General features: G+C 50.4%; 66 protein-coding genes, 4 tRNA genes and 2 pseudogenes. 58 read left to right on the forward strand and 14 right to left on the reverse strand.

All coding sequences use genetic code 11. The features are described 5' to 3' along the window. The 18 genes and pseudogenes from ACLGL1_RS05480 to ACLGL1_RS05565 all read left to right on the forward strand — a co-directional run. The coding region (locus ACLGL1_RS05480) for an RNA polymerase sigma factor (protein WP_411007744.1) at positions 1 to 416 on the forward strand (416 nt) is incomplete at its 5' end. 423 nt (positions 417 to 839) lie between these two features. Then, entirely contained in the window at positions 840 to 1,007 is a 168-nt protein-coding gene (locus ACLGL1_RS05485) for a hypothetical protein (RefSeq protein WP_411007745.1), read from the forward strand. Between the two features lie 100 nt (positions 1,008 to 1,107). Beyond that, positions 1,108 to 2,778 carry a recombinase family protein gene (locus tag ACLGL1_RS05490; protein WP_411007746.1) on the forward strand — a complete coding sequence of 557 codons (1,671 nt, stop codon included), beginning with the start codon at positions 1,108 to 1,110 and terminating at the stop codon, positions 2,776 to 2,778. Further along, on the forward strand, positions 2,778 to 4,448 hold the full coding sequence (locus ACLGL1_RS05495) for a recombinase family protein (RefSeq protein ID WP_000124679.1): 1,671 nt from the start codon (positions 2,778 to 2,780) through the stop codon (positions 4,446 to 4,448). Before ACLGL1_RS05490 ends, ACLGL1_RS05495 begins: the two co-directional genes overlap by 1 nt. Next, positions 4,441 to 5,934 carry a recombinase family protein gene (locus tag ACLGL1_RS05500; RefSeq protein ID WP_050265750.1) on the forward strand — a complete coding sequence of 498 codons (1,494 nt, stop codon included), beginning with the start codon at positions 4,441 to 4,443 and terminating at the stop codon, positions 5,932 to 5,934. The genes ACLGL1_RS05495 and ACLGL1_RS05500 overlap by 8 nt, the downstream gene beginning before the upstream one ends. A gap of 88 nt (positions 5,935 to 6,022) precedes the next feature. Next, a pseudogene (locus tag ACLGL1_RS05505) lies at positions 6,023 to 6,265 on the forward strand (N-6 DNA methylase); the annotation flags it as partial. A 49-nt stretch (positions 6,266 to 6,314) separates the two neighbouring features. Further along, positions 6,315 to 6,554 (forward strand): annotated as a pseudogene (locus ACLGL1_RS05510) (N-6 DNA methylase); the annotation flags it as partial. Then, positions 6,544 to 6,894, forward strand: a complete 351-nt coding sequence (locus ACLGL1_RS05515; protein WP_411007747.1) for a hypothetical protein — start codon at positions 6,544 to 6,546, stop codon at positions 6,892 to 6,894. The pseudogene ACLGL1_RS05510 and the gene ACLGL1_RS05515, both read left to right, overlap by 11 nt. After that, complete coding sequence (locus ACLGL1_RS05520) at positions 6,884 to 7,951, forward strand: restriction endonuclease subunit S (RefSeq protein WP_411007748.1); 1,068 nt, start codon at positions 6,884 to 6,886, stop codon at positions 7,949 to 7,951. Before ACLGL1_RS05515 ends, ACLGL1_RS05520 begins: the two co-directional genes overlap by 11 nt. Before the next feature lie 41 nt (positions 7,952 to 7,992). Continuing rightward, positions 7,993 to 8,832 (forward strand): DUF6414 family protein, encoded by an 840-nt coding sequence (locus ACLGL1_RS05525; protein ID WP_411007749.1) that lies wholly within the window; start codon positions 7,993 to 7,995, stop codon positions 8,830 to 8,832. Further along, on the forward strand, positions 8,825 to 9,949 hold the full coding sequence (locus ACLGL1_RS05530; RefSeq protein WP_411007750.1) for an AAA family ATPase: 1,125 nt from the start codon (positions 8,825 to 8,827) through the stop codon (positions 9,947 to 9,949). Before ACLGL1_RS05525 ends, ACLGL1_RS05530 begins: the two co-directional genes overlap by 8 nt. A 507-nt stretch (positions 9,950 to 10,456) precedes the next feature. After that, positions 10,457 to 10,978, forward strand: a complete 522-nt coding sequence (locus ACLGL1_RS05535; RefSeq protein WP_411007751.1) for a ClbS/DfsB family four-helix bundle protein — start codon at positions 10,457 to 10,459, stop codon at positions 10,976 to 10,978. Between the two features lie 10 nt (positions 10,979 to 10,988). Next, positions 10,989 to 11,465 (forward strand): DUF4357 domain-containing protein, encoded by a 477-nt coding sequence (locus tag ACLGL1_RS05540; protein WP_411007752.1) that lies wholly within the window; start codon positions 10,989 to 10,991, stop codon positions 11,463 to 11,465. Between the two features lie 224 nt (positions 11,466 to 11,689). After that, positions 11,690 to 13,273 (forward strand): type I restriction-modification system subunit M, encoded by a 1,584-nt coding sequence (locus ACLGL1_RS05545; RefSeq protein ID WP_411007753.1) that lies wholly within the window; start codon positions 11,690 to 11,692, stop codon positions 13,271 to 13,273. Next, positions 13,263 to 14,285, forward strand: a complete 1,023-nt coding sequence (locus ACLGL1_RS05550) for a virulence RhuM family protein (protein WP_411007754.1) — start codon at positions 13,263 to 13,265, stop codon at positions 14,283 to 14,285. The genes ACLGL1_RS05545 and ACLGL1_RS05550 overlap by 11 nt, the downstream gene beginning before the upstream one ends. Continuing rightward, positions 14,278 to 15,624, forward strand: a complete 1,347-nt coding sequence (locus tag ACLGL1_RS05555) for a restriction endonuclease subunit S (RefSeq protein WP_411007755.1) — start codon at positions 14,278 to 14,280, stop codon at positions 15,622 to 15,624. The genes ACLGL1_RS05550 and ACLGL1_RS05555 overlap by 8 nt, the downstream gene beginning before the upstream one ends. An 80-nt stretch (positions 15,625 to 15,704) precedes the next feature. After that, a complete protein-coding gene (locus tag ACLGL1_RS05560; RefSeq protein ID WP_411007756.1) occupies positions 15,705 to 16,283 on the forward strand; it encodes a restriction endonuclease subunit S in 579 nt (192 codons plus the stop codon). Positions 16,284 to 16,295: 12 nt separating this feature from the next. Then, on the forward strand, positions 16,296 to 19,319 hold the full coding sequence (locus ACLGL1_RS05565) for a type I restriction endonuclease subunit R (protein ID WP_411007757.1): 3,024 nt from the start codon (positions 16,296 to 16,298) through the stop codon (positions 19,317 to 19,319). Between the two features lie 91 nt (positions 19,320 to 19,410). On the opposite strand, the gene ACLGL1_RS05570 is transcribed toward ACLGL1_RS05565, so the two are convergent. The 7 genes from ACLGL1_RS05570 to ACLGL1_RS05600 all read right to left on the reverse strand — a co-directional run bounded on the left by ACLGL1_RS05570 (position 19,411) and on the right by ACLGL1_RS05600 (position 23,188). Next, a complete protein-coding gene (locus ACLGL1_RS05570) occupies positions 19,411 to 20,178 on the reverse strand; it encodes an SDR family NAD(P)-dependent oxidoreductase (protein ID WP_411007758.1) in 768 nt (255 codons plus the stop codon). Between the two features lie 131 nt (positions 20,179 to 20,309). Then, the gene (locus ACLGL1_RS05575) at positions 20,310 to 20,810 is read right to left on the reverse strand and encodes a hypothetical protein (RefSeq protein WP_411007759.1); all 501 of its coding nucleotides are present in this window, start codon (positions 20,808 to 20,810) and stop codon (positions 20,310 to 20,312) included. 77 nt (positions 20,811 to 20,887) lie between these two features. Continuing rightward, positions 20,888 to 21,310 carry a hypothetical protein gene (locus tag ACLGL1_RS05580; RefSeq protein ID WP_411007760.1) on the reverse strand — a complete coding sequence of 141 codons (423 nt, stop codon included), beginning with the start codon at positions 21,308 to 21,310 and terminating at the stop codon, positions 20,888 to 20,890. A 183-nt stretch (positions 21,311 to 21,493) separates the two neighbouring features. Next, on the reverse strand, positions 21,494 to 21,913 hold the full coding sequence (locus tag ACLGL1_RS05585) for a hypothetical protein (protein ID WP_411007761.1): 420 nt from the start codon (positions 21,911 to 21,913) through the stop codon (positions 21,494 to 21,496). After that, positions 21,906 to 22,631 (reverse strand): N-acetylmuramoyl-L-alanine amidase family protein, encoded by a 726-nt coding sequence (locus ACLGL1_RS05590; protein ID WP_411007762.1) that lies wholly within the window; start codon positions 22,629 to 22,631, stop codon positions 21,906 to 21,908. Before ACLGL1_RS05590 ends, ACLGL1_RS05585 begins: the two co-directional genes overlap by 8 nt. 66 nt (positions 22,632 to 22,697) lie before the next feature. Beyond that, entirely contained in the window at positions 22,698 to 22,931 is a 234-nt protein-coding gene (locus ACLGL1_RS05595; RefSeq protein WP_411007763.1) for a DUF2922 domain-containing protein, read from the reverse strand. Positions 22,932 to 22,969: 38 nt separating this feature from the next. Continuing rightward, positions 22,970 to 23,188, reverse strand: coding sequence for a DUF1659 domain-containing protein (locus ACLGL1_RS05600; protein ID WP_411007764.1), 219 nt, complete (start codon positions 23,186 to 23,188; stop codon positions 22,970 to 22,972). A gap of 448 nt (positions 23,189 to 23,636) precedes the next feature. On the opposite strand from ACLGL1_RS05600, the gene ACLGL1_RS05605 reads away from it, so the two are divergent. The 19 genes from ACLGL1_RS05605 (at position 23,637) to ACLGL1_RS05695 (ending at position 44,229) form a co-directional block, all read left to right on the forward strand. Continuing rightward, the gene (locus ACLGL1_RS05605) at positions 23,637 to 25,508 is read left to right on the forward strand and encodes an aryl-sulfate sulfotransferase (RefSeq protein WP_411007765.1); all 1,872 of its coding nucleotides are present in this window, start codon (positions 23,637 to 23,639) and stop codon (positions 25,506 to 25,508) included. A 528-nt stretch (positions 25,509 to 26,036) separates the two neighbouring features. Continuing rightward, the gene (locus ACLGL1_RS05610; protein ID WP_411007766.1) at positions 26,037 to 28,967 is read left to right on the forward strand and encodes a hypothetical protein; all 2,931 of its coding nucleotides are present in this window, start codon (positions 26,037 to 26,039) and stop codon (positions 28,965 to 28,967) included. A 340-nt stretch (positions 28,968 to 29,307) separates the two neighbouring features. After that, positions 29,308 to 30,345 (forward strand): phenylalanine--tRNA ligase subunit alpha, encoded by a 1,038-nt coding sequence (gene pheS / locus ACLGL1_RS05615; RefSeq protein WP_411007767.1) that lies wholly within the window; start codon positions 29,308 to 29,310, stop codon positions 30,343 to 30,345. Next, the gene (gene pheT, locus ACLGL1_RS05620) at positions 30,339 to 32,768 is read left to right on the forward strand and encodes a phenylalanine--tRNA ligase subunit beta (protein ID WP_411007768.1); all 2,430 of its coding nucleotides are present in this window, start codon (positions 30,339 to 30,341) and stop codon (positions 32,766 to 32,768) included. Before pheS ends, pheT begins: the two co-directional genes overlap by 7 nt. Before the next feature lie 59 nt (positions 32,769 to 32,827). Next, entirely contained in the window at positions 32,828 to 33,673 is an 846-nt protein-coding gene (gene lgt, locus ACLGL1_RS05625; protein ID WP_411007769.1) for a prolipoprotein diacylglyceryl transferase, read from the forward strand. Beyond that, the gene (locus ACLGL1_RS05630) at positions 33,660 to 34,055 is read left to right on the forward strand and encodes a metal-dependent transcriptional regulator (protein ID WP_411007770.1); all 396 of its coding nucleotides are present in this window, start codon (positions 33,660 to 33,662) and stop codon (positions 34,053 to 34,055) included. The genes lgt and ACLGL1_RS05630 overlap by 14 nt, the downstream gene beginning before the upstream one ends. 298 nt (positions 34,056 to 34,353) lie before the next feature. Continuing rightward, positions 34,354 to 35,502, forward strand: coding sequence for a cytochrome c biogenesis protein ResB (locus tag ACLGL1_RS05635; RefSeq protein WP_411007771.1), 1,149 nt, complete (start codon positions 34,354 to 34,356; stop codon positions 35,500 to 35,502). Further along, positions 35,495 to 36,268: a cytochrome c biogenesis protein CcsA gene (ccsA, locus tag ACLGL1_RS05640; protein ID WP_411007772.1), complete on the forward strand. Its 774-nt coding sequence runs from the start codon at positions 35,495 to 35,497 to the stop codon at positions 36,266 to 36,268. Before ACLGL1_RS05635 ends, ccsA begins: the two co-directional genes overlap by 8 nt. Before the next feature lie 18 nt (positions 36,269 to 36,286). After that, complete coding sequence (locus ACLGL1_RS05645; protein ID WP_411007773.1) at positions 36,287 to 36,910, forward strand: RsbRD N-terminal domain-containing protein; 624 nt, start codon at positions 36,287 to 36,289, stop codon at positions 36,908 to 36,910. A 4-nt stretch (positions 36,911 to 36,914) separates the two neighbouring features. Next, positions 36,915 to 38,540 carry a sulfate reduction electron transfer complex DsrMKJOP subunit DsrK gene (gene dsrK, locus ACLGL1_RS05650; RefSeq protein WP_411007774.1) on the forward strand — a complete coding sequence of 542 codons (1,626 nt, stop codon included), beginning with the start codon at positions 36,915 to 36,917 and terminating at the stop codon, positions 38,538 to 38,540. Then, a complete protein-coding gene (gene dsrJ / locus ACLGL1_RS05655; RefSeq protein ID WP_411007775.1) occupies positions 38,533 to 38,976 on the forward strand; it encodes a sulfate reduction electron transfer complex DsrMKJOP subunit DsrJ in 444 nt (147 codons plus the stop codon). The genes dsrK and dsrJ overlap by 8 nt, the downstream gene beginning before the upstream one ends. After that, positions 38,976 to 39,770: a sulfate reduction electron transfer complex DsrMKJOP subunit DsrO gene (gene dsrO, locus ACLGL1_RS05660; protein ID WP_411007776.1), complete on the forward strand. Its 795-nt coding sequence runs from the start codon at positions 38,976 to 38,978 to the stop codon at positions 39,768 to 39,770. The genes dsrJ and dsrO overlap by 1 nt, the downstream gene beginning before the upstream one ends. Continuing rightward, positions 39,767 to 41,077: a sulfate reduction electron transfer complex DsrMKJOP subunit DsrP gene (gene dsrP, locus ACLGL1_RS05665; protein ID WP_411007777.1), complete on the forward strand. Its 1,311-nt coding sequence runs from the start codon at positions 39,767 to 39,769 to the stop codon at positions 41,075 to 41,077. The genes dsrO and dsrP overlap by 4 nt, the downstream gene beginning before the upstream one ends. Then, positions 41,077 to 42,141: a sulfate reduction electron transfer complex DsrMKJOP subunit DsrM gene (gene dsrM / locus ACLGL1_RS05670; protein ID WP_411007778.1), complete on the forward strand. Its 1,065-nt coding sequence runs from the start codon at positions 41,077 to 41,079 to the stop codon at positions 42,139 to 42,141. Before dsrP ends, dsrM begins: the two co-directional genes overlap by 1 nt. Before the next feature lie 148 nt (positions 42,142 to 42,289). Next, positions 42,290 to 42,363: transfer RNA gene (locus ACLGL1_RS05675), tRNA-Glu, on the forward strand. A gap of 8 nt (positions 42,364 to 42,371) precedes the next feature. Continuing rightward, positions 42,372 to 42,444: transfer RNA gene (locus tag ACLGL1_RS05680), tRNA-Val, on the forward strand. 3 nt (positions 42,445 to 42,447) lie between these two features. Next, positions 42,448 to 42,521 (forward strand) — tRNA-Asp (locus ACLGL1_RS05685). 3 nt (positions 42,522 to 42,524) lie between these two features. Continuing rightward, a tRNA-Phe gene (locus ACLGL1_RS05690) sits at positions 42,525 to 42,597 on the forward strand. Positions 42,598 to 42,897: 300 nt separating this feature from the next. Beyond that, the gene (locus ACLGL1_RS05695) at positions 42,898 to 44,229 is read left to right on the forward strand and encodes an acetyl-CoA hydrolase/transferase family protein (protein WP_411007779.1); all 1,332 of its coding nucleotides are present in this window, start codon (positions 42,898 to 42,900) and stop codon (positions 44,227 to 44,229) included. A gap of 51 nt (positions 44,230 to 44,280) precedes the next feature. On the opposite strand, the gene ACLGL1_RS05700 is transcribed toward ACLGL1_RS05695, so the two are convergent. The 3 genes from ACLGL1_RS05700 to ACLGL1_RS05710 all read right to left on the reverse strand — a co-directional run bounded on the left by ACLGL1_RS05700 (position 44,281) and on the right by ACLGL1_RS05710 (position 47,758). Beyond that, positions 44,281 to 44,988, reverse strand: a complete 708-nt coding sequence (locus tag ACLGL1_RS05700; RefSeq protein WP_411007780.1) for a TVP38/TMEM64 family protein — start codon at positions 44,986 to 44,988, stop codon at positions 44,281 to 44,283. A gap of 146 nt (positions 44,989 to 45,134) precedes the next feature. Then, a complete protein-coding gene (gene ilvA, locus ACLGL1_RS05705) occupies positions 45,135 to 46,343 on the reverse strand; it encodes a threonine ammonia-lyase (RefSeq protein ID WP_411007781.1) in 1,209 nt (402 codons plus the stop codon). 134 nt (positions 46,344 to 46,477) lie between these two features. Then, on the reverse strand, positions 46,478 to 47,758 hold the full coding sequence (locus tag ACLGL1_RS05710) for a hypothetical protein (protein WP_411007782.1): 1,281 nt from the start codon (positions 47,756 to 47,758) through the stop codon (positions 46,478 to 46,480). A gap of 242 nt (positions 47,759 to 48,000) precedes the next feature. Here ACLGL1_RS05710 and speD point away from each other — a divergent pair, with 242 nt between their 5' ends. Genes speD through speB form a run of 4 tightly spaced genes read left to right on the forward strand, consistent with a single transcriptional unit; the run spans position 48,001 to position 51,948 of the window. Next, positions 48,001 to 48,765: an adenosylmethionine decarboxylase gene (gene speD / locus ACLGL1_RS05715; protein WP_411007783.1), complete on the forward strand. Its 765-nt coding sequence runs from the start codon at positions 48,001 to 48,003 to the stop codon at positions 48,763 to 48,765. Between the two features lie 21 nt (positions 48,766 to 48,786). Further along, positions 48,787 to 50,232, forward strand: coding sequence for an aminotransferase class I/II-fold pyridoxal phosphate-dependent enzyme (locus ACLGL1_RS05720; RefSeq protein ID WP_411007784.1), 1,446 nt, complete (start codon positions 48,787 to 48,789; stop codon positions 50,230 to 50,232). Between the two features lies 1 nt (position 50,233). Beyond that, positions 50,234 to 51,088, forward strand: a complete 855-nt coding sequence (gene speE, locus ACLGL1_RS05725; protein ID WP_411007785.1) for a polyamine aminopropyltransferase — start codon at positions 50,234 to 50,236, stop codon at positions 51,086 to 51,088. Beyond that, positions 51,085 to 51,948 carry an agmatinase gene (gene speB, locus ACLGL1_RS05730; protein ID WP_411007786.1) on the forward strand — a complete coding sequence of 288 codons (864 nt, stop codon included), beginning with the start codon at positions 51,085 to 51,087 and terminating at the stop codon, positions 51,946 to 51,948. Before speE ends, speB begins: the two co-directional genes overlap by 4 nt. A 50-nt stretch (positions 51,949 to 51,998) precedes the next feature. Here the strand turns inward: speB and thiE are convergent, their stop codons facing one another. Continuing rightward, the gene (thiE, locus tag ACLGL1_RS05735) at positions 51,999 to 53,291 is read right to left on the reverse strand and encodes a thiamine phosphate synthase (RefSeq protein ID WP_411007787.1); all 1,293 of its coding nucleotides are present in this window, start codon (positions 53,289 to 53,291) and stop codon (positions 51,999 to 52,001) included. A gap of 14 nt (positions 53,292 to 53,305) precedes the next feature. Further along, complete coding sequence (locus tag ACLGL1_RS05740; RefSeq protein WP_411007788.1) at positions 53,306 to 54,295, reverse strand: LysR family transcriptional regulator; 990 nt, start codon at positions 54,293 to 54,295, stop codon at positions 53,306 to 53,308. 202 nt (positions 54,296 to 54,497) lie between these two features. On the opposite strand from ACLGL1_RS05740, the gene ACLGL1_RS05745 reads away from it, so the two are divergent. The 8 genes from ACLGL1_RS05745 (at position 54,498) to ACLGL1_RS05780 (ending at position 60,301) form a co-directional block, all read left to right on the forward strand. Continuing rightward, positions 54,498 to 55,049, forward strand: coding sequence for a GNAT family N-acetyltransferase (locus ACLGL1_RS05745; RefSeq protein WP_411007789.1), 552 nt, complete (start codon positions 54,498 to 54,500; stop codon positions 55,047 to 55,049). 165 nt (positions 55,050 to 55,214) lie between these two features. Continuing rightward, entirely contained in the window at positions 55,215 to 55,736 is a 522-nt protein-coding gene (locus tag ACLGL1_RS05750; RefSeq protein WP_411007790.1) for an ECF transporter S component, read from the forward strand. Positions 55,737 to 55,770: 34 nt separating this feature from the next. Beyond that, entirely contained in the window at positions 55,771 to 56,559 is a 789-nt protein-coding gene (locus ACLGL1_RS05755) for a type III pantothenate kinase (RefSeq protein ID WP_411007791.1), read from the forward strand. Next, entirely contained in the window at positions 56,552 to 57,469 is a 918-nt protein-coding gene (locus ACLGL1_RS05760) for a ribonuclease Z (RefSeq protein WP_411007792.1), read from the forward strand. The genes ACLGL1_RS05755 and ACLGL1_RS05760 overlap by 8 nt, the downstream gene beginning before the upstream one ends. An 11-nt stretch (positions 57,470 to 57,480) precedes the next feature. After that, positions 57,481 to 57,876 (forward strand): prepilin-type N-terminal cleavage/methylation domain-containing protein, encoded by a 396-nt coding sequence (locus ACLGL1_RS05765; RefSeq protein WP_411007793.1) that lies wholly within the window; start codon positions 57,481 to 57,483, stop codon positions 57,874 to 57,876. A 215-nt stretch (positions 57,877 to 58,091) separates the two neighbouring features. Beyond that, positions 58,092 to 58,898, forward strand: a complete 807-nt coding sequence (locus ACLGL1_RS05770; RefSeq protein ID WP_411007794.1) for a TerC family protein — start codon at positions 58,092 to 58,094, stop codon at positions 58,896 to 58,898. Continuing rightward, a complete protein-coding gene (gene dusB / locus ACLGL1_RS05775) occupies positions 58,888 to 59,844 on the forward strand; it encodes a tRNA dihydrouridine synthase DusB (RefSeq protein ID WP_411007795.1) in 957 nt (318 codons plus the stop codon). Before ACLGL1_RS05770 ends, dusB begins: the two co-directional genes overlap by 11 nt. Positions 59,845 to 59,920: 76 nt before the next feature. After that, complete coding sequence (locus ACLGL1_RS05780; RefSeq protein WP_411007796.1) at positions 59,921 to 60,301, forward strand: thioredoxin family protein; 381 nt, start codon at positions 59,921 to 59,923, stop codon at positions 60,299 to 60,301. A 145-nt stretch (positions 60,302 to 60,446) separates the two neighbouring features. On the opposite strand, the gene ACLGL1_RS05785 is transcribed toward ACLGL1_RS05780, so the two are convergent. Together ACLGL1_RS05785 and uvrC are read right to left on the reverse strand one after the other, a co-directional pair. Then, positions 60,447 to 60,788, reverse strand: coding sequence for a phage holin family protein (locus ACLGL1_RS05785; protein WP_408977311.1), 342 nt, complete (start codon positions 60,786 to 60,788; stop codon positions 60,447 to 60,449). A gap of 27 nt (positions 60,789 to 60,815) precedes the next feature. Further along, entirely contained in the window at positions 60,816 to 62,690 is a 1,875-nt protein-coding gene (gene uvrC / locus ACLGL1_RS05790) for an excinuclease ABC subunit UvrC (RefSeq protein ID WP_411007797.1), read from the reverse strand. Positions 62,691 to 62,924: 234 nt separating this feature from the next. Between uvrC and ACLGL1_RS05795 the strand changes: the two genes are divergently transcribed. The 9 genes from ACLGL1_RS05795 to ACLGL1_RS05835 all read left to right on the forward strand — a co-directional run. Further along, complete coding sequence (locus tag ACLGL1_RS05795; RefSeq protein WP_411007798.1) at positions 62,925 to 63,404, forward strand: CtsR family transcriptional regulator; 480 nt, start codon at positions 62,925 to 62,927, stop codon at positions 63,402 to 63,404. 134 nt (positions 63,405 to 63,538) lie between these two features. Then, complete coding sequence (locus ACLGL1_RS05800) at positions 63,539 to 64,051, forward strand: UvrB/UvrC motif-containing protein (protein ID WP_411007799.1); 513 nt, start codon at positions 63,539 to 63,541, stop codon at positions 64,049 to 64,051. After that, positions 64,035 to 65,117 carry an ATP--guanido phosphotransferase gene (locus ACLGL1_RS05805; RefSeq protein WP_411007800.1) on the forward strand — a complete coding sequence of 361 codons (1,083 nt, stop codon included), beginning with the start codon at positions 64,035 to 64,037 and terminating at the stop codon, positions 65,115 to 65,117. Before ACLGL1_RS05800 ends, ACLGL1_RS05805 begins: the two co-directional genes overlap by 17 nt. A 4-nt stretch (positions 65,118 to 65,121) precedes the next feature. Further along, positions 65,122 to 67,572 carry an ATP-dependent Clp protease ATP-binding subunit gene (locus tag ACLGL1_RS05810; protein ID WP_411007801.1) on the forward strand — a complete coding sequence of 817 codons (2,451 nt, stop codon included), beginning with the start codon at positions 65,122 to 65,124 and terminating at the stop codon, positions 67,570 to 67,572. Positions 67,573 to 67,666: 94 nt separating this feature from the next. Continuing rightward, positions 67,667 to 67,855 (forward strand): hypothetical protein, encoded by a 189-nt coding sequence (locus tag ACLGL1_RS05815; RefSeq protein WP_411007802.1) that lies wholly within the window; start codon positions 67,667 to 67,669, stop codon positions 67,853 to 67,855. A gap of 283 nt (positions 67,856 to 68,138) precedes the next feature. After that, on the forward strand, positions 68,139 to 75,146 hold the full coding sequence (locus ACLGL1_RS05820) for a G5 domain-containing protein (RefSeq protein ID WP_411007803.1): 7,008 nt from the start codon (positions 68,139 to 68,141) through the stop codon (positions 75,144 to 75,146). A gap of 27 nt (positions 75,147 to 75,173) precedes the next feature. Next, complete coding sequence (srtB, locus tag ACLGL1_RS05825; RefSeq protein ID WP_411007804.1) at positions 75,174 to 75,905, forward strand: class B sortase; 732 nt, start codon at positions 75,174 to 75,176, stop codon at positions 75,903 to 75,905. Between the two features lie 177 nt (positions 75,906 to 76,082). Next, positions 76,083 to 76,859 carry a CPBP family intramembrane glutamic endopeptidase gene (locus ACLGL1_RS05830; RefSeq protein WP_411007805.1) on the forward strand — a complete coding sequence of 259 codons (777 nt, stop codon included), beginning with the start codon at positions 76,083 to 76,085 and terminating at the stop codon, positions 76,857 to 76,859. Positions 76,860 to 77,169: 310 nt separating this feature from the next. Next, positions 77,170 to 84,372, forward strand: a 7,203-nt coding sequence (locus ACLGL1_RS05835) for an InlB B-repeat-containing protein (protein WP_411007806.1), incomplete at its 3' end; no start/stop codon positions are given.

The following is an 84,372-nucleotide window of genomic DNA, read 5'->3' on the forward strand; positions in this document are numbered from 1 at the left end:
AAGATAAAAGATACTTTCTTTTAGTCAATGGAAAAAAAGTATATGTAGATAAAGATGTGTATTTGGCATATCATAGTGAATTAAACAAAGAAAAGTACCTTTACAAAAGAGATGGCAAAAATGGCTGTCTCTTTTTTTCTAATTTAGATCATGATGGAAATTTCGATGGCAACTTGGAAGATAAGTCAGTAAATATCGAAAAAATGGTGGAGACTAAGGAGGTTATAGAAAAATTAAATCATGCAATAAGCAAACTAACAAAAGATGAAAGAGATTTAATAGTGAAAATTTTTTATGAAGATAAAACATTAAGGCAAATAGGAAAAATTTTAAATATTTCTCCACCGAGTGTAATGAAAAGACGAAACAAGATACTAGATAAGCTAAGAAAATTTTTGGATGAATATAATATCTAAAATTTTTCAAAAATTGGTTAACAAGATGGGCAAAAATTCACTTTAAAAGTAGAGGGGAATTTTGCCCACTCTTTATTTAAAATAAATTTTTTTGGAATTGAACCTTAACAACTGAATAGACCAAGACAAGACGTTAATCATTATTGGAGTGTAAAAACATATCCGCCAAGACCTTTCTGCTGATATATCGGTTAAAACAAGTACTGCTAAGTCTAAAGCAAGGGGATAAGAAAGCGAGCGATAAGATAGAGTTTGAAAGTAGGGAGGGATACCCTATTCGCTATGAAGATAATGAGGATAATGATACTTCTAAGGTTGAAGCCGGCTCATCCGAAACAGAGGCGGAGGTGAGATTCCTATGTTGCCTATCCAAGGCACTTGTCAATGTCAAAAAACTTTAAATATAAATGAGAGGTAAAACTTATGGATAATAAGAAATTATTAAAAGAAAAGATTAGAGATAAACCTAAAGAGCAAGTAGGAAAAGAAGATTATTCTAAAAAGATTACTTACACTCAAAGTGATAAAGAATCCCTCGACTTACTAGATATAGTTGAGCTTTATTTATGTAGAGCTTGCATAAGACTATAAGCTGAGGTGCTGACTTAAAAACTTGGGTGCGGTAAAATATAAGTGGTAGAAGAACTCCTTAATGACTATTTGCCCAAATACAAATTAAGGAGGTTTTGTGATGGAAAAATTTGCTTGTATGTATCTTCGTTTATCAAGAGAGGACGGAGATAGCACAGAAAGCAACTCTATTTCAAATCAAAGACAGATTATCAAGTCATATGCAAGGGACAATGATTTTAAAGTTGTTGCTGAATATGTAGACGATGGTTTTTCAGGATCTAATTTTGACAGACCAAAATTTAAGAAGATGATTCAAGATCTTGAAGAAAAGAAGTTCAAAACAATTATTGTGAAGGACTTATCCCGTTTTGGGAGGGATTATATCGAATCAGGTAAATATCTACAAAAGATATTTCCAGAAAAAGGTATAAGGTTTATATCCGTAAACGATAACTATGACAGTGAAAATGCAGATGTAAGCGATACACACTTAATTCTTCCAATAAGAAACTTTATTAATGATTCTTATTGTAGAGATATTTCTATGAAAGTTAAATCTTCAAAAGAGATCAAAAGAAAGAATGGTGAATTTATTGGTGCATTTGCTCCTTTTGGTTATAAGAAGGATAGCAAAAACAAACATAAGTTAGTCGTTGATACAAAAGTTTCACACATAATTGAGAGAATCTTCAATATGAAGATAGACGGTTATTCATCTAAGGCTATTGCAGATTTTTTAAATAGCATAGGTTGTGTAACACCATCTAAGCATAAAGAAAATTCTGGCGATAATCATACTACTGGTTTTATTGTTAAAGACTCTAAATGGGACGCAAAAATGGTCAATAGGATTATTACAAACAAGGTCTATATAGGAGTGCTTGAACAAGGAAAAACTAGAAAACTAAATTACAAGTCTAAGAGAGAAGTAGAAGTAAATGAAGAAGATTGGATCGTAATTAACGACTCTCATAAGCCTATTATTTCAAAAAGCATTTATGCTTTGGCTAATAAGATGATGCTTCGAGATGTAAAACAATCAGCAGATATACCACATATTTTATCAGGAATGCTTTATTGCAAAGACTGTGGATCTTCAATGGTTAGAAGAAAGGTTAAGTCAAAGAATGGATATAATATTTTTTATATTTGTTCTCACTATAATAACAAAGGAGATTGCACAAGACATAGTATAAAAGAAGACTATCTACTTGATATGACTCTTTTCGCACTTAAAGATTATTTAAAAAAATACAATGAATTACTAAGTCAAGTTAATAAGTTAGATGTATCAAAAGTTACATTTAATATTGACTTTGAAAGCTTAAACTCAGAAAAAAGAAAATATGAAAGGCTTAGACAATCTTTATATATGGACTTAGAAGACGAACTTATAACTTCTGAAGAGTTTGAAAGGTTCAGAAAAAATTATCTTATTAAGATCAGGGAAATAGAGAAACAAATTGCTACAAAGAAAAATATACTTGCCAACTTGCAAGAAAAGATGAAAAACAAGGACAGTTTGGTTTCCGAAATTGTTCCCACTGATTTAAGCAGTCTAAATAGACTAACAATTGTATCTTTTATAGATAGAATTGAAATCGGAGAAAACAATGAGATTAATTTTGTCTTTAATAATTTGGAAACAGTTAACTTACTGAAGACCCTTATAAAAGAAGAAAATGAAAACAAGTCCGAAGTAAAGAAAAATTTGATTTCAATAAATAAGGTATTTGGAAATGCTCTTGAAAATAAGACTCCAATGCAATTAGCTGGAGGTGTTTTATAATGGCAAGAACTTCCAAAAGATATATTGAAAAGAAAAGTGAAAAGATAGAAAGAAAAGTCTTTAAGGCCGGAATTTATACAAGACTATCTAACGAAAGAACAGAAGAGTGGAGAGAAAAATCATACTCAATAGAAACTCAAATCCTATCTTGTAAAGAATATGCATTAAAAGAAAATATAGATGTTTTAGAAGTTTACACCGACTATGAATATAGTGGGACAAACTTTGAAAGACCATCATTTCAGAATATTATGCAAGATATTAGGGATAGAAGAATCAATTGTATTATTATCAGAGATTTATCAAGACTTGGAAGAGAATATCTTGAAATGGGAAGATTGATTGATAAAGTGTTTCCATTTTTAGGTGTTAGATTTATTTCAGTTAATGATAAATTGGATACAGTCAAAGAAACAGATTCAAAGAAATCTTTTGAGGTTACTCTTAAAAATATTATCAACGATATGTATGCTAAGGATATTTCAGTTAAGATAAAAACCTCAAAACACAATAGAGCAAGAAATGGATACTTTATTGGATCTGTTCCACCTTACGGGTACAAGATTAAAAAATCTAAAGAAGGTCAAAAGCTTGTAATTGATGAAAATGTTAGATTTATAGTTGAAGAGATGTTTGATTTAACTCTTCAAGGCAAAAGCCAGTATGAAGTAGCAAAGCATTTTAATGAAAAAGGGTATGCTCCTGGAATGATTTACTATAAAACTGGGAGAGTTTACAGAGAAAATGATGATCCTGAATGGAATAAAGGGACAATTTCTAAAATGCTTACAAATCCAGCTTATACGGGGACTTTAGTACAAGGAGTTAAGCAACAAAATCTTGCAAAAGGAATTAAACAACATTTTGTAGACGAAAGTCAGTATATAATTTGTGAGAATGCACATGAAGCAATCATTTCTAAGGAAGTTCATGAAAGAATATTACAAGAAAGACGAGAAAGAAAGAAAAATCATGTTTTCAGTTCGCCAATGCACAATTTTGAAAATAGGGACTATGAGAACAGATTTAAAGGTCTTGTAATCAATAATAATACTGGCAAAGAACTTAATAGAAGAACTCGTATCTATGGTAAGAATAGAGATAGACTTTACTATTCATTTCAGAATGAGAGGTTTAGTGGAAGTATAAAACCCGAAAAATCAGTATTCATTATGGAAAGAGATTTAGATCAGGCTATTAGTGATAAGATTTCTGAGTTTATTATGAAGACAACTAGCAAGACAAAATTTGTTAACCGAATTAAAGCTAGATTTAATAACGCAATAGATACTTTTAAGAAAGACATTGAAAATCTTAAAAGAAAAAATCTAAATGAAGAAAATATCATTCAAAGAGCCTATGAAGAATATAGTCTAGGCAAGATTGATAGAGACGAGTATCTATTAAAAAGAGAGATTGCTCAAAGTCATATGTCTACATTTGATAACGAGATTTCAGCAATTGAAGTTAATATATCAAAACTTAAAAAAGAAAGATCAAAATCAACAAAATGGATAAATGATTTATATGCTTCAAAGAATTTGGAAAAGCTATCTGGCGATTTAATCCATAGCTTAATCGAAAAAATAATAGTTTATGATAAACACGAATTTGAAATAGTCTTTAAATTCAATATAGATAATTTGGTAGGAGGAATAGACGATGAGTAAGATAGCTCTTTATATTAGATTATCCGTTGAAGATATGATAAAGACTGATGAAAGTGAAAGTATCATAAACCAAAGAGCATATTTAAACGATTATCTCGACAAGAATGAAGAATTTAAAAACTTCACAAGAGAAGAATATGTCGATGATGGATATTCTGGAACAAATGAAAATAGACCAGCCTTTCAAAGAATGCTCGAAGATGTAAAGAAAAATAATATCCAGACGATAATTGTAAAAGACTTATCCAGATTTATGAGAGATTATATAACACTTGGAGATTATCTTGAAAATATATTTCCATTCCTTGGAGTAAGATTTATTGCCATAAATGATGGCTATGATAGTAAGAAAGAAAAGGGAAATGGAACAGATTTAGACATTCAATTCAAGGGACTATTATATGATTTCTACACAAAAGATATTTCTGAAAAGGTAAAGTCATCTATGACTACACTTAAAAAACAAGGAAAATTTTTAGCTTGGAGTCCACCATTGGGATATATGAAAGATCCTAATGACAAACACAAAATCATAGTTGACGAAGAAACTGCTTGGATAGTAAAGAAGATTTTCAAACTTGCACTTGATGGCATATCTTCAAGAAATATAGCTAAGATATTAAATGAAGAAAAGATTCCGACACCATCAAAAAGAAAGAGTGAACTAACAAATCTTGATTTTGAATATTCGATAATTAGAACAGCTAAAAAGCCTAGACCAACTTGGACTAATGGCAATGTAATAGATGTATTGGCAAATGAAAATTATACTGGAACTTACACTTTCAATATGCAAGATAAGTCAGTATTAAATCCATCTTCTTTTAAATTCAAACCAAAAGAAGAATGGGGAAGAGTTGAGAATAATCATGAAGCTATTATATCTAAAGAAGACTTTGAAAAAGTTCAGAAGATTAAAGAGAAGAATCTATTTATGAAAGGTAAAAATACCGATTATGAATGGAGAAAGAAATCTCCACTACAAGGTTTTGCAAAATGTCCAACTTGTAATCACATTTTAGGATGTACTCAATCTAAACACAAAAGACCTGATGGAAGCCTTAGAGTACACACATATTTTACTTGTAGGATATGTAAGTGTAATAATGTAAAACATAAGAACTCAAGAGCAGGAAGCCTTGAAGAGCAAGTATTTGAAGCTATAAAAGAAAAATATGGTCTAGAAGATCCAAACAAGGATGAAAAAGTAAAAGTTAAACCTATGGGAAAATCTATCGAAGATCTTGAAGCTAAGAAAATGCAGAATTTTGAGAAGTATAAATTAGGTAAGATGAGTAGACAAAAATTCATTGACTCTAAAAATTTGATAGATGAAGATATACAAGCAATAAAAGAAAAAATACAAAAAGCAAAAGAAGAAAAAGAAGTAATAGACAACACTAAACTTACCAGAGAATTGATGGAAAAATATATAGACTCAGTATTCTGTGAAGGAAACGAAGTGTTGAACATAATATGGAAGTAGCAAAGGGAGTGAGCAATCACTCTCTTTTAAATTACATAACAATAACCTCTTTTTTGTCATAAGCTTGACATGAGAGGGTAGTGGTGCGTTCCTAGTTAGAGCGATGACTGATGCAATGGATGATTGTGAAACTGAAGAAGAACGTGAGGAAGTTAAAAGAAATCAAATTTATGGAATAGAATATGAAGATGGAGCATTTGGACTTTCTTCAACAAATATGCTTATTCATGGTGATGGAAATTCAAATATAATTCAAGCATCAATGTTTGAACGTGGAGAATGGATAAAAGATAAGAATATAAATAGCGTTCTTATGAACCCCCCCTTATAATGCTACAAGAAAATTCTGTGATCCAGAATATGTTAAAAATTGGGGGTCTAGTAAAAAAGAAGATCCTTCTAAAGGCTTCCATTTTGTAGAATATGTTGCAAGACATATCCCAGCTAACTCAAAGATAGCGGTATTATTACCAATGCAAGCAGCTATAGGAAACAGTGGAGATGTGAAAAAATTTAAAAAGAAGATGCTAGATAATTATACTTTAGAAGCTGTTTTTTCACTACCAAATGAAATGTTTTATCCAGGTGCTGCTGCTATAGCCTGTTGTTATGATTTTTGATTTATCTCAAAAACATGAAAGATCTAATAAAGAAACTTTTTTTGGCTATTTTAAAGACGATAAATTTATAAAAAGAAAAGGTCTAGGTAGAGTAGAAAAAACTGATTCTGATGGAAATAGTTTATGGGCTAGTACAAAAGATGAGTGGCTTGATTTATATAAAAATAAAAAGGAAGTGCCTGGATTATCTGTTATGAAGAAAGTTACTTGGAAAGATGAGTGGTTGGCTGAAGCTTATATGGAAACTGATTATACTAAGCTTACACCTCAAGATTTTCAAAATGTATTAAACAGTTATCTTTCTTACTTAGTAAAAGAAGGTCATGTGTATGAAAATTAATGTAAATAACTGGAAACCAGTACAATTAAAAAAGTTATTTATTATTCGTCCAACGAAAGCTTATAAAAATATGAGCAAAGAAGAACTAGACGATGGAGGACAGACACCATTTGTTGTAAATTCTGCAGTAAATAATGGTATAGGTGGTTATAGCTCATTGAATCCAACAGAAGAAGGCGGAATTATAACATTTAGTGACACTACTAATGGAGATACATTTTTTTATCAAAGAAATAACTTTATTGGGTTTTCTCATGTCCAGGGTATGTATCCAATTACAAGAGAATGGGATGAGTATGAGCTGCTATTTCTTGTATCATTATTAAATTTTCATAATAGAGGGAGGTATAACTATGGTAGAAAAATGACTAGAGAAAATATATTAAATACCTCATTGCTAATGCCAGTTACAGTTAATGATGAGATTGACTTTAACTATATGTCTACTTTTATTAAAAGATTAAAATATAAAGAGATAATAACAAAAAATAAAAAACGAGAAAATTTTAACAGTTTTGAAAATTGGAAAGAATTCTACTTGCACAAATTATTCAAGACATCTATGGGGAATAGCATAGATGCAGTAGCTACAACAAATGATAATCCAAAGTACAATTATGTATCTCGTGATAGTAATGGAAACGGTGTTGTAGGATTTGTTGATGAAGTTGAAGACCAAAATCCCTTCCCTGCTGGTGCTATGTCATTAGCTTTAGGTGGAAGTTTTCTTGGCTCTTGTTTTATTCAAAAAGAGCCATTCTATACGGCACAAAATGTTGGGATATTGCAAGAGAAAGAACCACTTAGTATTCACACAAAATTATTTATTTCAACTCTGATAAGGAATGAATGCAAAATAAAATATCAGGCTTTTGGAAGAGAATTAAACTCACATTTTAGAAAAGATTTTACAATAAAATTACCAGTTTTGATGAATGGTAATGATTATGTATTCGATAAAAGCAAAAAGTATTCTGATAAAGGATATATACCTGATTGGAAATATATGGAAAACTATATGAAGAGTTTACCATATGGTGATAGGATTGATGGTTAATAGAAAAGGATAATTATTAGCAATGATTATTGGAGGGGCGTATGTCCGATAAAAGTTTAACAACTCAATTGTGCAAGATTATATACTTTGATGACGAGTCAATAACAGATTATCTTCAATTGATGTCTGGAGGAAATCTGGAGAAAACAACAGAATTGTTAGAAACAGCATCAAAAGATGCAGAAGTTGATGCAGATGCAGCTACAAAAATTGGATTTGGTGGTCTAATAAAAGCATTATTAGGCTGGAATGCAGAAGCTGGCGTGACAGCATCAGCAGGACTAAGTTTTAATAGTGAAAAAATGGTTAAAAATATCATTAAAAATACTATTCTTACTGATTTTGTTAATGCACTAGAAGAAAATGAGAATAAGAGAGCTGTTTCCAAATTACCAAAAGGGACAATAAAAAAATTCAGTGGATATAAAATCACAGCAGAGAAAGATTCTTTGTCTTATTTCGTAATGGTTTCACCTTATATGAATATGTTTCAATCTGGAAGCACTATTCCTAGTGGCGAACTTAGTATTTCATTGGAGAAACTTGATAGTGTTTTAAGAAATGCAAAGGGTTATTACGAATTTGTTGGAACTAAAGGAAACAGTAAGGTGATTTTAAGATTTAATATTAGTGCTTTTAAAAATAATTATATGATTAGTGATTTGCTAAAAATGAATTTAAGTATTTTTGCAATTAAAGTTGGCGATACAACATTGGATATGCTTAATATTAACGAAGAGTTAAATCTTGATTTAACAAATAGTGTAGTTGACAATCCATCATATGAAGAAAGTAATAAAGATAATGATCAAAATAGTAATTCATCTAAAAAACTTCCAGTTTTTGATGTGCTATTAGCTGGAGTTGAGTCAAATGGTTAATAGAATTATTATATTTAAAGGGAGCAAAAAAGATTTTGAAGAATTATTATATGAAATTATAGGTAATGGTCCTTATACGCCTTTTATGGAGCTGATACAAAAATATAATGCTAGGTTAAGACCGAATGAATCAGGTGTTAGAGAACAAGAGTTGGGAAGAAAAATACCTGTTGAAGCTTGTGTAGTAAAGGCAGATGATTATGCGTCAGTGCTACCTCATGTTTTATCAAATTTTTCAACTATCATTACTTTAAACTGTGATATTGATTGTCTTCTAGTTCATAATCCACCTAGACGAGTAGAAGAATCTTTAAAAGCATATGATGATAGTATAATTGAATATAAATTTTCAGAATACCAAGAAATATCTAAGAAAAAACTTAAGGAGATTTACAAACAATTAAATAAAGACATTCTTGGACAAGTTGATTGTAAAAAATCAATAATAACAGGATTGTATAAGTTATTAAAAGAGCAAGTGAATAATCCAGTTGTATTAATGTTTCATGGGTATTCTGGAGTTGGTAAAACTGAAAGTGCTAAAAGTATAAGTAATTCATTAGGTGGAAACTTATTAAGAATTCAATTTTCAATGATGCAAACAAATGAAGCTTATAATTATGTATTTGGTTCTGAACACTCAAATAATAGTTTAGCAAAAGATATGCTTTTAAGGGAGTCTAATGTTATACTAATTGACGAATTTGATAAAGTAGACTATAGGTTTTATAATGCTTTTTATGAACTTTTTGATGAGGGTAGATATGTAGATACCAATTATGATGTAGATTTAAAAAACACGATTTTTATATGTACATCAAATTTTATGAATGAAGAAAAAATTAAAGAAAGTTTAGGACCAGCAATGTTTTCGAGATTTTCTGAGTGTATAAAATTTGATCAATTAGAGAAAGAACAAAAAATTGAAATTGTTAATAATTGGTACGACGAAGTATTGAGTAAATTAGATGATGATGAAAAAAATATAATAAAAAAAACAGATATCATGCAATGGTTTATGGAGAACGTTGATAGATATGATAATATAAGAATATTAAAAACAAAACTAGAAAATGCTATATATCATAAATTATCAGAAGTATATATATTTTCTTAGATATCTTTAACCGGTACTGGGACTGGAACGGTACAAAAAGTTTGAAAATGCTCTATAATTAAACGTATTTGACGAGATATAAAAAACTAAAAGCTTGTATTTTGAATAGTTTCATACCACTGGTACATTTGGAAAAGAAGAATGGGAATAGGTTCCAGATTTCTGTAACCCTTGATTTTACTAACTATTCTAAGGGTACGAGGGCTTACGATACTATTTTGATACTAAAAAATGTGGCTAACCACTGGGAATGAAGAATAATATAAGAAAAGACTAGCTTAGAAGGATACGGAATTTATCCAGCGTTACCAAGAGCTTTCAAAAAATGAGCGTTTATCAAAGTAAGAGCAATACCTTGTGCTGAACTACCTATTAAACCTTAGATGTCCTGCTAAAAATAAATAATCGACCTAGAAAATGTTTAGGGTGAAAAACACCTATTGAAGTATTTTAACATGAAGTTGTTGCACTTAATTTGACAACCCGCTTTATCTCAAGGAGATATTTATGAGATTATATGAAAACAAAGAAGAATTAAAAAATGAAATAAAGAAGACTTTTGAAAAATATATTTCAGAGTTTGATAATATTCCTGAAGAATTAAAGGATAAGAGAATAGATGAAATTGATAGAACACCAGCTGAAAATATTGCCTACCAAGTTGGTTGGACTACTTTAGTTTTAAAATGGGAAGAAGATGAGAAAAAGGGGCTTGAAGTTAAAACCCCGTCAGATAAATTCAAATGGAATCAGCTTGGAGAATTATATGAGTGGTTTACAGAAACATATGCTCATAAATCTTTGACTGAATTAAAAGAGCAACTAACAAAAAATGTAGAAAATATTTATCTTATGATAGATGATTTTACTGAAGAAGAATTATTTAAACCACACATGAGAAAATGGGCAGATGAAGCAACAAAAACTGCAACTTGGGAAGTTTATAAATTTATCCATGTAAATACAGTAGCACCATTTGGAACATTTAGGACTAAAATTAGAAAATGGAAGAAGTTAGCATTAATTTAGCAAGAGCAAAGTGCCTAATACAGAGCTCTTTGCCCTGGATATTGGCCTGGTTATCCAATTGCTATCCTCCTTTGAAGGCAACCAGGTTTATCCTAAAGAAAAGACCAAAGAAGAGGTATTTACCCAGGCGGCTAAAGAATTTGAAGCCAGGGCAGATACAGCCCTGCTCCCAGAGGGCTATTATTACCTGGAACGGTCGGTTAGGGGGTTTGGCCAGGTTAAGGGTAAGGCCTTGGTCAAGGATGGCCTTTTTCTGGTCCTTAAGGGGAGCCTGTGCGCCCCCTTAGAAGGTGAGGTCACACCTGCCATCCGTCAAAATGCAAAAATCAGCAATCATATTTTGACGGAAGATGTTATTTGCCGGTCACCCTCTACCGCAGGCTTGTTGGTTCTTGGTAAAAGCAATAATGGCTGGATGGAATGGAAGGATGAAGATGGTTTCCCAATAAATCAGTACAGGCAGGAAGACCAAGACAGCTTGAGGTAAGACCGGGCGCCGTTTGTATCAAATCCCGGCTCAGCCGGGTTGAAAGCACCCATAGAAGAAGCCCCCTAGGCCGGAAAGGCTAGGGGGCTCCCTTATGCAAAAAATGTCAGTTAGCCGCCCTCTAGAGCCTAGCGGTTTCTTATGGTAAACTAAGGCTTAACGAGCCAATAAAATCACCGGGCATCAGCCGGTGGGCTTAATTTATACATTTTGCGAGGTAAACCATGTCCAATAATCAAAGACCATACAGCGGAACCAGCCAACGGGCAGAACTTCACAAGCGGATTTGGGCCATAGCCGATGACGTGCGGGGGGCTGTTGATGGCTGGGACTTTAAGCAGTACATTTTAGGCATCTTATTTTACCGGTTCATTTCCGAAAATATGACCGAATTTTTCAACCGAGCCGAGCATGAGGCCGGCGATCCGGACTTTGACTATGCCCAGCTTTCTGATGAAGAGGCCGAGGTCGACTTTCGGCCCAATACCGTTGAGGACAAGGGCTTTTTCATCCTGCCTAGCCAGCTCTTTGAAAACGTTGTCCGCCAGGCCCGGACCAATGAAAACCTCAACACCGACCTGGCCAATATTTTTAAGTCCATAGAAGGGAGTGCCATCGGCTACCCCTCTGAAGATGACATCAAGGGCCTCTTTGATGATATTGATACCACCAGCAACCGCCTGGGCGGCACCGTTGCCGAAAAGAACAAACGCCTGACCGATATCCTCACCGGCATTGCCGAAATTAACTTCGGCGCCTTTGAAGACGGCGAAATAGACGCCTTTGGTGATGCCTACGAATACCTCATCTCCAACTATGCCCGGAATGCCGGCAAGTCCGGCGGGGAATTCTTCACCCCCCAAACCGTCTCCAGGCTCCTGGCCCGGCTGGTTATGGATGGTGTTGACACCGTCAATAAAGTCTACGATCCCACCTGCGGCAGCGGGTCCCTCCTCCTACAGATGAAAAAACACTTCCAGGCCCACATCATTGAAGAAGGGTTTTTTGGCCAGGAAATCAATATGACCAATTTCAACCTGGCCCGGATGAACATGTTCCTCCATAATATCAACTACAACAACTTCTCCATCAAGCGGGGCGACACCCTCCTAAACCCCCTGCACCTGGAGGAAAAACCCTTTGACGCCATTGTTTCCAATCCCCCCTACTCCATCAAGTGGGTTGGGGATGCAGACCCCACCCTCATTAATGACGACCGCTTTGCCCCAGCCGGCAAGCTGGCCCCAAAAAGCTACGCAGACTACGCCTTCATCATGCACGCCCTCAACCACCTGTCCAGCAAGGGCCGGGCCGCCATCGTCTGTTTCCCGGGCATCTTTTACCGGAAGGGGGCCGAAAAGACCATCCGCAAGTACCTGGTGGATAACAACTTTATAGACTGCGTTATCCAACTGCCGGATAACCTCTTCTTCGGCACCTCCATCGCCACCTGCATCCTGGTCATGGCCAAAAACAAGACAGAAAATAAAATTCTCTTTATAGACGCCGGCAAAGAATTCAAGAAGGAAACCAATAATAATATCCTGGAAGAGAAGAATATTGATAAGATTGTGACCATCTTTAGCCAAAAGACCGATACCCAATACTTTTCCAGGTATGTCCCCCTGGCTGAAATTGAAGAAAATGACTACAACCTTTCCGTCTCCACCTATGTGGAAAAAGAAGACACCCGGGAAAAAATCGACATCAAGGCCCTGAACCGGGAAATCGCCGAAACCGTCGCCAGGATTGACACCCTTCGGGCTTCTATTGATGAGATCGTAAAGGAGCTTGAAGATGAAGAATGAAAAAGAAAAGGCACATGGCGAGATCGTCATCTATACGGCTGATGATGGCCATACTAAGATAGATGTTAATTTCCTTGATGAGACAGTATGGCTATCACAACAGCAAATGGCAGACCTATTCAAAACATCGCGAACAAATATTGTAGAGCATATAGGGAATATTTACGATGAAGGTGAACTGGATCAAAAGTCAACCTGTCGGGATTTCCGACAGGTTCGCAAAGAGGGTAACCGTCAAGTGGCAAGAAATATTCCCCACTATAACTTGGACATGATCATATCCCTTGGTTATAGGGTGAAGTCAAAAATTGCCACTGATTTTAGAAAATGGGCAACGGAAAGACTGAAAGAATATATCATTAAAGGTTTTACAATGGATGACCAACGCCTGAAAAATTTAGGCGGCGGGACCTATTGGAAAGAACTTTTAGATAGGATTCGTGATATTCGGTCCTCGGAAAAAGTCATGTACAGACAAGTTTTGGATTTATATGCAACCAGTATAGATTATGACCCTAAAAGCAGGGAATCTATTGCCTTTTTCAAATTGGTACAAAATAAATTGCATTATGCCGTCCACGGGCAAACAGCGGCAGAAGTCATTTATACAAGAGCAGACAGCAGGAAAGAATTTATGGGCTTAACCACTTTTTCCGGCTCTTTTCCGACCAAAAAAGATGTTGGCATTGCAAAGAACTACCTTACCCTTGATGAACTAAACATATTAAACAGACTGGTATCAGGGTACTTTGACATAGCCGAAATGCAGGCTATGAGACATAAACCCATGTATATGAGTGATTATGCAGAAACACTGGATAATATTCTTAAAGCTACAGGAGAAGATGTATTAGACCACGCCGGCCGAATTAGCCACAAACAGGCCATGGAAAAGGCACATTCCGAGTATAAAAAATATCAGCTTGAAAACCTTTCCCCGGTTGAAAAAGACTATCTAGCAGAAATAAAAAATATAGAGGAAAGGGCTAAAAAGGGGAGAGAGGATGACTAGGATAGAGGATTTATTAAAGAATGAGCCGGTGGAATGGAAGAAAATCAAGGATGTATTTGATATCCGGAATGGGTACACGCCATCTAAGAAAAATAAAGCTTTTTGGGAAAATGGCGATATTCCTTGGTTTCGTATGGAAGATATTAGAGAACAAGGGAAAATACTATATGATTCCAAGCAGCATATAACATCAAGTGCGATAAAGGGTAAGGGGTTATTTGCTAAGGATAGTATCATATTGGCGTCTACGGCAACGATTGGTGTACATGCCATCTTAAAAACAGATGCTTTGGCTAATCAGCGGTTTACAAACTTTAAGATTAAAGATAGTTTGAGTGACAAGTTATTACCAGATTTTGTTTTTTATTACTTTGACCTTATTGATGAATGGTGCAAAGTGAATGTGAAGGTATCTAGTTTTCCAGCGGTCAATATGGATGCCCTACTGGAGCAAGAATTCCCCATTCCCTCTCTTGAAACCCAAGAAAAAATCGTAAAAATACTTGACAATTTCACAAATTATGTTACTGAATTACAGGCTGAATTACAGGCTGAATTACAGGCCCGTATTAAGCAATATGATTATTTTAGGGACCTGCTAACAAGCCAAGACTACCTGGAGAAATTAGTTAAAGACCCCGGTAGGCTTGGCAAGCAAGAAGTCAGGTTAACCAGGCTGGGGGATATTGGTCAATTTACTAGGGGAAATGGTTTGCAGAAAAAGGACTTTCAACCGCAGGGCAGGCCGGTTATTCATTATGGGCAAATCTATACCAAATATGGATTTTCGGCGGAAGAAACCATTTCTTATACTGATGAAGAGACTTTTTCCAAGCTCAAGAAGGCAAAGCCTAACGATATTCTGATGGCAACTACATCAGAGAATATTGAAGATGTGGGCAAGGCAGTTGTTTGGCTTGGAACCGAAGAAATAGGCTTTTCCGGGGATATGTATAGTTATCGGACCAGTGAAAATGCTAAGTATCTAGCCTATTACTTTCAGTCAGCAGCTTTTCAACGGCAAAAAGAGAGAAAGGTTACCGGTACAAAGCTTATTCGTATTCATGAAAATGATATGGCTAAATTTACAATTCATCTTCCGCCCTTATCCCTTCAACAGCAAGTGGTTCAAATCCTGGATAAGTTCCAGGCCCTCATGGCGGATGCCCAGGGGCTCTTGCCCCGGGAGATTGACCAGCGGCAAAAACAGTATGAATATTATCGGGACAGGCTCTTGACATTTAATCAGGTATCTGGTAGCAAGCAAGCAAGCAAGCAAGCAAGCAAGCAAGCAAGCAAGCAAGCAAGCAAGCAAGCAAGCAAGCAAGCAAGCAATTAATACCTAAAGACTATTTTGTCCTGCTTGAAGAGGCAGCCAATATTGTCGGGCTTAGCCCGTTTTCAATTGCCGATAAAAAATTGGGCGATGTTGTCCAGGTTGTATTGGGCGGAACGCCTAATAAGCAAAAGCAGGACTACTGGGAAGGGGGGACTATCCCCTGGATGAGTAGCGGTGAAGTTAATAAAAAGACCGTTTATGAGACAGAAGGCTTTATTACACAAAAAGGATACGATAATTCTAGTGCGACCATGGTACCGGCAGAATCAACAGTCATTGCCTTGGCAGGGCAAGGAAAGACCCGGGGCATGGTTGCTCGGATTAAAATCCCCTTGTCTACGAACCAGTCTTTGGCAACCTTAATTCCCAATGAAGGATTGTTGAATGATTTTCTTTATTATTACTTGCAGGGGGAATATTTGAGGTTGCGTGATGTATCATCAGGGGATGGGTCGCGAGGTGGCTTGAATAAAGAGATATTAAAAAAATATCCGATTCTTATTCCCCCCCTCCACATCCAGGCCCATATTGTTGGTATCCTTGACCAGTTTGAGGCCCTGGTCCATGACCTATCTCAAGGACTACCGAAAGAAATAGCCTTACGCCAAGACCAGTACGAGTATTACCGGGACCGTTTACTAGACTTCCCAAGACCTTAAAGGGGTGATTGTATGCCGGAAGACCAAGCCGGGTATGAACTGGCGACGATAGCGGAAATGACCGGGGGGATTATCCTCTCCCATTACAAAAGAGAAGATGGTGTCCAGGAAACGGCCTACCAGACGGAGGCGGAGCTGGAGGACCGGCTCATGGCCAACTTACAGGCCCAGGGCTATGCTTATCTGGCGGCCCGGACCTCGGCAGACTTATATGCCAACCTAAAAATCCAGCTGGAAAGGTTGAACCAGGTGGTTTTTTCGCCCAATGAGTGGCGGCGGTTTCTGTTGGAGTATCTGGATGCCCCCGGTGATGGGATGATTGAAAAGACGGCTAAAATCCAGGAGGACTATATTTATGACTTCACCTTTGATGATGGCCATGTGCAGAATATTAAAATCCTGGATAAGAAGAATATCCATAATAACTTCCTCCAGGTGACCCACCAGGTGGAGCAGGCAGGGACCCATGCCAACCGCTATGATGTGACCATCCTGGTCAATGGCCTGCCTCTGGTCCATGTTGAGCTGAAAAAGCGGGGGGTCAACCTCCAGGAGGCCTTTAACCAGATCCACCGGTATAGCAAGGAAAGCTTTAATGATGGGAACTCCCTCTATAAGTATGTCCAAATCTTTGTGATTTCCAATGGGACCTATACCCGCTACTTTGCCAATACCACGGCCCGGAGTAAAAACAATTACGAATTTACCATTGAATGGGCGGATGCCCGGAACCGGGTCATCCGGGACTTGGAGGACTTTACCAAGACCTTCTTTGAAAAGCGGGTGGTCTTGGAAATTTTGACCAAGTACTGTGTTTTTGACAGCTCCAATACCCTCCTGATCATGCGGCCCTACCAGATTGCGGCCACAGAGCGGATTTTGTGGAAGATCCGGTCCGGCTATGAGGGGAAAAAGGCCGGGACCATTGACGCCGGGGGCTTTATCTGGCACACGACCGGGTCCGGGAAGACGCTGACTTCTTTTAAGGCGGCCCGGCTGGCCTGTGGCCTGGATTTTATTGACAAGGTCTTCTTTGTGGTGGACCGGAAGGATTTAGACTTTCAGACCATGAAGGAGTACCAAAAGTTCCAGGCGGACAGTGTCAATGGGAGCGTGGATACCCGGGCCTTAAAGGCCAATATTGAAAAGGACGATAACCGGATAGTGGTGACCACCATCCAAAAGCTCTACGAATTCATCAAGAAAAACCCCAACCACCCCATTTACCAAAAGCACTGCGTCCTCATCTTTGATGAGTGCCACCGGTCCCAGTTTGGGGATGCCCAAAAGGGGATTCGGAAGTCTTTCAAGAAGTACTACCAGTTTGGCTTTACCGGGACGCCTATTTTTGTGGAAAACTCCCTGGGCGGGGAGACCACGGCCGGCATTTTTGGGGCCCAGCTCCACAGCTATGTGATTACCGATGCCATCCGGGATGGCAAGGTGCTCAAGTTTAAGGTGGACTATAATAACACCCTGCCTAAGTTCAAATCTGGGGAGAAGGAGCTTGATGAGGGCAAGCTGGCCCATCTGGAAAAGAAAATGTTTCTGCATCCGGAGCGGATTGCGGAAGTGACCCGGTATATCCTGGAGGTGTACGACAGGAAGACCCACCGGAATGAATATTATGACCTCAAGCACCGGCGGCTGAACGGTTTTAATGCCATGTTCGCTGTCCAGAGTGTGGATGCGGCCAAGCTTTATTATGAGGAATTTGAGAAACAACAGGCCCGGCTGCCGGCAGACAAGCGGTTGAAGGTGGCGACCATTTATAGCTTTGCGGCCAATGAAGACCAGTCGGCCCAGGGGGAAATCCCGGAAGAAGGCTTTAATGTGTCGGCCATGGATTCATCGGCCAAGGCTTTTTTAGATAAGGCCATTGCGGATTATAATGCCTACTTTAAGACCAATTTTTCCACCCAGGGGGCAGATTTTCAAAATTACTACCGGGACTTATCAGCCCGGGTCAAGGATAAGCAGGTGGACTTGCTTATTGTGGTGGGGATGTTCCTGACCGGCTTTGATGCCCCGACCTTGAATACCCTTTTTGTAGATAAGAACCTGCGCTACCATGGGCTGATCCAGGCCTTTTCCCGGACCAACCGGATTTTGAACAAGGTCAAGGCCTTTGGGAATATCGTCTGCTTTAGGGATTTGGAAGAGGCAACCAAGGATGCCATCAAGACCTTTGGGGATGAGAACAGCCTCAATATTATTTTGGAAAAGAGCTATGAAGAGTACATCCATGGCTATGAGGATGAGCTGACCGGGGAAACCATGCGGGGCTATATCGACATCTGCCAGGAGCTTTTAGACCGGTTCCCTGACCCGAGCAACCTGGCCTTGGAATCTGAAGAGAAGGACTTTGTCAAGCTTTTTGGCGAATTCCTGCGGTCGGAGAATATCCTGCGGAACTTTGACGAATTCCAGCAGATGGATCCCCTTATTTCTGACCGGCAAAAGCAGGACATGAAGAGCGCCTATATGGAAATTCGTAACAAGCATGCCCGGCCGGGTGGTCGGGACGGGGAGGGGGCGTCTCAGGTGGACTTTTCGGATGTGACCTTTGAGATTGACCTCTTAAAGACAGATGAAATCAACCTGGATTATATTTTGGCTCTGATTTTAGAAAAGCTCAAAGATAATGATGACATTGACCAGCTGAAAGAGGAAATCCGCCGGGTCATCCGGTCCAGCCTGGGGGCCCGGGCTAAGGAGCATTTGATTATTGACTTTATCAACCGGACGGACTTGAAGGCCTTAAGGACAACGGATGATATCCTGGAGGCCTTTTACAGCTTTGCCCGGGCTGAAAAGGAAAAGGATATCCACCAATTGGTTGCCGATGAGCAATTGAAGGGGACTTCCAAGTATTTTATTGAGCGGTCGATTGAAAGAGGCTTTGTCGAATATGCCGGGGATGAGCTGGATAAGATCCTGCCGCCCACCTCCAGGCGGCATGGGGCTCGTGAACGGAAAAAGGAATCTGTTTTAGAAAAAATTCGCCACTTGGTGAATGTATTTGTAGGGATTTAACCTGGGCCAATTTATGTATAAGCAAATCCGCCCCCTATCCGGGATAATCCGGATAGGGGGCGGGTTTATATGTTCTTCTAGCTAAGTCCGTTTAGTTGGCGCTGACGCCACCGTCTACGGGGATGGCGGCGCCGTTGACGAAGTCGGCTTTTTCGCTGGCCATGAAGAGGACTAGGTCGGCAATTTCTTGGACGTCTGCCTGGCGGATGGTGGCGTCCAGGCCGCTCATGACGCGCTGGATGCCGCGTTCGCTGGGGTGGGAGGCGTATTTGCCGACTTCGGTTTTAACGCCGCCGGGGCAGATGGCCAGGCAGCGGATATTATCATGGGCGTACATGTAGGCGGTGTTTTTGGTCAGGCCTACCAGGGCGTGCTTGGAGGCGGTGTAGGCGGCACCGGCCCGGCAGCCTTCCAGGCCGCCAATGGAGGCAATATTTATAATAACGCCGCCTCGGCCATCGTCGACCATGTGGTTGATGGCGGTTTTCATGGCGTGACGGGGGCTGTCCAGATTGATCTTAAAGACCTTATCCCAGAGGGCATCATCCACTTCGCCAATGGGCATGAATTCGTCCATCATGCCGGCGTTATTGATTAGGATGTCAATCCGGCCGCCTTCTTGGACGGCGGTTTCGACAATGCAGCTGTTATTTTCATCAACCGCTAGGTCGGCGGTGATGGGTAAGAGGACACCGGAGGCGTCTTTGAGGCTTTCTTTTAGTTCCAGGAGTCGGTCTGTCCGGCGGGCAACAGCAATAACGGTAGCACCTTCTTCTACGAAACTTTGGGCAATGGCATAGCCCATGCCGGAGCTGGCGCCGGTAACGACGACGGTTTTGTTTTTAAATTGGAATTCCATAATAGACCTCCTTGTGTATTGACAACCAATAGCTGTTACATAATAGTATAAGGCTTTATAGAACAGAATTGGTGGAAAATACCAGGCAACGAATTATTTTATAGAAAATTGTGACGATGGGCTGGTTAGGGCTAGAGGCCCAGTTCTTCGCTAATGGTGCCGAAGAAGGCCAGGGCGCAGCAGAGGATGGCTTCTTTCTTCCGGGCATAGTAGCTGGACCGCTCCAGGTGGAGGTCTTCCATGAGGGCCATGTCGGTTGACCGGGGGTGGCTGCAGTAGTAGCCTTTTAAAATGGCGGCATAGAGGGGGCCGGGGCCCGGGTAGCGGGCGGTGGCCTCGATGGCCTGGCCGACCATGGTGGTCAAAAAAACATGGTGACGGCTCTGGTGGCCAGTCCGGGTCTTGGACCCGGCCTTATCCATGAGCCGGTCTAAGAGGAGGAGGGCCTGGGTGGTGTCTTCCGGGGTGAAAGCCTCTCTTTCCCGGGAGCGGCTTTGCTCTTCAGCCAGCCATACCAGGCCGGCATAGTCATCTAGGAGGTCTTTCATTTGGGAGATGGCGGTGGAGCAGTTGAGGCCGATACGGCGGGCTTGTTGGCGGAGGCGGCGGGCATCTGATCCTAGGCGGGGCATGGCTGTCTTCCTTTCTAAATTGAGGGTGATGAGATAAGATTAATATACCAGAACACACGTTCTTAATCAAGGGCTTTTTAGCTTTGCTGAGATGCGTCTTCCAGGGCCGCCCGCAATCGAGCTAGGGCGCGGTGCTTCCGCTTATGAATGGCGGCCGGTGATAGGCCCAAGTCCTTGGCCAGGGCCCGTTCAGTGGTTTCACCTAGGACCAGCTGCCAGAGCCGGTCTTGGACGGTGGGGGAGAGGGTGGCCAGGGCCTTTTCTAGGGCCGCCCGGTCCAGCCGGGCCAGGTAGTCGGCTTCGCCGCCGGGGACGCTTAGGGGGGTGAGGGCGTCTTCAGGGACGCCGCTGGCGGCCAGGTCGGTCAGGCTCCAGCTGTGGCTGGCGGCCAGGCGGTCCTGGTAGCGGGCCTGTTCGTGGCTCTGCCAGTAGGCCCGGTAGACGGCTTCGCTGACGGGGACGGCTGTATGGTTGATATAGATGGTTTTGGTTTTTTTCATTGGGATATCCTTTCTCTGTACCTAGTTATGGAGTTAGAAAAAGGGGATCCGGTGGGGCACGGGCCATGGCGGTCTATCCTTTCAATAAAAAAAGCGCCTGTGCCAAGCACAGACGCTTGTCTATCTCGAGGATAGAACATATGTTCTTAGTATGGAGTAGGGGGATAGCCCGGGAAGGGTCGGTTAGGGGTGGGGAGGGGGTCGACGACGGAGGAGGGCCAGGGCCATGGCGGACAGGGACCCGCCGGAGAGGGTCAGGCCGGTGGCCAGGTCCCCCTGGGCCAGGGAGTCAAAGCCGCCCAGGCCGGCCAGGATGGCCAGGAAAAAGGTGAGGAGGAGTTCGGCTAGGTCCCGGCGGGCGGCGCTGCGGAGGGCCAGGGCCCGGAGATGGTCTTGGCGGGCCGCCCTTTCCCGGGTCAGCTTGACCAGGCGGGAGGCCAGACCGGGAGAGATGGCTTCATACCGGGCCAGGTCTTCGGGATCAGGCAGGGGGCCCAGGTGCCAGTGGGCCAGGGTGGTAGAAGCCTGGTCTTCAGTTGGCAGGCCGGTGGGCCGGTCAGGGGCGGTGGGGATGAAGGCGGGGTCTTGATCACTTCTAGGCATGACGGTCACCATGGAGGCGGTAGAGGAAGGCCAGGACTTCTTCCCGACTGGCCGGGGCCTGGTAGGCCGGGCCATCTGTCCGGCCCCGGAGGAGGCCGGTGGCTTCCGCCCACTTGACGGCTTCTCGGGCCCAGGGAGAGGGGGCCGGTTGTGGGGTCGGCTGGGCTTGGGCCTGGGCCCGGAGCTGGTCGACGGTGGTCTGGATGGCCTGGACAAAGGTCGGCCACCGGCCCTGGCCCAGGATCAGCCGGGGGCAAAACTTGCCGCTCCAGTCCTGGTGCTTATAAATCTGCCAATTGGGGTAGGTGATGAGTAAGGCGGCGTTTAAGAGGATGGCATTGGCTTCAGCGGCGGCGGCCTGGCTTTCGCAGATTTCGATGGCGACGGTGGTCATATTGCCGGGGCCCTGGCCATCGCCGGCGTGCCAGGCCACTTCATTGATGGGGAGGGTCTGGACAATGCGCCGGTGGTCGACAAAGAAGTGGGCGCCGACATAGGCTTCATTCCGGGTCTCTACCCCGGCCAGCCATTGGGCATGGGCCCGGGCGTCGGCTGTGGGGGATGGATTACCGGTATTGTGGTTGGTAATGCCCCGGGTGGTGGTCATGGGGATGCCGGTGCGGACGTAGGGGCTGGTATCCTTGGGAATGATGGCCCTTTCCAGGGGGACGCCGGCAATGGTCGGGTCAGTGATGATGCCGTTTTGGATATGGAGCATGGGCTTTTCCTTTCTGGTCAGGGATGACCGCAAAAAAATAAGCGGGGCCGGGGCCCCGCTCAAGGTTTATTCGCTTGCTGCCCGGTAGAGGTCGCTGGTGGTCCGGGTGACCAGTTGGGCCAGCTCGCCTTTGACATAAAGGGCCTCGCCGTTTTTAAAAACGGTGCTGGCGACCATGTCGTCCATGGCCTTTTTGGCCATGTCGGCGGTCAGGTCCCCCCTGGGATCAGCCAGGGTCATGTTGGCCTTTTTACCTTCAGAGGTTAAAAAGGTTAATACAAGGGATTTCTGTTCATTCATGGCTACACCTCCTTTCAGGTGAATGGGTCAGGGATGGCTTAACCGGCAGTGAGGACGTTTTCAGTGACCAGGCTGAACTCATCCGGGCTACCGGTGAGCAGGCTGGCGACGGCAGTACAAGCGCTGTGGAGCTGGCTTTCGTTGGCGTCGAAGTTGATATTGGCAAAAGAGCGGGATCGGATGCGTTTTTTGCCCTTGGCATCTTCGCCGACATTCATAGCCACCCGCAGGCGCTTGCTTTTTAAGGTCAGGGCCATGGTTTTCACCTCCTTTATGATTTCCGGGGGACTTGCCCCTCATATCCTTAAGGAAAAAAGCGGGGGTTTGCTTACCCCTGTTCAAAAAAATAGACATGGCCCTTGGCCTTTAGCCCGAAAATTTAATGAAGGGAGAGGGAAGTATGCTTAAACCTTTATTTTTAGATGGAGGTATTTTTATGGGGACCCTGGGCCTGTGCCTGCTCCCGGCCTGGATCCTTTACCGGGCCTTTAACCAAAAGGGGGACCTTTAGGCTGCTCCCAAAGCCTTAGAAAGGAATGGTCCGGGGTATAGCCGGTGCAGATAGGGCTATAGTAGCTTTGAATAGAGGTGTAAGTATCTTCTGTCTTTTTTGAAAGTGTGCTATACTAAGAATAAGTCCGCCGTCTGATAGGCGCGGGACGTTTTTTCGCTTATTAATGCTTAGTAAATTAAGGAGTGAATTGATTGAAAACTGAATTAAAAGAAACAAAACACCTGATCACAGAACAGTACGAATCTGAACAGGCCTTTTTAAAAGAATTCCGAGATGGCAACTACACCTATGACAAGCCCTATGTCAAGGCCAACCCCTACCTCATTAACCCGATGGCAGCTGTCCTCTGCTTTAACACCGATACAGAAACGGAAGTCACAGTAACCGTCAAGGGGAAAACCCCTGAAGCCGATATGGGCCACACCTTCCCGGCAGCCAAGGAACATGTCCTGCCGATTTACGGCCTGTATGACGGCTATGAAAACACCATCGAAATCAAGCTGGCCGATGGCAGTACTTCTGAAGTCAAGCTGGCCATTGAAGAACAAAACATCAACCGGGCCTCCTTTGTTGAAACGACCCCGGAATACTTCGGCAACGATGTCATGTTCGTTTCCACCACCACCCCCCTCATTGAATCCTGCAAGACCATCGCTGTGGACTATGCCGGGGATGTCCGTTGGATGAACATCAACCTGCAGAGCTGGGACATCAAAAAGGCAGCCAATGGCCGTCTCTTATACACCTCCCACCGGACCATCCAAAAGCCCTACTACACCATCGGCATTTGCGAAATGGACATGACCGGGAAAATCTACAAAGAATACCGGCTTCCGGGCGGTTTCCACCATGATGTCTTTGAAATGGAAAACGGCAACCTCCTCTGCGCCTCTGACAATGACTTTGACGATTCTGTTGAAGACTATGTTGTTGAAGTGGACCGGAAAACCGGTGAAATCGTTAAGAGCTGGGACCTCCAGCCCATGCTGCCCCGGTCCGGTGGGGACGCCGGCGACTGGAACAACCACGACTGGTTCCACAACAACTCTGTTTGGTATGACAAACCGACCAACTCCATCACCATGAGTGGCCGTCACAAGGACGCTGTCATCAACTTTGACTATGACACCGCTGAACTGAACTGGATCATCGGTGACCCGGAAACCTGGCCGGAAGAATATCAAAAGTACTTCTTCAAAAATGTCACCAAGGGTGACTTTGACTGGCAGTATGAACAGCACGCCGCCAGCATTTTACCTAATGGGGATGTCTTCCTCTTCGACAACGGGACCTACCGGTCTAAGAGAGAAGAAAACCGGGTAGAACCGGATGATAACTTCTCCCGTGGGGTCATTTACCGGATTGATACCGATAAGATGGAAATCGAGCAGGTTTGGCAGTATGGTAAGGAGCGTGGGGCTGAATTCTATTCCCCCTACATCTGCAATACCGAATACTATGCCGATGGCCACTACATGGTCCACTCCGGCGGGATTGCCACCTACCGGGGTGTCCACACCGACGTCCTCGGCGCTTCCCTCTTAAACAGCTACCCCCACATCCACCTGAAACTCTGGAGTGAAACCGTTGAACTTTTAAATGATGAAGTGAAATTCCGGATGATTGTTGAAGGTGGGAACTACTACCGGGCCCGCCGCCTGTCCCTCTATGATGACCAGACCAAGCTAGACCTGGGCAAGGGCCAACTCATGGGCTCTTTAGGGGTGACCCCTGAATTTATGAAGGTCAACTTCAAGGATGCCGGCGAAGTCCCGGCCATCCATGAATTAAAAATGGAACTGGAAGAAGACCGGCTGGCCTTCCGGGCTATGTTCCGGGAAGGCAGTGAAGTCATCATCGAACTGCGCGGGGAAACAGACCACTTCTACAACCTGCCGACAGAAGTGCATGACGTTACCGCCGCCTGTGTCGCCTTCGAAGAAGAAAACGACAACGACTTCCAATTCTACATCCACCGGGAAGGCCTGGAAGGTGGCACCTATGATGTCTACCTGGATGTTGATGGCAAACGCTATGACACAGGCTATACTGTGAATATGTAATCTAATTGAATAAGCAGCAGCCGGCTTTGACCAGCCTCCCTTTTCTTGGTACCAAGGAAGGGGAGGCTTTTTTGTGGTCAAAGGGGTGACTTGGTGAGTGGCTCTGGCTTCTTAACGGATGCCGACATTTATTGAATTTGCCAGGCAGCAATTCAAGCTTTTGGGATCAGTGGTCACTGGACTTGGAGAGGGTGATAGTTGCCGGAAAGGGGTGGTCTTGTTTTTTGACTGGTCGGTTTTAGAGGGGTTGGCCAGGTAAGGGATTCGGTCAAGGGTGCCGTCGGGGGAGCAATATTCCTAGTAAAATACTGGGCTTAAAGCTGGAGATTCTTTTTTGCCGGTTACGGGGTGGTATCGGGGGTTAGGGGAAGCTTATAACCTTGACGGGATCTAGGAAGACTTGCCGTCCTGACGGGGGTTGGTCAAAAGTTGAAAAAGTGACCTGGTGGGGAAGAAATGGTTTTGTGGACCCCGGCTAGGGCGTATAGTATTAGGTAGTCACGATGATGACGGAGAGGGGGTGAAAAAATGGTTGATTTTATGAAAGAAAGTAAGAGGGCTTGGAACTGGCTTCGGTTGGTTATCCTGGCTTTTCTTTTCTCCGTAGGACTTGGGGTCGGTGGCATCCTGCCTTTGCAGGCGGCTGATTTGCCGGGACCAGGGGATTTGCCAGCAAGCATTGATGATTCAAAACGGGCTACGACTGACCTGTCGGCAAACCTGGTGAAGCCCGAGGCGGCAGAACCGGGCCAAGCCGGTCAACAATCGACTAGCTATCAGGTTGATTCGCCGGAAAGCTGGCAAGCGACGATTGAGGCGATCAATCAAAACTCGGCTGATGCAATCATCGACCTGACTGGTGAGATTACCCTCACGGAGGGGGTAAGTTTTGCAGATCAAGCTAAAAAAATAATCATCCGCTCTGCTGGTCAAGAAGCTGGGATTATCTATTCACCGAAGGATGACACTATTGTCAAGCCCTTGCTGGATGTTCCTGAGGCCATTAACTTTCTGATTGAAGGTGAGATTACCTTTTCGGGTAAGGGTGCAGGGAAAAACCTTGCCTCTGCTTTGAATCGGCAAGGGGCCTTTATCAATAAGCAGGGGGGCAGCATGACCTTGGAGGGGGCTCGCTTTCAGGACTTGTCTATCGGGTCCGGCGACCATCCGACGGCGGCTGTGGTCCAGACCGGTGGTCTTTTGACGATGAAGGATGTTATCTTTGCTAATCTTCATATCCCATACAGTGCCCGGGGCGGCGCCCTATTCTTGCAAAACCAGGCTAGGGCAACAATTTCCGGCAGTCGGTTTGAAAATAACCAGGCGAAAAATGGCGGAGCCATCTTTATTGACGACGGCAGTCATCTGGAGGTTCAGACTGGGACTGTCTTTCGAGCAAATAGTGCAGATACAGGTATCCGGGAGGATAGTGTGGAAAAGACCGGCGGTAAGGGGGGAGCTATCATCGTTAACGGTGAGAGCAGTTCCTTGACCCTTGGCCAAGAAGGTGACGATTCTGACGACGGTTCCATCAGCTTTGAAGGGAACCGGGCCTTTTACGGTGGGGCGATTTGTGTCCAACAGGGGGCCAGGCTTCTTCAAAATACGGGACAGGTTATCAATAACTGGGCCCGGAAGGGGGCCGGCATCCATGTCAATGATGGCGGCTTTTTTGAAATGAATGGTGGCTTGATTGACGGTAATATGGCTGAAGGGAACCCGGATGGGGCCCATGACATGACGAAGTATATTCAAGCCACAGGCGGCGGCATCCGGATTGAAAAAGCCAAGGCTACCTTAAACCATGGGACCATCAGCAATAATATTGTCCGTGGTTATAAAAATGGGCCAACCGGTCATGGAGCCGGAATCCATGTGGTGGGCCACTTAACCGGTCCCGACCACCAACCGGACGTCCTCTTGCTTAAAAATGCACTGATTTATGACAATTATGCCAGGTACGAGGGAGGTGGCATTTGGATTTGCCCTACCGGCCGGGCTCGGGTAGAGACCGATACCGGCTTTTCCTCCAGTGTCTTGGCACGTTTGTCTGACAACCGGGCCGATGAGGCCGGGGATGATTTGTATTTTAAGGTGGTTGAACCAGACCATCCCGGACCTGCAGCCCTTCAGTTTTATTATCGGGAAGAGGATGACTTTCTAAACTTTGTTAAAGACGATGCTGATCACCGACAGGGAGCCGGTGAAGAAGGGGTCTTTTTGAAAGCTGGCCTTTATGCTAAGGACTTTGGGGTTAAGAATGTAGCCTCTCAGGAGGCGATTGCAGGAAGGCTTAACCAGTTGGACTTAAGCCAACGGGTGGTCATTACCGGTAACCGGAATGAATCCGGTTATGGTGGCGGTATTGGGACAGACGGGCTGGTCTTTATCAGTGATGCTCCTCGCTTTAAGGCCTTGCGGCTTGATTTGCTTAAAGTTTGGGATGCGGATACGCCAGACTTGCCAGCGGAGCTTTACTTTGATATCTACAATAAGGAGACCCGGCAGTGGCTTGGCCGTCTGATAGCAGATCCGAATGAAAAAAACCAGTGGCGAGGGATTTACAAGGATCTTCTCGACCTGTCTTCTTTATCCGTTACAGAAGAGGATATCAAGGCTAATCCGGCTTCGATTTTAGATGCCATCCAATTGGTAGAACGTTTTCCGGAAGGCTACCCCTATGCAAGTCAAGATTTCAGCCCAGTCTTTGAAGTGGTCTATAATGATAAATTAGGTGATTTAACCCTCAAGGCAAAAAATAACTTTGCTCCTCAAACAGCTTATGATTTGACTATCAAGAAAACGGTTGAAGGCAAGGCCGGTGACCGTGCCTTTCGCTTCAAGCTTAGGCTTTTTGATGAACATGGGTTGGCCATGACGGAGCCCCTTAAGGGGATTCATACCGATGCAGGCGGCCAGGAGAGCAAGGTAGATTTAGTAGCCAAAGATGGGATTTATCTGTTATCCTTAAGGAACCAGGAATCTATCCGGGTGGCTGGCTATGATAAGTGGCGGTTTGAACTTGTTGAAGAAGAACCGGGTGATTATGAGGTCAAGTATTACCTGGATGGTGTCCAGCTGGATAAGTCATTGACTGGTACTTGGGGACAGGCGGACTTGGAGGTAGTGGTCCTTAATCGTAGCCAGTCTGAAGATGGTGATCGTCCGTCGCCAATGCCGGATCCTGACCCCAAACCCGGCCCCAGCCCGAACCCCGGTCCGGGTCCTGAACCTATACCGGAACCGACTCCGGGCCCTGGTCCGCTTTTGTTTCCTGAACCGGTACCGGCAGAAAGGCCGGATTCTGTTGCAGGGGAAGCAGTTGAGACAGCGGCAAGGCCTGGAAGCCTTGGGCCAGTTGCTGCGAAACCGATTCCCAAAACCGGTAATCCTTACGGATATACTGCTCTGGGTCTTTTGCTATTTGGGCTTTTTTGCCTGAATCGGAAGGAATCCTAGAGGCAGGATAGGTTGCTTTTATACCGGTTTGCCAAATGATACTTGCTTGCATTGGATGGACTCTTATGCTAAACTAGGCCTATATTTCCGCAGTGATTGGGTGTCGGAGGCATGTGACTGTCACAGAGAGAGAGGGCTGGGTTGAGACCCTCTTGGCAGGGATTGCCTGCGGCTTTCGCCCGGGAGCGGCCGGTATTGAAGTCTTAGGATGGGTAGGTACCGGCGTGTGGCAGCGTTAATGCCATTGAGTGATTTCTGCAATGCGGAAATAACTAGGGTGGTACCACGAGCACTTCGTCCCTTGGGCGGAGGGCTCTTTTTAATTTAAAGGAGGATAACAGTGAAAGAGCAATTACAGGCAATCCGGGAAGAGGCCCTGGCCGATATTGGCCGGGCCAGGACCGTGGCTGAATTGAATGATGTCCGCATCTCTTACATGGGCAAGAAGGGGAAGGTAACCGCTATCCTGAAGGGGATGGGCAAGCTGTCCCCGGAAGAGCGCCCGGTTATGGGCCAGTTGGCCAATGAGGTCCGGGATGCCATCGGCCGGTCCCTGGAAGAAAAGCAGGCGGCCCTGGCTAGGGATGCCATGGCCGTCCGGCTCAAGGATGAAAAAATAGATGTGACCATGCCCGGCCGGGCCTTCCCGGTAGGGTCTGTCCACCCCCTGACCCAGGTCATCCGGGATGCAGAGCGGATTTTTGCCGGCCTGGGCTTTGAAGTGGCCCAGGGGCCAGAAATTGAAAGCGATTATTATAACTTTGAGGCCCTGAACCTGGCCAAGGACCATCCAGCCCGGGATATGCAGGATACCTTTTATATTAACCCGAATGTCCTCCTGCGGACCCAGACCTCCCCGGTCCAGGTCCGGACCATGGAAGCAAAGGCCGGGGTGGCCCCGGTGAAAATCATCTGCCCGGGTAAGGTTTACCGTCGGGACGATGACGCTACCCACTCGCCCATGTTCCACCAGATCGAAGGGCTCTGTGTGGATGAGGGCATCACCATGGGTGACTTAAAGGGCGTCCTCTTGAGCTTTATCCACCAGATGTTTGACGACAGCATTGACATCCGCCTCCGGCCTTCTTACTTCCCCTTTACGGAACCCTCCTGTGAAGTGGACATTTCCTGCGTGAATTGCGGCGGCAAGGGGTGTCGGGTCTGCAGCCACACCGGCTGGCTGGAAATTTTAGGCAGCGGCATGGTCCACCCCAATGTCCTCCGCTATGGCGGCTATGACCCAACCAAGGTCAGCGGCTTTGCCTTCGGTATGGGGGTTGAGCGGATTGCCATGATCAAATACGGGATTGATGACCTCCGCCTCTTCTTTGGCGGCGATTTACGCTTCCTGTCTCAATTCAAGGAGGGCTTATGTTAGTATCCTATAATTGGTTAAAAGAATATGTAGATATCAGTGAAAGTCCGGAAGTCCTGGCGGAAATGATCACCCGGGCCGGGGTGGAAATTGGCGGGATCAGCTACCCGGCGCAAGGGATTAGCGGGGTTGTGGTGGCAGAAGTCCTGACCTGCGAACCCTTGGCCGACTCGGACCACTTGAACCTTTGCCAGGTGTCCACCGGCAGCGGTGCCCCCCTCCAGGTGGTCTGCGGGGCGCCCAATGTGGCCGCCGGCCAAAAGGTCTGCTTTGCCCAGGTGGGGGCTGTCCTGCCGGGCAACTTCAAAATTAAAAAGGCCAAGCTCCGTGGCGTTGACTCTAATGGGATGATCTGTTCCATGCAGGAACTGGGCGTTGATGATGCCCTAGTGGCCCCGGCTGACAAGGATGGCATCCGGGTCCTGCCGGCAGATGCCCCCCTGGGGGAAGATGCCCTTGCCTACCTGGGCTTAAATGATGCCATCTTTGACTTGGACTTAACGCCCAACCGGTCCGACTGCCTGTCTGTTTATAATGTAGCCCGGGAAGTCGGGGCCCTCCTGGAGCGGCCGGTCCGCCCCCTGGATGTGGCCTTTTCCGGCCAGGCCGCCTCAGACGAAGGAATCCAGGTGACCCTGGAGGCCCCGGAACTCTGCCATCGCTATATCGGGACCCGGCTTTTAGGTGTGAAGGCCGGCCGGTCCCCCCTCTGGATGGAACAGCGGCTCCAGGCAGCCGGCATGCGGCCCCTGGGTGTCCTGGTGGATATTACCAACTATGTCATGCTGGAAACCGGCCAGCCCCTCCACGCCTTTGATGAAAAGGACATCGCCGGCCGGGAAATCATTGTCCGCCGGGCCAAGGATGGTGAGCACATCGTCAGCCTGGATGATGTGGACCGGGAACTGACCAATGACATGCTCCTTATTTGTGACCGGGACCGGGCCGTTGGGATTGCCGGGGTCATGGGGGGCGAAAATACGGAAATCAAGGACGATACGGAAAACATCTTCCTGGAATCCGCCTACTTTGAACCTCGTAATGTCCGCCGGACTGCCCAAAAGCTGGGCCTGCGGACCGAGGCCTCCATCCGGAACGAAAAAGGGGTTTCCATTAAAGGGGTTGAACTGGCAGCCCAGCGGGCAGCGGCCTTGTTTGAACGCCTGGCCGGCGCCCAGGTCATTGCTCCGGCCCAGGATGTCTACCCGGTTGAACAGCCGGATACCATTGTGCCCCTGCGCTTTGCCCGGGCCAATGCCCTCCTGGGGACCGATATCCCGCCGGAAACCATGGTCAGCTACCTGACCCGGCTCCAATTCGACCTGGTCGAAGAAGGGGAAGAGGGCATCCAAGTCCGGGTGCCTGACTGGCGGATGGACGTGACCATTGAAGAAGACCTCATCGAAGAAATTGCCCGCTTCTACGGCTATGATGAGATTCCGGCCACCCTCCCCTATGGGTCTACCAACCCCGGTGGCTTAACCGAAAAACAAAGGCTCCAGGAGGCCCTTGGCCGCCACCTCGTGGCAGCCGGCCTCCACGAGGTCCTGACCTACAGCTTCGTGGCTGAAGACTTTGCCGACAAGCTCCACATGGACCCGGCCGACCAACGGCGGGAGGTCATCGCCATTGATAACCCCCTGTCGGCCCAACTGGCTGTTATGCGGACCAGCCTGGTCCATAGCATTTTAGAGGCCGTCCAGGTCAACCGGAGCCACCAGGTGGCAGACGTGGCCATTTTTGAACGGGCCAAGACCTACCGGGCTGAAGGCGACCTGACCGGCCGCCAGCTGGCGACGGAGGAAGACCACCTGGTCATTGCCCTGGATGGGGGCAGCAACCGGGACTGGCTGGGCAGCCGGCAGGCATACGATTTCTTCTATCTAAAGGGGATCATCGAGCAGCTCTTCACCCGCCTGGACCTGGCAGGCCTGCGCTGGGAAGCCTGCACCGATGACCCGACCTGGCACCCGGGCCGGACTGCCCGGGTCTATCTGAATGACACCCTCCTGGGCCTGGTGGGTCAGGTCCACCCCCTGGTTTGCCAAAACTATGACCTCAGCGAAGCGGTTTACTGTGCTGAATTAAACCTGGAACCCCTCTATACCCTGGGCGTCGAGACCCCCAAGGCCGAAACCCCGAGCCGGTACCCGGCTGTTATGCGGGACCTGGCCCTGGTTGTGCCGGCAGACCTCAGTCATGCCGATATCAGCCGGACCATCCGGGCAGCCGCCTCTAGCGACCTCCGGGATATCGTCCTCTTTGACCGATACACCGGCGACCAGGTGGCCGACGGCATGGCCTCCATGGCCTATAGCCTGGCTTTCCAGAATAAAGAGCAAACCTTAACCGATGACCGGGTTGAAAAAGACATGGCTGCTATCCTGGCAGCCTGTAAAGACTTAGGCGCAACTATCCGTGAATAATAAATGAAGATACCCCATGATGTTTCTTCCTTTGCTAAATGGGGTAAGAATTTAGCAATGTGACTTTTGACATCGCCTTAACCACCGCCCTCCAGCGGTGTCGGTTGAAAGGAGCAAGTGTGGATCCGATTGCATTTCAAATAGGCCCCCTGGCGGTTCGCTGGTATGGGCTCCTTATAGCCCTGGCCTTCCTCATCGCCCTAATGATGACCGGCCGGGGGGTCAAGAAGGCCGGCCTGGATGAAGAAAAATACTATAGCCTGGTGATGGTCATGATCGTTATGGCCATCCTGGGGGCCCGGCTCTACTATGTGGTCTTTAACTGGCCCTATTACGCCGCCCATCCCGGTGAGATTATAGCCATTTGGCATGGGGGGCTGGCCGTTCATGGTGGGCTCATCGCCGGGACCCTGACCCTCTTTTTGGGCAGCCGCCACTATGGTTTTCGCTTTTGGCAGCTGGCAGACATCATTGCCCCCTGGATGATTTTAGGCCAGGCCATTGGCCGCTGGGGGAACTACTTTAACCGGGAAGCTTACGGCTATGCGGTAGATAAGGCCGATGTGCCCTGGGCCATTGAGATCAATGGCCAGTGGCACCACCCGACCTTCTTATACGAATCCCTTTGGAACCTCCTAGGCTTCGGGATTTTAATGGTCATTGCCCGGAGCACCTGGGCCCGGGAGGGGGAAGTGGCCCTGGTCTACCTGATCTATTACTCAGTCGGACGTTTTGTAATTGAAGGCTTTCGTACAGACAGCCTGATGCTTGGTCCCTTGCGGATGGCCCAGGTGATCAGCTTGCTGCTTTTCATTGGGGCCGGAGCAGTCCTGCTTTGGCGCCGGCGGCAAGGGGGCCTGAAGATGGTCTCTCATGAAAGGAAGGATACAGATGACCACAAATGATGAAATTTATGAGTCTGGGGAAGATTATTTGGAATGTATCTTACGGCTGCAAAATCGCCAGGGGGAAGTGAAGAGTATTGACGTGGCCAATGCCATGAACTACTCCAAGCCCTCCATTAGCCGGGCCATGAAAATACTACAGGAAAAGGGCTTCATCCTCATGGATAAGAAAAAATTCATCCACCTGACCGATGAAGGCCTGCAAAAGGCGGAAGAAGTCTACAAGCGCCACCTCCTCCTTAGGGAGGCCCTAATTAGCCTCCTGGGTGTCAGCCCGGAAACGGCAGAGCAGGACGCCTGCCGGATTGAGCATATTGTCAGCCAGGAAACGATTGATAAAATTTCCGCCAAGATGGAAGCCCATTTAATGGCGGAAAAATAATATTGAAACGACAAGGTCGCCCTCGAAGGCGACCTTTTTTTGTCCCCTGATAGGGAAAACCGAGCCCAGGCTATTTGTACCGACCTTCACAATAAGATTGAGATAAGATGGCCGGGGAAGTCATCTTTTTGGAATAGTTGAGATAAATAATAATTTTACATTTGTCCGTTTAGAAAGAGGGAAAACTTGTTAAAGCCTTTGGCAACATGATATAATGACCGAAGTACGCTTTCTTTTTTACTTCTGTTTTGAGCAGAAGAGAAGTTATCGAAGCCACTGGAAAGCGAGCGGAGGCGATATGCTCAAGTTTATTTCATCTATACGCTTAGCGGTCATTTTAATAGCAACCCTGGCCGGTATGGCGGTTTCAGCAACGATTTTTGACCAAACGGAGGTCTTTTACTCGACGCCCTTCTTGGTGGTTGTGGGCCTTTTTTTTGTGAACCTTTTAACTTGCACCCTCAGCCTCCTGCCCCGGGTGGCCAAACGCTTGCGCCGGGGGGTGGGGGACCTACCCGAGGGAGTCGGGGCCTACCAGGCTTCAGCGGCTTCGGAAGAGGCCATCCGGGCTTTCTTCGCTAAAGACCGCTTTGCGGTCCAGGAAGAGCGGAAGGGGGAGGCCCTCTACCTCTACGGGGTCAAGGGGCGGCTGCCCCTCCTGGCCCCGCATGTCCTCCACCTGGCTATTTTAATTATCATCGTCGGGGCGGTCTTATCCACCTTTGGCGTGAAGGCGACCATGCAGGTGGCTGAAGGGGATATCCAGGCCATACCGAAGCAGATTGCTGAAGCAACAGGCCTTGAAAAGTTGGCCGTCCAGTCCTTCAAGACGGAATATGATGGCCAGGGCCATGTGAACAACTGGCAGACGGCCTTTGAACTCTTTGGCGATACAGGAAAAGTAGGCAACGGGGATACCCGGGTCAATCACCCCTATAAAAAGGGGGGCCTGTCCATTTACCAGATGGGCTATGGCCGGCGCTTTGACGTCAATTTCAGCACAGGTAGCGAGGAAACCAGTGGGGGCTATGCCTTCCCTGAAGACCAGAAAATCCCCCTGGCAGAGGGCTACTTTATCCTCCAGGCTATGGGCAAGGAAGCCCTCCTCTATATGGAATATGATAAGGATGGCCAGATGGTCCGCCAGGAGGCCTTAAAGCCCGGCGCCGGGCTGAACTTGACCAACGGCAACCGGCTGGACTATATCCGGCCCCTGGAATATACGATTTTAGAATTAAAGTACGGCCACGGGGTCCAGGCAGTTTTTGCCGGCTTTATCCTGGCCGCCTTGGCTTCATTTATGCTACTCTTAGGCCGCTATACTGCAGTCGGTGTCCGGGTTGACCCGGCCGGAACGGTGGCGGTTCGCCTAGATGCCAAGGGACGGGAGCGGAAGCGCCTGGCCCAGAACCTATCCATAAAGGATGTGACAAAAGGGAATGATTAACTGGCAACACTTACTGATGACAGCCCCCCTGGTCTTAGCCATCTGTACAGCCCTGGCCGGCGCTGCGTCGGCTAAAAAAACGGCCCAAACCCTAGCAAGGGTAGCGGCGGTTTTAGGTTTTCTCTGTTCAGCGGGCATCCTGGTCCTCCGGGGTGTGCAAATGAAGCACCTGCCCCTATCCAGCGGGCTGGACTTCAGCCTCTGGCTTTGTGCGGTCTTATTCTTATTTACGATTTTCCTCTTGGCCAAGCTGCGGATGCCGCTTGTGGTGGTTTTGCTCAGCATCATGATCGCTATTTTAGCGGCTTGGGTCTTATCCCAGAACCATGAAGTGGCGCCGATGGCGCCGGCTTTACGGTCGCCCTGGCTGTCGGTCCATGTTCTTTCCGCCATGCTATCTTATAGTGTGCTGACGGTATCCTTTGTTTTATCCCTGGTCATTGCCACCCGGAAGGTGGACAAGAACACTGACCGGTTGGACGACTGGGCCTACCGCCTGGTCCTTTTGGGCTTACCCCTGCTGACGGTCATGCTTGTGACGGGCTCCATTTGGGCAGAATATGCCTGGGGGAGTTACTGGAGCTGGGACTGGAAGGAAGTCTGGGCCCTGGTGACCTGGTTGGTCTATGCTTTATACTTACACTTGCGAGTGGGTGGGTGGCGTAATAAACAAGCTGCCTATTTAAATATACTCGGCTTTGCTGTGGTGGTCTTTACCTTCTTTGGGGTGAGTTACCTCTTACCAGGCCTGCACAGCTATCTCTAACACGGAGGAGGTGGTCGGGTGCTTGAGCTGAAACCTTTTTTGCAGGAGCACCTGAAGACGCTTCGGGATGACTGGTTTGAGCTGACGCTCTCCGCCTATCCGGAAGCCAGCCGTCCTTTTTTCGAAAAGGTGGTGGACGGGTTTAACAACCCGGTTGGCGCCACCCTGTATGAAAGTCTGACGGCTTTATTGGAGGAATTGTTGCAACCGGCACCTGACGAGGACCGGGTCCTTGACCAGGTGGCCAACATCATGGCAGTCAAAGCGGTACAGGAAGTGAGTCCGTCTAAGGCGGTCAGCGTGTTTCCGGCCTTTAAGCAGGTGGTGATGCGGGCCGTTTGCCCCCAGGGGAAATGGCTTGTGGCACCTGAAGCACTTATTGATTTTTTTGATGAGCTGGATACCGTTGCCCTGTATGCTTTCGATGTTTACTATGAGCGGCGCGTTCAAATTTATGAAATGCGCCTGGCTCAAATCAAGGCCAATAATGATATTTTGGTGCGCGCCAACTTATTAGACCAGGCCCTTGATATGGAGGATTTTATGCGTTGTGCAAGTTCAATGGGGGATGAGGGAGGCGCCGCTTGCGGCAGCTGTCCGTCTGCGCGCCATTGCCCATCGGACGAGAGTAAAGGGGTGTAATGATATGGCAAAACTTCCAAAACCGGAGGAGCTGCTCAACATCAGTTATAACCCGCCAGCCACTGGGTGGATGAAAACCAAGACCGAAATCCGAGAAGGTTTTTTCTGCCACGCCGGTAAGCCTGAAAGTTTAGAAATGGTCAGCTTACCGAATGCCCGGGACTGGCGTGTACCTGATGATGACTGGAAGCTGCCGCCGGATTGGCAAACAATTATCTTAGATGGCTTACGGGACCGTCTGGACCGGTTCCGGTCTTTAAAGGTCTTTATGGACTGCTGCGTCCGTTGTGGGGCCTGCTCAGACAAGTGCCACTTCTTCTTGGGCAGTGGCGACCCGAAAAATATGCCGGTCTTGCGGGCGGAGCTCCTGCGGAGTGTCTATCGGAAAGAATTTACCCTGGCCGGTAAGCTCATGGCCAAGATGGTCGGCGCCCGGGAACTGACGGAAGATGTCTTAAAAGAATGGTTCTACTACTTCTTCCAATGCTCCGAATGCCGCCGGTGTTCTGTTTTCTGCCCTTATGGTATTGATACGGCGGAAATCACCATGCTGGGCCGGGAGCTCTTAAACCTGGTCGGGCTCAATATTGACTGGATTGTGACCCCGGTGGCCAACTGCTTTGAAAAGGGGAATCACTTAGGGATCCAGCCCCACGGGATTGTGGACAGCTATGACATGATGCTGGATGATATCGAAGATATCACCGGTGTCCGTTTAGACCTATCCTACAACCGCAAGGGGGCAGAAATTTTATACGTGCCGCCCAGTGGGGATATTTTTGCGACCCCGGGGAACTACACCCTTATGGGTCAGCTCATGCTCTTCCATGAGTTGGGTTTAGACTATACCGTTAGTACATTTAACTCAGAAGGCGGGAACTTCGGGCTCTTCACCTCCAATGAAATGATGAAGCGGCTCAACCAAAAGATTTACGCTGAAGCCCAGCGCTTGGGCGTTAAATTCATCATTGGTGGGGAATGCGGTCACATGTGGCGGGTTATCCACCAGTACATGGATACCATGAACGGGCCGGCCAACTTCTTAGAAGTACCGAAAAATCCCATTACCGGGACCGTTTTTGAAAATGCTGCTTCTACCAAGATGATTCATGTGACGGAATTTACAGCCGACTGTATCCGCCACAACAAGCTTAAATTAGACCCGTCCCGGAACAAGGGGATTGTGGCCACCTACCACGACTCCTGTAACCCGGCCCGGGCCATGGGGCTCTTGGAAGAACCCCGGTATATCCTCGACCATGTCTGCGAATGGTATGAAATGCCGGAAGACACCATCCGGGAAAAAACCTTCTGCTGCGGGTCCGGATCCGGCCTGAACGCTGAAGAAAATATGGAGCTCCGGATGCGGGGCGGTTTCCCCCGGGCCAATGCCGTTAAGTATGTCCATGAAAAACATGGGGTCAACATGCTTTCCTGCGTGTGTGCCATTGACCGGGCAGCCCTGCCCCCGCTCATGAACTACTGGGTGCCCGGCGTTGACGTCTGCGGCGTCCATGAATTGGTCGGTAATGCCCTGGTGATGAAAGGGGAAAAAGAACGGGAAGAAAACCTCCGTTTTGAGCCCCTGCAAAACCAAGACCCGGTTATGGAGGAGGTAGGCCATGAATAAGCGTAATATCATTATCGGCATCGTGGTCTTTGTCCTGGTGGTAACCACCCCCCTCTGGCTCAACATCGGCCGCGGGGCCCAAGCCTCCGCACCGGAAGTCAGCCTGGATACCCCGGCCATCAAGGCCATGGGCGAAGATGCCCACTGCATCTATGATGTTGAATACATGCGGTCCCACCATATGGAAGTCCTGGCCCAATGGAAGAAACAAGCCATCCGCGGCAATAACCGTGAATTTGTGGCCCCGGACGGGACGGCTTACGAGGTATCCCTGCAAAATACCTGCTTAGAATGTCACAGCAATTACGAAGACTTCTGTAAGAAGTGTCATGACTACAATGACGTGACTCCCAACTGCTGGACCTGCCATGTGAACCCGACAGCTGATAACGGTGGCGCTTTAAAAGATGGCGTTACAGCAGGAGGTGACGAATAATGGCTAAGATATCAAGAAGACAATTTTTAAAACTATCTGCTGCCACTGCCGGCATGGGTGTCCTCGCCGGCTGCGGCATGAAAACCAAGGGGATTGGCGGCGGTGAATTCATGACCCCCACTAAGGCCGTTAATGGCAAAAACTGGGGGATGCTCATTGATTCGTCTAAACTGACCAAGGCCGATATTGACCGGATGCAGGCAGCCTGCCACCGGGCCCACAATGTACCGGATATCCCCGAAAAGAAACATGAAATCAAGTGGATTTGGGATGAACCCTTTGAGGCCCTCTTCCATAGCCAGGTCAGCCCGGGCTTAAGTGAAAAGTGGCGGGGCGTCCCCTTTACCACCCTATGCAACCACTGCCGGAAGCCGATTTGCGTCAAAGTATGTCCAACCCAGGCCACCTTTACCAATAAAGAAGGAATTGTCATCCAGGACATGCACCGCTGCATCGGTTGCCGGAACTGTATGGCTGCCTGCCCTTATGGGAGCCGGAGTTTTAACTTTGAGGACCCACGTCCTTACATTAAAGAACTCAACCCGGCCTACCCCAGCCGGAGTAAAGGGGTTGTGGAAAAATGTGACTTCTGTGCAGAACGCCTGGCCAAGGGTGAGCAACCGATCTGTGTGGAAGCATCCAATGGCGCTATTCTATTTGGGGACCTGGATGACCCCAATTCAGAAGTGGCCAAGGCCATCGCCAGTGAAATGGTCATTGCCCGTGAACCGGGTTATGGTACCGAGCCTAAGGTCTACTATCGGGTGGACCTGAAAGGAGGGGAAGAAGCATGATTGAAAAAGCCTTAGTCAAGCGGTCCAGCAAAAAGTACTGGGCCTGGATGTGTTTCTTACTCGCCCTTATTGTCATTGGCTGTGCCGCCTATGCCTACCAGATGATCAATGGCTTCCAGGTGACCGGCCTTTCCCGGGATATCTCCTGGGGCCTCTACATCGGTCACTTGACCTTCTTCGTCGGGGTGGCCGCCGGGGGCGTTATGATCGTCCTGCCCTACTACTTCCACAATGTGAAAGAATATGGCCGGATTACCGTCGTTGGCGAATTTTTAGCCATTGCCGCCCTGGTCATGGCCCTCTTATTCGTTGTTGTTGACGTCGGGGCCCCGCAAAAGATCTTAAACGTTTGGCTTTACTGGACCCCCCAATCCATGCTCTGCTGGGACTCTGTGGTCATTCCCCTCTACCTGGTCCTGAACCTGGTGGTGGGTTATCAAGTCCTCCAGGCGGAAAACAAGGGCGTCCACTATAAGAAATGGGTAAGGGTCCTGGCCATGATTTCTGTGCCGGTGGCCTTCTCCATCCATATTGTTACGGCCTTCCTGTATGCAGGTCTGCCCAGCCGCCATTACTTCCTGACGGCTGTCCTACCGGCCAAGTTCCTGTCCGGGGCCTTTGCCACCGGGCCGGCCCTCATTATTCTCCTGTGCCTCTTACTCAAACGCCTGACCGGCTTTGATGCCGGCGAAAAGGCCATGAGAATGTTGGCCACAACGGCTGTCTATGCCTTTATCGCCATGCTGATTATGGAAGCCGGGGAATTCTTTACGGCCTACTACTCTAATGTACCGGCCCACAAGACGGCCCTGACCTACCTCTTCTTCGGTTATGAAGGGAATAGCCAATGGGTCCCCTTCCTGACAGTCTTCTGGATCACGACGGTCATCGCCTTGGTCCTGCTCTTACCGACCAAGTTCCGCTTTAACTATGCCACCATGGGCGTCGGTTGTGCCTGCTTATTCCTAGCCTTATACATTGAAAAGGGGCTCACCTTTGTTATCGGCGGTTTGTCCGAAAACCCCTTTGGGGAAATCGTGGATTATATCCCCGGTTTTGCGGAAATCCTGGTCATTATCGGGGTTTATGCCATCGGGATCTTTATCATCAGCCTGCTCTTTAAGTTGATTACGGTGGTTAAGTATGACCGCGATGAAGGCGCCTTCCCCAATAAGTATGACCGGTCCCAGCTGGCCTATGAGCTGAATCGTCGGAGTGGCACCTATGTGGACACCCGTCCCCGGTATGTACCGGAGCCGGAAGAACCGGCAGATGCTGAAGGCAATGATGAAAAGGAGGCTGAATAATGGGATTCATTACTGCTTGCGTGATCGTCCTTGTCTTGGCCTTATTTGCAGTGGTTGTCGGTGGCCTCATGGGCCTGACAGGCCTCTTTACGGTGGTCCTGCCCTACCTGGCCTTTACCCTCTTTGTGGTCGGGGTCATCTACCGGATTGCCAACTGGGGCAAGTCACCGGTCCCCTTTAACATTGCCACCACCTGTGGCCAGGCCAAGAGCTTGGACTTTATCAAATGGAACCCGGTGGAATGCCCCCGGTCCCGTCCGGCCCTTTATTTCCGGATGTTCTTGGAAGTGGTCTTTTTCCGGTCCTTATTCCGTAACAGCAAGGCGGAACTTGAAAAAGACGGCAAATTGACCTTCCAATGGGAAAAATGGCTCTGGATTTTCGCCATCCTTTTCCACTGGGGGATGTTCTTTACCCTGATCCGTCACTTCCGCTTCTTTACCGCGAAAGTACCGGCCCTGGTGACCCTGCTGGATAAGATCGATGGGGTTATCTTAATCGACTTACACCATTACTACATCACAGGCTTTATGTTCCTGGCCGGGGCCGGCTTACTCCTGCTCCGTCGCCTGCTCTTGCCTAAGGTCCGGTACATTAGCCTCTTAAACGATTACTTCCCCCTGCTGCTCTTAATCAGCATCGCCTTAACCGGGATGGCCATGCGCTACCTGGTACCGACCCGGACCGATGTGACCAGCGTCCGCGAAGTCATGGTGGGTCTTTTGACCTTCCAGCCGGTTGTACCTGAACAGGGGACCTTGAGCATTTTCTTCCTCATACACCTGACCTTCGTCTGCACCCTCCTGATCTACTTCCCCTGGGGCAAGCTCATGCACGCCGTTGGCGTCTTTATGAGCCCCACCCGGAACCAATGCACCAATAGCCGGGAAGTCCGTCACGTCAACCCCTGGAACCCAGTGGTTGAATTCCACAGCTACATGGACTATGAAGACCAGTTCCGTGACCGGATGGTGAAATTCGGCCTTCCTGTTGAGAAAAGCTTGGAAGAAGCTGAAGCTGAAAAAGAAGCAGAACGGAAGGCCCTGGAAGACTCCTTGGCCTAAAGGAAATATAAAAGCAGCTGCTATGCAGCTGCTTTTTTTGTGGCCCTTATTAACGGAATTTACCGAAAACAAATCTTTTTTTAAAAACCCTTGACAGAATAAGGATCTTCGTGTAATATTAGTATCTGTCGGGGCTACAAAATAACTGGGCCTGTTGGAGAAGTGGCTTAACTCACCAGCCTTTCACGCTGGCATTCAGGGGTTCGAATCCCCTACAGGTCAGACCCTTCGGATGATTAGCTCAGTTGGGAGAGCATCTGCATCACACGCAGGGGGTCGGCGGTTCGAGCCCGTCATCGTCCATTTGGCGCAGTAGTTCAGTTGGTTAGAATGCCAGCCTGTCACGCTGGAGGTCGTGGGTTCGAGTCCCATCTGCGTCGTTTGCCTCGATAGCTCAGTCGGTAGAGCAAGGGACTGAAAATCCCTGTGTCGCTGGTTCGATTCCGGCTCGAGGCACTTTTTTAAGCGGTTTACAGACCATCTGTAAACCGCTTTTTTGTGTTTGAATTTACGGTATCTTCCCCCGGCCACCTGAAAGGGTGGTTTTGTTTTTTATGCCAATCATCAGCAAGGGCGGTGAGGCAGATGAAAATGGCCTTCTATCCAGTAAAAATCTACAGGTGTTTAAAAAATAAGGAAAAAATCCTTAAAATAAGCAAATTCTCAACAAATTGTGAAAAAGGCTATTGGCGCTTATCTCTTTATGGGGTAGAATAGAGGTATATCGCATGTGATCAGCAATAAGGGAGGATCTATATGGATTTCAGCCAAGCCTATCAAGAAAAATTAACCACGCCTGAAGAGGCGGTCCAAATTGTCAAAAGTGGCGACTGGGTCGATTACAGCCAAACCTGTGCTATTCCTGTCCGGCTGGATGAGGCCCTGGCGGCCCGGCATGGGGACCTGTCTGATGTCAAGGTGCGGAGTTCTATTACCATGCAACCCCTCCAGGTGGTGGAGGCCGGCCAGGGGTCCTTTATCTATAATGCCTGGCACTGCTCCGGCTTAGACCGCCGCTATATTGACCAGGGCAAAGCCTTCTTTAACCCCATGCTTTTCCGCAATGTGGGGGCCTACTATCGGAAGGGCTATGCCCCGGTTGATGTCCTGATGTTTACCGTATCCCCCATGGATGCCTATGGCAATTTCAGCACCGGGCTGACCAACTGCTGTGTCCAAGATATCATTGATGCGGCCAAGTATATCATCATCGAGGTCAATCCCAACATGCCCCGGGTCTATGGGACGACCGGGGACCATATCCATATTTCCCAGGTGGATAAGATTGTCGAAAGCGATGCCCAGATTCCGATGGCAGCAGCCCCGCCGGCGACGGATATTGACCGGAAGATTGCCGGCTATATTTTCCCGGAACTTTCTGATGGGATGACCCTGCAGCTGGGGATTGGCGGGATGCCCAATGCCCTGGGGGCCCTGATTGCCGAATCAGACTTGAAAGACATCGGGATGCACACCGAGCTCATGAGTGACGGCTATTTGAACCTCTACCGGGCCGGGAAGATTACCAATATGAAGAAGGAAATCGACCGGGGCAAGGGGGTCTTCTCCATTGCCAATGGGTCCCGGGACCTCTATGACTTTCTCCATGAAAACCAGAGCATTTACTCTGCCCCCATTGGCTATGTCAACCACCCGGACACCATCCGGCAGTTTAAAAACTTTGTCTCCATCAATGGCTGCATTGCCATGGACCTCTACGGCCAGGTTTGTTCGGAAACGGCCGGTACCCGGCAGATTTCCGGCACCGGTGGCCAGCTGGACTTCGTTACCGGGACCTTTGAATCGGAAAACGGCAAGGCCTTCCTGGCTATGAGCTCTACCTTTACCGATAAGGCCGGGGTGGTTCACTCCCGGATTATACCGACCTTCACTGAGGGGGATGTTATGACAACGCCCCGGACCCAAGTCCCGACCATTGTGACGGAGTATGGGATGGCCCACCAGGTAGGCTTACCGACCTGGCAACGGGCAGAAAATATTATTAACATCGCCCACCCCGACTTCCGCGAGGCCTTGATCCAGGCGGCGGAAGCCCAGGGTATTTGGCGGCGGACCAATAAACGGTAGTGCCATCAAGAAGAAAGCCCCGACTGCAGGCAGTTGCAGCCGGGGCTTTATCTATTTTCGGTGGCGACGGAAGGTGTTTCGGTGGCGGTATTCGTAACGGTTGTAGGCCAGGTAGCCCAGGAGGGAGACCAGGGAGGTCCCGATAAAGAGGAGGGCGACCTTGAGGACCTGGCCACTGACGATGGCATCGCCGGCCAGGGCACTGACCAGGGTGGCCGGAATCCGGGCCAGGTTGCTGATGATGAGGAAGTTGACCAGGCTCATATTGGTCAGGCCCAGGAGGTAGGTCAGGGCGTCCTTGGGGGTGCCTGGAATCAGGAAGAAGATAAAGGTCAGGCCATGGAGTTTCCGTGGGTTGGTCAGGAAGTCAAAATTTTCCAGACGGTTGTTCTCGAAAAAGAAGTTGACAAAGCCCTCGCCAAAACGCTTGACCAGGGAAAAGGCCAGGCTGGACCCGATGACCATACCCAGGGTGCAGATGAGGGTCCCGTGGAAGGGGCCGTAGGCAAAGCCGGCGGCAATTTCCATGGGGCCGGCGGGGACCACGGCCACCAGGACCTGGAGGGCCATGCCCAGGACAAAGAGGAGCCGGCCGGCAAAGCCATGGGCCTCGGCCCAGGACCGGACCGCTTCGGCATCCTGCATATGGCGGAAGGTGGGGGCAAGCTGTCTGGTCACTAAGATGCCAAGGGTCACCAGGGCGGCGATAAAGAGGAGCAGGAGCAGGCGGCGTAGGCGTTTTTTGTTGCGGTCATCCATGAGGGTACCTCCGGGGCTGTCGTGATGAGGGGGCAGCCGGCTGGCCGGCCCCTAGTGTGAGGCAATGATAGCGTGAAAAAGCGTCTCTTGTCAATGAAGCTTGGCCAAGAGACGCTTTTTCTGTAAAAGTAAGACCGGGCCGGTCTTTAATCAATGATGTCGTGGACCTGGTAACCGGCTTCTTTCAGGCTTCGTTTGATTTCCTGGACATGGCGGTGGCCATTGGTGGAGACGGTAATATCCACGTGGATATTTGAAAACCGTTCGGTGAGGCTGTAGCGGTCATGGGAGATGGAAATGATATTGGCCCGTAAGCCGGACAGGATGCCGCTGATCCGGTGCACTTCGCCGGGCCGGTCCGGCAGGTCCAGGTAGAACTTAAAGATCCGGTCCCGGGACCGGAGGCCCTTATTGATCATAGAGGCCACCATCAGCATGTCGATATTGCCGCCGGAGAGGATGCAGGCCACCTGCTTATTGGCAAAGGGGAGCTTCCGGGCGGCGGCCACAGAAAGGAGGCCGGAGGGCTCGACGATGAGCTTGTGCTGCTCGACGGTTTCCGTAAAGGCCTCCATGAGTTCGAAGTCATCGACGATCAGCCAATCGTCTACAAAGCGGCGGCAGAGGGCGTAGGTTTCAACGCCGGCCTCTTTAACGGCGGTCCCGTCAGCAATGGTGGAGACATCATCCAGCATGACCCGGGCCCCGGTCCGGATGGCGGCCCGCATGGAGGCGGCATTTTTAGGCTCTACCCCAATGACCCGGCAATCGGGCTTGCGCTGGGCAATGCAGGCGGCAATGCCGGCAATGAGGCCCCCGCCGCCGACCGGGACCAGGATGGCATCCAGGTCCGGCAGGTCCCGGAGGAGTTCCAGGGCAATGGTCCCCTGGCCTTCAATGACCCCTAAGTCGTCAAAGGGGTGGACCATGGTGAAGCCCTCTTCCTTGGCCAGGCGGGCGGCCTCGGCGGCGGCATCGTCATAGCTGGTGCCGACCAGGCGGACTTCAGCCCCCAGGGCCTTGGTCCGGTTGATCTTGATCAGGGGGGTGGTTTCAGGCATGACCACGATGGCCCTGGCCTTGGCGGCCGAGGCGGCACAAGCCACCCCCTGGGCATGGTTGCCGGCTGAGGCAGTGACCAGGCCCTTGGCCCGGGCTTCCTCGCTTAGGGCAAAGATTTTATTGCTGGCGCCCCGGATTTTAAAGGCCCCGGTGCGCTGGAGGTTTTCCGGTTTTAAAAATATATGGTTATTGGCTGCCGTCGAAAAATAAGGCGACTCAATAATCGGTGTCGGCAGGAGCATTTGACGGATGCGGTGGGCAGCAGCTTCAAAATCAAAAGTTGGATTAGACATCATGCACCTCTTTTTCTGGAAATTAACTTGCCTGGCCTCTAGCGGGAAGCCCCGGACCAAAAATTGGTATGGCTATCATACCACAAAAATCCCCCGTGCGCAGGGCATACCGGGGGAAGGGGGCTAAAGGGCCCTTATTTTTTCTTGTTAGCGGCTTTTTTAGCCTGGTTGGCGACTTTCTTAGCCTCTTTTTGGACCTGGTCCTTCTTGGCCTGGTCTTTTTTTAGGACTTCACCGGCTTTTTTTCCGATGGCCTTGGCCTCGGCGCTGTCGGCCTCTTCTTCAGCAGCCGCTGCCAGGGTTTGTTCAGCAATGACTTCCCGGGCCTTTTCGCCAACCTCATGGGCTTCCTCGACGATGGCTTCCGCTTCTTCTTTCTCTGCCGCTAAGAGGTCGGCAGCAGCTTGACCGGCCGCCTGGGCCTTGTCCTCCTTGCTGACCTTGTCCTTGACCTCTTCAGCCTTATCTTTAACGTCCGCGGCCTTGTCAGCAGCCTTCTCTTTGACTTCTTCGGTTTTCTCAGCCGCCTCATCCTTGACCTCTTCAGCCTTGTACTTGACGTCCTCGGCCTTATCAGCTGCTTTTTCCTTGAGTTCCTCGGCCTTTTCAAGACCGGCTTCTTTGACTTCCTGGGCCTTGTCCCTGATGACGTCCTTGGCTTCATCAGCGATGATGGCGGTGGCAATGGCGGCTTCTTCGGCCTTATCCTTGGCTCTTTCTACGCCGGCCTTCAGTTGGTCTTTTTCGCTGGCCGCCTTTTCCGTCAGGTCCCGGGTCTTGTCCTTGGCGACGACTTTGACATCCTGGGATAGGTCCTTGGCGGCGTCTTTGGCTTCACCGGCCTTGCCCTTGGCAGCCTCCTTGGCCTGGTCCACCTTCTCTTCAGCGACCACTTTCAGGTCCCGGGCCTTGTCCTTGGCAAGGGCTTTGACATCCTGGGACAGGTCCTTGGCGGCGCCCTTGGCTTCACCGGCCTTGTCCTTGGCGGCCTCCTTGGCCTGGTCTACTTTTTCTTCGGCGACTACCTTCAGGTCCTGGGCCTTGCCCTTGGCGATGGCCTTGACATCACCGGCAACCCCTTTAGCGGCGCCCTTGGCTTCGGCGACCTTGTCCCTGGCGGCCTCCTTGGCTTCGCCGGCTTTTTCTTCGACCCGGTCCTTGACGGTTCCCAGCTTGTCCTCAGCCTTATCCTTAACTGCTTCGGCCTTAGCGACGGTAGCGGCTTTGACACCCTCTAGCTTGGTGCCCAATTCATTTTCTTCGACTTGAGCCCGAAATTGGTCTGCCAGTTTTTTGGTGGTTTCTTTGACGGTGTAGCCCTGGTCCTGGCAGGCCTTTTCTAAGCGGTGGGCGGTGCGCAGGAGTTCCTGGTAGGCGGCTTCAGTGCGTTGTTGGAGGTCTTTTAAATCTTTCATAGCAATCATCCCTTCACATGGATTTAAATAGCTGAGTGTGGGTTTTCCTAGCCTTCTATGGATATTGTATCATAGCCCTTGTTTATAGGGGCATTTTATTGACGAAATATCTGTAAAATGCTATACTTTTAACAGTTTTAACGGTTGGATAGGGCCTTACCATGGACTTATCTTCGTGCGAGTGCCCGGTTGATGTGTGCGCATCAAACTGGGTTTTTTATTTATCAGAGAGGGGTTGGGAGATGGGAGATAAACTCCGCCTTTATGGATTCAACAACTTAACCAAGTCGCTTTCCTTTAATATTTATGATGTTTGCTACGCCCGGACAGAGCGGGAGCAACGCGATTATGTGGCCTATATAGATGAACAGTATAACTCTACCCGCTTAACGGATATCCTCCTCCATGTCACCGATATGATTGGGGCCCATGTGCTCAATGTGAGCAGCCAGGACTATGACCCCCAGGGGGCCAGCGTGACCATCATGATTGCTGAAGAGGCCATGGTCCCCAACCTGGACGGGGAGACGGTGGTGGCCCACCTGGATAAAAGTCATGTAACAGTACATACTTACCCGGAATACCACCCGGAAAACGCCATTGCCACCTTCCGGGTGGATATTGATGTGGCCACCTGTGGGGAAATCACCCCCCTGTCGACCCTGGACTACCTCATCGGCAGCTTTGACTCGGACATTATCACCATGGATTACCGGGTCCGGGGCTTTACCCGGGATGTAGACGGGCGGAAGGTCTTTAATGATATTGCCATGACCAGCATCCAGGACTTCATTGACCCGAAAATCCTGCAAAACTACGATGCCTATGATGTCAATGTCTATAAGATCAACAGCTTCCATACCAATATGCTGATCAATGATATGCAGCTCCAGGACTACTTATTTAATACCGATGTCTATGAAATTCCGCCTAAGCAGCGGCTGGAAATTAGTGATAACTTGCGCAAGGAAATGCTGGATATTTACCACGGTACCAATATCTACTAGATAGGTGAGGAGGTTCCCTTGATGGACCAGGAAAGAATGCCCATTCTTGAGGCCCTGGAGGAGTTAAAGGTCAACCGGGTCGTCCCCTTTGATGTGCCCGGCCATAAGCGGGGCCGGGGTAACCCGGAATTGACGGCCTTTTTAGGGGAAAAATGTGTCTCTGTGGATGTCAATTCCATGAAGCCCCTGGACTTTCTCTGCCACCCGGTGTCGGTCATCAAGGAGGCAGAGGACCTGGCGGCAGAAGCCTTCCAGGCGGCCCAGGCCTTTTTAATGGTCGGCGGGACCACCAGCTCGGTCCAGGCCATGGTCTTGTCCGCCCTGGCCCCGGGCGATAGCATTATCCTGCCCCGGAATGTCCACAAGAGCGTCATCAATGCCCTGATGTTGGTTGATGCCAAGCCCATTTACATCAACCCCCAAACTCATGCCCGGCTGGGGATTTCCCTAGGGATGCAGGTAGAGGATGTCCGGGCCGCCATTGCCGCCCATCCGGAGGCCAAGGCGGTCCTGGTTAATAACCCCACCTATTACGGTATTTGCTCCAACCTGGCCGCCATTGTGGACCTGGCCCACCAGGCCGGGATGCTGGTCTTGGCTGATGAGGCCCACGGGACCCATTTTTATTTCGGCGAGGACATGCCCCTGGCGGCCATGCCTGCCGGGGCGGATATGGCCGCCATCTCCATGCACAAGAGCGGCGGGTCCCTGACCCAGAGCTCCCTGCTTTTAACCGGGCCGGCGGTCAATGCCGACTATGTCCGGCAGATTATCAATATCACCCAGACCACCAGCGGGTCCTACCTGCTCCTGTCCAGCCTGGATATCAGCCGGCGGAACCTGGCCGTCCGGGGCAAGGAGATGTTCCGCCAGGTCCTGGAGGAAGCCGACTATGCCCGCCGGGAAATCAATGCCATTGGCGACTATTACGCCTATGGACCGGAAATTATCGATGGGGATGCGGTCTTTGACTTTGACCGGACCAAGCTCTCGGTCAACACCCTGGACCTGGGCCTGGCCGGCATAGAGGTCTACGACCTCCTCCGGGATGACTATGATATCCAAACGGAATTTGGTGACCTGGGCAACCTCCTGGCCTACCTGTCCTTTGGCGACCGGCCCAAGGATATAGAGCGGCTGGTGGCGGCCCTGGCTGAAATCCGCCGCCGCTTCCGCCGGCCCGGCCAGGATATGTTTGACCAGGAGTATATCAGTCCGGTGGTGACCATGACCCCGCACCGGGCCTTTTATGCGCCTAAGGAGTCCGTTCCCCTGGCGGAAAGCAGGGGCCGGGTCTGTGCGGAATTTGTCATGAGCTACCCGCCGGGTATTCCCATCCTGGCTCCCGGTGAGGCCATTACGGATGAGATTATCCGCTATATTGACTACAGCAAGGAGAAGGGCTGTTCCCTAACCGGGCCGGAAGATATGGCTGTCAGCCGGTTGAACGTCATTAAGGAGGATTAATATGCAGCTGTGGTTTACCGAACCCCATACCGATACCGTCCAATTGTCAATCAAGGTGGACCGGCAATTGCACAGTGAGGTCACAGACTTTCAGCGGATTGATGTCTTTGAAAGCTTTGACTTTGGCCGCTTCCTGACCCTGGACGGCTATATGATGCTCACTGAACGGGATGAGTTTATCTACCATGAGATGATCACCCATGTGCCCATGGCTGTCCACCCCCAGGTCCGCCGGGTTTTGGTTATTGGGGCCGGTGATGGCGGCGTTTTACGGGAATTAAGCCGGTATCCGGAAATTGACCGGATTGACCTAGTGGAAATAGATGAGCGGGTGGTGGAGGTCTGCAAGGAATACCTGCCCCAGACAGCTGTAGGCTTTGAAGACCCCCGGGTCCACTTCTACTTTGAAGACGGGCTGAAATTTGTCCGGGCTCCGGAAGAGGTCTATGACCTGATTATTGTCGACTCTACAGACCCCTTTGGCCCCGGGGAGGGCCTCTTCACCAAGGAATTTTACGGCAACTGCTTCAAGGCCCTGAAGGCCGACGGCATTATGGTCAACCAGCATGAGAGCCCCTTCTACCCGGAAGATGCCCGGGCCATGCAGCGGGCCCATAAGCGGATTGTGGAAAGCTTTGACCATGCCCGGGTCTACCAGGTCCATATACCGACCTACCCCAGCGGCCACTGGCTCTTCGGCTTTGCCTCAAAAAAATACCACCCGGTCAAGGACCTGGATGCCGACCGCTGGAATGCCCGGAGCCTGGCCTGCCGTTACTACAATACCAACCTACATAAGGGGAGCTTTTACCTGCCCAATTATGTCCAGACCCTCTTAGAGGCGGTGGAAGAATGACCCCCCTGACCCTGGCCCAGACGACCTTTATTGCCTGTGACAGCGCCTGGGAAGCGGCCCGGACGGTCCTCTTCGGCGCCCCCTTTGACGGGACGACCAGTTTCCGGCCGGGGACTCGGTTTGGCCCGTCAGCAGTCCGCCTGGACAGCGACGGCTTGGAAACTTACAGCCCCTACCAGGACAAGGACCTAGAGGACTATGCCATCTTCGATAGCGGCGATCTGGACCTCCCCTTTGGGGATACAGAGGCTGTCCTCAAGGCCATTGAAGACCGAACCCGGACCATCCTGGCGGCCGGCAAGCGGCCCTTTATGATTGGCGGCGAGCACCTGGTCACCCTGGGCAGCATGCGGGCGGTGGCCCAGGTCTACCCGGATGTGGAGGTCCTCCACTTTGATGCCCATGCAGACCTGCGGGAGGACTACCTGGGGGTGGCCCTGTCTCATGCGACGGTCATGCGCCGGGTGGCTGACCTCATCGGGGCCGACCGGCTCCACCAGTTTGGCATCCGGAGCGGGACCCGGGAGGAGTTTGCCTTTGCCCGGGCCCATACCGACTTCCACCCCTTTGCTGTGACCGCTGTAGCTGCCTGTGCCCAGGCCCTCCAGGGCAAGCCGGTCTACCTGAGCGTGGATATGGACGTCCTGGACCCCTCGGTCTTCCCCGGCACCGGGACCCCAGAAGCCGGCGGCATTAGCTGGCGGGACCTCCTGGGAGCCCTCCTCCAGCTGCGGGGGCTCAATATCATCGGGATGGATGTCAATGAACTCTCGCCCCATTATGACCCCTCGGGCGTTTCAACGGCCGTTTACGGGAAGACCATCCGGGAAATGCTCCTTTTAGTGGAATCAAATAAATAACATAAAAAAAATAGCCCTTCCAGCTGGAGGGGCTATTGCTATGTCTGGGCTTACTTGACCAGGTCCTTGAGGGCCGCTAGGCTTTCCACGACCTGGTCGGCCTCGGCCTGGAGCCGGGACCATTCATGGTCATCCTGGCCCTCAGCCGGGATGGCCAGGGTGGTGAAGCCGGCCCGGTGGGCGGTCCGGAGGCCGTCGATGTGGTCTTCAACGACCCAAACCTGGTCAGGGCTGGCCTCGATGTCGGCCAGGGCCTGCTGGTAAAAGGCCGGTTCGGTCCGGTCCAGGTGGCCATCGGCAGTGGAAATGATGGCCGCCAGGGCATCGGCGCAGCCGGTGCGGTCAGCCAGGAGGCCGGCCAGGTCACTGGAAGCGTCTGACAGGGCGATGACCGGGATACCTGCCGCCCGGCACTGGTCCAGAAAGGCCTGGGCCCCCGGCTGGAGCCGGGCCTGGTGGCGGTAGTAGTCCTTTAGGTCATAGTCAAATTCATAGAGGATTTGACCAATCCCATCAGGGACCGAGTAGTTGTGTTTGATATAGGCGGCACTGGCGGCCAGGGTCCGCTGGCGGAGGATGCTTGCCAGGTCCGGCCCGGCCTCCTTGCCAACGCCGGTCAGGTAGGTCTCGGCCAGGGCCGCCCAGGCGGCGTGGGTATCACAGAGGACCCGGTCCAGGGGGATGACCAGGGCCTGGGGTTTTCCGGCCCCGTAGGGGCCAAAGACGGCCTCTGCCTGGGCCCGGAGGGCCTTGGTGGCCGCCAGGGGGTCCTGGGCCCCGTAAAGGGCTGAAATGACTGCGGCTCCGTCACAGCCCAGGCCGGCCAGCTGGTCCAGGTTGTCGCCGCTAATCCCACCGATGGCCACGACCGGGAGGTCGATGGTGTAGCTGATCTCCTTTAAGACCCCGGGCGTCAGGCAGGCGGCCTCCTTACTCTGGCTGGGGAAGACGGCCCCGCAGCCCAGGTAGCTGGCCCCGCCGGCCTGGGCCTCTTGCGCCTCGGCCAGGTTGTGGGCGGAAATGCCGATGACCTTATCCGGGCCCAGCTTGATCCGGGCCAGGCGGAGGGCGGCGTCATCCTGGCCCAAGTGGACCCCGTCGGCGCCGATTTCCCGGGCCAGTTCAACATCATCATTGACAATAAAGGGGACCCGGTAGGCCCGGCAGAGGGCTAAGAGGGCCTCGGCATCCGGCCGGGCCGCCTCCCGGCCCCGGGTCTTATCCCGGAACTGGAGCATGGTAATCCCACCCTCCAAGAGGGCCCTGGTCCGGTCAATGAGGGCCTGGCCGGTGTAGTGGGCGCAATCGGTAATGGCATAGAGTAATAAATCTTGTGCTTTCATAGCTGTCCTTTCCGCTAGTGCTTTGAAGGGAAGTGGGTGATATCAATGGTTTGAAAATAAGCGATAATGGCATTTAAAAAGTCTTTCTCAATGGGCTTGAGGGGATAGAGGCTGCTGTGGATGAGGTAATAATGGGTGGAGAGACCGGTATTGTCGGCAAAGGGCCGCCAAACGATATCCTCCGATTCATAGTCCCGGTCGCCCAGACCGATGAGCTTGGGCAGGGCCACCACATGGGTCCCGGTGCTTAAGATGAGTCGCTTGACATGGGTGAGGGTGTCCACTTCAATATGGGTCCGTTCCTTGAGCCGGCGCTTGTTACTGGAAGTCCCCATCATGTAGAGCCGGTTATAGGCCGTATTATCAACGGGCTTGGTCAGGAGGTTGAGTTCAATACTGGGATAGGCCAGGAAGTCTTCAATGGTCACCTGGTCTTGGCTGGCCAGGGGGTGGTTGGCAGCCATGTGGACCACAAAATTTTCGGTATAAATGGGGGTATTGGTGATGTGGTCCCTTTTCAGTTGGGCCAGAACATCGTCCTTGGTTTTTTCCTGGATGGGGACCAGGGCGAAGGTCCCGGGTACATTGGTGAGCTTTTCAACGACCGAATCAATGATGATTTGCGGAGGAAACTCCTTTAATTCCAGGTTGACTTCCGGGTAGTCCTTTTGAAACTGGGTCAGGAGTTCCAAGAGGACCCCAAAGGAAATGGCCGGGATGGTCATCAGCCGGATCTTGTCCGGGGGCTGGGCCGCCTGGACCGCCTCGTAAATCCGGGCCTCACAATTGACCAATTCAGAGGCGATTTTTACGACTTCTTCTCCCATGGGGGTCGGGTAGACGCCGCTGCGGAGCCGCTCAAAGAGTTTCACGCCGAGTTCTTCTTCCAAGCTGGAAATGGCCGTGGAGAGGGAGGGCTGGGTGATAAATACATTTTCTGCCGCCTTGGAAAATGACCGTGTTCGGTATAATTCTAGTAAATAATGCAGTTGTTCTATACGCATGCGACAGTCCTTTCTCGGAAATCAATAGGCTACCAGGGGAAGCCTACACCGTATTTACTAAATTATAGCATATGGCCCGGTCAAATAAAGCCGCAGCCCTGGAAAATAATATTTTTGTTTGACCCCTAGCCGGCAAACCGTTATGATAGGATGAGAGAATCGTACTTCAATCGAGGTGATGGATATGTTATCAGGGAGAAAAGTGACAATCGAAAAGCCGCAGATCCAAGATGCGGATGTTCTCCAAAAATGGTACTTGGACAAGGAATTCCGCTTACTCTATGACGGCTACCGCGGGAATTCATTGGATATGGTTATGGCTGAAATCAAGGCCGGTCGAGACATCACCGATCCCCATGCGGAGCGGTTGAACTTTTTGGTGCGGGCAAAACACAATAATGACCCCATTGGGGTGGCGGCCATCTTAGACATTGACCGGCAGAACGGTCATGCGGCCATTGCCCCCGGGATTGCTGACGAAAGTAAGCGCCTGCTAGGCTATGGCTTTGACCTCATGGTGGTCCTGTGTGACATCGTCTTTTATGACTTCGGCTTTCGCCGGGTCTATATGCGGGTCAATGACAACAACCAGCTGGGGCTGCGGTCGGCCCTATCCTTCGGCTTTCAGGCCGAGGGCCAGTTGCGGGACCATATTTTTACCGGGGCCCAATACGTGGACCAATGGATGCTGGGCCTCTTGAAAAATGAGTATGAAAATCTTTCCGTGGTAAAACGATGGAAGGCACGCGCCTAGCCTTGCACCGGCTGCGTCCACATTGTACAATAATGGCAACGATGGGAGCCTTGCCCCATACGTTGCCATTTTTTATTGACTGATGCCAAATCGACACCTGGATCTTTCGAGACCGGGATGGGTTGCACAGTCTGCTGTGTGAACCCGACACAAGGAGTGTGCACAATGAAAAACTTATCAACGCAAAAACTGGTGGTGGCCGGCCTTTTGGGGGCGGTCTGTATTGTCATGGGGATGACGGGCCTGGGGATGATTCCGGCGCCGACGCCCTCGGGCCGGGCAACGGTCATGCATATCCCCGTCATCCTGGCCGGGATTTTAGAAGGCCCCCTGGTAGGGGGGCTGACCGGCCTGATCTTTGGGGTCTACAGCTTTCTGACCCCGTCCGGCCTCATCCCCGCTGACCCGATTGTCCGGATTTTGCCCCGGATTTTAATCGGCCTGACCAGCGCCTGGACCTTCCGGGCCCTGTACAAGCGGCAAAGTCTGGCCGCGGCCCTGGCCGGGATTGTCGGGACGATGACCAATACCATCGGTTTTTTAGGCCTGGGGACCTTGATCGGTTACCTGCCGCCGGAAACCCTGGTTTTATTTATTCCGCAATTCTTAGCGGAGCTGCTTGTTGCAACGATTTTAGTGGTTGTGCTGACCAAGGCCCTGGCCCGGTATATTAATATCAAGGGCTAGGAACCGGTCATTACAGCGTTTTTTAGGAGGACCCATGCTACTGGCTTTTGATACAGGGAATACGAATACAGTCATCGGCTTATACGACGGGGAAAAGCTCTGTGGTTCCTGGCGGTTTGCGACCGACAGCCGGCGGACCGTCGATGAGTACGGTTTATTTTGCTACGATTTATTTAATTTTTATGAGTACCAGTTTTCCGATGTGGACCACATGATCATCTCCTCAGTGGTGCCAGATGTGACCAGCACCCTGAGGGACATGGGACGGCAATACTTTAAGGTAGAGCCCCTCCTGGTGGAAGCCGGGATCAAGACCGGCCTCCCCATCCGCTATGAGAACCCCAAGGAAGTCGGGGCGGACCGGATTGTCAATGCGGTAGCCGCCATTGATAAGTACGGGGCCCCCTGTATCATTGTCGACTTCGGCACCGCCACCACCTTCTGTGTGGTCAATGCCCAGGGGGAATACATGGGTGGGGCCATTACCACCGGGATTGGGATATCCATGGAGGCCCTCTTCGAGCATGCCGCCAAGCTCCCCAAGGTCGACCTCCAGGCCCCGGCGTCAGCCATTGGCCGGACGACGGTTTCGGCCATGCAGAGCGGCCTGGTCTATGGCTATGCCGGCCTGGTCGATGCCATGATCAAAAGGCTTTGCGATGAGATGGCCTATGACCCCACGGAAACCTTTGTGGTGGCCACCGGCGGCCGGAGCGACCTCATTTGTAAGCATACGGCCTATGTGGACCAGGTGGACATGAAGTTGACCATCCATGGCCTCCGCATCCTGGCCGACCGGAACCGGAGTGATCAGCATGATTGATGTCTGCCTCTTAGGGACCGGCGGGATGTTGCCCCTGCCCAAGCGTTACCTGACCTCCCTCCTGGTCCGGGTAGAGGGGCAGGCGGCCCTCATTGACTGTGGGGAGGCCACCCAGGTCAGCCTGCATATGACCAACTTTAGCCCGGTGGATATTGGCCATATCCTCTTTACCCACTACCATGGCGACCACTGCAGTGGCCTGCCCGGTCTCCTCATGACCATGGCCAATAGCGGCCGGACCGACCCGGTCCACTTATGGGGGGTTCCGGGCCTGGAAAAAGTGGTCAAGGGCCTGACCGTTATTTGTGAATACCTGCCCTTCCAGCTGGTCTTCCATGAAATATCCGCCAAAGAAAAGACCGGCTTCCAGGCCATTGGCCTGGACTGGACCAGCTGCCCGGTTAAGCACCGGGTGCCCTGTCTGGCCTATTCGGCCTACCTGCCCAGAGGGGGCCGGTTTGATGCCGACCGGGCCAAGAACCTGGATATTCCCTTGGCCTACTGGTCCCGCCTGCAAAAAGGAGAGGTCATTGAAGCCGAGGGGCGGGTCTACCGGCCGGAAGACGTCCTGGGCCCGGAAAGACGGGGCCTCCGGCTCAGCTATGCCACCGATTGCCGGCCTTCAGCGGCCCTGGTGGAAACGGTCCGGGATAGCGACCTCCTCATTGCCGAAGGCCTCTACGGGGACCCGGCCAAACAGGCCGATGCCAAAAGCAAGGGGCATATGGTCTATAAAGAAGCGGCCAAACTGGCCAAGGACGCCGGGGTCAAGGAACTCTGGCTGACCCACTTTAGCCCGGCCATGATGAACCCCAAAGAATTCCTACCTGAAACCCGGGCCATCTTCCCGGCAACCCATGCCGGCTTTGACCGCAAGACGACAACCCTGCGTTTTTCTGATGATGCTTAAAGGAGGCGCCTATGCGACTGGAAAGGAAAGAGGGGCGGCAGCCAGCCTTTACCCTGATTGAGCTCTTGGTGGTCCTATCGATTATTGCTATTTTAGCGGTCCTCCTGGTGCCTCGCCTGGTCAATTACAGTGGCCAGGCCCGGGAGGCAGCGGCCATTCAAAATGCCCAGGCGGTGGTGACTGCTGCGGAATTATATACCATGGATAGCCAGCATGCCGCCGACCTAGCCAAGGGTATTAGCTTGGATAGCGATAAACTCCAGCCTTACCTGAAAATGCCCAAGGGGGCAGAGGTGACCTTTAAGGATGTGTTTGTTTCCCCGACCGGCGACGTCCAGGGCCAGGTGACCACTAAAAATGTAACGGTCGACTTAAGCAGGATGGAAGTGGTCGAGGCCGCTCATTGACAGGCTCGGGAAAAGATGCTAGAATAAACCATCAAATATGCTAAAGGGGAGTAGCACCGGCCCAGGCCGGCGGTTGTTTCGTCAAGACGCGCACCAGCGCCGGAGCAATCGGATCCTAAGGATATTGCAAGACCTTTGCCATTTTTGAACCAAGATATGGTTTGAGTGGCAAGGGTCTTTTTATGCCCTCAAGCAGACACAGAAAGGGGATAGATATGGTTTTAGATTTTTTGTCGCACTTTGATACAGCCCTGCTTTTGCGCTACTTGGCGGTTTTTCTCATCCTGGTCTTTATGGAAGGCCTGCTGTCCGCCGATAACGCCCTGGTCCTGGCGGTGATGGTCCGGCCCCTGCCGGAAAACCACCGGAATGAGGCCCTCTTCTATGGCCTGGTCGGGGCTTTTGTCCTCCGCTTTGGGGCCCTCTTTATTATTTCCTACCTGGCCAATATCTGGCAGGCCCAGGCCATTGGTGGGGCCTACCTCCTCTATGTCGCCGGGAAAAACCTCCATGCCTACAGCAAGAAGGATGAAGAGGTTTCACCTGAAGACCTGCTCAAGCAGCCGGTCAAGAAAGAATACTCCCGCAAGACCTTCTGGCTAACCGTCGGCAAGGTGGAATTGGCCGACATTGCCTTTGCCGTCGACTCCATCCTGGCGGCGGTGGCCATCGCCATGAGCCTGCCGCCCCTGGGCCACTCCCACATTGGGGGCTTTGATACCGGCCGGTTTTTGGTCGTCTTCCTAGGGGGTCTGGCCGGACTCATCCTCATGCGGTTTGCGGCCACCGTTTTCGTTAAACTCCTGGACCAACGGCCCAAGCTCGAAAAGGCCGCCTTCCTCCTGGTCGGCTGGGTAGGGATCAAGCTCTTTGTGGTCACCCTGGCCCATCCGGCTGTGGGCATCCTACCGGAATCCTTCCCCCATTCTATCCCCTGGCAGGTGGTCTTCTTTGGGATCATGGCAGCCATCGCTGTATGGGGGTGGATTTCCTCTGCACCGGAGAAAAATAATGCAACCTAAGTCCCCCTTTGGCCTGGCGCCGATGGCCGGCTTTTCGGACCGGGCCATGCGGCTCTTGTCCCGCCGCTACGGCTGTGGCTGGCAAATCACTGAAATGGTCAGCGCCAAGGCCCTGGTCTACCACAATAAAAAAACCGCCGGCCTTTTGAATACCGCCGGTGAAGAAGACCCCATTTCCGTTCAAATCTTTGGCAGTGAACCGGCCATCATGGGCCAGGGGGCAGCCCTGGCTGTAGCCGCCGGGGCCCAGGCCATTGATATCAATATGGGCTGTCCGGTGCCCAAGGTAGCCGGCCACGGTGAAGGGGCGGGCCTCCTTAAAAATCCGGACCAGGCGGTGGCTGTGGCCCGGGCCGTGGTCCGGGCCGTCGATGTACCAGTCAGCGTCAAGATCCGCCTGGGCTGGGACAAGCCCCTGGACGACCTGGAAGCCTTTGCCGCCGGTCTGGAAGGGGCAGGGGTTTCCCTCATCACCGTCCATGGCCGGACTCGCCAGGCCTACTACAGCGGTCAGGCTGACTGGGCGGCTATCCGCCGGGTCGTTGAGGCGGTGACCATCCCCGTCTATGCTAATGGGGACGTCCTGACCCCGGCTGATGGCCCGGCCATCCTGGAGGCCACCGGGGCCGCCGGGGCCCTGGTGGGCCGGGGGGCCCTAGGCCGGCCCTGGTTCTTTGCCCAGCTGGCCGCCGCCTATGCCGGCGACCCCATCCCCCCGGACCCCGGTCCCGCGGACCGGGCTGACCTCATCCTGGCCCATGCCCGCCTGGCCATTGAGGACAAGGGCGAAGATATCGCCATGCGGGAACTGCGGAAGGTCCTGGGCCACTATGTCAAGGGCCTGCCCGGGGCCGGCCATTTTCGGGGGCAACTGGCCCAGGTCAGCACTTACGCCGGGTTAAAAGACCTGGTTGCAACCTGGCGGCTTCTACAAGCAGAAGCTTAGGCCCTGCCACCTTGTCATTCAGGCCTAAACCAGGTAGAATAGAAATAGAAGCTACACTAAAATGGGAGGGATTCTGATGAATATACCAGAAATGGATCAGGCGGTTTATGAACGGGCCATTAAAGAGAACAAGGAAACCTGCGTGATTGTCTTTACCAAAGAATCTTGCAATGTCTGCAAAAAATTAGAACCGGTTGTGGACCGGGTGGCCGAAGAATACAAGGCCGAAGGTAAGCCGGTGACCTTTTACCATATGGACGTTTTACAACCGGATGCCCGGAAGATTTTCAAGTCCTGGGACCTGGTTGGCGTGCCCCAATCGGTTTTCATTCGGGAAGGCGAGTTCGTTGATGCCTTGCCCGGGGCCCTGAACGGTGCCGTTTTGAAGAAAGAAATTGATAGCCTTATGAATCCCAAGCAATCCTTCCTGGAACGGATTAAAGGGATTTTTAGCTAAGCTGAAAGAGATAAGCCCACAAGCTTATAAAAAAGGAGGCCCGGCGCCGGATAGCGCCGGGCCTCCTTTTATATGCCTGGAGAAGGGGCAGGCAGATAAAAAGGACCTGGCCCGGCAGTCGGGTCAGGTCCTTGGCTAAGATAGATTATTCGGAAACCACCCAGGTGATAAAACTTGAAATCACCGTCAGGATGAGGGCCCCCAGGGTGGCGGTCCAAAAGCCGCTCACAGCCATTTCCGGGACCAGGAAGGCGGTCACCTTGAGCATGAGCCCGTTGACCACGAAGGTAAAGAGGCCCAGGGTCAGGACATTGACCGGGAGGGTCAAGAGCAAGAGGATGGGGCGGAGGATGGCGTTTAAGATGGAGAGGACCACCGCGGCCATAATCACCGCGCCGATGGAATCAAAATAAATACCGTCCACTAAGGTTGCGGTGAGGTAAAGGGCCAGGGCAAAGGCGCCCAGGCGCACTATAAAAGATTTCATTTGCTATTCATCCTTTCGAGACAAGCCTTACGGACGGGCATTCTTCAGACGCAGCCGCGCCTGTAAATCCTGGTGGGTGCGGAGGTAGTCATGGATGGTTTGGGCCAGGGCCGGGCTAATCCCGGGGGCCTTGGCCAAGTCCTCTACGCCTGCACTTTGAATTTTACTAAAAGAGCCAAAGTAGGTCAATAGGGACTGGCGGCGTTTCGGCCCAATACCCGGGATATCATCCAGGATACTGGCCAGTTGCCGCTTGCCCCGGAGGGACCGGTGGTAGGTGATGGCAAAGCGGTGGCTTTCATCCCGGATCCGCTGGATGAGGTAGAGGGCCGGGGTATCGTGGGGAATCCGGGTTTCGCTGCCATCCTCATGGACCAGGATTTCCTCCTGCTTGGCCAAACCAAAGGTGGGAATGGCCGTATAGCCCTCATTGGCCATGGCCCGGCGGGCGTAGCCCAGCTGGCCCTTGCCCCCGTCAATGATGACCAGGTCTGGCAAATGGGAAAAGCGGCCCTCGTCCTTATCTGAAGCCCGCTCCTGGCTGGCATGGCGGAAGCGGCGGGTGATGACCTCAAACATACTCTCAAAGTCATTGGGCCCCTCGACGGTCTTGATTTTAAACCGCCGGTACTGGTCCTTTTTAGGTCGCCCTTTTTCAAAGACCACCATGGAGGCGACAGAATCGCTCCCCTGGATATTGGAGATGTCGTAGCATTCAATCCGGTTGGGCGGGGCCGGCAGGTCGAGGTAGGCAGCTAGGTCGGCCAGGGCCCCTTCGGTCCGGGCCTTTTTTTCATCCTGGGAGAGCCGCCACTTGCTGAGGGCCTCCTGGGCATTTTTTTGCACGAGGTCCACCAGGGCCTTGTTGTCCCCACGCTGGGGCACATGAAAAATCGTCCGGCGGTCAAATTTTTCCGTTAGGTGGGCGGCCAGGGCCTCGGTATCGCTGGTTTCCCGGTCGATATAGATGGTCGGCGGGACCCGCTCCTGGGAAAGGTAAAATTGCTTGAGAAAGCTGGATAAGACTTCATCATCACTGCTTTGGTCAATTTGCCGCATGGGATAGGACTCCCGGCCGAGGATTTTTCCGGCCCGGACAAAGAAGACCTGGATGACGGCCCCCCAGTCATTCCGGGCCATGGCGACAATATCCCGGTCATCCTTGGTTTGGAGGGCGGCCTTTTGCCGGGCATTTAAGTGGTCAATGGCCTTGAGTTGGTCTCGGTAGCCGGCGGCTTCTTCATACTCAAACCGGTCGCTGGCTGCCTGCATCTTGGCCTGGAGCTCGGCCTCCAGGTGCTCGGTCTTACCGCTAAAGAACCGGGCCACCTCCTCGACCATTTGCCCGTAGGCCTCCTCGCTAATGCCGCCAACACAGGGGGCATGGCAGAGGTCGATGTGGGCATTGAGGCAGGCCTCGCCCTGGTTGAACCGGGCCTTGCCGCAGGTCCGCCAGCGGTAGATGTGGTAGAGGATATTGATAATCTGCCGGAGTTCATAGACATTGGGGTAGGGGCCAAAGTAGCGGGACCCGTCCCGGACCACATGGCGGGTGACAAAGATCCGGGGCCAGTCTTCCTTGGTGATTCGGACATAGGGGTAGGTTTTCCCGTCTTTTAGGTTGACATTGTAGCGGGGCTTGTATTTTTTTATGAGGTTCATTTCTAAAACCAGGGCCTCTGTTTCCGACCCCACCACGATATATTCAAAGTCCTCGATGTGGCGGACCAGGGCCTTGGTCTTGACGGCCTCCCGGGGCTGGGCCCGGAAGTAGGACCGGACGCGGTTGCGCAGGTTGACGGCCTTACCCACATAGATGACCTGGCTCTCGGCATTTTTCATCAGGTAGACGCCGGGGGAGCTGGGCAGGTTGGCCAGCTTGTCTTGGATTACTTCATTCAAGAGGGGTCCTCCTTTCACCGGTATCGGTTATTTAATCATACCATAGAAGGGGACAAAGGGCAGGGAAAAATCCTGTTTAAAGGAGGAGACAGACGGTTATAAAAGAAAATGAAAAGAATTTGACGTTTTTTGACCTTTGCCCCTTTACAAGGAAGGTCAAAGATGGTAAAATATGATCAACGTCAGAGAAGGTCAAAAATAAAAAGCCTGAAATACCACAAAGGAGGTGAGCTTGTGGCCAGTTTATCCAAAGAGATTGAGCTTTACCTGAAAAGACGTTTGGCAGACCAGGAGGCCGGCATGCTGGAAATCCAGCGGAGCCTCTTGTCAGAACTCTTTGACTGTGTGCCTTCCCAGATCAATTATGTCCTAGCCACCCGGTTTTCATTAATGGATGGCTACCTGGTTGAGACCCGGCGGGGCGGCGGCGGTTATGTCCGCATTGTAGCCATCCCCCTGGAAAGCCGGGATGATATGCAGGCCCTCCTGGAAGCTGTCGGTGATGCGATCAGTGAGCGGGAAGGGGAGCGGCTCTTAAAACGCCTGGTCGAGGCAGACTTCCTGTCGGCCAGGACAGCGGACCTCTTCGGGTCCATCTTTAAGGACCGGGTCATGGCCCTCCCTGAAGGGCCAAAAGCCTCAGCCTTACGGGCCCACTTGCTCAGACAGCTGATTGCAACCTGTACCGCCATGGACCAAAGCGAAGAAAAATAGAAAGGGTGACAGAGATGCTTTGTCAACATTGTCATAACAATCAAGCCACATACCATACCGTTTCAGTGATCAATGGTCAGAAGACAGAAGAACACCTTTGTGGAGACTGCGCCGCGGCGCTGGGTAAGGTCGGCATGGCAACATCTCAGCTTGGCGGCTTTAGTCAGCTTTTTAATGACGGCTACGAGCCCTTCAATCTGGCCCAGATGATGAACAGCTTTTTTGCCGGCAGTCCGGAATCAGCTGTTTCCACCGGCCAACCGGCCCAAGACCCCCTGCCCTGTCCCTCCTGCGGGATGACCTGGCGGGCCTTCCAACAAAATGGCCTCCTGGGCTGTGCCGAATGCTACGACCACTTTTCCGACTTGATCCCGCCCCTCCTGCGGCGGTTGCACGGACATACCGAGCACGTGGGCAAGGTGCCGGAAGGGGTCAGTACCGCCTACAGTGAAAAGCGGGTCATTGACCAGTTGCGCCAGGCCTTAAAAGAGGCCATTGCCGGCGAAAACTACGAACGGGCAGCAGAATTAAGAGATGAAATCCGGGCCAAAGAAAATCAGGCCTCGGCGCCCATAGACCAAGATAAGGAAAAGAAGCAAGCAGAAGATAAGAAGGACCAAGACCAGGGAGGTGGCAGCGCTGCCTGACTTAGCTGACGGGTTAAAGGCCCCGGAAAGCCCCTGGACCAGTGGTGAGGGACCGGACAAGGACGTGGTCCTGTCCTCCCGGATCCGCCTGGCCCGGAACTTTAAGGCCGAGCCCTTCCCCAACCGGGAAGACCGGGAAAGCGCCCTCCGGGTCTGGAAGGTGGTTAGTGACTTTTGCACCGACCGGCCCGGCTACCAATTTATAGACCTGAGCCGCCAGTCGGACCTGGTCCGCCAGGTCCTGGTGGAAAAGCACCTCATCAGTCCTGACCATGCGAAGGATGACGACCGCTACCGGGCCCTTATGCTGTCAGATGATGACGGGGTCTCGGTCATGGTCAATGAAGAAGACCAGCTCCGGATCCAGGTTTTTGAGCCGGGGCTGAACCTGGGTGCTGCCTGGCAACGGGCCAGTACTCTGGACGATGGCCTGGGGGCCGCCAGCCCCTACGCCTTTGATGAAAAACTGGGCTACCTGACCGCCTGCCCGACCAATATCGGCACCGGGCTCCGGGCCAGTGTCTTGGTCCACCTGCCGGCCCTCCGCCTGACCGGCGGCCTCCGGCTTGTCCAGGAATTTTCCCAGATGGGCCTGGCTGTCCGGGGCCTCTTTGGCGAAGGCAGCGAGGCTGTTGGTGACTTCTATCAGATATCCAACCAGCAAAGCCTGGGCCGGACGGAAGAAGACATCATTAGGACCCTGGAAGGGGCCGCCCGCCGGTTAATCGCTGCCGAACGCCAGGCCCGGGAAGACCTGGACAAATCCCGGGGCCTGGCCCTGGAAGATGAAATCTGGCGGAATTACGGCATTTGTGCCTATGCCCGCCGGCTGAGTTCGGCCGAGGCCTACAAGCTGCTCTCCCCCCTCCGGATGGGCGCAGCCACCGGGACCCTGGCCCCCCTCAGCCTGGCCCAAGTCGACCGGGCCTACCTGCTCGCCCAACCGGGCTACCTCATGCTCAAAGAGGGCCAGCCGGCCGATGAAGCGGGTAGGGATGCCCTCAGGGCCAGTCAATTAAGACAACAATTACACTTACCTGTCGATCATTCGACAAAGGAGGCGTGAGCTTATGTTAGATAACTTTACTGAAAGAGCCATGCAAGTCATTGCATTGGCCCAACAAGAAGCCCTTGCCATGCACCAGCCGGCAGTGGGCACCGAGCATCTCCTGCTCGGGATTATAGATGAAGGCCACGGCGTGGCCGCTAAAGCCCTGGAATCTCTCGGGGTAGACGCCGACCGCATTAAACAGGATGTCAGCCGGATGGTTCAACCGGGCGCCAGCCAGGTCAACCCCAACCAGCTGCGGATCACCCCCCGGGTGAAAAAGGTCTTCGACCTGGCCAAGGATGAAGCCGTCCGTTGGGGCGTCAACTATGTGGCCACCGAACACCTCCTCTTGGGGATTATCCGCGAAGGGGAAGGGGTGGCCTTCCAAGTCCTGGTGAACCAGGGCATTACCGCCGACAAGGTCCGGGCCCAGATTATCGCCCTCCTGGGCGGTGGGCAAACCGGTGGCGCCGGCCAAATGCCCGGCCCTGACGGGCAAGTCCCTGAAGGCGGCAATGGCGGCGGCCTGGAAGAATTCGGCACCAACCTGAACAAGGCCGCCAAAGACGGGAAGATTGACCCTGTCATCGGCCGGCAAAAGGAAATCGACCGGGTCATCCAGATCCTGGTCCGCCGAACCAAGAATAACCCCGCCCTCATCGGGGAGCCTGGCGTTGGTAAAACCGCCATCGCTGAAGGCCTGGCCCAGCGCATTGTTTCCGGCGATGTGCCGGAACTCCTGCGCGACAAGCAAATCATCACCCTGAACCTGAGCAACCTGGTTGCCGGGAGTAAGTACCGGGGTGACTTTGAAGAACGGCTGAAAAAAGTCGTTGAAGAAGTCAAGCAACGGCAGGACGTCATCCTCTTCATTGACGAGCTCCACACCATCATCGGTGCCGGCGCTGCAGAAGGGGCCCTGGACGCCGCCAATATCTTAAAACCTGAACTGGCCCGGGGTGACCTCCAGCTCATTGGGGCCACCACCCTGGATGAATACCGCAAACACATCGAAAAAGACGCCGCCCTGGAACGCCGCTTCCAGCCCGTTATGGTGGATGCCCCCAGCCCGGAAGAATCCATTGAAATCTTAAAGGGAATCCGGGACAAGTATGAAGCCCACCACAAGGTCACTATTACCGATGAAGCCATCGATGCCGCCGTCCATCTGTCCGACCGCTACATTGCCGACCGGCAGTTACCGGACAAGGCCATCGACCTCATCGATGAAGCCTGCTCTAAAGTCCGGCTAAAGGCCTATACTGCTCCGCCGGAAGTCAAGGACCTGGAAAACGACATCCGCACCTATGCCCAAGAAAAAGAAAGTGCCGTCGCCGCACAGGACTACGAAAAGGCTGCCGAATACCGCGACAAGGAAAAGGCCGCCAAGGACAAACTGGCGGACCTCCAAGGTGAATGGAAGAAGGGCCAGACCGGCCAGGCGGAAGAAGTTAATGCTGAAGACGTCGCCGAAGTGGTCTCCACTTGGAGCGGGGTCCCGGTCACCAAGCTCACCGAAACGGAAAGCGACCGGCTCCTCAATATGGAAAGCCTTCTGCACGAACGGGTTATCGGCCAGGATGAAGCCGTCACCGCCGTTTCCAAGGCCGTCCGCCGGGCCCATTCCGGTCTGAAAGATCCCAAACGGCCCATTGGCAGCTTCCTCTTCCTGGGGCCCACCGGGGTCGGGAAAACCGAACTGGCCAAGGCCCTGGCTGAAGCCCTCTTCGATGATGAAGACAATATGGTCCGGATTGACATGAGTGAATATATGGAGAAATTCGCCGTCAGCCGGCTCACCGGGGCGCCTCCGGGATACGTTGGCTACGAAGAAGGCGGCCAACTGACCGAGGTCGTCCGCCGGAAACCCTATAGCGTCATCCTCTTAGATGAAATTGAAAAAGCCCATCCGGATGTCTTTAACCTGCTCCTGCAAGTCCTGGACGATGGCCGTCTCACCGATAGCCAGGGCCGGGTGGTCGACTTCAAGAACACCGTCATCATCATGACCTCCAACATCGGGGCCAAGGAAATCAAAGGCGCCGGCGGCCTGGGCTTTGCGACCCTGGCCGATGGAGAAGACAAGAGCCAAAAAGACTATACCAGCATGAAGAAAAAGGTCCTGGATGCAGTGAAAAAGGTCTTCCGCCCCGAATTCCTCAACCGGATTGACGATACCGTCGTCTTCCATGCCCTGGAAAAAGACCAGCTCAAAGAGATCGTCGGTCTCATGCTCGGCGACCTGCGCAAACGGCTGGCAGCAATGGACCTTTCTTTAGCATTAACCGATGCCGCCCAAGCCCACATCAGCGAAGTTGGCTACGATCCGGAATATGGCGCCCGCCCCCTGCGCCGGGCCATTCAAAATGAAATTGAAGACCCCCTCTCCGATGCCATCCTGGCCAAGCAGTTTGATGAAGGCAGCACCATTACCGTTGACTATGTAGACGACAAGATTGTTTTAAAATAAGCAGCACTTGTATAAGAACAGGCTATCAAAAAGAACACCGCTGCACTGACCCCCTAAAGTTGGACCACCACAGCTAACTTTAGGGGGTCTTTTCATGGCAAAAGATAATGATGAATTTAAAAGAAAAGTTCCTGAAGACGATCTTCCCGGAGAAGATGCTTATAGGCCAGCCGGCAGCAAGAGGGCCTATCAGAGCAAAGATCGAATCAAAGAAAAATGGGCTCGCTTGAGCCCAAAACAATACCGGGAATACATGAAAGCGGCCTGGAAAATCCGCATGTAAAACAAAATAGAGCAAGCAAGAGGCCCAGCCATTAAGTCTAAATTTTTTGGGCCCTCTAACCACTGGGTGTCATGCCGGCATAAAGGTTAAAAATAAATAACAAAGATACAATACAATAATAAAATATGTCCGAGTATGGTATAATATATTTTGTAGAGTATAAGCACGCCCTTACCTTGTAGACCCTTTTTGCATTACGGAAGTTTTTCGCTCTAAAACCTAGATAAACACTAGATGTTTTTCATATAAAAAGAAGAGCGTTTGCACGAGGAGGCATATCGTTTTGGAAAAAATACAAAAAGAGATAGAGGCAAAAAACCGCCTGCTGGCTGAAAGAATGCCCAAGTACGGGATGCGGAAGTTTTCCGTAGGCCTGGTGTCCTGCATCCTTGGCTACGCCTTGTGGGCCGCACCGGCCCCGGTCTTGGCCCAGGAGGCCCAGGCCCTGCCGGAAGCCGTGGCTGTCGAAAGCCCTAGTGCCGATGAGCCAGCCAGCCCCGTCCCGTCCACTTCTGAAAATATTTCAAGTGAAGTAAGTGACCAGGGCGCAGCAGCTACTGGTAGTGATACAGGAGAAGCCTCTAAAAAAGTTGATACCACCAGCCCCATGGAAGCAACTGAGACATCGGCTGCTTCTCTTTCTGCTGCAGAAAATCAGGGGGGAGACGAATCTCTGCTGAAGGAAGAGCCAGCTGGCGAAAAGCCACTGGAAGCCCAACCGGCCAAACCCGTGACCAAGGCAGTAACACCCGCACCGGTTGCTGATAACCAGCTGGAAACGCCTGCTGGGACAGATGCCCCGGCTGAAGAAAAAGAAAGTCCTGCAAGTGTTGAAAACCAGGCAGAACCAGCTACAGCTGCCAATCCTCTTGAAGCCGGCCCAGAAGAGGCTCCAAGTCCTGTTAGTGCCGGAGCAGGCACAGGCCCGGCCTCAGTGGGCGTTGCCAAGAATCCGACTACAGGCGAGGCCATCACCAAGACCGATGGGTCTATGGCAGCCGATGAGGCCAAGGTAGGAAACTACAAGGACTCTGAAATCGCCAATAATGGTGTGAAACATGACATTTTAAAGGATGACGTTGGAACCCAAGTCGAAGGGGTTACGGCCACTACCAGTGAGCCAAATGCAGAAACGATTGACAAAAGGACTGTCAGCGTAACCATTGATGTGGACAAGGATGCCAGCCAAAGGACCTATACAGAAATTGGCTCTTCCTCGACTCAAAGAGGAGCTCCACTTACACCAAATGATAATGGCAAGGTAGAGACCAAAATAGATGGAGTCAACCAGCCTAACCCTACAGATGATGTTAATGCTACAGTAGAAACAGGAAGACAAGCTAAATATTTTGTAGACGCTGAAAAGACCTATCTGGAAAAGCTCAACCACAAGGACAATAAGACCGGTCAGATCAAGTGGTCTGGTCAATATACTACGGATAATCCAAATAATCAGATTACAAGTAGTGAGAACTTTGAAGCCCACTTCTCTGTCAACCCCTTCCCTAATGAGAACAGAAACCTATCTATTATCTCTGTCACAGGGGAGACAAGTGTTAACACTGTTCCTGTCAAGGGCCAGTATATAAAAACTGGGGCCAGGATAGACAACCTCCTTCGCGAGACTTTTACCATTACTGATGAACAAGGCAATGAAAAGCAAATCACCATCGATGACTACTCCCGCATCTCAAGTGAAGTCTACCATCCGGATGGATATGTGGTAGACTCTAAGTATGCCCAGGCTATCCTCATCACCCCGGATAACAAGGCGGACATTTTAGCCGAAATGCAAAAACAAGACCCAACAGCTACCCTTACAGAAGGTGATGTGGTCTTTAAGATGCCTCAAGGGGCCATCATGAATGACCCAGAGGCAGCTGCCAAGGGTGAGTATAAGCCAATCCTTAATCCAAACTCAATCTTTAATGACCCAGTCTTTAAAAATATCCAAAATCTATCGGCAAGATTTTTTGCAAGACCGAGGACCGAAGCCGAGTTTAGGCAAATAGTAGATAAGGAAAACGCCGACCAAGGTTGGGTAAGCAAGTACTACACAGACACAGGGGCAGGCACCACCGCCATCACCCACAATGGAGAGATGGTCGTCATTGCCAATCAAGGTATCGCCCGCTATGACCACTACAACAAGGTCGGGGAAATCACCATCAACCTTGACGATACCCGCTTTTATGACCAAAACTGGGACACCAAAAAGGTCAAAGATACCGACAAGATGACCGGGATTAAGCCCGGCGAATCTAAAACCATGGAAATCAAGGCAGAAAATGAAGGCAAGTATCCTCACGAAAAAACTGCCTCAGAAATGAACGAGGCCCGTAACAAAGGCCTGGTCACCGGTAAAGTCGACCCGGAATTTATCGCAAGGGCTGAAGCAGACGGCTGGAAGATTGAAATCACTCCAGGAGACCTTTCTAGCTTTAAGGTAACAGCGCCGGCCACAGCCAAGGCAGGGGACTTTATAGCCCTCCCTATGTCCTATACCTATACCAATGGGTCGGAAGACGCCGAATGGTTCCACTTTGTTGTCCAAGAATCAGACAACAATAGGCCTGAATACCACGCCAAGGCCGGTTACCAAGGGGAAAGGCTGACAAATACGCCAATTATACCTGACGGTGAAAAAGATAAGGAAAAAAAGCAGCCTACATCCTATGAATTAAAACAAGGTGTGACCTACACAGATGATAAGGGCAATACATGGACAGATATAAAAATTAATGGTCAAACCGGTGAAGTGACAGCGGTAGTTCCAGAAAATGTGGAAATCATAGGGGGCGAAAACCTCTATGTACCTGTCATAGTCAACTATACAGATGCAACAACAGGACAGACCAAAACCGAAGAAGTTAAGGCCCAGTTTATCGCCAGACCCAGGTATCAGGCAGAAGTTGTCCACGAATATGAAAAGGACATCCCCTTTGAATCTAAGGAAATCTACGACGAAAACCTGGACATGGGCGTTATCCAAGTTGTCCAAGAAGGGACAGTTGGCAAGAAAAAGGTCAAATTCACCCAGGCCGTTCAAAATGGGGTCAAGGGGATTATCGTCAATGGTGTCTTTGAACCCGGTGATGCTAAATTTACTGTAATAGAAGAGACCCTGACAGAGAAGCAGGACAGACTGGTCAAAGTGGGCGTCAAGCCCCTTACCCAAGAAGTGAATATCAAGCATGACACGGAGATCATCTACGATCCGACCCTTGCAGCAGGCGAGGAAGTGGTGGATATAGAAGGCAGCGATGGAGTGGCCATTGTAAAAACAGTGAGAGACCCACAAACAGGTGTGATTTCCACAACAACAGAAACTACCACAGCCCCTGTCAATAGGAAGGTCCGCGTGGGAACCAAGTACGAATATACCCACGAAGACCACATTCCTTACGACACAACCATCCAATTTGACGATCAGCTTGCAGCCGGAGAAAAAAAGACTGTAACTGAAGGGGTAGTAGGCGTTGAAAAAACGGTCGTCAAAGCACCAGAAATCGTAAGTCTTGACGATATGATGGCTGAAATTGGCGAAGAAAACTTCCTACTCCACGACGAAACCAATGGTGTGTACAATCTTCCCAACTATGAGGCCATGGCCAATTACATGGTCGGCAAAGGCTATTGGGACGTAAGTAAAATTACAAAGACGACCGACCAATATGGCAATGTAATGGCAGCAAGCTATAATGGACAGACCTTTGAAGCATTAATGAATGGTTTCGATTCTAAGAATAGCCCAACCGGCACGATTACCATTCCCGAAAGAAAAGTTACCACAACCACGACTGAAAAGGTAGACAAGGTCATAAAAGTCGGCACAAAGACGGAAGGTACACTCGTAGACACAGATCCCATCAAACACGGCTTTAAGGTGGAATACGATTCTTCCATTCCCAAGGGCCAATGGGCATACAAGAAAAATGCCGCTGGCGAGGAAATGACAGGTACAGATGGGTCTATTACCAAGACTTGGACCATCGAAAATTCACAAAAAGTTGGAGACCCTACCGAGACAAGGGTAGAACCTGTGGATGCCGTCATTCTCGTCGGCTCTAAAGACTTTACTGGTAGTGTTTCCCACGATGTGACAGAAAAGATACCATTTAATGTACAGGTGATTGAAGATACTGACCTTGCACCAGGTAAGGTTGTAGTCCAACAACAAGGAAAAGAAGGAACTAAGACCACAACCTACACCCAAAACATCAAGAATGGAACAGCAGAAGGCGACATCCAAACTACTGTAACCAATAATGTTGCCGCTGTTGACCACATTATTCGCGTTGGCAAGAAACCTGTAACAAACACCAAGGAAGCAAATAGTGAAGTTGGCGTAGAAATCAAGTATGAATATGACCCGTCTTTAGACGTGGGCAAGGCAGAACTTGGCGACTATACGCCGGGCAAGGTTGTAACGACGGTTACAAACACCTACAATCCGACCACCGGACAAATTGAGACCAGTGAAACGGCCGTTGTTACCAAGCCTATCCAAGTCATTAAAGTCGGTACCAACAAATTTACCGGCGACTTGACCAATACCGTCAAGGAAACCATTCCATTTGAAGTCATTATTCAGCCTGACGATACCCTTGCAGCCGGCGAAACAAGAGTTGAAACTGAAGGTAAGAATGGTGAGAAGACTAAGACCATTACGCAAAAGTTTGTAAATGGCGTTCAAGAATCCTTTACAGTTACTGATGAAACAGTTACTACAGAAAAGGTAGACAAGGTCATCAAGGTTGGTACTATGACCGACGGCACCCACAGCCATACAGAAGATATTCCCTTTGAGTACACAGTGGAGTATGATCCGACCATGAAAGCCGGAACCTACAAAGAAGTAACCAAGGGCGAAAAGGGGTCTAAGACCACGACTTGGACCATTAAAAACTCCAAGGTTGTGGAGGGTTCTGCACAAACTTCTACTACAAAACAACCAGTAAGTGCCCTAATAAAAGTGGGCAGCAAAGACTTCACAGGCACCTTTACAACTACAGATAAGGATGTCGTTCCCTACGATGTAGAATACAAGGTTGACCCAAGCCTTGCCCCAGGTGTGGAAGAAGTAGACCAAGAAGGCGTTCTTGGCGAAAAAGAAACGGTTACGACTCATACTATCAAGAATGGCACTGTAGAATCTTCAGTAGTAGGGACGACTACCCAAACCAAGGCACCTGTTAAGAAGATTGTAAGAATCGGTGCTAAGACCGATGGCAGCCACGAAGTGGTCCAAGAAATTCCATTTGATATAGAAGTAAAGACTGACCCGAGCCTCAATAAGGGCCAGTGGAAGTACGAAAAAGACGCAGCTGGCAATGAAAAGAGAGGTGTCAAGGGCAGTAAGAAGACGACCCTTAGCATCGAAAACTCCAAGGTTACCAATGCAGACAAGCTAGCTTGGGAAACGACTAAAGAGGCTCAAAATGCCGTTGTCATTATAGGAGAAGGTGACCTAACCGGAAGCTATGATATCGTTTCCAAGAATATTATTCCATTTGATGTGGAATACAAACTTGACGAAACCCTATCCCCAGGGGCAGAAGTTGTAGAACAAGCTGGAAAAAATGGAGAAAGTCAAGTTACGACTACTCTAACCATTGTAAATGGTAAGGTCACTGGTAAGGATGTTGGTGAAACTATAACGAATTCCCAACCGACCACTAAGATTGTCCGAATCGGCGCTCAAAAAGAAGGCTCTTACACCCATACAGAAAAGATTCCATTTGAAGTAAAAGTGGAAGTCGACGAAAGCATGAACAAGGGCGACTATAAGATCGTAACCCAAGGCGTTGAAGGGTCTAAGACGACGAAGTTTACCATTAAAAATGCTGAAGTAACGGGCACTTCTGTAACATCAGAAACGAAACCGATAACCCAAGTGGTCAAGGTGGGCAGTAAGGACTTTACGGGACAGGTTCAACATACGGAAAATGTCCCCATTCCGTTCGAAGTCGAAATACGATATATGGCAGAGCGCCCTGCCGGCATCATCGACATCATCCAAGAGGGGGAAGTAGGTGAAAAAGAAGTCACCTACACCCAAAAGATTAAAAATGGTGTCAAGGATGGCGATATGACTACAAGCTCCACGGAAACCAAGGCGGCTGTAAAACGGATCGTAGAAATCGGTACACAAACCGTGACCAAAGAAGTGGACAAGCCCATTGAAACGGTATTCGAATACAATGACCAGCTTGATTCCGGTATCATGGTCGAAAAACAAGCCGGCAAGGCTGGAAAGACGACGGTTCAGGTCTACTACGACCAGGCAAGCAGCAATCTGAAGACCATCGAAAGAACGGAAGAAGGTCAAAAGAGAATCGTCGAAATCGGCACTAAGGCTGTTGAAAAGTCTGTCGACATTCCATTTAATACCGAGTATGAACTTGATGACACGATGGAATATGGAAAGACTGAAGAAAAAACGGCCGGCGTTAAGGGGACCAAGACCATTACAAGTACCTTTAACCCCCAAACCGGCAAGATTGAAGTCACTGAAACAGATGTAGCGCCTACCAATCGAGTGGTTAAGGTCGGTTCTAAGACAACCGGGCAAGTGAAATATGTCGATAAAATTGCCTACGAAGTTGAGGTGATAAGGGACGACACCATGGCAGCTGGAGACATAGTAACTGTCCAAGAAGGCGAGGAAGGCCTAAGAGAAGTTTCAATTAATGTAGTAAACAGTCAAAGAGACGGAAATATTGAAGCAAGGACCATCAAAGATCCCGTGAAGAAAATCGTCAAGGTTGGGACCTTATGCAAGATGCCGCCGAAACCCAATCCGGGTGGCGGTGGCAGCACCAAACCTAGCAATCCCCCAACCCCTGGGACGACAGACCCAAGTCATCCGGTAAGGCCTAACCCGAGCCAACCCGGCGGGTCTAGCCCAGACCAGCCGACCAAGCCCAACCCGGGCCAATCCGGTGGGTCTACCCCGGATAAGCCTGTTCCACCGAGCCCGGATAAACCGATCAAGCCCAACCCGGGCCAACCCGGCGGCTCTACTCCGGACCAACCGGTCCCGCCCAGCCCGGAAACCCCGGTTAAGCCCGATCCGGTCGGGCCGAGCCCTGTCCAACCGACCCCCACCCAGCCCGCACCGGTAGGCCCCCAAGCCCCCGGTCAACCGGCAGCTGTCAGCCAGGCCAATGGCGACAGCCTGGCCCCCAAAACCTTTGACCCCGGCGTCCTGCCCTACGCAGGCCTAGCCGGCGCCGCCTCAGCCCTCCTGGCCCTGCTCGGCGCCAGAAGAAAAGAAGACGAAGAATAAAAAGAAAGAAGGAGGTCAGAAACAGCAGTGAAAGGAAAAATCCTTCTCGCCATCAAAATCCTCCTTTTAGCCATCATCCTCTTTTCCAGCTATAAAATCATCAGCTACTACCAAGCTGACCGGGACTTCACCAGCCGGCACCAAGCCCTTACAGCTGCCCTGGCCACTAAAGCACAAGACCAAACCAGCCCAGGTGAAGATCCCCATAGCCAAGCCATGGTCCGGACCCTCAAAGACCTCCAAGCCCGGTACCCCGATATCATCGGTTGGATCCAAATCCCCGGCACCAGGATAGACCTCCCCATCGTCCAAGGCCAAGACAATGCCTACTACCTGGACCACAGCTACACCGGTGAATACCACCCCTTTGGCGAAGTCTTCATGGACAAGGCCAACCGGCCGGACCTATCCGACCAAAACACCATCCTCTATGGGCACAACGTCCAAAGCGGTCAAGTCTTCCATGACCTGGAAGGCTACCGGGACCAAGCCTTCCGCAATGCCCACCCCACAGTGCACATCTACACCCCGGAAGGCCGGCAGGACTACCAAGTTGTCGCCGTTTACATCGCCTCCCCCGCCAGCCCCTACCGGGCCCCCAACTACAGCCCCACAGACTGGCAGACCTTTAGAGACTGGGTCGCCGAGCGGAACCTCATCCAAGAAGACCTGCCTGCCGACCCCGGCCACCCCATCCTGACTCTGTCCACCTGCTCCGATACCGACCGGCTAGTGGTCCAGGCCCAGGCTGTGGACTAAAGAGCGATCAATAAAAAAGTTCCTGAGTGAGAAATTTGCTCAGGAACTTTTTTCTTTGGCCCAGGAAAGTTTCACCGGCCTTATTTATTTGCGATAGGACTTTTAAATATGCTTTTAAATATGATATAGTGGTCCTATATTAATGAACCGTCGCCCAGCTCAAGGGGAGAGATGTCCATGATCATCAAAAATGCACCTGACCGGCTAGGCCGTTACCTGGTCCTGACCTTTGCCATTAGCTGGTTGGCCTGGTGGGGAGAGGCCCTGGTCGTAAAAATAAGCCCGCTAACGGCCCAGGATCCTCCGGCCCTGCTGGCCTTTTTCCTAGGTGGCTTTGGCCCAACCATCGCCGCCTGCCTCTGCCTGCCGGGTGGCTTTTCCTTAAAAGGGCTGGGCCAATTCCTGACCAGCCACCGGCCCAAGACCCTCCCCGTCTTAGCCGCTTTTGCCGGCCTCTTGGCCCTCTTTTTCCTGGCCTTTTCTACTGGCCTGGTCTCGGGCATCCCCAGGGATGGGCGGGCCCTGGTCGTCTTTGGCCTGGTCTTTATCCAGGCCAGCCTCCTCTTTGGCGGCAATGAAGAACTCGGCTGGCGGGGTACCCTCCAGCCCCTTCTGGCTAACCGCCTGCCCGCCTGGCTGGTCCCCCTGGTCATTGGCCTTATCTGGGTGGGCTGGCATATCCCCTTGTGGTTTATAGAAGGCAATAGCCACCAGACCATGTCCTTCACCGACTTCGCCCTCCTGGGCCTGGCCCTCAGCTACTGGCTCTCAGCCCTCATGACCCTGACCCGGTCCATCCCTGGCTGCATGGTCCTCCATGGCCTGACCAACACCTTCTTGGGGCTCTTGGTCATGAACCAAGGCCCCGCCTACTACCTAAGCTTGGCTGTGCTCACCGGCTTAAGCTTGGCCGTCAGCGCCCAGGTCCAGCCCCGGTCCAGACAGAGGGATTAGACTCATCTGGCCCGGGTTTTGTGGGAGCAAGGAGACCGGGAGGCTGCCTATAAGATGTCAAAGAAGGCAGCGGGCGGCCGGCAAATCAGCTGGTCGCTTTTTCCAGGCCCGGCCATTTTAGGCTTTTGTCTATGATCCCTGCCTGTTCGTAACTGAAGGGCTATTTTACAAGCTTTCAGCCGCCTCTTATCTTTTATTTGCCCTAAGAATGGGGTATACTTAACATGGTAACCTGTCTTTAGAACGATTATTTATAAAGAATATGAGCTTATTTACAGTGAAATTAGACGCTAAAAAGGAGAAAAGAAAGATGAAAGTGTTTCAGCCTACACGCAGTGCCTGGGCCAAGAAGGCAGTGGCCTTCTTATTAATCGGCTTTTTGCTCCTGGGGTCCCTTCCCCTGGAAGCCCTGGCCAGCAGCTTCCGCTACCATGACATTCCCAGCGAGAAGTACAATTACATCAACGCCATGCCGGTGGACAAACCGGCGACATTTGCTACCGACCCGGCGAATGTCGCCGAGGCCAACGCACAGATCAAAGACCCCGACTACCCCAAGACCTACACCATGGCCGGGGACTTTAAGGTGCAACGGGGCGATAGGCTAGAGACCAACTACCAGCCCTACATCGCCACCGTCGGCGATGAAAGGCTAATAACACCAGAAGAAGAAGCTAAAGTCAACCACAAGGAGAAACTCCCTGAACTAGACGGTTACACCCGCCCGACGCCAGTTTTGGATGTTAATTACAAGTTCGTTAAAAGTAAGGCGATTCAAAAGGGCAAAAAAGTGGAAACCAACCCTAAGGATCCGATTTTTGAAAATAGCCTAGCCACTGGCTACGACTTTAAATACACCTCTGTCCAAGTGCCCATTAAGATTAAGCATGTCTTCCAAGACCTCTATAATAAGGAAAAGTACGGGCCGAGACCAGGAGACACCAAGCCAATCGAAAAAGAACAATCGGGCCAAGTGGGCCACGATATGGTGGTTACCCCCCTGGACAGCAATGACCGCCTAGGCTTTGAGCCGGAGGCCAATGTGATCACCGTCCGCGTCCCGGAAAACCCGAGAGACTTTGTCGTAGAATACCGGTATAACCGGGCCAAGTACAATGTTTCCTATGATACCGCCGGCGGGTCAGATATCCCCGCCCGGGTCCTCTACTACGGGCAAACCATTCCGAACGTCAAAGAACCCACAAAAGTTGGGGCAAAATTTCTAGGCTGGAAGGCCTCCCACGCCTTTACCTATACAGACGACCAAGGTGGTACGGTGAGCGTAGCGGCAAATACCCCCATTGCCAATAAAAAGTCTGAATTTAAGGACGCTATGCCCGCCCACGACTTGACCTTTACCGCCGTTTGGGAAGACAACCCTCAGGCAGACTATACCGTCCTCTACTATACTGAAAAGCCCGACCACGACTTTGGCAGTAAAACCCCGGCCAACCGCCGGGAAAAATACGACTTCGTCGGCGCACGGGTCATGCCAAATGCCCCTACCGGCTCTCAACCAAACTTGGAAGACCTCCTGCCCATTGGCGTCACCTTCCCCGACTTAGAGGGGCAATCGGCAGAGGTCGTTAAGAATAAGGATGAGCTTTCAAAATACTACACCTACAATGCCGCCCTAACGAAAACCGCCAACGCCGTTCGAGAAAACAAAGGCGACGGCACCGCTGCCCAGGTCCAAAAGAAGGTGTCTTCTACGGGGAAAACGGTCTATGAGGTCTACTATGATAGGACCGTTTACACCTTAATCTTTGAAAAAATTAATATATCTAGTAGGTTTAAATCTTTTGATCCAGAGATTACGGTATACGATAAAAAAACAGGTAATATCACCGTTTACGATTATAAGAATGGAAGTCCAGACCATGGCAATGAGCCCTACTCCATAACCGCCCGCTTTGGCGAGTCTTTAGCCAACAAGTGGGTGAGAGACGGGGATATGGGGGATGACTATACCAAAAACATCTTTAAGGGCGAGAAGATGGCCTATATCTCCAAAGGGTACCCAATCAGGAGATATTCACAAGGTTGGTGTATTAATAAAGTTAAAGGCTTTATCTATCGAGATACCCCACCCTATCGGTTGACCAAGGGCGAGTTTATCGACGTGGACAGGACCCTTACCAGCCCGTCTAGAAAAGATACTTCTGGTCAGCCAATATCCTATGCGGGTACAAATATTATTTCCATGGGCATTGCCGTGTCAGACGCGAACCAGTTTATGCCCCACCATGTGGACTTTCAGCTAGAGGACATAGACGGCGTCTACCGCTTTCACCCAGACCTGTACTACTGGAAGTCGGATACGGATTCTAAGGAATATAGCTTCCCGGCACCAAGCCTTAAGGGCTTTACAAAACCAGGGGATAAAAAATCTGAAAGGGTTCAATCAGAAGAAGCCTTAAAAGCAAAAAACAATGGTAGAGCTGAGAATGAAAAGACCCCCTTTGCCTTCCAAACAACATTAAATAGGAGCGATTTTTCTAAGAATAATGGCTATATCCCCTATCAGTACAAGAGAAACGCCTACACCCTGAACCTCAACTCAGACCCAACGACGGTTAAAGAAGATGCAGCCTATACAGATAAGACCTTTACCGACGGCTCGCCCCAAAGCCAAGCGGTCAAGTACCAAAAGCCCCTTGCAGACCTGACCCTTCCCGTCCTTGCCGAGGCAGATGAACCACCATTCGTACAAGAGGCCAGGGCTAAGGGCCTTGAATACAAGTTTAAGGGCTGGGCATTAGACCCTTCGGGTGTCAACTTTGTTCAAAAGGCAGTGACCAATAAAGACGGGTCTGTAACTTTAGTCAAAGACCCCAAGGCCCAGGAAACCATGCCCGACTACAACCTTACCCTCTACGGGATTTGGGGCGAGGAAGAGCCGGACTGGACCATAGCCTTTGACCCCAACGGCGGCACCTTGACGGAACTGGAACCGGACTACGTCGCTACCCACAAGGAAGGGGAAGAGGTAGAGACCACCATCGGCAAAAAAGACTATAAGATGCCTGAAATCGTCACCGAAGGGGGCTACGACCGGAACCAACCGGGCAAGGTCCAGAAAGTCAAAATCGGCCACCGGCTCACCATTAAAGAACCTTCTTGGAAGCCCAAGCGGGAAGGTTATGACTTCCTCGGTTGGGAGCTGGTGCGTAAAAATGCCAATGGCACTGTGGATACCAGCTACTACGACACCTATAAAGTGCCGGAGCTCTACGCCTTCCAAAACGAAACCGTTGCCGATGCCTACCTTAAGGCCATTTGGGTCTCTAATGAACTCGTTCCCATCAAGGCCGTCCACCACTTCTACAAAGAAGACGGCAAGACCTTTATAAGAAAGTATGAAGAAAGCCTACCAGCTAAGCGGATTGGTTCTTACACCTCTGCCGTCGCCACCCAGCAAGGGGCCAAGTACCTGGTTCTCAAACACGACGACAAGGCCAACGAGCTGGAAGGGAACCAAACCTACGAAGACATTTACAAGAAATCGAATCGGAAAAACGGCTACTTCCAAACCATGAAGGTGCAAGACCCCTATTTAGAGAACGGTACGGCAAACCCGGATGCCTTTAATGAATTCCATTTCTTCTACCGGGAGTTTAAGACCCGGAAGTATAAGGTCAACTACTTTGATGACCGGGTCAAGGGAATTACCAACCCCACCGATGACCAGCTGAAAACCTACCGGATCATCAATAAAGCTGAGCCGGAATTGGTCGAAAACGGCAACCGCCACTTTGATGCCCGGAACTACCGCCACATTCCCGGCTGGAAGCTGGTGAGTGCTCCCCAGCAACAGCTTTTCTTTGACTTAGATGAAGAGGGCAACTTCCTGGGGATTAACGGGACAGGCAAAGATGAAATCGCCTTCTATTACCAGGATGTCCGCGTCATTGAGCGGGATGATCCTAAGGCTGTTACCCCGGAAGGCTACCACCGGGTGATTTTCAAGATTGACCCGGACAAGCAAGGTGGGAACTTCGGCTACGTCAAGGACGAGCATGGGCAAGATAAGTTAGACCAGGATGGCAATAAGATCCCCAAGACCCAAGTGGTCTACGACGTCATCGACGGCCTTTATTCCGATAATGTCCCTGTGCCGAAAGTCTTAGAAGGGGCAGATAAGGAAGCGGCGGAAAAAGCCGGCACCCCCTATATCAACGCCGACCCCGGCAAAAAATTCCTCTACTGGGATAATGCCAAGCTCTTTAATGAAAAGACCGTCATCGGCCGGAACTACGAATTTACCGCCTACTTTAACTGGGCAGGCCTGCAAATCGACCCCTTGGTGCGGACAGAGGCCTTAACGGATGTCAACACCTTTGCTCCCACCATCGACGAACTAAAGGCTGCCCTCTCTTGGGTAGAAAACGGAGTGAAAGGTCCCTTGCCGGCGGGTGTGGAAGTGACCATTAATGAAACGGAAAGCGAGATTTATGCGAAAGTCAAGGAACTCGGCAAGTCCGATTCCGACGAAGACTTGAGAGATGTGACAATTGCCGCCACCGTGGACTACGGCAACGGGTCCAAGCAGGCCATTGAAATACCGCTTAGGGTTTATAAGAACCGGTATGAGGCCCTAACCACCGGCGAAAAGCCCAAGTACCTCCTTGATGCGGAAAAAGTCGCTAGCCAAGAAGAAAAGGATAATGGCAAAAAAGACGGCGACCTCGTGGACATCTTAAAGGACGCCGGCGGCAGGTACGTCAAAGTCACCGTTAACCCCTCCGGCAAGCAGGGCGATAAAGACGCCAAGGTTTACTACGTTAACCCCAAGGCCCTGGTGGATATTCCTGAAATTGCCTTAACCGATGAGGAAAAAGCCAAACTGGGCTTTACCCATTGGACGGCAAGCAATAAGGAATATAATGAAGGGAATAAAGAAAACGGCGTCTTTAAATTTAAGGACGGCGATAAGGCCAAGCGCTACCGGTTCACCACAGACACCGTGATAAGCCCCGGCTTTGCCCAGGATGTTGTACCCCAAGAGGGTGCGGAGAAACCCAATGTCCCCGAAAGCTATGTCAAGGTCATCGTCAAGACAACCGATAAGGCCACAGATGAAACGGCCTTTGAAAGGACCTTCTGGGTCAATGCGACCAAGGAAGTTGCTATCGAAGGCATAACCAATCCTACAGGCAAGGTAGACCAAGATCTCGACCTTGGTGGAAAGACTGTAAAAGCCGAATACCTCTTTAAAGACTGGCAAAAGGTCCAAGCCGGCAAAAGTGATGATAGCCTGACTGAAGTCAAGCCTGCAGAAGCCGTTAATCTTGAAAAACATCAATTTACCGACAAGGTCACAGTCATCGAAGCCAACTATAAAAAGTCTATTAGCGCAGTTAAAATTCCGGAAGCTTTAAAGACAAGCCCCCTCCACACCCCTGAAGGTAAAACCCTTGAAAAGCAAGACTATATCAAGCAAATCACCCCCCAAGAGGGCAAGGAGATTAAAGATATAGAAATTATTAAAGGTGCAGACCCTAACACAATAGGGGAACAGACGGCGACAGTTATCGTCAAGTACAAAGACGGGTCTACGACGGGAACGCAAGATAGCCCTGTAAAAATCACCGTCACCGTCCACGAAAAAGTCATCCCCTCCCCTAATGGCGAAAAGCCAAAAGGGGCGATGGATAACTATGTCAAGGTTAACTTTAAAGCGGGGACCGGCGGCAGCTTAAAGGGGACGCTAACTTACTATGTATCCCCGGAAGTGGAAGTCGACTTAACTCAGCCGGCAAAAGACATTACGAAAGCGCCGGAAACTGGTTATTTGGTTCAAACTGGGCAAACGGAAAACTGGACCAACGCCAATGGCGATACCCTTGCCTTGACTGGGACTTTTAAAAATGAAAACACCTTTATCTATAATTTCGTCAAAAATGGCGACATTATCGAAAAGGTATCCGGTAAACCGGAAAACCCGCCGCAAGGCTATGTGACCGTCACCTTTGCCGCTGGCGAAAATGGTAACATTGAGGGTGGCGATAAGACCTACTACGTCAACCCCAAGGCTGGGATTAAGCTAAAAATCTTAGGCGACAACGAAACGGCTGGCGATAAAGAACTCGCCGTACCGACACCGGTCGCCAATACGAATTACAGCTTTGACAAGTGGGTGGAAGCGATTAACCAAACCGACACCATTACCGGCAATCTCGAGCACGTCGCCCACTTTTCCAAGGGCAAGGTAACCCTAAGCTATAAGGCCGGCGAAGGCACCGGAGACCTTCCGAAAGACCAAAGCGTCAATATCGGCGATACCGTCCAGTTGGCCAACCAAGGCAGCTTGACAAAAGACAATGCCGAATTTGCCGGCTGGAAGTTCGACGGCGACGACAATGTCTATAAAGCCGGCGAACGTGTCACCTTAACCGAAAGCAAAACCGCCACCGCCCAATGGACGACGGTGAAACACACCGTCAGCTTTGATAGTAAGGGTGGAACAGATGTAGCCAGCCAAGAAGTGGAACACGGCGGCACACTCCAAGCCGTTACCAAACCCACCAAAGGCGACCAAGTCTTTATGGGCTGGAAAGAAAAGGGCAAAACAGGCGATACCGACCCCTACTTTGATTTAACAACTGCCATTACTGAAAACAAGGCCCTGGTAGCCATCTGGCAAGCACCTGTCCAAAAAATCGGCGAAAACGATCCAGTAGAAGCACCATTTATCAAGGTGACCTTTAACCAGGGCGACCATGGTAGCTTGCAAGTTGAAGAGGCTAGGCAAGCAGTCTTCTATTATAAGGTTGCCAAGGACCTTACCTTTGCTGACGCCCAAGCCAAGGGCATGGCCGTCCCCACCATCATTCCCGCTAACTACTACAAGGCGAAAGCGGAAAACAGCGGCTGGGACCAGGCCTTAGCCCTTAACAAGGCAAACATCGACTTCACCGCCCAATATGCCCCTGAAGCCGACGTCATTCCCATCAATCCGGACATCACGCCGGACGAAAAAATTGACGAAGACCGGCCGGAAGGTATGGTTATCGTGGAATTTGTGGTCGATGAAGAAAAGGCCTTTATGACAGAAAGGTCAAAATTCTACGTGGCGAAAGACAAGGAAGTCACCTTTAAAGCCCCGGTGGCCTATAACAAGGTCAAGGGTCTGGAGTTCACCGGTTGGGAAAATACCCCCCTTGACCAAGACGGCAAGTTGACCAGAACCTTTGCCCAAGATACTAAAATTCCGGCTCAGGGCATGGCCACGCCGGAGCTGGAAATCCAGTTGCCGAATGCCGGTGAAGTAGATGTTCGTATCCTTAATGACTTGAAAGGGGCAACAGGTAAGCTGGAAGTGGTCACCAATGGCCAAAGTCAGGTCATTGATAGCAAGGAAGTCACGGTGACCATGAGACGAGGCAGAAGAAAAGTAACCGAAAGCTATACCTTGTTTGCAATAGGCCGGCCCCTCCAGTCCGGTGAGCTCATTCGCTACTGGGCTGAAAAAGACGGCATCAGGTCTGACATGAGAGAATTCACGATTAAG

Origin of the sequence: Peptococcus simiae, assembly GCF_046569735.1 — a bacterium.
Taxonomy (GTDB): Bacteria; Bacillota; Peptococcia; order Peptococcales; family Peptococcaceae; genus Peptococcus; species Peptococcus simiae_A.

Excerpts from the sequence above, each read along its gene's own strand:
- ACLGL1_RS05700 (WP_411007780.1), bottom strand. The coding sequence starts at position 44,988 with ATGGATGACCGCAACAAAAAACGCCTACGCCGCCTGCTCCTGCTCCTC.
- dsrJ (WP_411007775.1), top strand. The coding sequence starts at position 38,533 with ATGAATAAGCGTAATATCATTATCGGCATCGTGGTCTTTGTCCTGGTG.
- ACLGL1_RS05830 (WP_411007805.1), top strand. The coding sequence starts at position 76,083 with ATGATCATCAAAAATGCACCTGACCGGCTAGGCCGTTACCTGGTCCTG.
- ACLGL1_RS05595 (WP_411007763.1), bottom strand. The coding sequence starts at position 22,931 with ATGAATGAACAGAAATCCCTTGTATTAACCTTTTTAACCTCTGAAGGT.
- ACLGL1_RS05600 (WP_411007764.1), bottom strand. The coding sequence starts at position 23,188 with ATGGCCCTGACCTTAAAAAGCAAGCGCCTGCGGGTGGCTATGAATGTC.
- dsrM (WP_411007778.1), top strand. The coding sequence starts at position 41,077 with ATGGGATTCATTACTGCTTGCGTGATCGTCCTTGTCTTGGCCTTATTT.
- ACLGL1_RS05695 (WP_411007779.1), top strand. The coding sequence starts at position 42,898 with ATGGATTTCAGCCAAGCCTATCAAGAAAAATTAACCACGCCTGAAGAG.
- ACLGL1_RS05500 (WP_050265750.1), top strand. The coding sequence starts at position 4,441 with ATGAGTAAGATAGCTCTTTATATTAGATTATCCGTTGAAGATATGATA.
- dusB (WP_411007795.1), top strand. The coding sequence starts at position 58,888 with ATGCAACCTAAGTCCCCCTTTGGCCTGGCGCCGATGGCCGGCTTTTCG.
- pheT (WP_411007768.1), top strand. The coding sequence starts at position 30,339 with ATGTTAGTATCCTATAATTGGTTAAAAGAATATGTAGATATCAGTGAA.
- ACLGL1_RS05755 (WP_411007791.1), top strand. The coding sequence starts at position 55,771 with ATGCTACTGGCTTTTGATACAGGGAATACGAATACAGTCATCGGCTTA.
- ACLGL1_RS05485 (WP_411007745.1), top strand. The coding sequence starts at position 840 with ATGGATAATAAGAAATTATTAAAAGAAAAGATTAGAGATAAACCTAAA.
- ACLGL1_RS05760 (WP_411007792.1), top strand. The coding sequence starts at position 56,552 with ATGATTGATGTCTGCCTCTTAGGGACCGGCGGGATGTTGCCCCTGCCC.
- ACLGL1_RS05515 (WP_411007747.1), top strand. The coding sequence starts at position 6,544 with ATGATTTTTGATTTATCTCAAAAACATGAAAGATCTAATAAAGAAACT.
- ACLGL1_RS05785 (WP_408977311.1), bottom strand. The coding sequence starts at position 60,788 with ATGAAATCTTTTATAGTGCGCCTGGGCGCCTTTGCCCTGGCCCTTTAC.
- ACLGL1_RS05810 (WP_411007801.1), top strand. The coding sequence starts at position 65,122 with ATGTTAGATAACTTTACTGAAAGAGCCATGCAAGTCATTGCATTGGCC.
- ACLGL1_RS05610 (WP_411007766.1), top strand. The coding sequence starts at position 26,037 with ATGGTTGATTTTATGAAAGAAAGTAAGAGGGCTTGGAACTGGCTTCGG.
- ACLGL1_RS05580 (WP_411007760.1), bottom strand. The coding sequence starts at position 21,310 with ATGAAAAAAACCAAAACCATCTATATCAACCATACAGCCGTCCCCGTC.
- ACLGL1_RS05720 (WP_411007784.1), top strand. The coding sequence starts at position 48,787 with ATGGACCAGGAAAGAATGCCCATTCTTGAGGCCCTGGAGGAGTTAAAG.
- ACLGL1_RS05490 (WP_411007746.1), top strand. The coding sequence starts at position 1,108 with ATGGAAAAATTTGCTTGTATGTATCTTCGTTTATCAAGAGAGGACGGA.
- ACLGL1_RS05575 (WP_411007759.1), bottom strand. The coding sequence starts at position 20,810 with ATGCCCCGCCTAGGATCAGATGCCCGCCGCCTCCGCCAACAAGCCCGC.
- ACLGL1_RS05800 (WP_411007799.1), top strand. The coding sequence starts at position 63,539 with ATGGCAACATCTCAGCTTGGCGGCTTTAGTCAGCTTTTTAATGACGGC.
- ACLGL1_RS05630 (WP_411007770.1), top strand. The coding sequence starts at position 33,660 with ATGACCACAAATGATGAAATTTATGAGTCTGGGGAAGATTATTTGGAA.
- ACLGL1_RS05550 (WP_411007754.1), top strand. The coding sequence starts at position 13,263 with ATGAAGAATGAAAAAGAAAAGGCACATGGCGAGATCGTCATCTATACG.
- speB (WP_411007786.1), top strand. The coding sequence starts at position 51,085 with ATGACCCCCCTGACCCTGGCCCAGACGACCTTTATTGCCTGTGACAGC.
- ACLGL1_RS05710 (WP_411007782.1), bottom strand. The coding sequence starts at position 47,758 with ATGAAAGATTTAAAAGACCTCCAACAACGCACTGAAGCCGCCTACCAG.
- ccsA (WP_411007772.1), top strand. The coding sequence starts at position 35,495 with ATGATTAACTGGCAACACTTACTGATGACAGCCCCCCTGGTCTTAGCC.
- ACLGL1_RS05530 (WP_411007750.1), top strand. The coding sequence starts at position 8,825 with ATGGTTAATAGAATTATTATATTTAAAGGGAGCAAAAAAGATTTTGAA.
- ilvA (WP_411007781.1), bottom strand. The coding sequence starts at position 46,343 with ATGTCTAATCCAACTTTTGATTTTGAAGCTGCTGCCCACCGCATCCGT.
- ACLGL1_RS05815 (WP_411007802.1), top strand. The coding sequence starts at position 67,667 with ATGGCAAAAGATAATGATGAATTTAAAAGAAAAGTTCCTGAAGACGAT.
- ACLGL1_RS05750 (WP_411007790.1), top strand. The coding sequence starts at position 55,215 with ATGAAAAACTTATCAACGCAAAAACTGGTGGTGGCCGGCCTTTTGGGG.
- ACLGL1_RS05535 (WP_411007751.1), top strand. The coding sequence starts at position 10,457 with ATGAGATTATATGAAAACAAAGAAGAATTAAAAAATGAAATAAAGAAG.
- dsrO (WP_411007776.1), top strand. The coding sequence starts at position 38,976 with ATGGCTAAGATATCAAGAAGACAATTTTTAAAACTATCTGCTGCCACT.
- ACLGL1_RS05545 (WP_411007753.1), top strand. The coding sequence starts at position 11,690 with ATGTCCAATAATCAAAGACCATACAGCGGAACCAGCCAACGGGCAGAA.
- ACLGL1_RS05770 (WP_411007794.1), top strand. The coding sequence starts at position 58,092 with ATGGTTTTAGATTTTTTGTCGCACTTTGATACAGCCCTGCTTTTGCGC.
- ACLGL1_RS05525 (WP_411007749.1), top strand. The coding sequence starts at position 7,993 with ATGTCCGATAAAAGTTTAACAACTCAATTGTGCAAGATTATATACTTT.
- speD (WP_411007783.1), top strand. The coding sequence starts at position 48,001 with ATGGGAGATAAACTCCGCCTTTATGGATTCAACAACTTAACCAAGTCG.
- ACLGL1_RS05555 (WP_411007755.1), top strand. The coding sequence starts at position 14,278 with ATGACTAGGATAGAGGATTTATTAAAGAATGAGCCGGTGGAATGGAAG.
- thiE (WP_411007787.1), bottom strand. The coding sequence starts at position 53,291 with ATGAAAGCACAAGATTTATTACTCTATGCCATTACCGATTGCGCCCAC.
- ACLGL1_RS05590 (WP_411007762.1), bottom strand. The coding sequence starts at position 22,631 with ATGCTCCATATCCAAAACGGCATCATCACTGACCCGACCATTGCCGGC.
- ACLGL1_RS05635 (WP_411007771.1), top strand. The coding sequence starts at position 34,354 with ATGCTCAAGTTTATTTCATCTATACGCTTAGCGGTCATTTTAATAGCA.
- ACLGL1_RS05520 (WP_411007748.1), top strand. The coding sequence starts at position 6,884 with ATGAAAATTAATGTAAATAACTGGAAACCAGTACAATTAAAAAAGTTA.
- ACLGL1_RS05740 (WP_411007788.1), bottom strand. The coding sequence starts at position 54,295 with ATGCGTATAGAACAACTGCATTATTTACTAGAATTATACCGAACACGG.
- dsrP (WP_411007777.1), top strand. The coding sequence starts at position 39,767 with ATGATTGAAAAAGCCTTAGTCAAGCGGTCCAGCAAAAAGTACTGGGCC.
- dsrK (WP_411007774.1), top strand. The coding sequence starts at position 36,915 with ATGGCAAAACTTCCAAAACCGGAGGAGCTGCTCAACATCAGTTATAAC.
- ACLGL1_RS05765 (WP_411007793.1), top strand. The coding sequence starts at position 57,481 with ATGCGACTGGAAAGGAAAGAGGGGCGGCAGCCAGCCTTTACCCTGATT.
- ACLGL1_RS05780 (WP_411007796.1), top strand. The coding sequence starts at position 59,921 with ATGAATATACCAGAAATGGATCAGGCGGTTTATGAACGGGCCATTAAA.
- ACLGL1_RS05565 (WP_411007757.1), top strand. The coding sequence starts at position 16,296 with ATGCCGGAAGACCAAGCCGGGTATGAACTGGCGACGATAGCGGAAATG.
- speE (WP_411007785.1), top strand. The coding sequence starts at position 50,234 with ATGCAGCTGTGGTTTACCGAACCCCATACCGATACCGTCCAATTGTCA.
- ACLGL1_RS05585 (WP_411007761.1), bottom strand. The coding sequence starts at position 21,913 with ATGCCTAGAAGTGATCAAGACCCCGCCTTCATCCCCACCGCCCCTGAC.
- ACLGL1_RS05570 (WP_411007758.1), bottom strand. The coding sequence starts at position 20,178 with ATGGAATTCCAATTTAAAAACAAAACCGTCGTCGTTACCGGCGCCAGC.
- ACLGL1_RS05495 (WP_000124679.1), top strand. The coding sequence starts at position 2,778 with ATGGCAAGAACTTCCAAAAGATATATTGAAAAGAAAAGTGAAAAGATA.